The following is a 115,343-nucleotide window of genomic DNA, read 5'->3' on the forward strand; positions in this document are numbered from 1 at the left end:
TAAATGCAGATTACCAAGTGTCAGATGATCTTCGCTTACGTTTAGATATCATTAATGTGACCGATGAAGAAAATTGGCAGCCGCTGTTTGAAGGTGGATATTTCGGCGCGACGCTTGTTATGCCAAATGTACCACGTCATGCTCAAGTAACCATGCAATACGCGTTTTAAGCGCTAAGGATATTTATGTTTAAGAAAATAGCGCTTTTGGGGGTTATCGCCGCCGCTATATTTAGCTTTTTCTATTTTGATTTGAATAGCTATCTAACCCTTCAGGGCATGAAGGACTCACTGGATACGTTTCAAGCGCAAATAGAACAAAACCCTGTATTAAGCATTGGGGTGTTCTTCGCTATTTATGTGGCGGTTACCGCACTGTCGCTCCCAGGTGCGGCTATTTTGACCCTAGCGGCAGGCGCACTGTTTGGGCTGGCGCAGGGCTTAATTATTGTTTCGTTCGCATCAAGCGTGGGCGCTACATTAGCTTTTTTAGTCGCGCGCTTCATCCTAAGAGATACCGTACGTAACAAGTTTAAAGAAAAGCTTAAAAAAATTGATGAGGGCGTGGAAAAGCAAGGTGCGTTTTACTTGTTTACTCTGCGCCTAGTGCCAGTATTTCCGTTTTTCCTAATCAACCTGTTAATGGGGCTGACATCACTTAAGACTTGGACATTTTACTGGGTAAGCCAGATAGGCATGCTTGCCGGCACTGCTGTATATGTAAATGCGGGTACGCAACTGGCGCAAATAGATAGTTTGTCTGGCATTGTCTCGCCTGGGCTTATCTTTTCATTTGTGCTTTTAGGCATATTCCCTTGGATAGCAAAAGCGATTGTGGCGATAGTCAATCGCCGCCGCGTTTACAAAGGCTACAGTAAGCCAAAGAAGTTTGATCGTAACCTGGTTGTGATTGGTGCCGGCGCGGGTGGTTTGGTTACCAGCTATATAGCGGCGACGGTGAAAGCAAAAGTCACGCTAGTAGAAGCCGGTGAAATGGGCGGGGACTGTCTTAATTACGGCTGCGTACCGAGCAAAGCTATTATAAAAACGGCTAAAGTGGCCAATCAAATGCGCCATGCTGATAACTATGGTTTGGAGCCGGTAGCTCCCGCTATGTCATTTAAAAGAGTGATGGCACGCGTACACGAGGTGATCGCGGCAATCGCGCCTAATGACAGTGTAGAGCGTTACACGAGCTTGGGCGTTGATGTTGTAAAAGGCTATGCGAAGATCCTCGACCCATGGACAGTCGAAATTAAAAAGAACGATGGTGGAACACAAACGCTAACAACAAAGAGCATTGTTGTAGCCACAGGTGCTGCGCCCTTTGTTCCGGACCTACCTGGTATTGAACAAAGCGGTTATGTCACCTCTGACACCTTGTGGTCTAAGTTTGCTGACCTTGAAGAAGCGCCAAAGCGTTTAATCGTATTGGGTGGTGGGCCTATAGGTTGCGAACTCGCTCAAGCCTTTTCACGCCTTGGTAGCGAAGTTACGCAAGTTGAACGTGCGCCACGTTTAATGGGCCGTGAAGATGCGGATGTAGCGGAATATGCTGAGTCTGTGCTAAGAGAGAACGGCGTAAACGTATTGACTTCTCATGATGCGCTTCGCTTTGAACAACAAGACGGAGAAAAAGTGCTAGTGGTGGCGAAAGAGGGTGTTGAATCTACCATTGCTTATGACGAAGTCATTGTGGCTGTGGGACGAAAAGCTCGCCTTAATGGGTTTGGCCTTGAAGATTTGGGAATTCAGTTCGATCGAACCATAGAAACTGACGAATACTTGCAAACCCTAATGCCAAATGTTTTTGCTGCTGGTGATGTAGTAGGACCGTATCAGTTTACTCACGTTGCCTCACATCAGGCGTGGTACGCTGCGGTAAATGCTCTGTTCGGTACGTTCAAGAAATTTAAAGTAGACTATCGCGTTATTCCTTGGACAACCTTTATCGACCCGGAAGTGGCGAGGGTAGGGCTGAGTGAACGAGACGCTGCCGAGCAAGACATTGACGTTGAAGTAACGCGATACGAATTTGCAGAGTTAGATCGTGCTGTTGCGGAAAGTGCCAGAAAAGGGTTTATAAAAGTACTTACGCCGCCAGGTAAAGACAAAATATTGGGCGTTACTATAGTCTCGGAGCACGCAGGAGACTTACTTGCTGAGTTTGTTATAGCTATGAAGCACGACCTAGGGTTAAACAAAATACTAGGTACTATTCACGCCTACCCAACCTGGGCTGAAGGCGCAAAGTACGCAGCAGGGAATTGGAAGCGCGCAAATGCGCCTGAGAAATTACTTAGTTATGTAGAGAAATTCCACACGTGGCGCAGAGGGTAGTTAATGTGAAAAAAGCAGTAGCGGTGACAAAAGTATTCTCGGTGAAAAACGGATTGGTGATGTCAAGCAAACTAGCAATGACAACAGTTATCGCGGTGTCAAGACGACTCACTATTAGAAAATTTGGTCGATTAGCAGTGAGCAGCGTCATGCTACTTGCTGCTAGCACGAGCTTTTATGCGCTTTCTGACGAAGCTGCGCTTAAAAAAGCCGACAGCTTACACGAGCCGTTTAGTGAGTTGCTAAGCGAGCACGTGAAAACCATCGACAATGGTGCCAGCACGCAAGTTAATTACCATGGGTTTAAACAAGACAGGGAACGTTTAACTCAGTATTTAAATAGCTTAGCTAAGGTAAAAAAAAGTACCTTTGACGGCTGGAGCAAGGCTGACCAACTGGCGTTTCTCATAAATGCTTATAATGCCTACACCGTTGACCTTATTCTTACCGAATACCCTAAAATTGAGTCTATTCGCGATTTAGGCGGTTTCTTCTCGTCGCCATGGAAAAAAGAAATTGCGCCGCTACTTGGTAAAACTCGTACGCTGGATGAAATAGAGCATGAGCTTATTCGAGGGCAAAGTCAAAATGCTAAAAGGTACAACGAGCCTAGGATTCATTTTGCCGTAAACTGTGCCAGTATCGGTTGCCCAGCGCTGCGAGAAGAAGCATATGTGGGCGCAAAGCTAGATAGTCAGCTTAACGCGCAAACTAAGCGTTTTTTAGCCGATACGTCTCGTAATAGAATGGATGGCAATACCTTAAAGCTATCTAAAATATTCGACTGGTACAGCAAAGATTTTGAAAACAATGCCAATCGAAAAAGTGAAAGTTGGCAGGGCGCTAAAAACGTAAACACTGAAAATCTCAGCCAATTCTTACTGTTATACAAAGACGCACTAAGCCTATCGAGTCAGCAGGTTTCAGTACTCGAGCAAGATACCGCAGAGCTGGAGTTCTTAAATTACGATTGGGCGCTCAATGCTACGCAATAGCGCTTTAGTTAGCACGAAAGCGGCTTGTCTTAGCCGCTTTCGCAAGTTTGGTGCTTTCGTTAAGGGGCTCGCGCTGGCTTCGGTTATTTTAGGTGCTCAGTTGATAACGGCTTCGCATTCATTTGCGGGGCTGTTTGAGATTTCTAGTACTGATGTTTCTATTGTTAATGCTCCTGCAAATGAAATACACAGCCAGACTCAATCGCCAACGTATATGTCAAAAGCGCTTAAGCAAACTTCGGGGCAATCTCCATCGGCCAAAGACAGCACACAAATTAAACCTTTGGTGCGTTTTCACGCGTGGGGGGGAAGCGCCCAAGTTAATAGTTATTTTCAATGGGTAGCTGGGCAAGTTAGCCAGCGTTTTAATATTGAACTGCAGCACGTAAAGCTTGCTGATACCAGCGACGCTGTATCGCGGGTGTTGGCAGAAAAGGCGGCCGGAAATAACGACAACGGCAGTGTAGATTTAATATGGATAAATGGCGAAAATTTTGCGGCAATGAAAAAGCACGACTTGCTTGCCAAAGGTTGGGTTGAAGAACTTGACCATTTCGCGCTAACCCGCCCCGAAAAGAACTCAGCTATGGTAACTGACTTTGGCGAACCCACTTTGGGTATGGAAGCGCCGTGGGGTAAGGCGTCAATGGTGTTTTATTATCGCAGCGCGCACATGAAAGCGTTAGACGCTATGCCTCCGCAAACCATTAATGAATTGCTCCGGTTCTCTCAAAAAGCACCAGGACGCTTCACTTATCCGGTGCCGAGCGATTATTTAGGTATTAGCTTTATAAAATATGCAGCAATTGCCCTTAATGGCGACAAACAATCTTTATTTTATCAACCCGTTACTGAGCAGTCTCTTCAGGCTGTATTGCCCGCGCTTTGGGCTTATTTGGACCAGCTGCATCCCACTATGTGGCAGCAAGGGGAGTATATGCTTCGCCAAGCCTCTCAGCTTCAACGCTTAGTTGGCACAGGTGAGTTAACGCTCGCGTTTTCATTTACCGCTGCTGAAATTCCATCAGCGGTAAATCGCTTTGATTTACCCGACGATGTACGCACCTATGCTATGCAAGACGGTAGTCTTGCTAACGTCCATTTTGTGGGTTTGACCTATAATTCAAAAAACAAAGCAGCGGCGAAGACAGTAGTTAATTTTTTGCTTTCGCCAGAAGCACAAGCCAAGAAGCAAAAGCTGGCGGTGTGGGGCGACGATACGGTCCTTGATATGGCATCGCTGACAAAAGCACAAACCATGTTGTTTGACGATGACACCGTGCACAATTCCGCCCTCGACAAATCACAGTCAACGGTGCTGTTAGCTGAACCCCACGCAAGCTGGACTGACGAATTGCGCGAAGCTTGGTATAAACGTTATGGGGCGCGCTACTAATGTTTACTCACGCTACGCTTTTTGCGCGCTGGTGCCTGCTGCTATTACTTTGTATTCCTGTATTGGCAGGGCTGGTAGGGGTAATATTTCCTGCGTTAGGTTATTTCCCAGCTATAGGCGCAAACGGCTTTTCAACACAGGTGTTCGTTACGCTATTCACCCTACCAGACGTTTGGCAAATGATGATGTTGTCACTTTTTACAGGCTTTGGTTCGACACTTTTAGCGGTAATTGCAGCGTTTTGTATTCTTGCCACGTTTTACCAGTCTTCTTTGCTTGGAAAAATTCAGGGTGTGCTTAGCCCCTTTTTGGTATTTCCCCACGCAGCGGCGGCCATCGCACTTTTATTTGTCGTTAGCCCTTCTGGTATCTTTGCGGCAATCATCACGCGCTTGAATGCGTATTTGAGCCATGTTTTCACAAGCCCTTTTACTAATGGAACGCTTCCTATCAACGAGATGGCCTCTATCAGCGAAATGGCATTGCCCGCTGCAAATGATGGAACGCTACTTTATGACGATACAGGACTGAGTATACTTATTGCGCTTAGTTTAAAAGAGCTACCGTTTATCATGTTAATGACGCTAAGCGTTATGTCTCAACCCCTAGTGAAAAAGAAACTGACGGGTTATGTACAAGTTGGAACGGCGTTAGGTTATTCGCCTACTGCTAGCTTTTTCAAACTGGTGCTGCCGACAATTTATTCTCAAATAAAGTTACCCCTACTAGCGGTGTTAGTTTTCGCCACATCAAATGTGGAAATTCCTTTAATTCTAGGGCCAAACAACCCGAGCACTTTGGCTGTCGCCATTATGCACTGGTTTAATCATATTGATTTGTCCATGCGTCTACTTGCAAGCAGTGCTGCAGTGGTTCAAGTGGCAGTATCTGCGGTGGCTGTAATGTTGTTTTTAGGGGGGGAGCAATTAGTTAAGCATGTAGGGAAGCGCAGCCTTTCAAGTGGCAATCGATATTTTGCCGATGCTGCGCTACGCGCATGTGGTTTTACCGTTATGGCAGTTTACATTATCTTGATCTGCGCGGTGGTATACACGGTTGTTACGTACTCATTTGCTAAACAATGGCACTTCCCGCTGTTATTGCCAGAGGGCTTAACATTGCTGCATTGGGATACGGCAATAAGTGCTCTGGCATCTCCACTTATCAATAGCTTACTGCTTGGCGTTATGGTGAGTACGACTTCAATAACCCTTGTTCTATTTACCCTTGAAAGCGAACAGCTAAAGCCTGCTCGTACTTTTGCTTCGAATGCATTTTCTGCCTCGCTATTTTTGCCGCTATTAGTACCTGGTGTGGCTTTCTTGTATGGTTTGGTATGGTTTCAGCAGCTTGTTTTTCAAGACGCCGTATGGTTTCACACTTATATAGCGCATATGGTTTATGTCGTGCCTTACGTGTTTTTATCAATGGCGGTGGCGTACAGAAGGCTCGACAACCGATACGCTATGGTGGCGCAGAGCTTGGGCAAAACGCCGTGGCAGGTGTTCTATCATGTTAAGCTGCCTTCGTTATTTAGCGCCATTATGGTGGCGTGGGCCCTAGGGCTAGCGATTAGTTTTAGCCAATATCTACCTACTTTACTGGCTTCAGGCGGGACAATACCCACTATTACGACCGAGGCCGTTGCCTCGGTATCTGGCAGCAGTACGCGACTTACTGCGGTATACGTCATTATTCAAGCTGTGATGCCGCTACTTGGCTTTATGATCGCGTGGTACATACCTGCATTTGCGATGAAAAAGCAACGTAGGCAAATGCACAGTGAAGGTAGTCTCGACTATGTGGATGCCAATACAGTTCACAAAGAACGCATGGCTAATATCAGAACAAAAACAACAAGGGCGTAAATCCTAGTGCTTAATTTAGAAAACGTCGTTATTTATCGCGATGACAAGCCGATGCTTCAGTTAAGTGCTGAAGTAGCAAAGGGTGAGGTGCTGACTGTTATGGGGCCAAGTGGCGCAGGCAAGTCTACCTTACTTCAAGCCATAGCTGGCCAACTTCAGGCGCCGTTTAGCGTCAGCGGACAAATTAAAATAAACCATGTGGCGATAAATGACGTCAGTGCTCACCTTCGCAAAGTGGGCATTATGTACCAAGATGCATTGCTATTTGAACACATGACTGTAGGCGAAAACATTGCATTTGCCATGCCTGACAACTCGCATAAAAACAAGCAGATGAAATACGAGGCCATTAACGAATTATTAGCAGCCGTAGAACTTGATGGCATCGCTGACCGGGCGGTAAATACACTCTCTGGAGGCCAGCAGGCTAGAGTAAGCCTGATCAGAACGTTAGCTTCTGAGCCTTTAGTGGTATTGCTTGACGAGCCTTTTAGCAAACTAGATGTAGCGCTTCGTAGTCAAATTCGCAGCTGGACGTTTTCTCAGCTAAAGGCTCGCAATATACCCACTGTACTTGTCACACACGATAATGATGATGCGCTAGCTGCGGGTGGCGACGTCATCGAGATCATATAGCGGTGTTTCAAAGGTACTTCCTAGTTAGCAAAGAGATATTTCATGTTAGATTCTAAAATTACTCCCTTTATAAAACCGCTTTTAATGCCGCTGATAAAAGCGTTAGATCGAAAGGGTGTTACCCCCAATCAGGTTACGCTTGTTGGGTTTGTCGTTGGTGTTCTCGCGCTTCCCTTTATTATTCTTAACTGGTGGAATATGGCGCTAGGCTGCATCATATTAAATCGCATATTCGACGGTATAGACGGTGAATTGGCGCGCTATCAGCAAAGTAGCAGCAGTGCTGGTGGTTTTTTGGATATTTGCTTAGATTTTCTTTTTTACGCATCTATCCCTCTAGCATTTGGTATTGCTAACCCTGAAGAGTGGGGCATACCAGCAATGGTACTGCTAGCTACCTTTATTGGCACCGGCAGCAGCTTTCTGGCGTTTGCTATTGCCGCAGAGAAGTTTCAAATAGACAGGCCCCAGTTCGCTAACAAAAGTTTTTACTATATGCAGGGGTTAACGGAAGGTACTGAAACCATTTTAGTGTTTTTGGCGTTCTGCATTTGGCCGCAGTATTTCGCAACGCTTGCGTACGTGTTTGCTGCAGCCTGTGCAGTCACCGTAGTAACTCGCATAGCTGGGGGCTTTTCTACCCTTGATAAGGTGGAGCGCGACGCTGCTTAGTTTACAGGCGTTGCGCGTGTTTCCGAGTATAATTGATAGAGAGTGCTGTCCAAGCGTTTGCAGCAATTAAACTAGTAACAGTAACAAGCGGACAAAGGTGTGATACGTGATGAAGGTTATTTGCTTTGGATAATACCTCGTTCATTCGCTTAAGTGTGTTTCTTGGCATTTTTGTGCTTATGGCCGTGCTTGAAGCACTGCTGCCAGCGCGTAAAGCCGTGCTTAATAGAAAAGCACGTTGGGTAGGCAACTTGTCTATGGTGGTGATGGGAGCGTTAGTTTCACGTATTTTGCTTCCGGCCACCCTGGTTGGCGTGTCTTTGTGGGCGCAGCAAAAAGGCATAGGTGTTTTCAACGTTTTATTGGATGCCATGCAGGCTGATGCTTCAAGCTCTAATCAACTGCTAAATAGTGGTGAGCCGCTCAATACTTCTTCAACGTATTTTGTCCATATCGCCATAGTAGCGGTAAGCGTTTTATTACTTGATATGCTTATTTATTGGCAGCACCGGCTTTTTCATACCGTGCCTATGTTGTGGCGCTTTCATAAAATGCATCACGCCGACAGTCATGTTGACACGACTACGGGTCTTCGCTTTCATCCTGTGGAAATTGCAATGAGTTTGGGTATTAAAGCCGCGGCGGTGGTGATACTTGGCGTGCCTGCTGTTGCTATAGTTATCTTTGAAGTGGCACTCAATGGCTTTGCCATTTTTAATCATGCCAATATTAGGCTGCCGCAAAAATGGGATGACAGAATTGGTCTTGTGTTAATTACCCAACGCTTACATCGCATTCACCATAGCCAGGCTAAAAGTGAATCGAATTCAAACTATGGGTTTAGCGTATCGTGGTGGGATAGGCTGTTTAATAGTTTTACGCCTCGCGCCGCGTTTAGCGATGAAACCTTACCCATCGGCCAAAAAGATGTGCCGGCCGTAAGAGAGAACGCGTCTATCAAAGCGCTATTGCTACAACCATTTAAATCAAAATAGCGCTTTAGATTTTTTTTAAGGGCTGGCAGGGAGATAGCTGCTATGCGCTAGCTACATCCAAGCTGCAATGCCAAACCACCTATCGTACTTTCCACGTGAACTTCAGTTTCGCCAGAAAGCACGGGCATGATATTAAGCCCGGTTCTTGCTTCAACTTCATCAATGGTTACTTGCGTTGTGCAATAGTTGTCACTGCGCGCTGCACTTTGCTGCATGATGAAAGCAGAGGCTTCTATTAGGCCGTTTATTTCAGTGACAATAACTTTAAAGTAGCCGCTGGGAATGTTGTGTATTTCGTCGGCATCAGGAAGAGATGCGAAGAACCATTCGTACAAAGGGCCAGATACCACATAAACATCCTGGCCGGTTCTTACAAAGCTGCGCACTGCGTTTTCCAGTTTTACCCATGGGCCTTGGTTTAAATCAGAGTCTTGCGGCGTAATGTTTGAGAGGTAATTAAGTTCTCGCCAATCGGGTGAATTGCTGAAAGAGGCAAGGGGGACTTGGTGACCTCTGTCGGTCCCTATACTTCGCCATGCGCCTTTATAGTCATTGGGCTCTAGGGTGCTTTCTTCGCTAAGTTCAGGGTCGGCTTTCCAATTACGACTTCTAGATGGGCCATCGATAGTTTCAGGCGTAACGTGATACGCCACCCAATTAGCAAATTTCGTTTGTGGGTTATTATTTAGCGTATATATAGAACGGGTAATGGTTTGACCATTTAAACCGATAGGGCAACTGAATACACAGTTTTCTGCAGCAGCACTAAAGGCAGAAAAAGCGAAGGATACAGCAAGAGAAACAGCAACAAGTCTCTTCATGAATTTTTACTCTATTCAAACAAGATTATTTTCCTGTACTTAAGTACAGTTTTATAATTTTACGAATAGTACGCAAAAACTACGATAAAACAAGTGGTTGTAGCCTAAAGTAGGGGCTCCTTACCGCGGTTGCTAGTGCTTACATCATCGCTAGCGCCTTAAATACTAAATATCCAGTGCCCAACTGAAGCACCATACCAATAATAAGAAAGACGCCGTCACGATTCGTTATACCAAGCGCGGTAATACATAACGCAAAAGCGGGTACTGCAACCGCAAAAGGCAACACTTCTAACGGGATCATACAAAGTGCAGCTATGGCACAATATGCAGCAATAAAATTTTTAGATGGGGAATGGGAAAGAAACGTTACCCTGGGCTTTAGCAGCTTTTCAGTTTTTTGTGCATAAGGTTTAGCTTTTTCAACGGCACTTTCTAGTTTCTGTGTGGACACTTCTTTATTTTTAATAAACGCGGGTAGCCACGGACTGGTTTTTCCTATTGCGACTTGTGTACATATGAAAAATAAGGTGATGCCACACAGAGTAGGCACGCCTGGGATGGCGCCAGTAGGAAGTAGTGCAATAAGGGCGGGGATCAGTAACAGCGGACCAAAGCCTCTGTCTTCGAAACGTTCAATTATCTCACCTAATGACGTGGCGTTATCTTCTTCGCTATACATGTCATCCATTAATTCAACAATAGAATTTCCCATAATCGCCTACTCATTCCTATTTAGTGATAGCTATACCTATCATTACGCTTTTACCTTAAATAAGTTTAATGAAGTGCTGGTGCGCGTCGTGGGATAAAAAGATTTTTCACTAGTTAGCAAATCAACTGCTACATTTAATGAATAGAAGTTCGCGAGAGTTAAATTGAATACGACAGACATTCTTTCAATTTTGTGTCAGATGCCGTCGAGCATTTTGTTTAAGTGCCCTGAGTCCGCCAGCATTTATGCTAGCAAAGGCTTTGAACAGGATTTTGGAATAAGTCAGTCCGATTCTGTTGGCACCCATTCTTTCGTTTTCTTTGACCCTGAAACGAAAGACGTAATCCCTCCATGTAACTCGCCATTTACCCTGGCAGAAAAAGGCGAGATAGTCGCACAGCACTTCAGACTTCAAACAGGTTTACGAACAATGAACTGTTTTGTTGAAAGTGGCGTGATCACCACGCCTGCAGGGATGTGGGTTGTGTTACAGGTGAAAACCAACGTGACAGCGCTGTTTAGTGAGAATAAAAAAAGCTCAGCGGTGAGTAAACATATTGCGTTCAATCAGCTCCTTACTAATTTTTCTTCCAAACTCATTACGGCAAGTGTTCATGAACTCGACGGCATTATAGACCAAGCGCTGGCGGCATTTGGTGTGTTCTGCGATGTCGATAGGTGCTACCTTTTTGAATTCAGTGATGATACAGAATGCATGTCTAATACCCACGAATGGGTTGCAGCAGGGGTGACACCGTTTATTGATGAACTTCAGAATATGCCAACCAGTTCGCTACCCTTTTTCATGACCCACATTACTGACGGTATGTTTAAAGTGGATGATGTGGCGACGCTGCCCGACGAAGCTGCTGCAGAAAAACACATTTTTGATGAGGAAAGAATTTTTTCTATTTTGTGTGTTCGCATTATGGTTGACGATACTATGTACGGTTTTATTGGCTGTGACATTATCGGCAGCCCATATGTGTGGAATGCATTTGATATTGAATACCTGCGGCGAATCGGTGAGATGCTAGGTAATACGCTACAAAGCCTACATAACCGAAAAGCCCTTCAAAAAGCGCAAACTGAGCTGCTTGAAGCTAATAAGCAACTAGAGCGTTTAGCGAATATAGATGGCTTGACGGGGATTGCTAACAGAAGGTTGTTTGACAGTACGCTGCTGCGTGATGTGAAGCGGTGCTTTGAGCAAGGCGAAGCACTTAGTTTATTGCTTATTGATGTGGATTTATTCAAACAGTACAACGATGCCTATGGTCACGTTGCTGGCGATGCGGCATTACAAAAAATTGCCGATACCTTAACTAACAGCTGCGCAGGGAATGTAGACCTTGTCGCTCGCTATGGCGGTGAAGAATTTGCCGTGATTTTACCCAATACTCGGCTTGATGAACTCCACGCTATTGCTGCACGAATTATTCGTAATGTGAAATTTTTAGATATTCATCACCAAGCATCAGATTATGATAATAAGCTTACGGTAAGTATTGGGATGGCGTGTTTAGAGCTGAGCTCGCCTTGCAAAGATGCTGCTTTGCAAAGTAGTGAAAGTGCTTTGTCACTGGTTCAACAGGCGGATAGAGCTCTTTATCGAGCCAAAGCGTCTGGAAGAAACTGCGCTAAACTTTAACCTGTATCAATGTCTAACTTTCACGCTTTTTATAGCACAGTCTGGTTTCGAAACACTCACTATGTAAATACTCTACCTCATGGTAGAGCATGTATTCTACTGAGATAATGGTAGTACTAACACGAGCTTTATATTTTCCTAAAGCGCCTTATATCAATCACATTTTGTTTTGTGATTATTTTTAATCACATTTTGATATGTGATTGTTTTTGAATTTAGTGATTAAGCGTGTCATAGTGGTAAACGACTCAAGTATTCTTACTCTGAATACACTAGCTGAAGACGGCGCAAGGTAAGTATGAAAAAGAACAACACGGTGAAAGGCGGTCTATCGCGCTATGTTGGTGTGCTGACAGGCGACATCTCGGGTTCTCAATCTTATTCTGATGGTGAAATTAGTAATATCCTTGCTGCACTAAAGCAATATTTAACGAATTACGCCACACGCTATGACGGGCACTTTGATATTTATCGCGGTGACGCATTTCAGTTAGCAGTAGAGCAACCCCAGTATAGTATGCACATCGCTCTTGGACTGCGTTTAGCACTCAAAGCCCACTCATTAAACGTTGATGTAAAAATTAGCGTAGCGGTAGGTGAAGCATACTTTCGCCCAAAAGAAGTGAAAACTGGAACCGGAGAAGCCTTTGTTTTATCTGGGCGGGGCCTTGATACTATTAAACCCTATCACCTTGCTTTTTTTAGCAGCGATGAGCAGCTTGAAAGTAACGTGCAGCTGCTTACACGTTTTGCCGACGCCCACATAAGCGCTTTAACGCAAACCCAGTCAGAAACATTGCTTGCCTACCTTGAAGCCTCTGATAAGAGTCATGAAAACATAGCAGCCATACTTGATAAAAATAGAAGCAATGTGAGTCGAATTCTTAACGCTAGCAATTACAAACTGGTTGCTGAATATCTTACATATATGGCGCAAGCGATAGCTACTAAACAAGAAGAAACTGAGTAATTGGGATCAGAACAGAACAATAAGGAAGCGTAACGTGAAATCGATTAAAACAGTAAAGATTGCCGTTCAAGTAGGTACGTTACATGATTACTGACGCATCTAACGTGACTATGATCACACCTACCTTTATGCATTCTGAGTTGTTAATTGGTTTACTACTTGCACATTTACTTGCCGATTTTTATTTTCAACCATACTCATGGGTAGAGCAAAGAAATGAGCGACATGCCCGGGCGCTACCTTTGTATTTTCATGCACTAATACATGGTGTTTTAGCCATTATTGCACTCGCTCTTTTATCCCCCAGCATTAATATGGTCACCATAGGCATTAGTGCGCTGATATTAGTGGTTTCCCACTTTATAATTGACGTGGTTAAGTCGCATTGCGCCCAAAACATTACGGCCTTTGTTGTCGACCAAATAGCGCACATTGTCGTGATATTGGGTGTGTTTTTATATGCCACAAACCAGTGGCGCGAAGCAGTAGGGCTACTACAGCACGTTGGTGTACCTCATCTGGTGGTGGTTTTGGCGTATTTAGCGGTACTCAAACCTAGCTCCATTATTATTAAGCAACTGCTATCACCTTGGAGTGGTGAAGTATTGGCTAACAAACCAACGTCTTCACATCCCAACGATCCGCCAACAATAAGTACAGAGGCACAGCAAACTTTATCTTTGGCTGGTCAACGAATTGGCTATTTAGAACGTGTACTCATGTTAACGTTTGTGTTGTTAAATCAGTTTTCTGCGATAGGTTTTCTTATTGCGGCTAAATCTATATTTCGCTTTGGCGACCTCACTAAACATCAGGACAGGAAGCTAACAGAGTACGTGCTGCTAGGTACATTCACCAGTGTGGCGATGACAATTGCCATTGGTCTGGCGTGCTCAGCGGTGTTAGGGCACCTACCTATTAAATCTTAGTAATCCGTGATTATCCTCGCAAAATAAATTAAAAGCGCTTAGCTATAACGGCCCCCATCTGCAGTGCAAAGGCTGTTCAACTTAAATCAACTTTGTTTAATTAGCAAAAAGCAATTGTGTATAAAACGTAAAAATGTGCAGGAATTTAGTATTTTTTCAAAAAAATTGAACTAATGGCTATTTTTGTGTTGATTTAACCTAGCTCTCACCCTAACATTCGCCGCCTTATCAAAAGCGATAACTATTATCATTTAGATTTGGGCGAAAAATGAACCACACTTCACACAAAAAAAGTAAAGTTGCTAATGCAATTCTTCTCTCTCTTTTATCAGTAACCTCTACAGTTACTGCCACGTCAGCACTGGCGCAAGAAAACGATGCTGAGACACCAGTAGATTCTCAAGCACAAAGCGCGGAAGAAAACTTAGACGTCATTACCGTTTACGGTCGTCACAATCGTCTAATTCTAGAGTCGGGCACAGCGACTAAATCAAACATGAGTTTGATGGAGACCCCGGCCGCTATCGTGGTGGTTGACGGTACTTTACTAAGAGAGCAGGGCGTAAGCACCCTGCAAGAAAGTATTCGTAACATTAGTGGTTTGAGTCAAGACGGTAACAACTACGGTGTGGGTGATAACTTAGCTATTCGTGGCCTTGGTGTTAACTACACCTTTGACGGCATTTACGCTGGTGCCGATTTGGGCAACAGCTATAACCCTACGCGTTCAATGACCAACATTGAAAGTATTGAAGTGCTAAAAGGCCCGGCTACTGGTCTATACGGCATGGGCGAAGCGGGTGGTATTATTAATCTCATTGAGAAAAAACCACAGTTTCAAGAGGCTTATGAAGTAAAGGCATCGGTAGGAAGCTGGGATAGCTATTCTTTGCTGTTTGATGCTACAGGTGCAATTAACAAAGACCTGGCTTATCGCGTGGTAGCGAACCGTGAACAGTCTGACGGCTATCGCGGACTAAGTGATGAGCGAAGCGAGCTTTATACGTCGCTTAAATACGTTGCATCAAGTGATAACCAGTTCCTATTATCTGCTGCTTATATTGACGACGCTGTGCAAATTGATTCGGTAGGTCATCCTGTTCGTCTTATCGACTTAACTATGTTTGATACTGACGCAGGTAGCTTAACAGGCGCAGATTTAGTTAACGATACTGCAGAATCAGGTGGTTTACAGCTTACCGACGCTCAGCGTGATGAGTTAGCCGCGTCTTTGGTTTCTACCGACGGTGTACAGCCATTTGACTTGGGCGATACTAGCCTTATTTCGCCAATTTCACGCCCGAATGAAGGTGAAGAGTTCCGCATAAAACTGCGTCAAGATTTGGTGATCAGTAGCGACTGGTCTTTAACCCAACAGTTGCAGTATCGTACCTACGAAACTGAATATATTCGCCAAACCAGCGCGTATAACTATGTTTATGTTGACCGTAACGGCACCACAAACCTTGAGCCTCGCTCTCCACTTGTAATTGATGACGTACTATATCCTTATGCAGCGCGTCGCCAAGAGTACCGCAAAATTCAAGCGGAAGAAAAAGTGTGGCAGTATTTCATCGACTTAACGAATACGTGGTCGCTTGGTGATATTCGTGGTGAGCATCTATTTAGCGCAAACTATGAAGACATGGAAGTTAACTATACTCAGTGGTCTATATGGGATGCTGATGATACACGTAGTGATGCTGTGCCTTATATTTTAGATATTCGTAACCCAAATTGGCCCACTGGCACTTTTGAAGACTACAACCCATCGCTTCGTAGCAAATACGATAAAGATGTATCTAGTTGGGGCGTGAGCTTCCAAGAAGTACTGTATTTAAGCGATAGCTTTACAGCGCGAATTGGCGGAGCATACGGTGGCGTGAAGCAGACCTATCAAAACCAATTCAGCGACGGTAACCCAGAATACGATGCCGATGATGATGGTTTCACCTATAACCTAGGTTTAACTTATATGTACAGCGATAGCCTAAGTACATTTATTAACCACTCAAAAGGTCGTACAGCATACAGTGTGCTTGGTTCACTATCAGAAGAAGACAACCGCCCTGACTCAGAATCTGAATCTTGGGATTTAGGTGTACGTTTTACGGCGTTGGACGAGCAGGTAATTGGTTCTGTTGTTGTGTTTGACACGGCTCGTACCAATCTTCAATACAGCAATCCGCTTTATGAAGACAACATTGACGATCCTTCATACAACGTTGATGTACCAGAGTTTTACTACGATGAGCAAGACCGTACAACGGGTGTTGAAGTAGATATCAACTTTGACATAAACGAACAATGGTCATTAAACGCAAACGGTACTTATCAAGAGCCAAGAACTGAGCCCGGCGCCTATGCGACGAGCACTGATGAAGAACAAACCAAAGGTATTGCTGAGAAGTTTGCGAGCACATGGCTAACCTATAGCCATAGCTTTGAAGCTCTTCCTGCGCCGGTTAAGTTCAGCATTGGTGTAACGTATGAAGATGAGCGCACTATTTCAGCTTCAGCGTTTGGCATTGACTACGCGTTCGTAGATTCATACACAGTATGGGATGCGGCAGTTAGCTATGTGTCTGACGACTGGGATGTGCAGCTAAACCTTCGTAACCTAGATAATACTGACTACTACAGCAGTGCTATGTACCTAGGTGGTTTGCCTGGCGAAGAGCGCAACGCGAAGCTTTCTGTGGCTTATCGCTTCTAAATTAGAGAAAGTAATTTGAATAACAACGTAGACATTGCGCTGCGTAGCATAGCCGCCATTTTGGGCGGCTATGCCGTTTCTGCGCTTACTAGCTTTTACTTCGCTTTTATCTTTTTCCACACGTTCAAGCAGCAAGAGGGAGTGGCAATACTAAGTGGTAGTATGGCAAGCTACTTTGTGTTTTTTGCCCTATTTATCGCAAGTTTTGCTATTAAACGCACCTTGAAGTGGTGCGCGTTTTTAATTGCTTTTTCTGCCATTCTTGCCTTGGCGCTTCCGTTAGTTTCACCTCTAAGCAACCCATTATGAAAGCAACATTCAGAAAGAGTATGATCTGGCTACACACTTATTTAGGTGTGATCCTCGGCTGGTTGCTTTTTGCCATATTTTTTACCGGTACGTTAAGCTATTTCACACCGGAAATGACCCGTTACCTGATGCCTGAAAGAGGGCACATTTCCCAAAGTCAGCAATCCATGATTGCTCATTCCTTTGCGTATTTAGGTACACATGCTGGTGAAGCTGACCAGTGGCGAATAGCTTTGCCTTCAGAACGTTCTGCGCATTGGAGTGTGCAATGGCGCGAAGGTAAGCAAAGGAGAACGGTAACCTTTAATAATCAACTCGCTGCAAGTGAAAACGAAACTGAAACTAAAGGTGGCTTGTTTTTTAGGAACTTTCACTACACGTTACAACTTCGAGGCTATGGCGGGCGATACATTGCGGGCATCGCTGCAATGGCTATGCTGCTTGCTATTTTTACCGGAATTTATACACACCGCAGATTTTTTAAAGACTTCTTCACGCTTCGCTCTCAAAAGCTACAGAAGTGGACCACCGACTTTCATGCCTTAGCCGGTATTCTTACTATTCCCTTTTGTATTATGATTTGCCTAAGCGGCATTTTCATTTACGCAATCATGTATTTGCCCTATACAGCTAACGCTAACTTCGAAAAGGGCGAACGAGGCGTAAACAGCCAGATTATTCCTTCACTGCCTAACTTAGCGTTAACGGAAAAAGTCACTGGTGACGACTATTTGTCAAACGTGCAACCTCCTGTACCTAACTACGCTCATATACTAGAAACAATTGCTAACCAGTGGCGCGAGGCCAATCCAATAGCAAGAATTACCGTTGAGGGTGTAGGGTATAAAGATAGTCGCGTAATCGTAGAACGCAGTAAGGCCACAACCGTATCGACCCGTGCAGACCGTTTAGTTTTTGAAACTTATACTGGTAACCCACTTAAAGGCTACGATGACGAAACCTTACCAGCTCAAGTAAGGCGTATTTTGTACGGGCTTCACCAGGCCAACTTCGCCCCCATTGCTATGCGATGGTTGCTATTTGGGTTAGGTATTTTAGGCTGCGCGCTTATTGCCACGGGAAATATTATTTGGGTAGCTCAGCGGAAGAAAAGCGCAAGGCAAAACCCGTTCACTTTGGCGCTTGTGGAAAAAGGCAATGTGGTGGCTGTTGCTGGCTTAATATTGGCCAGCCTATCGTTTTTTATTGCTAACAAATTGATAGGATACAATGTTGCCGGTCGCGCCCAATTTGAAGTGAATGCATTTTTCACGGTGTGGGCATTAAGTGCGGTTCACGCATTTTGGCGAGCGAAAGCTGCTGTTGCGTGGAAGGAGCAGTTCGCGCTAGCAAGCGGGCTATGTTTTTTCACCGTTGTCATAGAGCTCGTGTTATTTAGAGACCGAATAGTAAACAGTATCGAGAATTTAGATAGCGTTTATTTAAGCTTTATTCCTGCTTTTTTCATTTCAGGTATCATCTTGTATTGGGCAGCAAAGAAAATAGGTTTACGTATTATCAAGGCGGAAATAGCCACAAAGAGTACTAAACCTAGCACTTGTGTGAGAAAGGAGCAGAAATGATAACGCTGGTTTTTCTACTACAACTGTTAGGCTTTTTATGTTTAATGTTAGCAATGAACAAACATGCTAAGCAGGCAGGTAATAGTAGGATACTAACACAGGTGTTGCGGGTATTACCCTCGTCACTCTTTACCAAGCTAATAGGCTGGATGTTGCTCATTGCATCTTTGTGCCTAGCAATGGCGAGTATCGAAATTACCAGCATCGCAATGGTTTGGTGGTGCTGCACATTAAGTGCAGCCCTGTTGTCTATAGCCTTATATTTCAGTTCTTTACCTTAATGCTGGAATAACGGCTAGTGTAGCAAAGTGGCAATAGACCCGCTTTGTAAAGGTTTATAGTGTAAGTAACCTTGGATAGCATCGCAGCCCATATCTTTTAAGATAGACTGCTGTGCGCCTGTTTCTACACATTCTCCCAATGTGGTAAGCCCTAAACTCTTAGCAAGCATAATTATTGTATTCACAATGCCATCATTTGAGCCCGAGCAGCCTAACTGTGAAACGAAGCTTCCGTCGATTTTCAGTTTATCAATGGGCAGTGTTCCAATATAGCTTAAACAAGAATACCCTGTTCCAAAGTCATCGATAGAAATCTTAAGGCCTATCTTCTTAAGTTTTTTAAGCGATGTAAGCGCAAAATCGGTAGAACTAATAAAAGAATTTTCTGTTAATTCTATTTCTAAAAGGTGCGGTGGAACGTGATGTTTTTTCAAAATATCGTCTATTTGCTCAGCGCAATCTATTTGAATTAAAAAGCTAGCGGGCAAATTAACGGCCACCGGTACTAGTGTTAACCCGTCATCCAACCAATTTCTAATTTGTTCACACACGCTGGCAATTACCCATGAGGTGATAGGGTTAATTAAGCCTGCTTCTTCTGCAACGGGGATAAACTGGGAAGGAGGTATTTCATTGCCGTTATCATTCCAGCGAATTAGAGACTCTAATCCAATAAGCTTTTGGCTGTGAATACATATCTGAGGTTGATAAACCAACGAAAAGCAGTGCTCTAACTTGATGGCCTGCCTAATGCGACTTTCTAGCGATAGCCTCACCAGAGACTCTTCCAGCATCGCAATGTTAAAGAAACTATAGTGACCTGGCCCTCTTTCTTTAGCATGATACATGCTCGTATCTGCGTGTTTTAGGATCTCAATGCCCGTTTCTAAATTTTGCTGGTGTAACGCAATGCCAATACTGGTAGAGATATGAAGTTGATTAACACTGACAGCCATTGGTTGACTCAAGCTGTCGATAATTCGTGATGCTATTGACGCTAATTCATCGCGGTCGTCAATACCTTCAAGCATAACCACAAATTCATCTCCACCCCATCGGCACACACAATCTTGTTTAGTGATAATTGACGTCAGCTTTTCTGCCACAATAACCAGTACTTCATCACCAATATCGTGGCCAAGGGTATCGTTAATAAGCTTGAATCGATCTAGGTCGAGGAACAAAATAGAGAGCGCTGAATTGTTTTTATTAGCATTCAGCACGGCTTTATCTAGCTTTTCTACAAATAAATGCCTGTTGGGAAGTTGCGTGAGGGCATCATAGTTTGCCCGTTGGTAAAGTTGGCGGGTTCTTAATTCAACTAGCCTTTCAAGCTCAGTATTTTGCGTTTTTAATTGTGTTTGATGATGCTCTACCGTCGCAAGTATATCGTTTACACCGTTAAACAACTCGCCCAGTTCATCTGTTCGTTGATCGGGCAGACGTACTGAGTATTCGCGGTCAGTCCCAACCGCTTTTACTAATGAAATAAGCTGTTGGATTGGCTTGGTAAGTAAGCGCTGAAGACGCCAGTGAAAAAGATAAGTTAACAGCATACTTGCTAAAAGAACGCCAACTACCACGTACATAGCATGTTCTTGTTTTGCTTCTAGCGAAGAGGTGCTTGCGCTAAGTATTAAATAACCGATGACGTCACTGCTAAACTCAATGGGTTTTAAGTAGTGGATTATATGATCACCGAACGTTGCTCCTTCAAGAAGAAGTGAGGGAGGTTTATGTTCGACAATTTCATCCATGGTATAGCTTGCGATGACATCTTCGTTAGCATCATAAATTTTAGCACTCTTTATTGCTGGTAGTTTAGATGCCGCGTCTAATAACTCTTGAGTTGTATCTGTATCAGCAAAAAGAACGGAGGTACTTGTGGCCGAAGCAAGAAGCGTTGACTGGTTATCTAATACATCAACTAGGTTACTTTTATAATCTTCAACAAAGTTACTGTATAGCAGTCCCGCCACCAGACATAGGGAAAAAAAGTTAACAACAAGAACCGTAAAAAGCTGTTTAGTGAAAAACGAGGAACGTTGAAACATTATTTCACCCTCGCAACTTGAATAAGTTTTGAACTAATTTTGACATTAAGTTCTTGTGCTTTTTCTAAATCAATCTCGAACCTAAGCTTTTGCTCCTCTACGAAAAAACGTATTACCGGAGATACTTCCAACATTACATCGTTAGACGTCACCAAGACACTGTTGTGGAAATGTTCGTTACTTAATCCCTCGCCGTCGGTTAAATAGATAATGTCACAGGTGTTGCTTTCATTCGTGTCAGATACCACAACCGTAGGCTTATCTTTTTCCCTTGATGTAATGAGCGCAACTAAAAAAGACTCAAGCTCAGGACTTCTATGTACACAGAAATGAATTGGGCCGTTATTTGTGTCACCCCAGCTAATAAACTTTGTAAAATTAAACATGTAAGCCGCTTTAAGCTTATCAATTTTTTGCAGTTCAGCCGACGCATAAGTCAACAGGGAACAATAGGCAACTGTTACCCACAAGCATTTGACGGCGAATCTTAAAAAAAGACTAATCACACGGAGCGCTTAAAAAAACGTTGTCATCTGAAATCCGAAACGCCATAACTCTTTTGGTTGAGGACCATTCAGATGTTGGTAGACGGGCTTACTTCCACTCAGTTGAAGCTGTAGCCAATCAGCGACCGAGTGATTTATGCCACCGAATAACCTCACTTTACTGCCGCCATAAAGGTCTGGGTTAGTGATCCCAGCTGGGTAGGGGAATTGGCCCTCTACTGTTATTTCTTCGTCGCGCCCGTGAATTGCATCTGCGTAGCTAAATTCTGCGCCAGCAAATAGCGTAGTGCTTTGAGAAATAATAAAATTATATTTGCTGTTTAATTCGTAATTGTTGCCCAAACGATAGTTTCTATCGTTGTCGCCACTACGGATCCTAGCTGAAAACATAATTGAAAATGGGTAACGCCCCTTATTTTGAAAACCAATTTCAACAGGGAAGTCAAAAGTGCCTGAACCTAATTGCATTGTATAGGGAAGCTGCTGATCTCCCGCAGCCCTTGGTGTATCGCCTTGTTCGTCGATTGAACCAGTAGGAAAACTAACCCCGCCACTAAGCCAGATACTATAGCCATCGGTAGACGCTAGCTCATAAAGCCCTGTAACCACGACATCACCTAAGCCTTCAGACGAAATCAAAAATTCATCGTAGCCCGGAACGACACTGACATGATCGGTTTCTTGTCGAATGAGAGGGATTTGTAAACCAAGTTTGATGTCTTTTTGAACCTGATAGCCTATTTGAACTATCTTTGCATACTGATTGATAACAGTGGGTACAACGGGAAAGTTCTTGTCTGTCCTGGTATCTTCGCCTGGGGTAAATAATACGTCTGCTAGTGAAACCTCACTATCGTCAATCATATACCCGTCGAATTCAGCTGCTTTAAATTGTAAAGATACCGTCCATTTACGCTCGTTGAGTTCATCTGATGAATCATTAACATTAACATCTAGCAAATCTTGGAAGCTCATTTCTGCAAACTCTGAAGGCGTACTTTGTGCAAAAGCGCAGGTTGAAAATGCAAAGAAAAGGCACGAAGAAAAAAAGGTATATTTCATTGTTTAGCCGGAAAGAAAACGATATGAAAATTATAGGCTATTCGCGCGTTTTTTATAATGACTTAAGATTAGTCTTTTGTAGTATATCTATAAGAAAATAGATAATTTTTAATTCGTTAGCGTACAAAAGGCACTGCTTAAAAACAGTGCCCTACAGAATTGTAGCTAAAATGAAGCGCTAAAAGCGATAGGCGGCTGTTAACCTAAAGCGCTGGGGTGCACCAGGTTCAACCCATACGTCAGCAAAAGAGTTTGTATAAAACTCTTCATCAAATAGGTTATCTACCGAAACTTTAACCGATAAGTTCTCTATAGGCTCTATTTCAGCAAACGCACGAACCGTGGTGTAGCTGGGTAAATAGAAGTCAGTAGCGGTTTGACCTAAACGCTTATCTACATACAACAGGCCTGAACCAATACGAGCTGGCATATCAGCAAAACTAAGGCCTTTGCTCAATTGAATGCTCAGTTGGTTTTCTGGCACGTTAATGAGTGGGTCACCAGATTCAATGGCTGCAACAAAATTAGCGTCCGCCGCATCGTTTGTACTCTCTGCATCAACAAAGGTGTACGATACCCAAAGCGAAATATCATTTTCAAATTCAGCATTAATATCTAGCTCAACACCACGACTGCGCGCTTCGCCAGCCGGGGTAAGAAAGAAGCCGTCAGATGCTTCCTCGCTGTCATCAAACACCAAAATGTTGCTTTGCTCGATATTAAACACAGCGAAAGTAACGTCACCACGTATATTATTGAACATTGACGTAAGATCGGCCTTAACCCCGATTTCCGCTGATTTCGATTCATTCGGTTCAAACGGGTTTCCGGCGAAATCTGAGCCTGTCAGTTGTCGGAAACCTTCACCGTAGGTTGCGTACACACTCGTGGTGTCATCAAACAAGTAAACAGCACCCACTTGTGGAGAGAAGCGCGTGTCGTCCTGTGATGTAGTACTTACAGGGGACGCTAAGCGGTTATCAATTTCCTGCTCGAACTTATCGAAGCGGCCGCCCAGTCTAATTTGGAACTTATCAGTGATGTTGATTTGGTCTTGAAAATAGATACCCCAAGCCTCTTGAACTTCAAAACGGTCCAAATTGTCAGACAATTCAACGTCCGGAAGCGGTGAGTAATCAGGATTGAAAATATCAACCACCAAGTACTGATCTAAATCCAAGTCGTTAATGTCAGTATCGCTTGAAAAGAATGGGGGGCGGTAGCGCAGAATAATCTGATCATTTTCAAATTTGTCGTAGTCAGCACCAATAATCACGCGATGGGTGAGCGACCCAGTATCGAAATGCCCCGCGATTTCACCACGTAAAACGAAGTAATCGGTTTGAAAATTACGGTAGCGTTTAAAACGTGACAGCAAAGCTTGATTGGGATCGATAAACAACGTTTGGCGACCATCGAAATTGTTTTCTAATGCGTTACCTTCGAAAGTGGTATCGCGCAAGCCAGCACCCAAAAGCAGGTTCCATTCGTCAGCAAGTTTATGGGAAATTTCTATTTGATGACCAACTACTTCAGTATCGATGGTGTCGCCACTAGGATCGCCAGTAAAGGTTTCAATTGGCTGATGGCCCAATTCACCATCAATGGCCACAACCCCACGGTCAAAAGGAATTTTTTGTTCGGTGTATTCGAGTTCATACGTGATCTTGGTATCTGCCGACGCTTCCCACGTTACGGATGGGTAAAATCCGAAACGCTCAGTCTCTACTATATCGCGAAAACTTTCTGCATCTTCATAAAAGCCTACTAAGCGTACGCCTACATCTTCAGCGCTGCCTGCCACGGTTTGTACATCAGCCTCAATACGCTTCTGCGACCAGCTTCCGTAAGTCGCTTTAATTTCACCACCTTGACGGAACTGAGGGCGCTTTGTAACAAGGTTTACCGCTCCACCTGGTTCTCCACGACCAAACAGCGCTGCCTTCGGGCCTTTTAATACTTCAACATGATCAATGCCAGATAAATCACGAGGTCCGCCAAAGCCGCGTCCTGCGTTAAAACCATTTACTAAAAAACCACTAGGTAAGTTCTCGTCACCTGAAAAACCGCGTATAGCAAAGCTGTTCCAAAGGCCGCCAAAATTATTTTGCCTTGCTACCGAGGCGGATAAGTCTAATGCGTCGTTAAGGTTGATAGCGCCTGCATCATTCATTAATCTGAGATCGATATCCTGCGCGGCGGCGGGCACTTCTTTATACTCAAACGCCCCTTGATATGCCCGATGCATCCCGTGAACAGTAATCTTCTCTACATTTGCTTCTGATTGATCATCAGTGTTTTGCGCATATGCAGAAACATTCAAAAGCGATGCAATAGAAATGGCGAGGGTAGATTTTACCCAACTAGTCTTCATGAGTGTTTTCCTGTTTCTTACTTACTTGTGGTGAAAATTGGGGTAGCTGTTTAAAACTGGCAGTTGAAAAGTCAGGAGCTTCAAACAAATGGTGGTAGTAAAATTTGCGCAGCGACGCATGAAACTCGCGAACATTATTTTCGTAGTTGACCATGGCTTGAACATCGGTATCGGCCGCACTTGTTAATAAGCGTTGCGTTAACAAAGATGGCGATAGCAGAGCAACATAGCTGGCAATTTCATCTTTGCGCAGTGTGGCGGCTTGGTAAGACTCTGAAAGCCCCTTTGCTGTTTGATCGCCAACTTGTTGAAATGCGTAGTACCACTTCCAGTTAAACGAACTGTCTCGCTGCGGGTCGAAATCGGTTTTATCCGCCCACTGTGGGTGAGTTTCAATAAACGCTTGCCATGTATCTTCAACAGGTTTGTCCCATGCGCTGTTAACGGCCTCTCGCTGCGTAAGCACAATGTCACCGCCCTCAGGTGTATCAACAGACGCGTTAATTATGGTGTGTCCGGTAACAGGCACAATAACAGTTGTGACAAGCCATACGCCTAACATGATTGAGGCCAGATGTGTGGCACTGAAATGAGCAAAACGCTTAGCAGCACCTATGGCAAGAACAATGGCACTCCATATAATGATGCTGCCAATGACTATGGCGCAAACCGTTAGAATTGAAGCCACAGACGCGCCATTGACCACACTAAAGGCAATAAGAGGAATAAGTGTTGCCAGTACTAAGGGAACTAGGGTTACCAGTACACGTGATGACCAAATAGCATGTGAATTACGTGCGGTTACATTAAGTAAGTCAAAACGGCGTGCCTCGCGTTCCTTCGCCTTTAAGTCGTAAAGCAGCAAAATGATAAACAGGGGCAGTAGTACACTGGTAACAAACGCAAAGTCAAAGCGCCCTAAGAAAGCAAGTTCTGGATTGTCTGTATCGCTTTCGTAAATCTGACCTTCGAGTGCGAGCATTCGAATGCGGTGCTTCCACGGAAACACATCGCGCTCTCCTACGGCAGCAAACGCCAACGGTGAGGGTGGGGCATAAGTCAAATGAAAGGCGTAATAGGCAACCATGCCGTAATTGGATTGGTGAGTAAGGACAGCGTTGCGTTCTGTTTCATCTTTCTTTAACAGGCGCTCTATTGTGGCTTGCTGCTCTTGCATTTCCGCATAGCCTGACCATAACGAAACCGAGCTTAGAAGAAACACGACTAAAAGCGTTAGTTTTATCTGGCGATGACCAAATACGAAACCCGCTTCTCGTTTAATATCACTAAAACGGATCATGGATTTAACCTCCTAACTGCAGCTTGTAGAAGTAATGCGGTAAGTCCCATCCAAAGCAATAGCTGCACAAAATAAATAAATGCGTTACTTATGCGTGTGCTTCCAGCTTCGGGTTTAAAATCAAACTCTGCTAACATCGACCAGTTGTCAGCGCCAACCACAGCTTTGTCTGCTGCCTCTTCACTGGCATTGCGGTTCATATCTAATTTGTAGTCGAGTTTTTCAGCGTGAACCTTGTTCAAAGCCTGAACAAAATCAAGCCTTAATGTCTCCGCTTCTCTCAAAAAGCGGTGATGTGTTTCAAGGCTAGTTCCAGCAAGAATTGTAGAAATAGAGCGCACAGCTACGGTAGGGGAGAGCCAGCCAAACTGACGTGCTATTTGGGCTTGTTCTAACTCTTCGGACATGCGGGTTTCAGCAAACTCATTGAGTACTTTGGCTTGTCGGCCTTCTGAGTACTGGGCAACAATGCCCCTGAAATTCACGGGTAAGTCATCAACTGAATCTACATTATATTTGGCTAGTAAATCTTCTTTTAGCTTTTTGAATGCAGGGTCGTTAACGTCGTGACCGTCGCCTAAACTTCTAAGCTTTTCTTCCACTTTGAAATCGGCTTCAAGTTTTCCCATTGAAGGAGCAATGTTAGTGGCGACACTGCTTCCTAAACGAGGTAGCAACACACAAGCGCTCATCCAAATGACAATAAGTACGGTAAAGCTAACGCTGCTTTTTTCAAATATGGCCGAGCACGCAGTTACTACCGTGGCCCACAGTAAAAAGTAAACCACATAACTAAGACAAAAGAGCATAACAACGAGCGCACTTTCGTTTGAAAATAAGACATAAAAACAGGCAAGCAGCAGCGGGAGTAAAAATAGGCTGCTTGCGGTTATAAGCGCCAAAAGTTTACCTAAAAGCAATTCCCACCGTGAGGTGCCTTGAGAAAGCAATAAAGTAAGTGTGCCCGCCTCGCGCTCTCGCGTTACGCTGCCGTAGCCAATCAGAATAATAAATAAAGGTGCAAGTACCAGCGCTAGAAAACTAGGGGTTAAGCTGCTAAATCGCGTAAGTCCAGCGGATTGGCGTTGCTCTGCAAACATTGCGCTGTTTTGACGGTGCCCTTCTAAAAATATAGCGTTCCCCGTGTAGGTATCGACACCGGGTTCAATTACGCTAAGTGGAGTGGGGGCGCGAAAAACGTAATGACCGTAATGCACCATGCGATGTGGATGTTTATCGGGCTGAGCTTTAAAACGTTGTTCAGCTTCTGTTTGAAGGTGGTCTCTGGCGTGAGCAGCCTCATTAATGTGAAAGGCATTGACCACGAGTGCTGCAATGGTAAGTATGGCGCCTAGCAGTAAAACGGTGGCCGCTACTTTTGTTCGCATCCAATAGCGCCACTGTTCTGCACAAATTATTGTAGCAACATTCAGTATCATACATTACGCCCTGCAAATGCTGCGTGAACGGCTTCAGTATCTATTGGCGTATCGCCAGCACGCTCGAAAGAACCGGTTAATTTACCGTTACTTAAAAGCACAATACGGTGAGCCACTTGGCACGCACCATATACGTCGTGAGTTACCATAAAAATGGTAGCGCCGCCTGCCGCTAACTCTGACACTAGCGCATTAAATTCGTCAATGGCCGCTGGATCTAGCCCAGATGTAGGTTCGTCTAAAAACAGCACAGGCGCGTTGCGCAATAGCGCCAAGGCAATTGCCGTTTTCTGACGCATGCCTTTTGAATAATGAGATAGCGCCTTATTCCACGAATCTTCTTGAAGTGCGACCTTGCGAAGCGCGGCGAACATATCGTCGTCAGACTTATCTACCCCAGCAACTGACAGGAAATAACGAATATTTTCTACGCCGGAAAGATGGCCGTATAAGGTGACAGATTCGGGTAAGTAGGCAACAGACTTTTGAACTTGGTTTGGCTGGGTAGAGGCGTTATGCCCTAGCACAGTAGCGCTACCGCTATTTGCTTTCATAAGCCCTAGAAAAGTTTTAAGGGTGGTAGATTTACCCGCACCATTTCCACCTAACAGTGCAAATACTTCGCCTTTACCTACATTAAAATTGAGATTGTCTAGAAGCGTGCGATCGTCAACACGTACGGTAAGCGCATCCGCGCAGATTACTGAATTTGTTTGCATTGTATAACGTGCCGTAACAGAAAATTTTGCGCAATGTTATATTATAACTAAATGATTGGGAATACGTTTTACTTCAAAGTGAGAGTGGAATGACCAATCAAGGGACTAAAGCAGGGCGTAACAGAAAAGTGTCGAAGTTATGAATGAAAAGAGCATGCCAATGAGTATATGGCTATCTCATTGAATTTAAGCTTTCTATTTTTATCAAAGATTTTTCCACTTTTACCGAATTGTGTGAAATTATTAGTTTGCTTTACCTGTCTTTTAGCAACACCAATAAATGCTATTTACCTATGAAATTAAAAGAGAGTCATAATGGAATTTACACATAAGCGCACCATTCAAATTACAGCGTCGTTATTATTACTACTAGCAATAACACAGGCTGTTTTTACAGCGCTTTACAGCGGCGGAATTAGCTTTTCAAGACAGTATGCCTGGGGATTTGAAGCAACTATTTTTACCGTGCTAGTTGCTTTTGCAAGTACCGCAATGGTGCAAGCTAAAGAGGCGCAACTAGGTTGGTCGGCTATTGCTTTTAGTGCAGTGCTTAATATAGTGCAGGTGAGTATCGGCCTAACGTTATTTTCAACCTTCGGCCAAGTTGCTGGCGCAGTAGAAGGGGCTAAGCCTTTAATCGGCGGCGTGGTGTCTTTATCTTTCATGATTTACTATACGGCAAAACTATTGTTAGGCTTAGCAGCCGTTGTTTTCGGCCTATCACTTCTAGCAAAAGGCGGTAAAGCAATTGGCGGCCTTACAACTGTAGCCGGCGCAGTAGCTATGCTTGCCAATACCATATTGATTATATTTGGTCGTGATGGATTTTTACCATCAGGTGTAGCTGGCGCTTCAGGTATGATTGCAACGTTACTGTTGGCTATCTGCTTAATAAGCCTAAACCGCAAATCAGACTAGGGCTTAATAACTTTCAAACAAAGTACTTTATTAAGTAAAACATTGGAGCTTGTAAGGGAGCGGTGGGGATGTGAACAGCTGCATAGTGTTCAGCGCATCCAACCTGTCGCTAACAGTTCCACTAAGTTTCTGGTGTTGTAACCCACTGTAATACTGCGATGCGTCACATAACATTGTGTCGCTTCTAATGTTATTCAGTGTGTGAATGCTACTATATGCTCTCAGAACTTGCGGGTCTAGATGAGGGTAAGTTACTGAAATTGAGACATAAAAAAAGACGTCCTAGAACGTCTTTTTTTATTGAATTGGTGGAGCTGGCGGGATTTGAACCCGCGTCCAGAAAATGTCTACCTTTGGTACTACATGCTTAGTTTGTCATTTATTTAACTGCTTGGAACTCCGACAAACAGGATTTCCTTGCAGCTGGCCTAATACTGTTTCGCGGTTCACCCTTAGACAAGGTTCCCTCGCTATCCTACTTGGATGACCTTCCGAATCCCCGCTAGCAGGAAAAGACTAGGGTGGAAGGGCCTATGCCGGTTATTAAGCGGCTAGTGCGTATGTTTCGTCGTTTGCGACTATTTAAATGCGGCTTTTTAAGAGGCAAACCGCTCCTCTGCATGCACCTCCGGCTTCCTAGATCCTGTCGAATCCTAATCAGCCCCGAGTGTGATTTTCAATAATAGCACAATTGTTACATGGTTAAATACATTCTTTTGAAAATTACTTTAAATTTTAAGGGTTTGGCTATAAATCAACCAAAAATAACATCTAGTTTTTCAAAAGCTTACCAGTGTGAACTACAGTTGAAGCTGCGCTTGCACCGTAACGCACAAACAATGAGTATTACCGAACTTACTTAGATATGGGGTACGCATGCCTAAATTTCAAGGCCGAGCGCCCAAAGGACATGCAAAACAACGTAATTATTAAATTTCGATAGCGCTTTTTATCTGATTATTTTAGCAAATTTTTAAGGAAATAGTGCTGATGTAATGATGCAATTAGTACCAAGAACCATTAAAGTACGTCAGCATAATTAAAAGGCTTGTAGTGTAAATGTCTTCAGATTCCATATTGTATTCTCCGTATACCTTGCCGTGTGGCATAACGGCGCGAAACCGTCTTGTTAAAGCTGCAATGGAAGAGAACATGTCGAGTTTGGGAAATGTTCCCGGCGAGTCTTTGTACTCACTATATCGATATTGGGCCCATGGTAATTTGGGCATGGTGATAACGGGTAATGTGATGGTTGATAAAAGTGCCATGACAGGGCCTGGTGGCGTTGCACTAGAAAAAGATACCGACATTGCGCCGTTTCAAAAGTGGGCAAAAATCATTAAGTCTAATGGCGCTTTAGCCATAATGCAGATTAACCATCCTGGTCGACAGGTATTTAAAGCGATGAAAGGCAAAGCTATTGCGCCTTCTGCTGTACCGCTTGATATGGGCAAGCACTCTAAGTTGTTTGCTCAACCACGTGAAATGACCTGCCAAGACATTCACGATGTGTGCAAACGGTTTGTTCAAACTGCTAAGCAAGCTGAAAAAGCCGGGTTTGATGGCGTTGAAATTCACGCCGCTCACGGTTATTTACTTACGCAGTTTTTATCACCGCTTACTAATCAGCGCCAAGACGAGTGGGGCGGTTCTATTATTAACCGCGCTCGCTTGCTAATAAATATAGTCAGTCAGGTTAGAGCGGTTTGCGCTAAAGACTTCATTGTTATGGTTAAGCTTAACTCTGCAGATTTTCAGAAAAATGGCTTTTCTTTCGATGATGCCTGTGAAGTGGTTAACCGCTTGGAAGCCTTGGGTGTTGATGTTGTAGAACTGTCTGGCGGTAGTTATGAAGCGCCCGCGATGCAAGGGCAAACTCGCGATAATACTACCCTTGCCAGAGAGGCCTACTTTTTAGAGTTCGCACAGGCCTTGGTAAGTAAAACTGAGATTCCACTTATGACTACAGGTGGTATCAAAAGAGCCGAAGTAGCAGAAGAAGTGATTGAACAAGGCTGCGCTCTGGTGGGATTAGCCAGTGCCCTTGCTATTACGCCCGACTTAGCGAAAAAGTGGCAGCAAGAGTGGACTTACTCAGGCATTATTCCCCATTGTGCTTGGAAAGATAAATCGTTGGCTAGTCTTGCAAATATGGCGATGGTACGAAGACAACTGAGACGCCTTGGAAACAACCTAACCACACTACGAGATCCCTCTCCGCTATGGAGCCTTGTTCTTGATATGCTGCATCGCAAGAAAATGACGAAACGGGATGTGGGTTGACGCAAACAGAAGACTAGAACGGCTTGCCGTGTAATTTTCTTGTTGAAAGCCAGTCTATATCGCCCTTCATTTAACACAGTACATAAAAAAACACAGCGTTAAACGCTGTGTTTCATCATTCTTTCCTTTTGGCGCTGCCAATCTTTGTCTTTTATGGTGTCACGCTTGTCATGGGCGTGCTTACCTTTTGCTAAGTGAATTTCTAGTTTCACCCAACACTTTTTCCAATACATAGATGTGGCTACGATTGAATAACCTTGGCGGTCTCGAGCACCCATTAGACGATCTATTTCACGTTTATTGAGCAACAATTTACGCGCGCGCTCAGGGGCTGCGATAACGTGGGTAGAGGCTTGATTCAGCGGACTAATTCTACACCCTACCAAATACGCTTCGGCATTTTGGATAATAATGTACGCATCGGTAATGTTCACTTTACCGGCACGAATACTTTTAATTTCCCACCCTTGAAGCTCAAGCCCGGCTTCGAACTTGTCTTCTAGGAAATAGTCGTGACGCGCCTTTTTATTCTGCGCGATATTTCCTGTGGTGTTTTTGTTGGCTTTATTCTTTTTCATGCTGGCTATTATACTGATTGTTCAACGAAATGTCTTTAGTTGTCATTGTTATCTTATATTGGGGCATTTGGTTCAAAACCGAATACGAGCGAACCAAATTTTCTGTGATACAATGCCGCCAAGAGTTTTAATTGTAGTGGGATCAATGCCAAGTATTCATAGAAGCGCACTTGTAGCTCATAGTGCAGAAGCCATGTTTAACTTAGTCAACGATGTAGCTTCCTACCCTGAGTTTTTGCCAGGCTGTACCGATAGCAAAATCCTCGACACGTCAGCGCAAAGCATGAAAGCGTCATTGTTAGTGGCTAAAGCTGGTATCAAGCAATGGTTTACAACGCACAACGTGTTAGAGCCAGGTAAAAGTATTCAAATGCAACTGGTTGACGGACCGTTCCGCTCGCTTACTGGTGGATGGACCTTTTCAGCGTTATCAGAAGAAGCCTGTAAAATTGAATTAAACCTAGAGTTTGAATTCAGCAATAAGCTAGCTGAGATGGCTTTTGGTAAAGTATTCAATAGTTTAGCCAGCAGTATGGTTGCAGCGTTCACAGACAGAGCGCGGAGCGTGTACGCATGAGTAATAAGCTCATCAATATTGAGGTTGCCTACGCGTTGCCCACCAAGCAAACTATCATTGATGTTGCTATTCATGAAAATGCGACGGTAGAAGAAGGGATAAATGCATCTAACGTGCTTGAGCAGTTTCCCGAGATTGACTTGAAAGCAACGAAAGTGGGTATTTGGAGCCGCGTGGTTAAGCTTCGCGACACGCTTAACGACGGCGATCGTATTGAAATTTACCGTCCGCTTATTGCTGACCCTAAAGAAATTCGCAAGCGCCGTGCTGAGAAAGCGAAAGAGGAAGGGCGCGCTGACAAAATCACGGGTGGAAAGGTAAATCCACTTAAGGCAAAGTCGTAGCAGTCAGCTGAGGGCTTCTGCGCCAGCGCCAAAGATAGATACAAAAATGGCCTTCAAATGAAGGCCGTTTTTTTCAATTAAGAAAAAGTCTATTAGCTTTTTTCTGAAATGCTGCCTAACTCCAAGAAAGGTGAGGCATCAATATCTTCAGCATCCATCATGCTAGCAATTCGCTGAACGGTAGCGACCATTTGGCTTTGCTCCCACTCTTTAAGCTGTGAAAAACGCTCGACAAAGTGTTCTTGAAGCGGGCGAGGTGCGTCAACCACTGCCTCTTTACCGCGTTCGGTTAGGAACACGCCCACTTTTCGTTTATCTTGCGTACTTCTTATGCGCGTAGCTAAGTCTCGCGATTCTAGTCTATCTAGAATATTCGTGATGGTTGCAGGGCTTAAGTTAATATTCTCTGCAATTTCGCGCACCATTATACCCGGGCGCTCTTCAATATTTTGCATCACCAATAACTGTGGGCCTGTTAAACCCACGTGTTTACTTAGCTGCTTGCTGCGTAGGTCTACAGCGCGTATTACGCGCCGTAGTGCCACTAATAGTTCTTCTTCTTTTCGCATGTTACTTCCAACAAATGCGTAACCCAGCGGTTACTTAAGCAAATGAATAAAATGTTGGTGCTTATGATAGTGATCGATAACGTCATTAATGACCGAAATCTTCGACCAGCCCATAATATCATAGTTCTGACCACCTTCACTAAGGTGCACTTCGGCGCGATAGTACGTGGCCTTTTTGTTTTCGTCCAGTGCTGGTGTGTCACTTGGACCAAATTCAGGCTGTTCTGTTGATACAGGATGCACAGCATAAATGAACTCAGGGTCACTGCCCATGTCAACGGTTAACACAAGTGCTTCATCGGTGTCTTCAATTTTTATTTCAAATTGCTGAGTTTTAAACTCTTCACCCACTTCCGTTAGCGCGGGCTTTACAACCTTATTTATGTAACGGCGAACGGCCGCTTCATCAGGAAAGGTCACAATATTTTCAAGGCGTTCTTTCCAGTTTTTATCAGAGTCATTATGCTGCGGTGTACCCGCTAGCACTTGTAAACTTTCACGTTTGTACGCCTCAATACGAAGGGCTTTTAGTAAACCAGTTATAGAAATTAGCAGCACAATAGCAAAAGGCAGTGCGGCAGCAATCGTCATAGTCTGCAGCGCGCCAAGCCCACCAGCGTAAAGCAGCACTGAACTCACCACGCCAACGCCAACAGCCCAATATACTCGCTGCCACAACGGCGTATTGTTTTCACCGTGTGAACACAGCATATCGACAACCATGGCACCTGAATCGCACGAAGTTACAAAGAACACAATAACCATCAATACCGCAATAAGGCTTAGCACAGAAGCGAAAGGGAACTGCTCTAAAAATACAAACAGTGCCACCGAGGTATCTTCATTCACCATTTGTGCAAGTACGTCTTTACCTTGTACTAATACTTGGTCAATAGCGGCGTTGCCGAATACGGTCATCCAGAATAGTGTAAATGCTGATGGAATAAGCAGTACGCCCATTACAAATTCACGAATGGTTCTACCGTAAGAGATACGCGCGATAAACAGGCCTACAAATGGTGCCCAGGCTAACCACCAGCCCCAGTAGAAAATAGTCCAGCCGCCAATCCAGTCTGTTTTTTCATAGGCAAACAGGTTAAATGTGTTTCGCACTATATCAGATAGATAAGCCCCAGTGTTTTGCATAAAGGCTTGTAGTAAAAATACGGTTGGGCCTAAAACCAGAACAATTAAAAGTAGCAGTAAGGCTAAAACCATATTGGTTTCTGAAAGACGGCGGATGCCTTTTTCCAGACCAGTAGTTACAGAAATAACGGCTAAACCAACAACACCTGCCATTATGGCAATTTGAACACCAGTATTTGACGGTAGGCCAAATAGATAGTTAAAACCCGCATTTACTTGCGAAGCACCAAAGCCTAGCGACGTCGAAACACCAAACACGGTTGACGTAACCGCGAATATATCAACCACGTGCCCAGGCCAGCCGTAAATACGATCACCAATTAAGGGATACAAAGCAGAACGCAGCGTAAGAGGCAAGTTTTGACGGTACGCAAAATAACCCAAAATTAGCGCCACTACCGCATAAATTGCCCAAGCATGAACACCCCAATGGAAAAATGTGGTTTTCATTGCTTCGCGAACGGCATCAATACTCTCAGCTTGCGCAGTTGGGGGCGCTAAAAAGTGCATTAAGGGCTCGGCAACGCCAAAGAACATAAGCCCAATTCCCATTCCTGCTGCAAATAACATACTTAGCCAGGTCCCAAAACTAAATTCGGGGCTTGCGTGATCAGGTCCCAACTTTATTTCGCCATACCGCGACATGCCTAAGAAAACAACAAATAGTACGATTACCGCAACAGTGAACACATAAAACCAACTGCCGTTGGTCACAATTGCGCCCTGCAGTTTTTGGAAGAGAGAGTCTGCTGTTTCGGGAGCGCCTGCAGCGAAGATAAGTAAGCATAAGATTAATGCTGACGAGGTTATAAACACAGGCTTGTTGAGTGGAGATTTATTTTCAGTCTCAATCACGCAGTAATTTCCTTTCACCTTATTAAACTATCATATATACGGCGCAATATACCGCATGGAGCACTTTTTATAAACATCAGATGAAATTATTAGATTTGTATCTAATTTTAAGTCTTGTGAAAAAATTCAATAAAAATTGCGGCAGATAAATCTTGTCTAGATAGACTTTATGCTAGAATTTAAGCATAAGTGGTTATTATTTAATCGTTAGAGTAGAAATAATTAAGAGATGGTGTATCGTAATATATGATCTTTTTGATATGTGTTTAAAGTAAACACTGTTCGAAGAATAAAAAACAATTGAAGGAAACACACACAAATGCGAAAAACTCAGCTTAGCTGTGCCATCATCGCTGCACTGGCATCTACCTCTCTGGCTGCGCAAGAATCAGACGCACCCGCTAAACTTGAAACCATAGAAGTAACCGCCACTAAAAGAAGTGAATCTATACAAGACGTTCCTGTAGCGGTTACTGCCCTAAACGGTAAAGCACTGGAAAATCTTGGCATAGACAATTTCCAAGATTATGTCGAATTTTTACCTAACGTAGTATTTCAGGGAACAGGCCCAGGCCAGAACGAAATCTACATACGCGGCGCCGCAACAACCCAATCGAATATCATGTTGTCGTCCGTACAGGCTCTACAGCCATCTGTTGCTTTCTACCTTGATGAAATGCCGGTATCCATGGCGGGGCGTAATTTAGATGTATACGCTACTGACGTTCAGCGTGTTGAGGTCCTTCCGGGGCCACAAGGCACGCTATTCGGGGCTAGTTCTCAGGCGGGCACAATTCGCCTTATTACCAATAAACCTGAGCATACGAGCTTTGCGGCAGGTTTTGATACCAACATAGGTTTCACCAAAGACGGTGAAATGAGTAACTCTGTCCAAGCGTATTTTAATATGCCCCTTACCGACGACTTGGCTGTACGTGTTGCTGCATATAACGATAAGCAAGGTGGCTGGATAGACAACGTCATGAACGTGCCGGGCGAGGGTGGCTATATTGGCAGCGCTGTGGTTATCGACCGCATTTCAGGCGGTCCACTCGCTGATCCAGTAGGCATGGATGCAAACAGAATTACTAATCCAAATATTAATTCTAATACCGAAGCCGCAGTGGTCTCCCCACAAAATGACGCTCTTGTAGAAGAAGATTTCAACGATGCGATGTACACAGGCGCTCGCTTTGGTTTGTCTTATCATTTCAATGATGATTGGGACTTACTTGTACAACACACTCAGCAAACATTAGATACAGAAGGTGTATTTGCCTACGACCCCACACTTGATGGTGAAAGTTCAGCGCTGCGTTTCCAGCAAGAAGAAAATAAAGACGAATTTGGTTTAACAACCTGGACCCTTGAAGGTCGCTTGGAAAAACTGAACGTAGTGTATACCGGTGGCTATTTAGACCGTGAGATAGATACGTTAGCGGATTACACGGGTTATACGAATGGCGGTTTATTCTCAGCGTACTATGTGTGTAACCACTATGATACGCCAGATAATACTGCTGATGAGCGCTGTCTTGATCCAACCAAATATTATAAAGAAGACACGTCTTCTACACGCACCACTCATGAGATTCGTTTTAATACAACGATGGACACGCCATGGCGTGTAACAGCTGGCCTGTTTTATGATGAACAGGAAGTGTCAACAGTAGGTCAATTCAAAATTGCCAACACTGAAATGACTACATTTGGGTTTGATAACCTACAACGTACCTTAGTAGGCAATGAAGGCATAAACAGCGACGGTGGGCCTTTCCCTTCTGAAGTAAGTTTTATTAACGATATCACGCACACCATCGAACAAATCGCTGTGTTTGGACAGTTGGAATACGACATAACCGATACAGTAACAGCAAGTATTGGCGCGCGTTGGTATGAAATTGATGATATCTACGTGGGTTCTACCTCAACCGTTGATGTTACGCGACGCATTCGAGCATTTGGCACATTAGATCCAGACGAACTTGCGGCGGTAGGCTTAGACCCTGACGCAGTGGCGACAGCCATTGACAGTGGGCAACTAGAGGTGGATTTGCTTGACGATAATGGTGTACTAACCGTTGACGACACCATATTCAAGTTCTCACTAGACTGGAAAGTAAACGAAGACGTTTTGTTATTCGCGAACTATTCAGAAGGCTTCCGACCACCTGTTACCAACCGCGTTGGTGGTGGTTTAGCGACTAACCAGTCTGGTAAATTCGAAAATTTCCGTATACCTGTATATTCAACAACAGATACGCTGGATAACTACGAATTAGGTCTTAAGGGTGACTTCTTTGACGGCCAATTCCGCGTAAACGCGACCGCCTATTATTCTGAAATTGAAGAGCTGCAAACGTCTCGTTTCGATCCAACTAATATCTCATTCTTGGTGTTTACTGACAATGTGGGCGATGCTGAGATTAAGGGTATCGACGCTGACATGACGTGGCTTGCCACAGATGACCTTATCATTAATGCCGCTTTTAGCGTACTAGATACCGAATTGACTCGCGTAAACTCAGAGCTTGAGGGTATTGCCGCGGGTGTTGGGTCAGAACTTCCATATTCAGCGAAATTTTCTGGCAACATTAACGCACGTTATTTCTTCGAACTTGAAGGTGATAAGCGAGGTTATGTGAACGGCTCTGTAAGTTATACCGGCGATCGCTTAGCGGGTATGGTGATGGATGCCTATGTGATGGAAGATGCAACGTCACTGATATACGGTACAGGGTCTGGTCTTAAAATTGAGCAAGAAGCTGACGTATATGAAGGGGTGACCTATGCCGATTCAAATGGTGAGACTTTCCGCGGCGGCCGTTATGTACAAGAGTCTTATGTATTAGCTAATCTTGCTGTTGGCGTGACAAACGACGTATGGAAAGCTGAGCTTTATATAGATAACGTATTTGATGAGCGTGCAATTTTAAATATTGATACGCAACAATTCACGCCGAAGGTGGTAACAAATAGGCCTCGCACTATTGGTCTTCGTTTCTCATACGATTACTATTAAGGCTAGGTTAGTACAGTTAAATTCACTATTTTTGAATAGTACATAACGTTAATGGGGCAATATGCTTCACTTGGTTCAACTAAGTGAGTGCGTGTTAGCGCCAATTTTAAAACGGCTAACTCTCTGGGTTCGCCGTTTTTTATTTTACGCTTATTTTGACACAGGCGTTTTTAATGACATTAGAAGAACAAAAAGCAATACAGCAGTTAAAACAGGGGCTGATGCAGTCACAGCATCAAGTTGTCATTTCTGGGTGTAATGACATACTGCGACGCGCTAGAGATCATGTGGACTTAAGTCAGAATGCCCTCAAAGAAGTGCTTTATTTGAAAGCGGTGGCTTATCGCCTGATGGGGAATGTTAACAGCGCCATCGACACGTTAAATGAACTTATTGTTTACTTTCCTAATTATGCCCGCGCTTTTCAAGAATTGGGTTATTGTTACCTGGCTTCTGACCAAAAAAAGGCTGCGCACAGCTTTTACCAGGCCACGCGCTTTAACCCTGCGTTATTAACAGCATGGCTTCAGCTTGAAAAAGTGTACAAGGCAGACGGGCAATCACAAGCGCTAGCCCTTTGTCAGCAGCAAATTGCATTTCTTACCTCTTTGCCAAAGCCCTTACTAGGCGCTACAGATTTAATGCACGAAGGGCAATTACATAAAGCTGAACAAGTGTGTCGACAATTTCTTGCTAGTCATGAGCATCACCCCGAAGCAATGATGTTGCTTGCGGAAATCGGTATTCAATTAAAAGTGTATAGCGACGCTGAATTTTTGTTGGAAAGCTGTGTAACGCTTTACCCAGAAAACGACAGAGCAGCCGCTGCCTATCAGAATCTACTGTCTAAACTGGGAAAGTTTCCTGATGCCGCGGCCGTTGCGAAAAAACGCCTGGAATATGCGCCAGATAACTTTACCGTTAAAGTGGGCTTAGCTCATGCGCTGGTTGGAGTTGGTGAATTAGACGAGGCAATTAACGTTTATAAAAGTTTACTAAGTGAGAACGAAGATAGGCCCGCCGTATGGGTCGCGTTAGGGCATGCGCTTAAAGCGAGGGGTGATATTGACGAGGCAATACAGGCATATGAAACAGCCATTGTATATGCTAATGATTTTGGTGATGCATACTGGAGCTTAGCCAATACAAAAACCTACCGGTTTAGCGATGAACTACTTACAAAAATGGTCTCGCTAGTCGATGCAGAAGCAACAAAATTAGATGATGAAATTCATATTTGTTTTGCATTAGGGAAGGGGTTTGAAGACAGTGCTAATGCCACTCGGTCGTTTGCGTACTATGAGCGTGGAAACAGGCTTAAAAAGCGCACGCTACAGTTTGATATTGCCAAAACAGAAAAAGCATTACAGGCGCAACAACAAGCTTTTACAAAAGAAAGTTTCGACAAAACTAAAGGTTGCCAGGCTCCCGATCCTATTTTTATTGTTGGCCTTCCACGCGCTGGTTCAACACTCCTTGAGCAAATATTAGCGTCACACTCTCAAGTTGACGGTACCATGGAGTTACACGATATATTAGGAATAGCGTCATCTCTCAGCCATCAGTCTACGCCTTATCCATTAAATGTGTCGGCACTACAAGAAGACACCCTAACTAAGCTAGGTGAGCAATATCTGCGTCAGACTAGAGCCTATCGGCAAGGCGCCCCTTTCTTCATCGATAAAATGCCTAATAACTTTATTCACATAGGGCTTATTAAAAAGATATTGCCTAACGCTAAGATTATTGATGCACGAAGAAACCCCATGGACTGCTGTTTTAGCGGCTTTAAACAACTCTTTGGCGAAGGGCAGGAATTTAGCTATTCCCTTGATGACATTGGACGTTACTACAATGCGTATGAAAAGCTAATGGCACACTGGCATAACGTGTTACCTGATGACATCTTAACCGTGCAGCACGAAGAGGTTTTAGATGATTTAGAAGGGCAGGTTAAGCGTATCTTGGCCTTTTGCGGTTTAGCGTATGAAGAAGCCTGCCTAGCGTTTCATCAAACCAAACGAATAATTAAAACGCCAAGTTCAGAACAAGTGCGTCAGCCTATCTATAAAACGGGGATGGGGCAGTGGAAGCCATTTGAATCTAACTTAGAAGAACTCAAGAATGCGCTCTGTGAAAAGAAGCGCTAGACATACATGATCAAACTACTCTATTTCGGTGGCTAGTCGAAGGTGCACTTAAAAGGTAGTGCTAAGAAAGCGTGATTGCGTGGTTTAATTAAGCGGGAGACTGCATTACGCCGTTTCCCGCGTTTAAAGGCCTACACTGTAAGCTGTTGCCGTTAATTAAATATAGGGGGCTTAAGGCTGATAAGGCAATGAAGATTGGTGAAGAACAATTCTAATTTTACCGTCTTCACATTGTTTGAAAACAAAGCTCTTGTTTACAAAAATATGGCTGTCGTCGTCACCAATAAAGTGCACATTACACTGAACAATGGCCAAATCCCCGTGAAGAATGAAATCTTCTTTGCTGTACCAAACCTTCACCCAAGGCTTCAGCTTAAAACCATTATCGTTCGGGTAGTCACTGTTGCCACCTATAAAGTACGACAACGCGCCTTCTTTAGTAGGGCGAAATGTTTGAGCACCAAACGTTAAGGTAGGCTTAAACAGTACCTTGCCGTTATCGTAATCGTAGTTTTCAGATAAAACGTTTGATGCAAAAGCTTCTACATCGCCACCTTCTGCGTGTACTTTTCCTACTGCAACAACATTGTCACACCACGTTTGAAGGGCATTGTGTACCATCTCTTGTGTAAACATGACGCTAACTCCTTAAATGAATGGTTATGTTATACTATATCAATCAAATTTAACGATACCGCTAAACTAGTGAAATGTAACTGATTATCCGTGATAGCCAATTACTATCAGTTGAGAGGCAAGATGTATGCGACAACGCGGTGACTAAGGATACGCTTGTTGTATAGTCTTGTGTAAAACAAGCGGTGAGGCGAACAATGCGCCTCACTGGAAAACATTATGTTTAATATTTGCGACGTTTCAGCCCGGTCTCAGCCAAAATCTTTGCAGAAATTTCTTCAATTGAATATTTGGTGCTGTTCAAAAACGGTATCTTTTCCTTTCTATACAAGTTCTCTACTTCACGAAGTTCCATTCTGCATTGTGGTAGCGATGCGTATTTACTATTCGCACGGCGCTCTGAACGTATCTGGTGAAGTCTATCCGCTGCAATCGTTAGCCCGAAGAGTTTGTTCTTAAATCGTCTTAGCGCAGGCGGAAGCTTTAGCATGTCGCCCATGTCTTCCTCGGTAAAAGGGTAGTTTGCTGCTTTTATTCCGTATTGAAGTGCCAGATACAGACTTGTGGGGGTTTTTCCTGAGCGTGAAACACCGGTAAGAATAATGTCTGCTTCGTCGTAGTCTTTCAAATTGGAACCATCGTCGTTAGCCAAGGCGTAGTTTACCGCCTCAATTCTGATGTCGTAGGTCGTTTCGTGAATACTGTGTGTGCGATGTTTTTCAGGTTTTGAAGGAACCCCCAACACTTTTTCCAGCGGCGCGACGAATTGATCGAGAAAATTATAATTTATACCCACTGATTTAGAGATTATCTTGCGAATATCTACATTCACAATTGTATAAAAAACGAGCGGCCTTTCTCCGGTGTCTTGAAAACTTTCAGAAATTTGCTGTAAAACTTTGTGAGCTTGTTCCTCAGTTTCAACGAAAGGAATGGTGTTGTGATTGAAAGAAATGGGGAACAGGGAAAGCAGGGCGTGGCCAAAGACCTCTGCAGTGATGGCTGTACCATCTGAAATATAAAAAGCTGTGCGCACAACATATCCTTAACATTGGTGTAATTTAATTACAAAAGTAATAAAGGGTTTACATTCTGAATTTCCCCATTCTAAGATGATTTCGTCGAAAAGCTACACGGTTCTTGTGAATGATGGCAAATAACAATAGGTTTGCTGTCAAACGTAATGGACAGCATTAACATTGGTTTTCACCACATTTCGACAACGATTTGATGAGTTTCAGGTGACAAAAAGCACAAACCTGAAATTAACCTCATACCCTACACATAAAAAAGCTGGAGGCTTGGGCTGTGCAAGAATACGTACTTTGGTATCAAGAACTGGGCATGCATGATGTGGGTCGCGTAGGCGGCAAAAATGCATCATTAGGCGAGATGATTTCAAACCTGGCGAACGCCGGTGTGCAGGTGCCGGGAGGTTTTGCTACCACCGCCGAGGCATTTAATGAGTTTCTAGAGCAAAGTGGCCTAGAAGCGCGCATTCACGAAGTCTTAGACTCGTTAGACGTAGATGATGTAAATGCGCTTACCGAAGCAGGTAAGAACATTCGCCAGTGGATCATCGACACGCCTTTCCAAGGCAAATTAGAAGAAGAAATTAAAACCGCATTCGTCACGCTACAGGGCGATGCAGGTGAAGAAGCGTCATTTGCAGTGCGTTCGTCAGCAACTGCTGAAGACATGCCTGATGCGTCTTTCGCAGGTCAACAAGAGACTTTCCTAAACGTTAAAGGCTATGAAGCCGTGCTTGTGGCAATTAAGCACGTGTTCGCATCGCTATTTAACGACCGCGCTATTTCTTATCGCGTTCACCAAGGTTACGACCATAAAGGTGTGGCGCTATCTGCTGGTATTCAGCGCATGGTGCGCAGTGATATCGCTTCATCAGGCGTTATGTTTACTATCGATACAGAGTCTGGTTTTGAAGATGTTGTATTTATCACCAGTTCATTTGGTTTAGGCGAAATGGTTGTGCAGGGCGCGGTTAACCCTGATGAATTCTACGTTCACAAGCCAACACTTGATAAAGGCCTACCTGCTATTGTTCGTCGTAACCTTGGTAGTAAGCTAACCAAGATGGTGTATTCAGATGATGAAGCACACGGCAAACAAGTATCTATTGTTGATATTGATGCCGCTGACAGCAAAACCTTCTCGTTGACTGATGACGAAGTGATGGAACTTGCTAAACAAGCGCAGATCATTGAAAAGCACTATAAGCGTCCTATGGACATTGAATGGGCCAAAGATGGCGCAGATGGCAAGCTTTACATCGTACAGGCTCGCCCTGAAACGGTACGCAGCCGTGAAGACTCACAAAGCATTGAGCGCTTCCAGTTAAAAGGGCAAAGCAACATTGTTTGTGAAGGCCGTGCAATTGGTCACAAAATTGGTGCTGGTGTAGCCAAAGTACTTGATTCGATTGAAGAGATGGACAAAATCCAGGCGGGTGATGTTCTTGTAACTGACATGACAGACCCTGATTGGGAGCCTATCATGAAAAAGGCGTCTGCCATTGTTACCAACCGTGGTGGCCGTACTTGTCACGCGGCAATCATTGCTCGTGAGTTAGGTATTCCAGCGGTTGTGGGTTGTGGTAACGCGACTGACAGTATCAAGAACGGCGACAAAATCACTGTGTCTTGTGCTGAAGGTGACACCGGTTTTATCTACGGTGACGAACTAGAGTTCGACGTAGTAACCTCACGCATTGACGCAATGCCTGACCTACCGCTGAAAGTCATGATGAACGTGGGTAACCCAGACCGCGCATTTGATTTTGCTCGCTTGCCAAACGCGGGTGTTGGTCTTGCTCGCCTTGAGTTTATTATCAACCGCATGATTGGTGTGCACCCTAAAGCACTACTTAATTTCGACAGCCAGCCTGAAGAGTTGAAAGAAGAAATTAGCGATATGATTGCAGGCTACGAGTCGCCTACGGAATACTACATCGAGAAATTGGTGGAAGGTATCTCAACCATTGGCGCAGCTTTCTCGCCAGAGAAAGTTATTGTTCGTATGTCAGATTTTAAATCGAACGAATACTTCAACTTAGTGGGCGGTTATCAATACGAGCCAGACGAAGAAAACCCAATGTTGGGTTTCCGTGGCGCAAGCCGCTACATCTCTGAAGATTTTCGCGATTGTTTTGCCCTTGAATGTGAAGCCATTAAGCGCGTTCGCAACAAAATGGGCTTAACCAATGTTGAGATCATGATCCCGTTTGTTCGTACGTTAGATGAAGGTCGTCAAGTTATTGAGCTTCTTGAAGAGCAGGGGCTTAAGAAGGGCGAAAATGGCCTTCGCGTAATCATGATGTGTGAACTGCCATCAAATGCATTACTTGCAGATAAGTTCTTGGATATCTTTGATGGTTTCTCAATCGGCTCTAACGATTTAACGCAGCTTACGCTGGGACTAGACCGAGACAGTGGTCTTATTGCTCACTTATTTGACGAGCGTGACGAAGCGGTGAAAGCGTTATTATCTATGGCAATTCAGGCAGCGAAGAAACGCGGTAAATACGTGGGCATTTGTGGTCAAGGCCCATCAGACCATGAAGACTTTGCCGCATGGCTTGTAGAAGAAGGTATTGACTCAGTTTCACTTAACCCTGATACCGTGGTCGAAACCTGGCTTTACCTTGCTGAAAAGCACGGCTAAACAAGCAGCCTGTATATTGAAGCTGTGTAGAAGTTGTTCTACCCAGCTTGATATCAGATAAGCGACTTTCACTAAGTCGAAGCATTCAAACTATTTGAGAAGAGACCCTAGGGTCTCTTTTTTTGTTAGGTTAGTTAGTTTACAAAATGCCGCAGAGAAACAAATTTTCTTCTTAGTGACATTCTTTAAAAAAACGGTGGTTATTTAGCAAAAGTATGCGTTTTTGCGGGTTGATGACATGACTTTGTGTAATTAAAAATGTAATATTACAAAGTGACTTTCACAATAGATTTGTAATTGATAATTAACTTGGTTGAATTCTCATGGCACATAACGACAGCGCAGTTTCAGTAAATACTTCCGAAGAAAACGTGATGCAATCAGGCTCTGTGGCAGAGCAGTTGGCAGAAGCGCAAAAAGAAATTAACGAACTTAAAATGCAATTAATGTGGATGGAACGCAATTACGAGTAGCGCTTACCGAGTAAGCATTGCTAAGTATCATAAGACGAGCATCTGCTATTAAAACTGAAAGTGGGTTTTATTTTTTGTAAGTTTACATATCGACTTTCAGTTTGAGGTTTATAAAGTATTTCGCAATTATTACGGCGAATGTTTGGCCCCGTTTGCTCGCGCTTTAGCTGTTAAGACTAAAAAACGTAAAAACAAGCCAATCTCTAGTGTTCAGCCGGTAAGACGTCTGAGCTAGAAGGCTAATTTGATTTAGCGTTAATGTAAGCCTGCTAGGTCCGCCTATACCAGTGATTTGCTGATAGGGGTAAATGGTGTTTCTCAAATTTAATAAAGAGAGGTCATGCTGGCCTCTTTTTTTATTTCCTAGTATCTGGTTTCCTTTCTTTCGTAATACCTTGGGTATTTGGAAAAGCCAAATAGTTTGTAATGGCTATTATGAGTTGGCTAAATTATGCCCAATCTAAGTGGTGTGCTATTGTATGTAAGGTGAATTTGGTAAAAGGTAAGAAGCAGGAGAAAGGAAGCGATTATGGCTTATCAATTTAAGTTTTTTGCACAACCTGTTATCAGCAATATCAGAACGTTTTGTGAAGCCGCGCTAGTCGAATTTACGATTGGTTTGATATGTGCGGTATTTGCTTACGCAAGCTATGGTATTTTTATCCACCTTTTTATTGCATGTGTTGTTATATCGATAGCGTGTTTTTGTCTTAGTATCTACAACATTTACAGCCTCTTATCTTATCCATAAACCGCTTTTCTCACGTATTTATCGATACACAATGTAATGCAGTAAAAACGTATAAAAAAGGGCAAACACTAATGTGTTTACCCTTTTTATTAGGTTGAACTACCCTAGATAGCGATCTTATCTATCTTTCCACTATCTATTTAACAAGCGAGTAGGGCGAAACTAGCCAAGGGCATTACGCTTTTAGCTGGTTACCAATAGGCAACTGTCGAATACGCTTACCGCACGCAGCAAATATGGCGTTACAAAGTGCCGGTGCAAATACCGGTGTTGCCGGTTCACCTACACCTGCAGGTGGTGCATCGCTTTCAATAACCTCAACCTCTATGTCTAGCGGAGAATCGCTCATTCGAGGCACACGATAGTCGTGGAAGTTACTTTGCTGTACTTTACCCTTATCGAAGGTAATTCCGTTACTTAGGGCTGTTGTCAGACCGAAGATAAGCCCGCCCTGAACTTGGTTCTTAACGGTGTCTGTGTTTACTACAGTACCAGCGTCAATTGCTGCCCATGACTTAACAATACGTAGATCGCCACTTTTCGAAACTTCAACTTCCACTACAGCGGCCACGTAGGTTAAGAAGCTTCGATGGGCAGCGATGCCCAAACCGCGCCCTTCGGGCATTTCTCGTCCCCATTTAGCCATAGACGCAGCTTTTTCGATAACATGTCTAAGTCGGCCTATGTCTAAAGGGTATTCTTCCTTATCTGCCCCATAATTATCGTATTCAGCACCTTGCTCAGTGACATCAAGGATCCGAGCAGGGCCTATGGTATCCAATAAATAGTCTTTTGGATCTCGATTCGCTTTATGGGCGGCCTCAGCTATAAAAGATTGTATGGCATAAGCATGGAATATATTAGAGACTGATCGCATCCATCCAACACGAGCCATGGATTTTGCGTTTCCTACTTCTAGCTTCAAATTAGGGGTGTTGATTGGATTATCAGTAAACCCTAATCGCAATTCGAAGCCCATAGGTGTTGTGGCGCCTTCTTGAAACAGTGCCGCGATTGGAGAAAAAGCGGTTCTGTGAAGGTAAGCATCTATTGCACCCTTATCGTCTAGACTTGCTTCAACGTGTTGAGCGGATACTGCGTGGTAGAAGCCGTGTTGAATATCATCCTCTCGCGTCCACTGTACTCGTATAGGATGTCCGGTTTTCATTGAAAGGAAGGCCGCTTCAGCAGAAAAATCAGGTTTTGATTTTCGCCCAAAACCACCCCCAAGCATGGTGACGTTTACTTCAACATTCTCTTTAGGAATTCCTAACAGGGCTGAAATTGTTGCCATGTCTGCTTGCGGGTTTTGCGTTGCCGCCCACACTTTAATTGCACCATCTTTAAAGTGTGCTGTAGCGCATGGTGGCTCCATAGGCGCTTGAGCTAGATGAGGAATGTAATAATCGGCTATAAGCTTGTCTGAAGCTTGGGATAAAACCGTGGTCGCATCGCCTTTTTCTCGAACATGGGTTTGAGCAGAGTTTACTGTTGAGATGAGTTCTGTTTTAAAAGTCTCGGAATTGTATTCACTATTTTCACCGTCATCCCATTCTACTTTTAAGGCCTTGCGTGCTTGCCATGCTGCCCAAGTGCTTTTTGCAATAACGGCAACACCGCCTTTGGGTTGAAATTGAAGTGCGCCACTTGGCACTGGCATTTCTACCACATCCACTACACCAGGCATTGCTTTAGCAGTTTTGCTATCAACGCTCTTTAACTTACCACCGACCACAGGTGGGCGCAGAACAACGGCAACTAAAGTGCCAGGAATTCTCACATCGGCAGCAAAAGTCGCTGAACCTGTTACTAAGTCTTGCAAGTCAATGTGCGCCATTCCGGTGTTAATGTAACGCCATTCTTCCTTACTTTTTAGCGTGATTTCTTCTGACGCAGGCGGTACGAAGTTTATTGCATCGGTAACAAGCTCTTTGTACGAAAGGGTTTTTCCAGAAGTGTGACTTACGACATGTTGGTTCGCCGTACAAGTATCGGCAGACACGCCCCAACGCTTAGCTGCAGCGTGCTGCATCATGTAGCGCACGCTGGCGCCCATTTCGCGAAGTCGCTGCATGTTGTAACGAATGCTTCGTGAACCGTCAGTATTTTGATCGCCGTATTTGGGATCACCTTTGCCCTGAATAACTATCACTTTATCCCAGGCGGCTTCCATTTCATCTGCAACAATTTGTGCAATAGCGGTACGGATCTGCTGGCCCATTTCGCTTCGATGACAGGTAATTTCAACCATGCCATCTGGGCGTAACGCTACGAATAAATTAGCACGCTTGGCATTTTCAGCGGGTTTCGCCAAAACGCCAGCCATCGCACGTGGGGCACTGCCCATAAAATAGGTACCCAGTACAAGTGCACCCGCAGCAGCACTAGATTTTAAGAAGCTACGACGATTCATGTCAAAATAGGTATTGTCTCTCATGCTTCTTCTCCCGCTTGAGTTGGGTCAAAGTAGCTAACGCCGGCATTGCCACTCATCGACTTTGATGCCGACTTAATGGCCTTGTGAATGCGAGGATAGGTTCCGCACCGGCAGATGTTGCCAGACATGTTTTGAACAATTTCTTCATCGCTAGGGGTAGGGTTGGTAGATAATAAGCTAGCTGCCTGCATAATTTGCCCACACTGGCAAAATCCGCATTGCGGCACCTTGTGCTCTACCCATGCTTTTTGAACTGGATGATCGCCATTTTCGCTAAGCCCTTCGATGGTGGTAACTTGTTTACCTTGAACTGCGGAAACCGGCAATACACAGGAGCGCTGTGCCATGCCGTCTATGTGAACGGTACAAGCACCACACTGCGCCATACCACAGCCAAATTTTGGTCCTGTAAGATTTAATTCGTCGCGAAGGTACCACAGCACTGGTGTTGATGGGTCACCAGAAAACTCGTGTTTGTTACCATTAACGGTAAACGTGATCATGGTCTTGTCTCCATTGGTAAGCGATAAATATGAACCAGTCCCTGTACATTGAATATGGACTACCCAAGCAGTGTTGCGCAGTTCACATGCGCTACCATTTTCATATTTATACGGTTACGTTGCCTGATGATACGAACTATCTAAGATGCGGAACATCCAGAGATATATGCCACTATTATTATTTTTAAAGGCTTCGTAAATAATTCTTAGTTTACGTTAACACGCATTTCACCTTTACGCATTTACATAAGTTTAAATGTAACCTAGTTGCGACAGAATGAGGCTTGGGCAAAGCGCTGTTGCTAACACGGCTTTTAAACGTGTTGCGGTAAGAGTAGCGCCGATAGGCAGGGGGAGGGAAGCCTTAGCGAAGCTTTCGCAAAAGAAGGAAGCGGTCTATCTTGCGAGCACCTAACGTCATAGTTCGCTGGCTATACTTAAGCCATCCGCGTGCTCTTGGCCAGTCATAACTTAACAGTACCAAGCCAGCTACAACAAAAAGGATTGAGCCTGGAAGTAAAGTTAACACAATTCCACCAACAAATAAGATTGCACCCAGAGTAAGTCTTAATATGCGCATTTGCCTGAGCTCGCTTGCATAGGTTAATTATTCTTCTAGTTTCGCTTAAGTACCTTTCTTTGCCAATAATTAAAATGTAAATGTTTGTGCAAGCTTTTCTTACAAGGTAGCCCTAATCAACCTCACTAGATTGTTGAATAAGTAGCCGTTTGAATGCTCTGGGTGCTCCATTAGCCGTTTTGCAGTGGAAAGCGCTCTGGAAATGCAGTACAAAGGCAAGAAGAAGCAAAAGCAAGTGGCGCTGCGCCAATGCTGTAAAAGTATATGTGTGAAATGCAAAAGTGTTTTGCGCAATTAGCGTTTTGTGTGAATAAAACGCAACCATAAAAACGATAAGAAAGAGAGTAACCATGGCTGAACAACAAGAAAGACAACCTATCAGCGAACAAGAACGCGCAAATTGGGTGCGAGAGCAATTTCAAAAAGCTAATAAGTTTTTAGCTGAAAATGGGGTATTGTTTGACACAGTAATTACTGAAGAAAGCCGTTACTTAATTCCCTATTTAGCCGTTTGGAAAATCAAAGCAATGGACGGCAAACTTTACTGGGTGATTAGTGGTGACTTACCTAGCGATTACACCACAGTGGAAAACGCGAAAGATGCAAAAGAAGTGTTACGCCACTTCGCTATGCACTGGCAGCTTAAAGCCGAAAACTTAATTAATGCTAAAAACGCTGATGAAAGCCAAAAAGAATTTGGTGCGCTCTTAATTAATCGTGCAGAGAATTTGTTTGCCATGCAAAACACCCCAGAGCTTTGGGCATAGCAGGAAGTAAAAGCTTTAAAAATTTGCAGCTTCAATCAGTTAATTAATGAAGCTGGGTGACGTCCGGCAGGGGAAATCGCTCTGCTGGGCATTTGAGCCTTTGTCGCGGCACACCTGCATCCATAAAAACCTGACCGTCAGGTATAAAACCAATGGATTTATGATACGACACGCTTTCAAGGTTGCAAACCACTTTAATAATGGGAACATTGTTTCGTTTAGCAGCAGTTATTAAAGCTTCAAACAATGCACGGTAAACAGGAAGAGTGCGGTGGCAGCGCTTAACGGCAATTCGGCCTAGTTCGCCTCGTTTGGTTAAGCGCCCGGTAGCAATGGGTTCGTTTTCATCGTTAACAATAAGCACATGGCACGCAGAACGGTCGTGCTCGTCGAACTCGCTCGCTTCAGGCACGCGCCACTCTAAAACAAATACATGTTCCCTTAGTGCTTTGAGTCGATGTTTATCCTTTTCCCAATCGACGTTTTGTATAGTAAACGCCATACCTACCTGTTAACCCTCGAACCATTCCCAGTAACCATTATTTATAAGTGTAGTTAAAGTTTCTAAAAATGTAAAAGATGGGGCATCTTGGCAACACGTTGCGGTCAAAATGTTGCCCGATGCCAACACTTCAAACCATTCTTGGTCATTTTTAGAAAAAGCAAATTGGCTACCGTTAACATAAAGTGCTCGGGGAAGCCCGCGTTTACCATCACAGATTAATGCTCGGACCCCTGGTGCAGGAACAAAGCTAATACCAGCGGCAAACTCATTTGAAATTTGCTCTAACGTGACTTCATCCTCAAGTGGATATTCCGGTATACCCTGTTCGCTCATGGCTTCTAGTAATGCCAGAGTGAAATCTTCACCGTTGATGGCGTCTATCAACTGTTGTTTCAGCGCAGCGACATCACTGGGATTAACTAGTGCTGGGTTCGCCTGACTCGTTCTGGCAGGGTCGGTAAAGCGATAATTGCTAGCGCCTTTATCTAGCATCATGGCTAAGCTTTCAGCCAATTGAAGATTGTCAGGTGCGCGATAACCTACCGAGTAGGTCAAGCTGTCTTCAATGGTCTGGCCGTCATGAGGCCACCCCGGGGGGACGTAAACTACATCACCAGGTTCAACAATTACGTCTATTACGGGTTCAAAGCCTTCAATTTGTCTCAGCTTTGGATGTGGAAAGACTTCTTTGTAGTTTGCAGGTTTGCCTACTCGCCAACGCCTCTTCCCCTTACCCTGAACAAGAAATACATCGTACTGGTCAATGTGAGCTCCAACGCCAGCCCCTTTGTTGGCAAAACTTACCATTAGGTCATCTAACCGCCAATTAGGAACAAAAGAGAAGGGGCTTAATAGGGGCGTTACGTCTGGCACATATTTATCTACGCCCTGAACTAGTAGCGTCCATTTCCCTTGGCACGCGTTTTCAAAATCGTTAATGGGACCCTGTTCAACATGCCAGTTTCCGTGAACATTACTGATGATCCTGGCGTCAACCTCAGATTCCTGCGCAAGGCCAGCTAGATCATTTTCATCTACAGGATCGGTGAAGTCTAAAAAGAACTGCTTAATCACAACCGGTTTTTGCTGCCAGTAGTGCTTCAAGAAGGTTTCTTCATTAAAGCCTTTGCCAGATTGTGCATCAATAAAATACGTGGTGTCGTTATTGCTCATAGCATCTCTTTTTTAAGCCAATTTAATGGTTTATGTGCGTTGACCTGAGCGCGAAATACACTGGCGTTTAGTACGCCAAATGATAAGTTATTAAGCGCGCGAACACTGCGTAAGCAAGCGCCGAAAACTTGCAAAGTAGGCGCTGCTCTGGGTCAAAACATAGTGATATTGTAAAGGCGGCATTATCATTTATTGAAAACGTTATTGCTACCTTAGTGTTGTAATAGGTTCAGTAGACCCATGTTTAAACCAAAAAAAACAGATAATGGATAAAAGATGAGATGCAAATCTGCTGTAACCCCTATATTTGTTTGTAGGTGGCCTGAATTGCTCATAGATTCAGAAGGCGAATTTAGCATATGTACGCGTTTAAAAGCGTCGTTTTAGTCTGAATTTTTGTCTTATAAAAATTCAGTGCTCTGGTGCAACAGGTTATAGGGGAAGATTCATTAGCATTCGTGCTATTGGCACTTACAACAGTGTTGTTATCTTGCCTTAAAGCATCGTCATTTTTGGTGAGTAGAAAGTCCACTTTGTCGGACGATGTGGCAAACACGTCATGGGTTTTTTCACATATTGCAATAGTACTGGGCGCTGTAAATTGTTCTAGCATTGCTGCTTTATTCACTGTAGCGCCCCAAACATCGAAACCTTTCATTGCGCGTTTAGACGGCCCTACTATTAAAGTGCCTGTGGCAATGCCAACACGAAGCTGACACGACGACGATACCAGCAGGGTGTGACTACTAGTAAGATTGCGCGCTTTAAGCGCGAACTCTATTGCGCTGATAGTAGCGAGATAAAGGACAGCATCTGCAAACTCATCTTCGCTAACAAAACCCACAACAATGTATTGATCGCCGTTAGTTTTTAAAGGAGTTAACCGTAAAGATGTGGCAATGTCATCGAACTGAACAAATAGGGTTTCAACAATATTGGTACACGCCATGTCACCGTATTGTTCTGCCAAGCATTGATAGTTTGAAAGATCACAAAAAATGACCACCCCATTTGGCACCCTGTGCTTTATGCTGATATCCCTTTTTTTATCAATGTTTGCGTTCTTAGTGGCTTGAAAAGCCAAAGCGCGTTTGGCATCAAAGTAAGGGGAACACGGGTTATTAGGTTCAAAATTTTTTGCTCCTTTCGTGTTGTGTAAGTCCATCTACATGCTCCCGATATAAACGCTTAAAATTAAGTCGAAATAGGTATAAAAAAACGCGGTACTAATGACCGCGTTTTTTAGTGTAGTGGAAAGCGTAAAGGCTTATAACTGATCTACAAGCCTGATTGCATCACCAATGTAGGTCGCAGGCGTTAATGCTTTTAGCTCTGCTTTGGCTGCTTCTGGCATATCTAGGTTGTCAATAAACGCAGCAATAACTTCTGCATTTACTTTCTTACCACGAGTAAGTTCTTTAAGCTTCTCGTAAGGCTTTTCAATACCGTAACGACGCATAACAGTTTGAATAGGCTCTGCAAGCAGTTCCCAATTGTTATCTAACTCGTTCAGTAAGCTTTGCTCGTTAACTTCTAGCTTGCTAATACCTTTTAAAGTGGCCTGATAAGCGATAACAGCATAACCTACGCCTACGCCAAGGTTGCGCAGCACGGTTGAGTCAGTCAGGTCACGCTGCCAACGGGAAATAGGAAGTTTAGCCGCCAGGTGATCGAAGATAGCGTTAGCAAGACCTAAGTTACCTTCCGAATTCTCAAAATCGATAGGATTAACTTTGTGTGGCATGGTTGATGAACCGATTTCGCCAGCCACAGTTTTTTGCTTAAAGTGACCAAGTGCAATATAGCCCCAAACATCACGATCGAAATCGATAAGAATGGTGTTAAAGCGGGCAATCGCATCAAACATTTCTGCAATATAGTCGTGCGGCTCTATTTGCGTAGTGAACGGGTTCCAGGTTAGACCTAGTGAGGTAACAAACTTCTCTGAAACATCGTGCCAATCCACATCTTTATAAGCAGATAAATGCGCATTGTAGTTGCCTACAGCACCGTTGATTTTACCAAGCAACTCAACACCTGCAATCTGGCTACGCTGACGCTTTAAGCGAATTGCAACGTTTGCCATCTCTTTACCCATGGTAGTAGGTGAAGCAGGCTGACCGTGGGTACGTGCCATCATAGGTACGTTTTGGTAGCGCTTAGCAAGTTCAACTAAAGCATCAATTAACTTATCGCAGTAAGGAAGGATAACAGTCTCGCGGGCTTCGCGAAGCATTAGGCCGTGTGAAAGGTTATTGATGTCTTCAGACGTGCATGCAAAGTGGATAAACTCATTCACCGCTGAAAGTTCGCTGTTGTCGGCCACTTTCTCTTTTAGAAAGTATTCAACGGCTTTTACATCGTGGTTTGTTGTACGCTCGATTTCTTTGATGCGCATAGCATCTTCAACGCTAAACTCAGCTACTATTTTATTTAGTAGTGCGTTAGACGTATCTGTAAAGGCAGGAACTTCTTCAATTTGTGGGTTAGTAGATAGCATTTGTAACCAACGCACTTCTACTTCCACACGGTATTTTAATAAGCCGTACTCACTGAAAATACTGCGTAATTCTACGCTTTTGCCAGCATATCGACCATCGACAGGGGAAATTGCAGTTAACTGACTCAGTTCCACCTTAAGCTCCTCACTAGTTTATTAATCGTAGTGCTTTAACAGCACTGTTAAGAATGTGTTTGCGTTTAAATAATATGTTTCTTCGTTTGCCGCCCATCTGGCGCCACATAACAGCTGCCCTAACGCCTGCAAGCAAAAGGGCGCGCACTTTGTGCTGTGTAGCAGGTTGGCCCAAATAATCTGGGTTACCAGCCACCTGTATACGAGGCGCTAGCGGACTAATTATATCACTGTAAATACTTGCTAAAGACGCAACGATCTGAGGGTTCTGAAAGTCGATATGAGCGAGTTGACGCTGAACATGAGAGATGCGTTCCGCTAGTTCCTGCATGGCCTTTGGCTTTCTTGCGAGTTTTCTTTCTAGACCGAGGATACTTGCGATGTAGCGGGTCAATTCTGTGTCTTTTGTTGCTTGTTTGTCGGATAGTTGCGCGGCGAGAGTAGTATAACCGGTTGTTAAGTTTGCTAGCTGCCCAAAAACCTGTTGCGGTGTTTCTGGGTCTGTAACCAGTATGCTTGATAAGCTAGCTTCAATGGCTTCGTTATCGGCAGTACCTCGTCTGGCAAGCTGCTGAACTAGCGCAGCAGCTTGACATACCCCTGCTAGGGCCAAATTATTCTCTATATCAGAATCTAACATCAGCGAATGTAACTCTCAATAATACCGCCGCCAAGGCAAACTTCATCACTGTAAAATACCGCCGACTGACCTGGCGTTACTGCTTTTTGGGGTTCGTCAAAAATGACTTCGATAGTATCGTTTTCAGTTGGCGTGATAGTACAAGGAATATCGGCCTGACGATAGCGAGTCTTAACTACTGCGCGCAAAGGCTCTGTCATTGTTTTTCTATCTACCCAGTGCAATTGCTTGGCTACCAAGCCTTTAGAGTATAGGCGAGGGTGATCAGCACCTTGACCCACAATAAGCACGTTGCGAGCAACATCTTTATCTACCACATACCAAGGGTCGTCACCGTATTTGGCTAATCCACCAATGTGTAACCCTTTTCGCTGACCTAACGTGTGATACATTAAACCTTCGTGCTGGCCGATTTCTTCACCCTCTGCGGTTTCAATAACGCCAGGCTGAGCTGGAAGGTAACGAGCCAGGAAGTCTTTGAATTTGCGTTCACCAATAAAGCAAATACCAGTAGAGTCTTTCTTATCATGAGTGATAAGACCTTGCTCCTCGGCAATTTTGCGAACTAATGGCTTTTCGATGTCGCCCACAGGGAAGAGCGTTTTTGCAACGTGCTCTTCGCCTAACGTGTAAAGAAAGTAGCTCTGGTCTTTGTTGTTATCGAGACCGCGCAGCATTTGCCATTTGCCGTCTACTTCACGGCGGCGTACGTAGTGACCGGTAGCAATGTAATCGGCACCAAGGTCTTCTGCTGCAAACTCAAGAAACGCTTTAAACTTAATTTCTTTGTTGCACATAATATCTGGGTTGGGCGTACGGCCCGCTTTGTATTCCTCTAAGAAATACTCAAAAACGTTATCCCAGTACTCTGCAGCAAAGTTAATGGTGTGAAGTTCAATGCCAAGTTTGTCAGCAACCGCTTGTGCATCTTTTAAGTCTTCCGCTGCAGCGCAGTATTCATCGTTATCGTCTTCTTCCCAGTTTTTCATGAAAAGACCTTCAACCTGATAACCCTGCTGTTGAAGCAGATAGGCTGAAACAGACGAATCGACACCGCCGGACATACCGACGATCACTTTTTTGCTGGCGTTAGATTCAATATCACTCACTACGGATTGCACACTCATTTGATTAATAAAAAAGAAACCTGACTTGTTAGGTTAACTGCCAATTAATAGGTTATTGTATTTGCCAAAACTGTTAATAAGCAGTGACTCAATTAGTGGTGTAACACTAATGAGCAACTATTCAACACCCATTGATTTAATGCTAACAAATAGGCCCGATTTCGAGGTCGCGGATTTTATCAGATTCCGAAGGCTAATTCACATTTAATCCTTATCTGTTTAAGTAATTAAATATATGGTTATCCGCTGTTGACTTGGAATCTTCAATATAGTCTACAAGCGATAAGGTAGAGCGACATTTAGCCGCTTTAATATCCGCAACCTCTCGCCGCCAATTACTGTGGCCGATGCAGATAAATTCAAGTGTTTATTTAGATACTATTGTTAAAAACACACGTATTTTCCGTTTTCTATACCATCTATGGTCCAGTTACCCACTCGGTACCTGATAAGACGTAGGGTAGGGTAGCCAACGTGGGCTGTCATTCGCCGCACTTGTCTGTTTTTACCTTCTGTAATGGTAATTTCTACCCAGCTTGTAGGGATAGATTGTCTAAACCGAACAGGCGGATTCCTAGGCCACACGCTTGGCTCATCCATTGGTTTTACTTTAGCCGGGCGAGTCATTCCGTCTTTTAACTCTACGCCGTCTCTAAGTGCCTGTATTGCTTTTTCGTCCATGATACCTTCAACTTGTGCCCAGTAGGTTTTACTGGTTTTAGCTTTCGGGTTAGCAAGTTTGTGCTGAAGCTTACCATCGTTGGTAAGAACCAAAAGACCTTCTGAGTCTCTGTCTAGTCGGCCCGCAGCATATACATCAGGAATATCTATGTAGTCTTTAAGTGTTTCTCTGCCGTCGGCATCAGTGAATTGAGAAAGAACTTGGAATGGTTTGTTAAAAAGCACGACTTTAGCGTGTGAAGACATGTTACTTCCGCTTATTTTTATTCAGAATTTCGAGGACATTTTACGACAAACGACGTCATTTCGCATGGGAAAATAGGCGGGAAATAATGGTTTCGTTAGTGAAGTTTGTCGATAAATTCGGTGATCTTATGTGTTAAGACAATGGTATGACTTGTAACTCAAACTTTCGACCCTATACTAGTGGTCGCTCCCAATTTTATAAGAGAGTGCATCTGCATAATTATTAGACAGTTTTGGCAGTGATAAGCCGGCTTGCTTATACAACGCATCTCAATATCGCAAGTGACTCAGTAGTCGCAAGCCACCAGATTGACATGCATATTGCTAACATAAGGAATTGAATAATATGTGGAGAAGATTACAGCAAGTGACCTTTTGCTTTTAAAAGTAAATGGTGGAAAACATCAAATACGTTTCGCAATGACTGTGGGCGCGACTTTATAACGTTGCGGGTTGTTGCGACCTAATGGACTAAAAACGACAGTACCCTGTCGAAAAAATTGAGGTATATAATGACCAAGTCTAAGATCATCTATACGAAGACAGATGAAGCGCCAATGCTGGCGACCTATTCACTTCTTCCAATTATCCAGAAGTTTGCTGCAGCTGCAGATATCGACGTAGAGCTAAGCGATATTTCACTTGCTGCGCGTGTATTGGCAAATTTCCCAGAGTATCTTTCTGAAGAACAAAGAGTGCCAGACGCGTTAGCTGAGCTGGGTGAGATGACCCAAGACCCGAATGCTAACATCATTAAGCTTCCAAACATCAGTGCCTCAATTCCACAGCTTCGCGCAACTATCAAAGAATTAAACGCTAAAGGTTTTAACGTTCCAGCGTTCCCTGACTCACCTAAAACAGCTGAAGATGAAGAAATTCGCGAGCGTTACGGTAAAGTACTAGGTAGTGCGGTAAACCCTGTGCTACGTGAAGGTAACTCAGACCGTCGTGCACCGACGGCAGTTAAGAACTATGCCCGTAAGCACCCGCATTCAATGGGTGAGTGGTCTCAAGCTTCTCGTTCACACGTTGCACATATGCGCGGTGGCGACTTCTACTCTGGCGAGAAGTCAGTAACAGTAGAGAAAGATGGCTACGTGAGCATCGAGTTCACAGGCAAAGATGGTAGTAAGAAAACGCTTAAGCCTCGTGTAGACCTGCTTGCTGGCGAAGTCATCGACGGCATGTTTATGAGCAAAAAAGCGCTGTGTGAGTTCTTCGAAGAGCAAATTGAAGATGCGAAAAACACAGGCATTCTTTTCTCACTACACGTAAAAGCGACCATGATGAAGGTGTCTCACCCAATCGTATTTGGTCACTGTGTAAAAGTATTTTACAAAGATCTATTCAACAAATGGGGTGACCTGTTTGAAGAGCTAGGTGTTAACCCTAACAATGGTCTTGGTAGCGTTTACGACAAAATTGCAACCCTACCTGAGAGCCAACGTTCTGAAATTCAAAAAGATATCAACGCATGTTATGCCGACCGTCCGCCAATTGCGATGGTTAACTCTGACAAAGGTATCTCGAACCTTCACGTACCAAGTGACGTAATTGTAGATGCTTCTATGCCTGCAATGATCCGTAACTCTGGTCAAATGTGGGGACCAGATGGAAAGGCACACGACACCAAAGCGGTAATCCCTGAAAGTACTTATGCAACGATTTACCAAGAAGTTATCAACTTCTGTAAAACTCACGGTGCATTCGATCCAACAACTATGGGTACAGTACCTAACGTTGGCCTAATGGCGCAGAAAGCAGAAGAGTACGGTTCACATGACAAAACGTTTGAATTAGAAGCAGACGGTACTGTGTCAATTGTTGACCAAGACGGTAACGTACTTATTTCTCACGACGTTGAAGAAGGCGACATCTGGCGTATGTGTCAGGTGAAAGATGCACCTATTCAAGATTGGGTTAAGCTAGCAGTAACGCGTTCACGTCAATCTGGTATGCCTGCAGTATTCTGGCTAGATGACGAACGTGCTCACGATGCACAACTTATCAAGAAAGTTGAAAAGTACCTACAAGACCACGATACAAATGGTCTAGACATTCAAATTATGTCTCCTGTACGTGCTATTCGTTACAGCATGGAACGTGCAATTCGCGGTCTAGATACCATTTCAGTAACCGGTAACGTACTTCGTGACTACCTAACTGACTTGTTCCCAATCCTAGAGCTTGGCACCAGTGCAAAAATGCTATCTATCGTACCGTTAATGGCTGGTGGTGGCCTTTACGAGACTGGCGCGGGCGGCAGTGCGCCTAAGCACGTTCAACAGTTCGTTGAAGAGGGTCACTTGCGTTGGGATTCATTAGGTGAATTCCTAGCTCTAGCTGTATCGCTAGAAGATGTTGCAATTAAGCACAGCAATACGAAAGCAAAAGTTATTGCTACAGCGCTTGATAAAGCAACGGAAAAACTGCTTAACAATGGTAAGTCTCCGCTTCGTAAAGCAGGTCAGCTGGACAACCGTGGTAGCCATGTTTACCTAGGTCTGTACTGGGCTGAAGAAGTAGCGAACCAAACGGAAGATGCAGACTTAGCTGCGCAATTTAAGCCAGTGTATGAAGAGTTGTCTGCGAAAATTGACGACATCTTGGCTGAAATTGACGCTACGCAAGGTAGCGCGCAAGAAATTGGTGGTTACTACTACCCAGACGAAGATAAGCTTTTCGCAACCATGTCTCCAAGTAAGACTTTAAAAGCTATTCTTGAGGCGTAATTGAAGTAACACGTAATAGTGTTAGCGCAAGGCGCTAGGTAGATCAATAAACATTGTAATTACCACTAGTGTTAATATCAAAGCCCGCCCGTTGTACGAGCGGGCTTTTTTTATTCATGTAAAGCGGCTACGTTAAGGGCGTTTTTTCGACCTTGGCAATGGTTTGTGCGTTATCAGAATACTGTAGGTAAGGACCTTTGACGAAAAAGACCGTCGATGAGACAGGAAAAAATTTGAATTTTTGACGTTAATAAATGGTAATAAACTGAAAGGGCCACTGCGGGTAGGTGTGTCTTAAATATTCAGTGTGAATAAATAAGCGTTTAATTATTTTGAAGACGAGTTTACCCGTGACACAAGCTTGTGCCTAATTGTCAATGCAAAGAAAGCAAAAGCCCGACACTAGGTCAGGCTTTATAAATTCTCTAATTAACGCTCTGGTTCTTCTTTGAAGCCAATGTTCTCAGCATGCAGACCTTTAGGGCCTTGCTGAACTTCGAACGTTACTTCCTGACCTGCTTTTAGCGAACGATAGCCTTCCATTTGAATCGTAGAGTAATGCGCGAAAATATCTTCACCACCATCCTCAGGTACGATAAATCCAAAACCCTTTGCGTTGTTAAACCATTTAACTTTGCCAACCGCCATACTTCGACTTCCTCTTAATCCTTGAACTCACGAGTATATGCCCCCATTATAGATCCGGAGACACGGTGGAATGAGTATTTACTGTAGTTGCATTAAAGTGACTGCTTTAAAGTGATAAACATGCAATACTCAAAACCACTATGCAAAATGTAGATTTTTTAACCATATTATGTCAAGGGCAAATGTGAATAAATTTATACAAAAGTTTGTACACATACACGCCGGTAAACCACTATTATTAAGTTATGAGTAAAGACAACGCTATTAGTATCGAAAAGGAAAAACAGAAAGACGCGCAGCGACAGAAGCCGCAGCCGCCTCCCATGTACAAAGTGTTGTTGAACAATGACGACTACACCCCGATGGATTTTGTCATTGAAGTACTCATGCAGTTTTTCAATATGGACGCTGAGAAAGCCAACCAACTTATGCTGACCGTTCATTATCAAGGAAAAGCCGTGTGTGGCATTTTCACTGCTGAGATAGCAGAGACAAAAGTGATGCAGGTTAATCAGTACGCACGCAAACATCAGCATCCACTGATGTGCACGATGGAGCAAGCATAAGGTTTTTTGTAGAGGGCGAGCAATATGTTAAATAAAGAATTAGAACAAACGTTGAATGATGCGTTTGTATTTGCCAGAGAGCACCGTCACGAGTTTATGACGGTAGAGCACTTGTTGTTGGCATTGCTTGATAACTCAGCTGCTCGTGATGCGCTTAAAGCGTGTGGTGCCGATATTGAGGCGATTAAGAGTGAACTGCTATCGTTTGTAAAAGATACTACGCCCCTTATTCTGGACGACCAACTAAACGAAAGAGAAACCCAGCCGACGCTTGGTTTCCAACGAGTGCTTCAACGCGCAGTATTTCATGTGCAATCGTCAGGTAAAGACGAGGTCACAGGTGCCAATGTACTTGTTGCTATTTTCAGCGAGCAAGAGTCACAGGCTGTTTATATTCTTAAGAAAGCTGACGTAACCCGCTTAGACGTAGTGAATTTTATCAGTCACGGCGTGAGCAAAGCTGATGACGACGAGCCGGTAAACCCTGAAGCCTCGGAAGAAGCTGAGACAGGTGAAGAGGGTGGCTCAGCATTAAGTAAATACGCGACTGACCTAAACCGCCACGCGAAAGACGGAAAAATCGACCCGCTTATTGGTCGCGACTCTGAAGTAGAGCGCACTATTCAAATTTTATGTCGTCGTCGTAAGAATAACCCACTTCTTGTAGGTGAAGCGGGCGTGGGTAAAACGGCTATTGCCGAAGGTCTCGCCTATAGAATTGTTAACGAAGACGTACCTGATGTTATTGCTGAGAGTACCGTATACTCTCTGGATTTGGGCGGCCTTCTTGCCGGTACTAAATACCGCGGCGATTTCGAAAAGCGTTTAAAAGCTATTTTGAAAGAGCTAGGCAAAGATAAAAACGCTATTTTGTTTATTGATGAAATCCACACCATTATTGGTGCAGGCGCTGCGTCGGGCGGTGTGATGGATGCGTCTAACTTGCTTAAGCCTAAGCTATCTAGCGGTGAACTGCGTTGCATTGGTTCAACCACGTATCAAGAGTATCAAGGTATCTTTGAAAAAGACCGCGCGCTAGCACGTCGTTTCCAGAAAGTCGATGTGACCGAACCTAGTGTGAGCGATACTACCAAAATATTACTTGGTCTTAAGAGTCGTTACGAAGAACACCATAACGTGCGCTTTACGCAAAAAGCCATTCAAGCTGCTGCGGAATTGTCTGCGAAATACATCAACGAGCGTCACCTTCCAGATAAGGCCATTGATGTAATGGATGAAGCCGGAGCAAGTCAGCGCTTGTTGCCGCCTTCTAAGCGCAAGAAGACCATAGGTGTGGGTGACATAGAGCAAATTATTGCAAAAATGGCGCGTATACCAGAGAAGTCCGTATCGGCCTCTGACAAAGAAGTGCTTAAGAACCTAGGTCGCAACCTTAAGATGGTTGTATTTGGCCAGGACAAGGCGATAGAGACGTTAAATGACGCCATCTTATTGTCGCGTTCAGGGTTGGGCAATGAAGCAAAACCAATTGGTAGTTTCTTGTTTGCAGGTCCTACTGGTGTTGGTAAAACAGAAGTAACCCAACAATTGGCGAAAATCATGGGTGTTGAGCTTGTGCGTTTTGATATGTCTGAGTACATGGAACGCCACGCGGTGAGCCGCCTTATAGGTGCGCCTCCAGGTTATGTAGGCTTTGACCAAGGTGGTCTATTAACTGATGCGGTAATTAAAAACCCGTATTCTGTAGTGCTTTTAGATGAAATAGAGAAAGCCCATAGCGATATCTACAATATTCTTCTTCAAGTTATGGATCACGGTACGCTTACTGACAATAACGGTCGCAAGGTAGACTTTAGAAACGTAGTGTTAGTGATGACCACCAACGCAGGTGTTCAAGAAACCGTACGTAAATCTATTGGCTTTAAGCAACAAGATCACAGCCACGATGCGATGTCTGAAATTAATAAGGTGTTTACACCAGAGTTCAGAAACCGCTTAGATGGAATTATCTGGTTCAATCACCTTGACCCAGAAATTATTCTTCAGGTGGTCGATAAGTTCATTATTGAGCTTCAAGCACAGCTCGACGTTAAAGGTGTGTCGCTAGAGGTTACCAGTGCTGCTCGTGCTTACATGGCCGAGAAAGGCTATGACAAAGCAATGGGAGCACGTCCAATGGCGCGTGTTATTAAAGACGACCTTAAGAAAGAGTTAGCAAATGAGCTGCTGTTTGGTGAGTTGTCTAAAGGCGGAAACGTTAAAGTGGACTGCGTTGATGACAAGCTAACCTTTGAATACACAGGTGTAGGTGCGACGTCTGAAGAAGCAGAGCCAAGCTGATATAGCAAACCATGTAGCGTTAGGTAGTAAAGCTAATGCTCTCTACCAAGCGCTGCATACTCGTTTTTGACGATGGAATAGTTTTAGCCGAATTGTTTTAGTTGAATAGGGTTAGCAATAAAACGGCGCAATAATTATGTTGAGTTAGAAACGAGTAAATCCCAGATACGAAAAAGCCCGATCTTAATCGGGCTTTTTTTATGCGTTACCGCTTAAATGGCTCATTATCTTGCGCGATAAACGATACGACCTTTGGTCAAATCGTAAGGAGTCATCTCAACGGTGACCTTATCGCCAGTAAGAATACGGATATAGTTCTTGCGCATTTTACCAGAGATGTGTGCAGTCACTACGTGACCGTTTTCTAGTTCAACGCGGAACATAGTGTTAGGTAGTGTGTCTAACACAGTACCTTCCATTTCAATACAATCTTCTTTTGCCATGTAAAGCAGTTACCTCAGTAATTCAAAATTTTTGCCGCGCAGACCTTACCCAATCTTGGGTTCGGTGTAAAGCAATTAAGTGGGTATTTTACTATTTTTGCTAAATAGATGCCATTCATTGTCACTAAACTGCTCAAATGGCAAAAATTTATGTTTATAAGACATTTTTTGGCAGCCATCCACGTAGTACCCTAAATACACATGTTGGTAGCCTAAACGTTTTGCTTGCTCAATTTGCATCAATATCATCCATGTACCCAAAGATGCTGAGCTATAGTCGGGGTCAAAAAAGGTGTACAGGGCAGAGAGTGCGCCCATGTGCTGGTTGGCATTAATTATATCTGTGACCGCAACCCCAATTAGCTTGTCGCCATCGTATGCTTCAAGGTAATGGGTTGTCATCCAATCACACAATACGAAATTATCGAACTGTGTCTTTGATGGCGGGTACATGCTTCCGTCAGCATGGCGCTCTGTAATATAGCGCTCGTACAATGGGTAGTAGGTATCTTTAGTCGTCTCTACCAGATCTACTCGGAACCCTTTGTTGCTTTTGAGCAGTCTTTTTTGGCTACGAGAAGGCATAAAGGAATCAACAGGGATCCGCACAGATTTACAGGCATTACAGGCAGGGCAGTGCGGGCGATATATTTGTTCACCGCTTCGACGAAAGCCGGCTTGAATGAGCTGTGAATATCGCCAGGCCTGAAAATCATTATTTTCTGCGTACACTAACAATTGCTCTTGCTCGTCCGGCAAATAGCTACACGAAAATGATTGGGTAATACCAAACTTCAAGGCGTAATCTCTCTTGGTTTCCAACGATTAAGATAGTCTTCAGATAACCTACCGTCTTCACGTAAAGTGTGGTTGTTATTTTCGAGTTTTTCAATAAAGTCGTCGCGTGAAAAAGTACTAGCACCCAGTGATGACAAATGTTCTGTGGGTAGTTGGCAATCAATAAAGGCCATATGATGGGACTTCATATGATTAACCAGCGCGAGCATGGCAAGTTTCGACGTATTACTCTCTGTGTGGAACATCGATTCGCCACAATAGACTTTACCGATACCTACACCATAAAGCCCTCCAACTAGCTTATCTCCATTCCATACCTCTACAGAATGGGCCAAACCTAATCCGTTAAGCTGCCTGTAGGCGGCAATCATGTCGTCTGTTATCCAAGTCTCGCTGTTTACTTCTCCAGTATTAGGGTTTTTGCGAGGGGTAGACGAACACGCCCCGATGACGCGGTCAAACGCATAATTTAATGTCACCGTGTATTTTTTCTTACGAGCAAGTTTTTTAAGGCTTTTAGATGCAACAAAGTTGTCGAGTTCTATGATGGCTCTTGGGTCCGGTGACCACCATAACAAAGGTTCGTCATCACTAAACCAGGGAAATATGCCTTGGGAGTACGCTGAAAATAAACGGGCAGGGCTAAGGTCGCCGCCGAATGCTAATAAGCCGTTAGGGTCTTCTAAGGCAGTGTCTACAGAAGGGAAGGGAGCGCCTTCTTCAATATAATGTAACGCTATCATAACTAGGCCAGAAAAAAGCCCTGCAGGAATGCAGGGCTTACGAGAATAGTATTAACCTTGCTCAGGCATAGTACCATCTAAATATTTTTCAGCATCCAATGCAGCCATACAGCCGGTACCAGCTGATGTAATAGCTTGGCGATAGATGTGGTCACTTACGTCACCCGCTGCAAATACACCTTCAACGCTAGTTTGTGTTGCGTTTCCGTTGGTACCGCTATTAACCACGATGTAGCCATCTTTCATTTCAAGTTGACCATCGAAAATATCAGTGTTTGGCTTATGACCGATAGCAACGAAGAGGCCCATTACGTCAAGCTCTTCTGTGGCATCGCTGTTCGTGTCTTTAATACGAACTTTGGTTACGCCCATTTCATCACCAAGTACTTCGTCTAGGGTACGGTTTAAGTGTAATACTACGTTGCCGTTTTCCGCTTTTTCACGAAGGCGTTGCTCTAGAATTTTTTCACTTCTGAAGCTGTCTCTTCTATGAATAACATGCACTTCTGAAGCGATGTTTGAAAGATAAAGCGCTTCTTCAACGGCTGTATTACCACCGCCTATTACCGCTACTTTCTGGTTGCGGTAGAAGAAACCGTCACAGGTGGCACAGGCAGAAACACCTTTGCCCATAAAGGCTTGCTCAGACTCAAGACCTAGGTATTTAGCAGAAGCACCTGTAGCAATGATTAATGCGTCACAGGTATAAGTACCGCTATCTCCATAAAGCGTGAAAGGACGCTTGGAGAAATCGGTTTTATTGATATGGTCAAAAATGATTTCGGTATCAAACTTCTCTGCATGCTTTTGCATACGAACCATTAAGTCTGGACCAGTAAGACCTTCAGGATCGCCTGGCCAGTTTTCTACTTCTGTTGTGGTAGTAAGCTGTCCGCCTTGTTGAATACCAGTTAATAGTACAGGTTTTAGATTAGCACGTGCCGCGTAAACCGCCGCTGAATAACCCGCTGGGCCCGAACCCAAGATAAGTAGACGGACGTGTCTGCTTTCTGCCATTTTCCTCTCCAAATAATTCACCCAAAAGGGTTACTCAAAAGTTTCTCTTAGAAAGCTAGGTAGGGGCAAAAATCTGTAAATCAAGCACAACACCTAGTTACTTTTATTATAGTAGTTTGCCAATGTACTACTTGCAGGTCGTTATAAACTTGCTTTAACAAAAATAACAACAAAGCCATGCAGCACAATGATTAGGCTTAAGTATTATATGATGCCTTCAAGAACGAAAAATGTCACTTAAAGATAATGTCAATTTATACCATTTGTTTATTAAGGTCCTTGGAAGTTTATAGTACATTTTGTGTGTAAGATTTGTTTTTACAAATAAAGTCTCTAAAAACTAGGTTGAAACGTATGTACAAAGACGTATGTACAAAGAGGTATGTGAAGAATAGGGCGCTTATTTGCATATTGTGCGGTGTTTTCAATGAAACTTAATGATCTATTGCGTCATCTTATTTGATAAAATCAACTAATGGGGTTTTACGCTAGGTGCCGTTTTAAGCAAGCAGTGCCAAAAAACCTGTAAAAAAGCGCAACATAATTGTAATAGCTAGAAAGCAGTTTACACTTTAACTGTATGTACCTAACAAACACGAGGTGAACCATGTCTCAATCAGTAATGACAATGTTGAAAAACGGTCAGCAGTACATGAAGACATGGCCTGTGAGAAAAGAACTGTACGCCTTTTTTCCAGAGTGCCGAGTTGTGTCTGCAACCAAGTTTGCCATTAAAACTATGCCGCCGGCAGCTATGGTGTCATGCGCACTTTTGTATCAAAACCTAGGCGCAGACTATCTTCCACAAACCATTACAATAGGTGCGTTCTTCTTAAGCTTGCCCATGCAGGGGTTATTATGGTTAGGCCATCGCTCTGACCAATACCTGCCACCGCAACTTAAAAGCTGGTATCAAGAAATTCATTCGAAAATGCGCACGCAAGGCGTTAGTGTAAGTACAGCTAAGTCCAAACCCAAATATAGAGAACTTGCGCAGCTTTTAAAAACAGCATTCAACGATTTAGACAACGCTTTTACCAAGCATTGGTTTAACTAAAAAGCTAAGTATGCTCATGTAGTGCGTGAGCAGGATTTAACGATAGTTATTTATTGAACTGCAGCGCTCAGCATGGTTTAAGCACAGCCAAGCATTTTCTACATTTGTATTGCGCCCCTTTTAAAATGTTGTTGTGTCTTCGCGTACTCAGCGAATAAGTGTCGCAGTTACACACATACTGGAAGCTTTTAGTAACCTGTTTTATATCAAATTGGTGTGTCGCTGCTGGCGGTCGGTTAAACACCCCACGCATAATCGACTGCCACTCTTTTCCATGAGGCTGAACCCTTCCAAATAAAATCCACACGAGTAAATGACTGACCTCATGTGGGATCACGTCACTTAAAAATGCATCTACATTGTCTTTGAAAAGAAGAGGGTGAAAATTTACGCGGTTTTGCTGTAGAAACGCCGTGCCGGCATTTTTACCCGAGCGCCTAAATGTAATAGTAGGGCGCTCGAAGCTACGTTTAAAATATTGTTCTGCCTGTTCAAAGCAAACAAAAACAGCGTCGGTGATAACGCGACGCTGTTCATCAGTTAGGTCGTTTGAAGCGATCTTACTGCCTCACTATTGCATTAGAAGTTTAGTTTTTAAAAGCATAATTTTTAATAGCCACCTCGTTAAAGGCTTTGCCATTAATGAATTTACATTTACCACATGTGATGCCAATTACTTAACATCACAAGGTAAACATAAAACATAAGTGCCTTTAGGATCGTTAAGCTGATTAACCAAACTAAACTCGTTCAGAACCCGTTTGAATTCGTTAACCAGTGCTGAGTCGGCGTGAGCAAACTGCCATTTGCCTACGAACGTCATAGCTTGACCGAAAAACTCTTTCCAGAAAATCTCTTGTGCACTTAATGTACGCTGAACATAGAATGTATCGTATTTTTCAAGTTCAGCAATTTCAGCAGCTACCGCTACCGCTTCGTCAAGCGTACCTAGCTGGTCAACCAAGCCCAATTCAAGTGCATCTTCGCCAATCCAAACACGACCTTGTGCAACGCTATCAACTTCTTCAATTGACATACCACGAGCATTAGATACCAGTGATAGGAAGTTGCCATATGTGTTTTCTACATTGCGCTGTAAGATTTGGCCAAACTCAGGAGCAAGAGGGCGAACCGCTGAAAACCCAGCAAGTTCCGTCGAACCTACACCGTCGCTGTGAATACCAAGGTAGTCGAGAGAGTTTTCGTAAGTCATAAACATGCCAAATACACCAATAGAGCCTGTGATCGTACTTGGACTTGCTATAATTCTGTCGGTACTTGCTGCAATCCAGTAACCGCCAGACGCCGCATAGGTGCTCATAGATGCAACAACAGGTTTACCAGCTTGCTGAAGCTGCAGAACTTCCTGACGGATCACCTCAGAAGCAAATGCACTGCCTCCCGGTGAGTCAATTTGCAAAACAACGGCTTTCACGTTGTCGTTTAAGCGAGCTTTCCTAAGTAGGCGTGCAGTGCTGTCGCCACCTATAGTCCCCGCTTTTTGGTTACCATTTAAAATAGTACCCTTTGCAACTACAACGGCTATCTTATCCATATCTGATTCGATAACAGGCATAGGAGGGTTCACAACCTTAAGGTAAGTATTAAACGAAGTAAGGTTAACACCATGATCGTTATCGCCTTCACCTACTAGTTCGGTTAACTCTACTCTTACTTCCTCGCGAGTTTTTAGCGCATCAACCCAGTTGTTTTCAAGCGCATACTGCGCAAAGTCACCACCAGCGGCTTCAAATTTCGCTAGTAAACCTTCTAAGGTTTCATCGAAGTTAGACTCATCAATCTCTCGAGCTGCCGCGACATCTGCTTTGTATTGTGCCCAGTAGCCGTCTAGCCACTGCTTTTCAGCTTCTTTTGCTTCATCAGACATATCGTTTCGCATGATAGGCTCAACGGCAGATTTATACGTGCCTACGCGGAAAATGTGCGTTGTCACTTTTAGCTTTTCTAGCATGTCTTTAAAGTACATGCCGTAGCGACCATAACCTTCAAACATTAATCCGCCCATCGGGTTTAGGTAGATGCTATCCGCGTGAGCTGCCAAGTAATATTGGTCTTGTGAGAAGTAATCGCCAATGGCGTAAACGGGCTTTCCAGATTCTTTAAATGCGTCAATGGCGTTACCGACACTGCGAAGTTTATCTAAACCGCCACCCGTTAACCCGTGCAGGTCTAACACAAGGGCTTTTATGCGTCTGTCTTTCTTGGCATTCTCTAAAACCTTAACGACATCGCGAACCAGCACTTCCGGGTTTTCGGGCTCGCTCCCAAGCGATTCCTGCAAAAACTGTTCAAATGGGTCAATACTTTCCTTTTCGATAACTAGCTTACCGTTCAAGGTAAGAAACAGAGCGCTATCTTTGTTCACCGATAATGGTTCATTGTCCTGACCGGCAATGGCGATAATCAAACCAACAAAAATAACGATGAATATCAAGTTAAAGAAAAGTTTGCGGGTGAAGTTAAGCACCGTCCACAAGCCAATAAACAAGGATTTAGTCCAATTTCCTTTGGCTGCCATTTTTATCACTACCTTTTTTGAATTAACTAATCAGAGCAAGATTAAGCAAGGTGTATCAAGCCCAATGTACTGCATCCTATTATGTTACCTAAATCGAGTAAGATCGCTAACTTAATTGTAATTTTTTGTAAGTGCTTATGCCTTTTGTATTGCCAGCGCACAAAATCACAGCAGCAGATGGCGCTGCTGTGCGCATGTTATCGATTTGCCTCATCCTGGGCCAGCCACTTGCTAATTAGCTTGGCTATGCGCTGATGATCTTCTTCGCTCATCAGCATGAGTAGTTTGCCGCAGCGAGCTTTATAGTTTGTTTTCTCTTGGCCTTTTCGCATGATCCGAGAGAAAGGAGATGACTTATTTTGGTTAGGTGAAATTTTTTTCATAAAGTGCCGTTCTTATTTTCTAAGCACACCGATTGGGTAAAACAATGACACACCTCTATCAACAATTTGTTGCACGTCTGCAGCTAGCTGACGGAATCCCATTACTTTTATTACGTCTATATTTAGCACCAGTGATGATACAGGCTGGTTGGAACAAAGCATCTAGTTTCGACAGTATAGTTGATTGGTTTGGGAACGATGATTATGGGCTTGGATTACCCATGCCTTTAGTGATGGCATTCCTTGCCACCGCTGCCGAGCTGGTAGGGGGCATTTTGTTGCTGTTTGGCGCGTTAACGCGGTTGGTCAGTATACCGCTTATGATAACTATGGTCGTCGCCATGGTAAGTGTGCATGCTGAAAACGGCTGGTTAGCCATAGCTGATGCATCTTCGTGGTTAGCAGACGGTACTATTTTGTTAAATGAAAGCATTATGGCTGCGCCAGAAAAGTTGTCGGCCGCTAAGTCGTTGCTTCAAGAGCACGGTCACTATGACTGGCTAACCTCAAGCGGTAACTTTGTTGTACTCAATAACGGTATCGAGTTCGCGGCCACTTATTTTGTGATGCTGCTGGTTTTGTTCATTTATGGTGGCGGACGCTTTTTTAGCGTGGACTACTACTTAAGTAAAATGTTTAGTCCCAAAATTGATTAATTATACGAGTATTTGTCCTTAATTCATTCGCGTTAAAAGGCTGGAATGTTCTGGTCTTTTTTGTTTATCAGCCGTAGGATCTACCACATAGTACAGGTATGCTTTTTAACTCTGTCATACCATTTTAATTACGCGCTAGTATATGGCTAACAACCATATGAGTGAACATAGTAGGGACGTAAATGGACGCATTAACATTATTACTCAATAGAAGTTCTCAGCCTCGATTAGAAGCCCCCGCACCAAGTGGTGATGTGCTAGAAAATATTATGCAAGCCGCGCTTCGAGCGCCAGATCACGCTTGCCTTACACCGTGGCGTTTTATTGTATGTACCGGGAAAGGGCTAGATAAGCTTGGTGCACTTTATGAACAGTCTGCTATAGAAAATGAGAAGTCGCAGAAGGAAATCGAGCGTGCCGTTCAGCTACCTCACCGTGCTCCTATGATTATTGTTGCCATTGCCAAGCACACTGAGCACGAAAAAGTACCTCGCGTTGAACAAATTGCTTCTGCTAGTTGTGGTGTCATGGCTATGCAAATGGCAGCGGTAGCGCAAGGGTTTAACGGAATGTGGCGCACCGGCAGCTATGCACACTGTGAAACAGTAAGAAACGGTTTAGGTTTAAGTGAAGACGATGAACTCGTCGGATTTTTATACTTAGGCACGCCGGCATTTGAACCTGCGCCTAAGCCACAACGAAACAGTACTGACTATTTTGAGTTTTGGCAGTAGCTTTTCGCTATATTGAAATGCTGTTTAAACATGACGCCGTATAAAAGCTAAGAAAGCTGTCTCTCACATCGGGCTGTTGCTGGAAGCAATGTATCAACAGCCCGAATTACTATATAGAAAAACAACTATCTAAAAAGACATCTACCCTGAAAGACAACCGCCTAGAAAGACAAGTCTACATTGTAGCCAGCAAATTTTCTTATGTTGATTACTCGGTCGCCATCTAGCATCCAATACTGACCCTTTACGCCCTGCAACACGCCGCTAAATGACGGGTCCTTATCAAGGTTCAACGACTTTATCTTTACCGGGTATTCTTCAACAGGGTAGTGAATATCGTGTATTGGCGTAGACACTTCTGAAACCGCTTGAAGTCCTTTTTCTTGTTTAAGGGCGTCTAAATCACTTTCAATTTTACTCATTAGTTCTGACTTTACCTGCTCTAAGTCAACCTCATCAGGCTTGCCTTTGAGCATAGTGCGCCAATTGGTTTTATCGGCAATATGGTCTTTACACAATGTTTCCACTAAACCGCTTGTAAGTCTGTCTGGCACGCGCAACATCACCGTTGCCTGCGTTGCCCCTTGGTCCATCCATCTTGTAGACACGCCTTCGGTCACTTGTCGGGTAATGCCTACTTTCACCGTGCCGGTATTTGCTAAATATACAAAGTGCTCGCTGAAGCAATGCTCTTCTCCCCACTGCGGCTCTCTGCACGTACCTTCGTGGTAATGGCACTTCTCGGGCTTGATGATACAGCTGTCGCACTGAGCAAGAGAAATGAGGCAAGGGTAGCAGTACCCTTGGTTAAAACTTTTTTTAGTTTTACGGTTGCAGTGAACGCAGTTAATCTCGCCAGAAAAAGTAACGGATACTTCTTTACCAATAAGGTCGTTGATATCTAATAAGGCGTCACCTATAGGAAGTGTATAGTGAACCTTGTTGTTTTCATCAGCTGAGGTACGCATTTTCTTAAGCATACCTGAATAGTTTGTCGTCACGTGTATAACCTTAATTCTTTAAATCTTTTATGGGTTAGCTTAAAAGCTAAGTACGCTAGCGTAGCCCTAAGCGATAACGTTTAGAACAAGCTTAGTCGCTTAGTTCACCGCGTAAGTTTTGAGTAAGTAACTGGCACATCTCATCAAACGGCAGGCCTTTGCTAAGCAAGTAATGTAATTTCGCTAGCGCCGCTTCCGGAGTCATATCGCTTCCCGACAATACGCCAACCTCTTGCAAGCCGTGTCCTGTGGCATAACCTCCCATATTTACGCGTCCGCGCATACATTGGGTACAATTTAAAACCGGTATTTCACGGGATTTAGCATATTTTAACTGGGCAATAAGTTCGGGGTTTTGGGGCGCATTGCCCACGCCATAACTAAGTAAGATGAGGGCATTTACTGGCTGCTGCAGGGTATTTTTGATCACCTCAGGGGCTATGCCTGGGTATAAACTCACCATGCCGATAGGCTGCGCTTTCACGCTCGACACCGTTAAAGCATTGCTTGGGCTTTTGGCTAGTTCACCCGCTTTAAGGCGAATGTTTATCCCAGCTTCTAACAAAGGAGGGAAGTTTGGAGAATCGAAAGCGCTGAATCCATCTGCATCCACTTTTCGACTGCGGTTGCCTCGTAAGAGCCGATTATTAAAGAAAAGGCCTACTTCAGCTATGGGAAAATTAGCTGCAATAAACAGAGCATTTAATAGATTCACTTGTCCGTCTGAACGAAGTTCTGCCAGTGGGATTTGTGAGCCTGTTACTATTACTGGCTTCGACAAGTCCTCTAGCATGAAGCTTAGTGCAGAAGCCGTGTAGGCCATTGTGTCGGTACCGTGCAGAATAATGAAGCCGTCATACTTATCATAGTTTTCGGCAATATCGTCGGCGATACGTTGCCAGTCGGACGGATCCATATCTGATGAGTCGATAAGGTTGTCGTATTCATGCAAAGTGAAAAGAGGCATTTCAGAACGGTGAAATTCAGGCATCTTTTTCAATGTGTCAGATAAGAAGCCTGCTGCGGGTACGTAGCCTTGCTTAGAGGGCTTCATACCAATTGTTCCGCCTGTATAGGCTATATATATGTGTTTGCGCATGAAATAACCTTACCCTTAGTTTGGGATTGCTCTTTTAAAAAGGGGATAGCGTAATTTGTCGGGCATTCTAACAATACCCTTGGGTTTGTCACCCAGAAATACGAAGCTACAAAAAAAGCGGTGATTATCACCGCTTGTTTTTGTAAACATCTTTTATAAGCGAAGGGCATAGCCTTTCGCTCGTAACTATTTAACTTCTTTACCTGCAGCTTGTTGGTCAGCGTGATAGCTAGAACGAACCATTGGGCCACATGCCGCGTGGGTGAAGCCAATCTCTTTAGCATAGTCACCTAAAGCATCGAACTCTTTCGGGTGAACATAGCGTTTAACCGGATAGTGGTGACGGCTAGGCTGAAGATATTGACCTAAGGTCAGCATGTCTACGTCATGAGCACGTAAATCATCAAGTACACCTTGGATCTCTTCGTTTTCTTCACCCATACCCATCATCAGACCTGACTTTGTCATAACGTCTGGATGTTGTGCTTTAAATTTCTTCAGCAAATCTAACGACCACTGATAGTTTGCACCTGGGCGACACTCGCGGTACAAGCGTGGAATGGTTTCAAGGTTGTGGTTGAATACGTCCGGTACGCCATTTTTGAAAATCTCAAGCGCGCGATCCATACGTCCACGGAAATCGGGTACGAGTACTTCGATTGTTGTCGTTGGACTGTGTTCGCGAATGGCGTTAATACAGTCTACGAAATGCTGAGCTCCGCCATCGCGAAGGTCATCGCGGTCTACAGAAGTAATAACCACGTAACGCAGGTTCATTTCTGCGATAGTTTTAGCTAGCTTTTCAGGTTCTTCTGCACTTGGAGGAAGAGGTTTACCATGAGCTACATCACAGAAAGGGCAGCGACGGGTGCAAATATCACCCAAAATCATAAAGGTCGCAGTACCGTGATTGAAACATTCGGCAAGGTTAGGGCAGCTTGCTTCTTCACATACAGAATGAAGGTTGTTTTTGCGCAGGGTTTGCTTGATATGGTCAATCTTCTCGGTAGTACGAGGCAGCTTTATTTTAATCCATTCAGGCTTGCGCAGCATTTCTTCCTTTTCTGTAGGAATAATGGTGACAGGTATATGTTTTACTTTTTCATCATCGCGAAGTTTTACCCCCGCTTGAGGTCGTGCGTTACTCATCAAAACCTTCTTTGTAAGTTGGCTGTGCAAGGGAAAGCGCTTCTAGCAACAATTGCGATAATTCCTTACCAGCGGTTTCAAGTGTCGTTGGACCATTAAGGCGCGCGGTATCGATCATTTCCATACCGGCGTAACCACATGGGTTTATACGCTGAAACGGTGATAGGTCCATATTAACATTTAAAGCCAAGCCGTGAAACGAGCAGCCATTACGTATTCTTAAACCAAGCGAGCAGACTTTTTTCTCATCAACGTATACCCCAGGCGCATCGGGCTTTGGGTAGGCTTTTACGTCATACTTGGCAAGTAGTCCGACCACTGCTTCTTCCATCGCGGTCACTAGGTGACGTACACCTAACTTTCTTCGCTTTATGTTAAGCATAAGATAGATAACTTGCTGTCCCGGGCCGTGGTAAGTCACCTGACCACCACGGTCGACCTGCACAACCGGTATATCGCCGGGCATTAAAATATGCTCAGCCTTACCTGCTTGACCTTGTGTAAACACAGCTTCGTGTTCAACAAGCCATATTTCATCTTGTGTGTGTTGGTCACGCTCATCAGTAAAACGTTTCATTGCTTCAAAGATAGGTGCGTAAGGCTGACGACCGAGTTGACGTACTATAACGCCTTCTGCACTCGCCAATGTTGACTGCTCATTCACTTAAAGTACAACCCTAACAAGCTCTAATTTAGCTAATTCAGTGTAGATAGTTTCCATGTGCTCTTTGCTGGTAACACGCACGCTGATAGACACCGAGTGGTAAGTACCTTTACTACTTGGTTTTACATTTGGCGAATAGTCACCTGGAGCATGCTGTTGAAGACAGCTAACTACCTGTTGGGGTAGGTCTTCATGGGCAACGCCCATCACTTTAAACGTTTGGTTTGTTGGAAAATCTAGTAATTCGTCGAAACGGGTATCCATGCGATATCCTTGGTACTTAAAATATCATATAAAAAAACGGCCAGATTGTAACAAATCTGGCCGCTTCACAACTAGCTTTTTAACGTTTTCAGTAACAGAACTTACTCGTCGTCAAATCCTAGCTGAAGCATAATGTAGTCTTTAGCGCGGTTAAAAAAGCTGCCTTCTTTTACTTCTTGAAGCGTTACCAATGGGTAACTCGCCACATCTTCACCATCTAGCTGTAGGTAAAGTTTCCCAACAACTTGGCCTTTTGCAAGTGGCGCTTCTAGCTTGTCGTCAAGTTCAAAGTTAGCTTCTAAATTTGCCGCCTGACCGCGTGGAATAGTAATGGGGGTAGATTGATTAATTCCAAGGTCAACGGTTTCTCTGTCACCCATGTAGATGCGGTGCGCAACAAAACTATGGCCCGCTTGGTAAGGCGTTAATGTTTCATAAAAGCGGAAGCCATATTTCAGCAGCTTCTTGTTTTCAACCTTACGTGCACGTTCACTGTCAGTACCCATTACTACAGAGATTAAACGCATACCGCCTTGTTCAGCCGAAGTGATAAGGCTGTAGCCCGCATCTGACGTATGGCCAGTTTTAATACCATCTACGTTTAGGCTTTTGTCCCATAATAGGCTATTGCGGTTGTATTGCTTAATGCCGTTGTAGGTAAACTCTTTCTCGCTGTAAATTTTGTACATTTCTGGCGTTTCAGCGATAAGTGCGCGAGACAAAACTGCCATGTCACGTGGTGTGGTGTAGTGATCAGGGTCATGTAAACCGTGAGCGTTTACCCAGTGTGAACTTGTCATACCAAGCGAGGCTGAGTGAGCGTTCATCATGCTGGCAAAAGCAGATTCTGAGCCTGCTACGTGTTCAGCCATTGCTACACAGGCGTCGTTACCTGACTGCACAACAATACCGCGCAGCAAGTCGCGTACAGAAACTTGTGTACCTACTTCGATGAACATTTTTGAAGAATCTGGGAATTTCTTCGCCCATGCATTCTCAGAAATGGTGACTTCATCGTCAAGACTAATGTTGCCTGCTTGAAGTTCTTTACCAATAACATAAATAGTCATGATTTTGGTTAAACTTGCTGGTGCAAGCTGCATGTCTGCGTTTTTTGATGCGATAACATTACCGGTTTCATAGTCGGTAAGTAAAAAACCTTCTGCAGCTACAGTTGGGGCAGGCGGTGTGACTACTGCTGCGTTTGCTGTATGCAGTAATGTCCCCATCACCAAAAAGGCAAATGAAAGTAATGACGGTTTAGCGCGTTGAATTATTCTGAGCATGGTTCTAATTTCTTTGACCGTTTGTCCGTGTGAGTTAAAGCTTACCTTGTTGATGCGATGACCGCGAAGCGAAGATCGCAAAACAGGGCTACCCAATTTTAGCTTTTATCCAGTTCGTAACCGAACCCTAATTATTCACCCACTTATTTGTGGGGGCAAACAGAGATCTTAACGAAAGGCTGCTTATAAGACTAGGTTTTATCAAAAAAGTTTACGTGATAGTAGGGATAAGGCGAAGAAACCGTGATATTGCCTGTTGAATGACACATTGCTGCCACAATGTTGTTGCTTTTATAAGCGGGTAAACTTAACGAGAAGACTATCAATTCACGAGTGAGTTTTTCATAACGTCTGACGCCCGTTGAAAGGCACGGTTAAAAGTGATCTATGTATTAGAAATTTTGGCCCTTACATGGCCCCTACATGGTTTGTGTAATTGCGTAGGCGTTGGGGTAACCATTTTGTTTTAATTGTTCGAGCACTTCTGCCACCACGGCTTCATCGTGAATAGGGCCAAGCTGAAGTCTGTATAGGTTATCTGTTACGGGTAAGTGGGCGGGAATTTGGTACAGCGCCGATAGAACATTCGAGATAGATTTTGCTTTCTCGGCGTTTGACAGGGCAGCAACTTGAATATAGATAGCATCATTCACTTCATTGCTACCTTTAGCGGGGCTGCTTGCATTTGCATTCTCGCTACTCGTTGAGGACGTTGCCGGTGGTGTAGGTGAAGTGGCTGCCAATGAAGGCGCGGGTACCACCGCAATTCCCAAATATTCATCGTACGTTACCGTGGGGTTATTACCCACAGTGACGTTGTTTTGTTCGTCAAAGTGAATGACTTCAAGTTTGACTTTCGCTGTTCCCTTACTGTGGTAGCCCAGTTTAACGGCAGCTGCATACGATAAATCTATAATTCTATCATCGTGAAACGGGCCGCGGTCGTTAACGCGAACAATGGCTTGCTTGTTGTTTTCCAAGTTAGTAACGCGCACGTAAGAGGGCAGTGGCAATGTTTTGTGAGCGGCACTCATTGCAAACATATTGTAGGTTTCACCATTTGAGGTTAAGTGGCCATGAAACTTCTGTCCATACCAACTGGCATAGCCTATTTCTTCATAGCCCTTACCGCTATCCATTGGCGTATAGTGTTTGCCCAGCACCTTGTATGGCCTGCTGTTAAACATGCGGTAGGCTTCATATTTTGGCACTGCATCTAATGTCTCTGGTTTCTTGGCAACGTGCTTAGGCGCCGAGTCTTGCTTTTGGGTATAGCGTCCAGATTGGGTTGGTGCACTTTGGCACCCCACTAGTATTAATACTAAGAAGACAGCGGAGCCGTAGCGAAAGAATTGTCCGTTTGCCAGATTCTGGTTAATAAGACCTGCATTGACTAAACCCGCTTTAACAAAATTAAGTACCGAAAAAAGGCGCTGCAACATAAAAGTTATCTAGACATTAAACGTTTCTGAGTGGCAATGGCCATAAGAATGCCAAAACCCGCCATCAAAGTCACCATGGAAGTTCCACCAAAACTCACTAAGGGAAGCGGTACGCCAACTACAGGGAGTAATCCAGACACCATCCCCATATTTACAAACACATAAACGAAAAAGGTAAGCGTAATACTGCCGCCAAGTAGTTTTGCATAGGCGTCTTGTGCGCGACTAGAAATAATGAGTCCGCGCATAATAATAAAAATATAGATTGCCATTAGGCACATAACGCCGGTAAGGCCAAACTCTTCGCTAAAAACCGAAAAGATAAAGTCGGTGTGGCGTTCGGGTAAAAATTCAAGCTGTGACTGGGTGCCCTGTAGCCAGCCTTTGCCGTCTACGCCACCAGAACCAATGGCTATTTTAGATTGGATAATGTGGTAGCCCGAACCCAGTGGGTCGCTTTCTGGATTTAAAAAGGTAAGCACCCGCTGTTTTTGATAATCCTTCATTAAAAAGAACCACATAACAGGTGCAAACGCGCCAACTAACCCGCCCACAATAGAAATAAGTCGCCAACTCATACCGGCCAAAAATATGGCAAAGATACCTGAACTAGCAATAAGCAATGAGGTTCCTAAATCGGGTTGCTTTGCAATGAGAATAGTGGGAACCACCACTAAACCAAAACCAACAATGATATGAGTTGTGCGGGGTGGCATGGTAAATTTGCTGATATACCATGCCACCATCATGGGCACGGCAAGCTTCATAAGTTCAGAGGGTTGGAAGCGGATGAAACCCAAATCGAGCCAGCGCTGTGCGCCCTTACCCATGTCGCCAAATAGCAGTACCGCCACAAGCATTAGCAGGCCAGCAGCGTAAGCGTAAGTAGAGAAGAACCTAAACACTCCAAGAGGGACTTGGGCTAGACCGAACATGACGATAAAGCTAAATCCCAGCCTGATAAATTGGCGCTCCATTTGTTCCATATCCTGACCCGACGCAGAATAGAGGGTAAATAGTCCAACACAACTGAGTACGAGCAGGCCCACCAGTAGCCAGCCGTCAATGTGAATTCGCTGAAGAAAGCTTATCTTATTGGGGTTTATGGTGGTTCGCTTCACTGGTTTACCCCTAACTTATTGTGACTACTTGCTGTATTAACGTCGGCAGTTTCAAAAACACGATCTCTAAAGTAAAAGTCCATGATTTGACGAGCGACAGGCGCCGCGTTCTTACTACCACCACCTACGTTTTCAAGCACAACGGTTACCGATATTTCTGGGTCATTAAAAGGTGCGAATCCTACGTACATGGCGTTGTCGCGAAGGCGCTCATCAATTTTAGAGGCATCGTATTTTTCATTTTGACCTACGGTAAAGAGCTGGGCTGTACCAGTTTTACCTGCCGAGTCGTAGGGGGTGTCGGCAAAGGCATGACGTGCGCCACCTTCTTCGCCGCTCACAACATCACGCATGGCGTTTAACACTACATCTAAATTCTTGCGATTTTTTATTTCTATGGGCCGCAGCGACTTAAGCGGAATGAGGTCGACAGAACTATCGGTATTCATATATCCGCGAATGATTTGAGGAATATAGCGTTCCCCGGCATTAATAAGGGTATTCACCGACGTATTTAATTGCACAGGTGTGGTAGTCCAGTAGCTTTGACCTATACCAACAGGGATGGTGTCGCCGATATACCAAGGTTGATTAAAGCGAGCGCGTTTCCAGCCGCGGCTCGGCATATTAGCATCGGATTCTTCATACAGGTCAATGCCTGTGAAATCGCCGAAGCCAAATTCATACATAGACTCGCTGATTTTATCGATACCTAATTTGTAAGCCAGTTCGTAATAGTAGGTATCGCAAGACACCTCAATTGCTTTAGATACGTCGACTTTACCGTGGCCCCATCGACGCCAATCACGCCACACGTGAGACACATTAGGCAACTGATAGCGCCCAGTGTCATTAATTGTATAGTCTTTAGTAATCACCCCTTCTTCTAAACCAATAAAACCCAAATGGGGCTTGATCGTAGAAGCGGGGGGATATTGCCCCTGTGTTGCTCGATTAATCAACGGGCGATCGGGTGAGTTCAATAACGCAGAGTAATTTTTACTACTGATGCCGTGTACAAATAAATTGGGATCGTAGCTGGGGTTGGAGTAGAGGGCGAGTACGCCACCGGTTTTTACATCGGTTACCACAACAGCGCCGCGCATGCCTTCTATTATTCGCTGAGCCTCTAACTGAAGCTCTAAATCTAAGTTAAGTACGATGTCTTTGCCTGGTGTTGGTGGCTCAACACTAAGTACACGAATAATGCGGCCTTGGTTATTCACCTCTACCTGCTGGTAGCCCACCTTTCCATGGAGTAGCTCTTCATGGTATTTCTCAATGCCTAGCTTGCCAATATCGTGGGTGGCAGCGTAATTATCTTCTTGGCCTGCTTCGACTAGCTTTTGTAGGTCTCGCTTGTTGATACGCGCAACATAACCCAGGGCATGGGTTAAGGTTTCTTTATACGGATAATGACGTGCCAAACGCGCTTCAATTTGTACGCCTGGGAATTTGTGTTTACTGGCAGAAAATAGCGCGACTTCTTCTTCGCTTAACTGGGTGCGAAGCGCAACGGGTTTGAATCGTCGGGTACCTTTAAGCGCTGATTGGAAGCGCTCAAGTTCGTCATTGGTTATACCCATTAGTTCTGTTAAATCGGCCAGGGTTTGGTCGATGTCATCCACTTGCTCTGGAATAACTTCCAAACTGAAAACCGGGCGGTTTTCGGCTAATAGCACGCCGTTGCGGTCATAGATAAGACCACGGTTTGGCGCTATTGGCAGAACTTTGATGCGATTACCGTTAGAACGGGTTTGATAATCTTCAAACTGGGTAACCTGCAAAGAATAAAGGTTATTAAGTACAATGCCCAACATGGCAACAACAATAATAAAAGCAATGGTCGCACGGCGTGCAAACAAGTTCGCTTCTGCAGAATGATCGCGAATAGCTTGTCGTTTTCTTGGCATTGATTTCCTTTGCATTAGTCTGACGACGCCTTATTCACGGTGATATGGGTGGTTTTGGGTCACCGACCATGCGCGGTATAAGCTTTCTGTAAGAATGATCCTAACAAGAGGATGGGGAAGTGTAAGGGCCGATAAAGACCACTTTTGTTCCGACGCAGCAATACATTCTGGTGCTAGCCCTTCTGGGCCGCCAATGAGCAGACTTACGTCCCGTCCGTCCATTTTCCAATTGTCGAGCTGTTTTGCTAAAGTAGGTGTGTCCCACGGTTTGCCCGTTACTTCTAACGTAACAATGCGGTTTCCTTTTGGAATAGCGGCCAGCATTTGCTCGCCTTCCTTTTCTAAGATGCGCTTAATATCGGCGTTTTTTCCTCGTTTGCCGGCAGGTATTTCAGTGAATGACACAGGCATGTCGCTAGGAAATCGACGAATAAATTCATCCACACCGGTATTTACCCAGTTTGGCATCTTTGTTCCAACCGCGACGATTTGTATACGCACTTCTTTTACCCTTACCGCAGGAATTAATGTTTCTCTAATAAAACAAAGGCCATACGCTTTTGGGTATGGCCTTTATCGACCGTGTTACTGTATGACTATCAGTAGCGTTTGGCTACTATGACCACAGTTTTTCTAGCTGGTAGAAATCACGGGTTTCATCCTGCATTACGTGCAAAATAACATCGCCAAAATCGACAAGTACCCACTCTCCGGTCTCCTTGCCTTCCACGCTTCCCGGTGCGTGGCCCGCTTTCTTCGCTTCTACCATGACATTTTCTGCAATAGATGAAACGTGGCGTTTTGAGTTACCTGAACAAATAATCATGGTATCTGTAATACTTGATTTGCCGCGAACGTCTAGTTCGATAACATCACGGCCTTTCATGTCGTCAATTTTATCTTTAACAAACTGTTTGAGCTGTTGACTCTCCAAGAGTTTTCCTCACTTACTTAACTTTTATATAACTGATGTTCGCTGATGTACTCTCGTACGTTTTCTTCTAACCACAAACTAGCTAGGGCAACGTTTGGACTGTTTGGCGTACCCGCTTTTTCAGGCGTAGCAGCACCTGCTAGTACGTCACGAATTTCAGTAGATGAAACACTAAACAGCGGTGTGTTGGTTAACACTACATGGCCTGCAGGCTTTGCGTGAATAACATTTATATCGTTAGCCACATGACAATCTAACCAAGCTTGTATTGCGGGAGGCGGCGAGAATTTTTCGTCGTCTCTGCGCATAACCACTAAGTGACAATAATCGAGCAGGTGTTCCCACTCGTACCATTTGTCCAGATTATACAGCGAATCTGCGCCAATGAAAAAACAGATTGTGTCATCGCTTTTTTCTTTCAGTGCACGCAGTGTTTTTACTGTATAAGAGGGTGACGGAAGCGTCAGTTCAATTAACTCTGGAATAAGTCTGTCATTATTATGGGCGCAAAGTTCAATCATCTTTACCCGATGGCTTTCTGACACACCTACAGACTTATGTGGGGCTAATTTACATGGCATTAGATGTACACGGTCTATACCAATTTCATCTGCTGCTTTAAGTGCCGCACCAATATGGCCTTTGTGCGGCGGGTTAAATGTACCGCCAAGAATAGCTTTCACGGATGAATTCGATTGAGAAGCGCGAGATAGAGTCACCTAGAATGGCCCATTATGCTTGTAACAGAGGAATTTCGCGAAGGTCCATACCCATAAACATCATGCACAGGTGACACATTTCAACGTAAGGGCGAGCAATCACATTTTGTTTGAATGCATGATCTGACTGGGTCAGCGCTTTTTGGATGTCTTCTAACTGGGCGACGCTCAAACGATTCAAGGCACTTTGATAAAAACCTTGTCTATTACGCCAAATACCGAACTTTTGCCACTGAATGGGGGCACCGCTTTGCTGGGCTAGTTTTAGTTTCCATAACTGCTCCCACTCTCGAATTAGTGCCCAAATAATGATGTTAGGCTCCAGCCCCTCGCTCTCTAATCGGTATAGCATTTTTATGCAGCGGGTACTGTCGCCGCTAAGCATAACGTCAACCAATTGGAAAACGTTGAAGCGCGACTGGTCGACCATCGCTTTTTCAATTTGTTCGTCTGAAATAGACTGATGGGGATAGAGCAGGGCGAGCTTGTCAATTTCTTGCTTAGCAGCAAGCATGTTGCCTTCGCAGAAATCAGCAATCATTTTAGCACCAGACGCTGATACGGAGAGTTGGTGGGCATTCAACTGTTGGTTCAGCCATGCATTTAGCTGCTTGCCCTCTAGCGGGTAGCACAATACCGACGCGCCCAAATCATCAAGCACTTTAAACCATTTGCCGCGCTGCACGTCTTTGCCAATTTTGGGGCCGTGAACCAGCAACAAAATGTCGGGGTTTAATGATGCCGCGACTTCTTGAAGTATTTTACTGCCTTCAGTGCCCGGCTTTCCCGTAGGTAGCTCTAATTCGATAAACTGCTGGCTAGAGAAAAGCGACATGCTTTGTGTGGCTTCAATCAACTGATTCCAGTTAAAGCCTGTTTCAGCAACAAGAACGGTTCTTTCTTCAAAACCATTGGCTTTTGCTTTAGCGCGAATTTGCTCAATGACATCAAACTTCTGCTGGGGCTCATCTCCAAACACCAGATAGCACGGGCGAAGTGCCTTGGTGATATCTTGGCTAAATTGGTTTGGATAAATCTGCATGAAAAATTCTGATGTTTACTGACTAACGGAAGTCGATGCATTTGGTGCAGCGGCCGCCTGACTGGAAAGGCGTCTGATCATAATATCAGCCGCTTCATCACGCATTTCACTAAGCATCAATTCAAGTTCACGAGACTTTGCCAGCACTTGGTCAGGGTCGTCTTGATAGTCACGTACTACTTCAAATTGCACCATTACCGCTTCCTTACCAGGAAACTGCACGCGGTAACGTACAACATATATCAGTTCATATTCAGCGACTTGACCCGAAGGGTAAACAGACAGCAGCTGACGTTCTAATTTTTCTGGTAGCAAATAGATGTTTACGTTTTGGTTAGAGCGCGATGTTTTATCTACGCTAACACTGGTAAGCCCGTAAACGTTCAAGCGTTTATCAAGCGCACGCGCCAAGGGCGCGTGTGCTCGGGCACTTTCAATAGCAACGGTGTTTATGTCGTCAGGTAGGCTAGGGCTACTTCGCAAATGAAAGCCACAGCCAGTAACCAAAACGGTACCCAACACAGCGAGTGCGAATTGTAAGTGCTTTTTCATCAGTATCTGACCTAGTTAGCTACAATGTTTACAAGCTTGCCAGGCACAACAATCACTTTACGAATGGTTTTACCTTCGATGAATTGTTGAACGTTAGGCTGTTCTTTCGCAGACGCCTCAATGCTCTCTTTGCTAGCATCAGCAGCAATTGTCATCTTAGCGCGAACCTTACCGTTAACCTGAACGATGATTAACTTTTCGTCTTCAACCAATGCAGCTTTATCAGCCTGTGGCCATGGTGCTAAATCGATATCTTCACTGTGACCCAACACTTTCCACAGCTCGTGAGCGATGTGAGGCGTAATAGGGTTAAGCAGCAACAAGATAGATTCACAGGCTTCGCGCATAATAGCGATGTCCTGAGCGTTGTCTTGTGGCGCTTTTTGAAGGTGGTTTAGCAATTCCATTACCGCTGCAACCGCAGTGTTAAAGGTTTGACGACGGCCTAAGTCATCAGACACTTTTTCAATGGTCTTGTGTACTTCACGGCGAAGTGCCTGTTGGTCTTTCGACAGTGCCTTAACGTCAATTGATTCTGGCGTGCCTTTTTCAACGTGTTCTGTCACTAATTTCCAGATACGACGTAAGAAGCGGTTTGCTCCTTCAACACCAGAATCTACCCATTCAAGAGTTTGCTCTGGTGGCGCAGCGAACATGGTGAATAGACGCACTGTATCGGCACCGTATTGGTCAATAACTTCTTGTGGGTCTATACCGTTATTCTTCGACTTAGACATTTTCGTCATGCCGCCGTGAATAACTTCTTCACCGTCAGCGGTTAGCCATGCTTTAACAATACGGCCTTTGTCGTCTTTTTCAGTGCTTACTTCGGTAGGCGAGAACCAGGTTTTTTTACCCGACGCGTCTTCACGATAGTAAGAGTCGGCTAATACCATACCTTGACACAGCAAACGCTTAAACGGCTCATCAGAGTTTACCAAGCCTTCATCGCGCAGTAATTTGTGGAAGAAACGCGAGTAAAGTAAGTGCAAGATAGCGTGCTCAATACCACCAATGTACTGATCTACTGGTAACCAGTAGTTTGCTGATGTCGGGTCAAGCATGGCGTCGTTGTTAGTAGCACAGGCATAGCGCGCGTAGTACCACGATGACTCCATAAAGGTGTCGAAGGTATCCGTTTCACGTAAAGCAGCTTGGCCATTGTAAGTGGTTTTTGCCCACTCTGGGTCAGCTTTAATTGGCGAGGTCACGCCATTCATTTCTACGTCTTCAGGCAAAACAACCGGTAGTTGGTCAGCAGGAACTGGAACAGATTCACCGTTTTCCAAATTAAGCATTGGAATAGGTGCGCCCCAGTAGCGCTGACGGCTTACGCCCCAGTCACGAAGACGGTAATTTACTTTGCGCTTTCCACAGCCTTTGCTTTCCAGCTCATCGGCAATACTGTTAAATGCGGCATCGAATTCAAGACCGTCGAATTTATCTGAATTAATCAAGCTGCCTTTTTCAGTAAATGCAGAGGCGGTAAGGTCGCACTTATCTTCATCACCTGCGTTAGGCGCAATAACTTGTTGAATAGGTAGGTTGTATTTTGTCGCAAATTCCCAATCGCGCTGGTCGTGGCCAGGAACGGCCATTACCGCGCCCGAACCGTAGTCCATCAACACGAAGTTAGCGACCCAAATTGGAAGCTTTTCACCGGTTAGTGGGTGAACTACCTCAAAACCCGTGGCGAAGCCTTTCTTCTCCATGGTTGCTAATTCAGCTTCAGCAACTTTGGTGTTTTTACATTCGTCGATAAAGGCCGCTAAATCTGGATTCGATTTCGCTGCGAATTCGGCAAGAGGGTGCTGCGCAGCCACTGCAACGTAAGTAACGCCGTAGAAGGTATCTGGGCGCGTGGTATATACCGTCAAATCGGCAATGTCGTAAACCGCTGACGCTAAATCGAAGGTAATTTCAACACCTTCAGAGCGGCCAATCCAGTTTGCCTGCATTGCGCGTACTTGGTCAGGCCATTCTTCAAGCTGTTCTAAGTCTTGTAAAAGTTCTTCGGCGTAGTCAGTAATTTTAATAAACCACTGAGGGATCTCTTTTTGCTCAACTAGCGCACCAGAGCGCCATCCGCGACCGTCAATTACCTGCTCGTTAGCCAAAACAGTTTGGTCTACAGGGTCCCAGTTCACAGTAGAGTTCTTCTTATAAACAAGGCCTTTTTCGTAAAGACGCGTGAAGAACCACTGTTCCCAGCGATAGTAATCTGATTTACATGTGGTTACTTCGCGATCCCAGTCGTAACCGAAACCCAACGAGCGAAGTTGGTTTTTCATGTAATCAATATTTGAGTATGTCCATTTCGCAGGTGCAGTGTTGTTGTTAATTGCTGCATTTTCAGCCGGAAGACCAAAAGCATCCCAACCCATAGGCTGCAATACATTTTTACCCTGCATGCGCTGGAAACGGCTGATTACGTCACCAATGGTGTAGTTACGCACGTGGCCCATGTGAAGTCGGCCACTAGGATATGGGAACATAGACAGGCAGTAGAATTTTTCTTTTTCTACATCGTCATTTGCTTTAAACGATTGGTTTTCTTCCCAGTATTGCTGAACGCGTTGTTCAATGTCTTTCGGATTGTACTGATTATCGGCCATGAAACTTAGGCTTCCGCATTAAAAGTTAAAACGTTTATGGGGCGGCATAAGGCGAGTCTGCAAAAACGCCAGCTAACCGCACGTGGGATCTACCCACTTAACATACATATAGCCCAATAGAATAACCCAGCGCTAAGCCATGCCTCAATAGCTTAACACTGAACTTGACGATATTTATTGCTGCTTGCTTGAAAAGTGAGCATTAATGACGCAGTTCAAGCCAATTAAGAACGCAGTCTTACCGCTTTTCCGGTTTCAACTCTTGCTTTAATTGATTAACTTGTCGATTGGTCTACTCGTGTAAATGTACGGCAAAGTTCAACCGGCTCTTGTAACCCGTCTAATTATTGTCACTAAATGCAGTTAGTGCTTTAAGTTGTTGCGCCTGCACGTTGTCGACTACTCGAACTAAATTGGCGGCGTCTTCGTTAGAGGCTTTTTGGCCATTAAAGTGAATATTGCCTGAGGCGTGGTAGGTCAGGGAGACTTTAGTTTTCGGTATGCGACTGTCTTGCGTGTCGGCACCCGATGGTGTGCTCGAATCTATTGTGCTGAACACCCATGTCAGTGCACCCGTAATACCCATTTCCTGAAGTGGGCCTAAGCCGCCTGTCATCACCACTTTTTTGTTTGGCTCAACGTAACTCACTTGCATATGTGCTGCACTTGCTGTGCTGGTTGTTTCGCAGAAACAACCGCCTGCCTGCTCGTCAATACGCAAAGCGCCTTTCCACCACGTGTGGTCTTTCGGCCACCACATATCAACATGTTGAATAAAATGAGAGTACACCACTTCAACTGGCGCATAGCTTTCACTTTCATTGGTAATAGAAAACCCGGAGTTATCTGCGTAGTTAACGTCAGCCATACTTATTGAAGGAAATGCCGCGCTCAGAACGGTTCCAAGGAAAGAGGAGGTGAGCATGAGGGATGCGTGAGTCTTAAATTTTTTTGTCATTGTTATTACCCTGTCTTTAGTTATTGCTCGCGAAATTTGGCAGCGTTGGTAAAACGCATTTCGGTCTTTTCCGCTTTCTAAGGTAATTCAAAGCAGTGTGTGTTGCCACATACTTTATGCTTTGCCGTTGCAGGTTCCTTCAACGTCTTGTCTTTTCCGCCTTTTTACCGCCTTGTTCATGACGCTATGGTCTAACAGCACGGCAGAAACAAATGCATCGGTAGAATTGAGGTAAGTTGCCTCGTAATTAAACGCGCTAGGAATTTAATTCAACAAGACATCTTTAACCGCACTGTGTTAACCCTAGAAAGGCCAAAATACCCTTTAAGTTCTTACCAATTTCTTCTTAACCTTTAAAAGATGGTTGTTTGTTGTGCAATTAACGGTGCAAAGCGGCCTTATTCTGTATAAGCGTTTGACACTAATGTTAATTAGGGTTTCACTTAAGTAAAGAAACAAAGATAGAACAGACATGTCTGTAGACAGTAAATTATATGCGTTAGATGTAAACGCGCTTTCACCTACCATTAATCGCCGAGCGATAAACAGCGCCTTAAAAGATGATGAAGCGCTTAATGCGACCTTCATTGGGCAAGAGCGTGCGCGTGAAGCACTTACATTTGGGTTAGGCATTAACACCAAAGGCTACAATCTATACGTTATGGGTGAGCCTGCCACAGGCCGCTTTACTCTGGTAAAAGACTATATTGAACGCCAAGTCGCACAGCTACCAGCGCCTGATGATTGCTGTTATATCAACAATTTCGACGAAGAGCGCGAACCCGTTGCTTTAAAGTTTCCTCCTGGTGGTGGAAAAGCATTTCACAAGGACATGGCTGCCCTTATCGATGACGTTCTAGACTCGCTGCCCATTGCCTTCGATAACCCAGGGTATCAACGGCGTCGCGCGTCAATATCCAGAGAGTTCGAGCAAAAGTACGATGCGGCAATCGATGCAGTAGAGCGTTACGCGCAAGCCAACGATGTTGCATTATACGAAGAAGGCGGCTCTATCACGTTTTCACCTATTGTTAACGGTAAGCCAATAAGCGATACCGAATTTGCCTCGCTAACTGATGAGCAGCGGGAAGGATTTTATACCCTTATTGATGAACTAGAAAATAGATTGAGTGAGAGCCTGTTAAGCCTTCCTACGTGGAAGCGCGAAAACTCGGAACGTCTGCGTGATCTTGACAAAAAGACCGCAGAGCAGGGGATTAAGCCGCTGCTAAAAGTGCTTGAACACAAATATGCGTCTGAGCTAGGGGTTATGAAGTACCTCAAGCAGTTAAAAACTGCATTGGTCAACGCCATCTTAGTTATTCACAGTGAAGAGCAGAAAGAAGAGAAGAGTGATGACTTTGATAAAAAGGTATTTTTAGAAGAGCAATTTCTTCCTAACGTTTTGGTGTCGAATAAACTCGATGACGCAGCACCCGTTATTTATGAGCCAAACCCAACTTATCAAAATTTGTTTGGCAAAATAGAGTACACCAACATTCACGGCAGCGTGTTTACTAATTATCGTATGATCCAGCCAGGTGCACTACACCGTGCAAATGGCGGTTATTTGCTGTTGGATGTGGACCAACTTATTGAGCAGCCTTTCGTATGGGATACCCTGAAACTTGCGATTAAGTCACAGCGCTTGCGCATGGACTTACCTCAGCAAGATGTGGGCATGGTGAATAACATTACGCTAAACCCACAGCCTATAGACTTAAATGTGAAAATCGTTTTGTTAGGCTCTCGCGACCTGTACTACACGCTACAAGATTATGATGACGAGTTTGACGAACTTTTCAGAGTGTTAGTGGATTTTGATTTGGAAATTCCCGTCACCAGGCAGGCGCTTTTTGATTTTGTGGGCAAAGTACGAGCGCATCTTATTCAGTTAGGTCTTAAAGGTATTACCGCTAATGCCATGTGCAGGCTAGTCGAATACTCGTTAAGAATGGCCGAACACAAAGAAAAACTATCTGCGCATTTTGCGGAAGTCATCGAACTGGTTAATGAAGCCTATTATTTCTGCCAAAAATCTAACGCCGACACGCTAGAACTTGACCATTTAAAGACAGCATTAAGCGCAAAGAAGCGTCGCACCGGCCGCGTTAGTCAAACGCTTTTGAACGATATTAAAGAAGGACACGTGCTTATTGCCACTGAAGGCAAAGCAGTAGGAAAAGTAAACGGATTAACGGTATTGGATATTGGTGACACCGCATTTGGTACACCCGCGCGTATTACATCTACTGTGTTTGCTGGGGCAAGCGGTGTGGTTGATATTGAGCGTGAGGTAGAGCTTGGACAGCCTATTCACTCAAAGGGCGTAATGTTGCTTAATGGGTATTTAGGTAATAAATACGCTCAGCATTTCCCGTTAACGCTTTCTGCAAACATCGCATTGGAACAGTCTTACGGTCATATAGACGGCGATAGTGCATCCCTTGGTGAACTGGTTGCGCTTATCTCTGCGTTGACTGAAATCCCTTGCTTACAAACCTTGGCCATTACGGGTTCCATAAACCAGTACGGTGAAGTGCAGGCCGTTGGCGGAGTTAACGAAAAAATAGAAGGCTTTTTCGACTTGTGTCAACACCGCGGCCTTACCGGTACACAGGGCGTGATTATCCCTAAATCGAATGCGATTAATTTGGTATTAGACGCCACCGTTATCGACGCTGTGAAAAAAGGTCTGTTTCACATTTACACCGTTGAAACCGTTGATGACGCGCTAACTATTCTAATGGAACAGGAAGCAGGCAAAATTAGCAGTAAAGGACGTTATCCGAAAAATTCAATCAATTACCATGCCGTAAACCGTTTATACAATATTGCCCTTATTGTGAATGGTGGTGATGGCGAATAGCTATAAGCGAAAGTAGCGAGCACAAATATCGACTCAAAAGAGAAAACCGCCAGAAGGCGGTTTTTTGCCTAAAGCGTTAATGTATTTATTCACTACTTTGGCGGCATGCGCAAGCCGCCGTCTAAGCGGATTGTCTCACCATTCAAGTAACTGTTATTCGCCATGTGGATAACCAGTTTCGCAAACTCTTCAGGCAAGCCAAGGCGCTTAGGAAACTGCACGTTAGCAGAAAGGGCGTCTTGCACCTTTTCTGGCATAGCAAGCAGCATGGGCGTGCCCATCACACCCGGCGCTATGGTATTAACACGAATGCCTAGCGGCGCTAAATCTCGTGCCATTGGTAGAGTAAGACCAATAATGCCACCTTTACTCGCGGCATAAGCGGTTTGCCCTATTTGACCCTCATAGCCAGCAACTGAAGCAGTATTTACAATAAGACCACGCTCGCCTTCTGCGTTAATTGGCGATTGCTTTGCCATCGTTGCAGCTACTAAGCGAGAAACATTAAAGCTTCCGACCAAGTTGATATCGATAGTTTTCTGAAAATCGCCAAGCGGGGCAGGGTTGCCTTCTTTATCAAGTAAACGTTTTGCAGGGGCGATACCTGCGCAGTTAACCACTAAAGAAATGGCCCCAAACCTTTCGGTTGTCGCGTCTATAGCCGCTTGAACAGAAGTTTCATCGCGTACATCGACTTTGGTGAAAAGTGTATTGTTGTTGCCTAACTCTGCTACGCGCTGTGCGCCAAGCTCTTCATTTAAGTCGAAAAGGCTGACGTTAGCGCCTGCATCTCGAAGTGCGATGGCAGTGGCGTGACCAAGTCCAGAACAACCGCCAGTGACAATGGCAGTAAGATTATTTAGCGTCATAGTTTTCCCTTAAAACCCGAGTTTTCACTGTTATTAACGTGATGTTAACGAGAAGTAAGAAGAAAAACTATGGTGCCGAGGGGGATCGGCACCTTTTATTCAGTTATTTATGACCTATTTTGGCAACTGAATTTTACAGTCTTCGCTTTGGCGGTAGATAATTAGTGTGTGACCGATTACCTGAAGCTTAACTGAGTTGGTTTCACGAACAATGGCGTCCATGATAAGCGCTTTTTCTTCGCGATCATCAGTTGGCACCTTAACTTTAATTAATTCGTGGTGACTAAGTGCGTTGTCGATTTCGGCAACTACACCTTCTGTCAGGCCGTTCCCACCTAGCTGCACCACAGGTTTTAAGGGGTGTGCAAGGCCTTTTAGGAATTGTTTCTGTTTATTTGAAAGTTTCATGAAGTAATATTTCTTACAATTAATCTGTTAGTTTATGCTTGAAATAACGTATTCTAACGCCATCTTCTCTACAATCCTAATGACATTGTATTGGAATGACAAAAAAGAAACACTCAGCCAGCAGTAAACGCTGGTTACAAGAACACGTCAACGACCATTATGTGCAGAAAGCAAATAAGGAAGGTTGGCGCTCGCGAGCTATCTATAAACTGGAAGAAATTCAGAAAAAAGATAAGCTTATTAAACCAGGAATGACACTTGTAGACCTTGGTGCTGCGCCAGGGGGCTGGTCTCAGCTTGCTGCTCAGCTTGTTGGCGACAATGGTCAAGTTATCGCGTGCGATATTTTGCCCATGGACCCAATAGTGGGGGTAGATTTTTTACAAGGTGATTTCAGAGAGGACGCTGTTCTCGACGCACTATTGAACAGAATCGGTGGGAACACCGTAGATATTGTGTTGTCTGATATGGCACCGAACCTTGCAGGTAACGCCTCGGTTGACCAATCTCGCTCTATGTACCTTTGCGAACTAGCGCTAGATATGTGTCACCAAGTGTTAAAGCCTGGGGGCTCGTTTGTCATAAAGGTGTTCCAAGGTGAAGGGTTTGTTGAGTTCATGAACGCACTTAAACAATCTTTCACAACCATAAAGACGCGTAAGCCTGACTCGTCCAGATCACGTTCTCGTGAGGTGTATTTGGTGGCTTGTGGGTATAAAGTGTAGTACGCTTTGAGTTAAGCGGTTTTCGTTGCGAGTTGTGTCGTTTATTCAATAAACAACTTGTTGAATATCCAAACAATTCGGGTTTATAGAGGTTAGTAGCATTGAGCGATATGGCAAAAAATTTAATCTTATGGTTAGTCATCGCCGTTGTTTTAATGTCGGTTTTCCAGAGCTTTTCACCGAGTGAATCGGCTCGTTCACAAACTGACTACACAACGTTTTTGAGAGAAGCAGAACAGGGAAATATTCGTGAAGTTCGCATCAATAATAGTGGCGAAATTCGCGGTACTAAGCGTTCAGGCGAAACTTTCCAAACATTCGTACCTTATTTCGATGATAAGTTGGTATCTGACTTGGTCAAGAACGACGTAAGGGTTTACGGTGAACCACCGGAAGAGCAGTCTCTTCTAACGTCAATCTTCATTTCATGGTTCCCCATGTTACTGCTTATTGGTGTATGGATTTTCTTCATGCGTCAAATGCAGGGTGGCGGCGGCCGTGGCGCTATGTCATTCGGCAAAAGCAAAGCTCGCTTGCTTGGTGAAGACCAAATCAAGACAACATTTGCTGATGTAGCAGGCTGTGACGAAGCAAAAGAAGACGTATCTGAATTGGTAGACTTCTTACGAGACCCGTCAAAGTTCCAAAAGCTAGGTGGTAAAATTCCGAAGGGCGTACTTATGGTAGGTCCTCCTGGTACGGGTAAAACGTTGCTTGCGAAAGCTATCGCGGGTGAAGCAAAAGTACCGTTCTTTACTATTTCAGGTTCTGATTTCGTTGAAATGTTCGTGGGTGTAGGTGCATCTCGTGTGCGTGACATGTTCGAACAAGCGAAGAAAGCAGCACCGTGTATCATCTTCATTGATGAAATCGATGCGGTAGGCCGTCAACGTGGCGCAGGTTTAGGTGGTGGTCACGACGAGCGTGAACAAACCCTTAACCAGATGCTAGTTGAGATGGACGGTTTTGAAGGTCACGAAGGTATTATCGTTATTGCGGCAACTAACCGCCCTGACGTACTAGACCCTGCGCTACTTCGTCCTGGTCGTTTTGACCGTCAGGTAGTGGTTGGTCTTCCTGACATCCGCGGCCGTGAACAAATTCTTAAAGTTCATATTCGCAAAGTGCCGGTAGCTGATAACGTAGAGCCGTCAGTTATTGCTCGCGGTACACCAGGTTTCTCAGGTGCTGACCTTGCTAACTTAGTAAACGAAGCTGCATTGTTCGCTGCTCGCGGCAACAAGCGCCTTGTTTCTATGGAAGAGTTTGAAAAAGCGAAAGACAAAATCATGATGGGCTCTGAGCGTAAGTCTATGGTGATGTCTGAGCCTGAAAAAGAAATGACTGCGTATCACGAAGCGGGTCACGCTATCGTAGGTCGCTTAGTGCCAGAGCACGATCCGGTATACAAAGTGTCAATCATTCCACGCGGTCGCGCGCTGGGTGTGACCATGTACTTGCCAGAGCAAGACCGTGTAAGTCACTCTAAACAGCATTTAGAAAGTATGATTTCTAGCTTGTTTGGTGGGCGTATTGCTGAAGCCATCATTTATGGTGACGACAAAGTAACCACGGGTGCATCTAACGACATCGAACGCGCAACTGAAATTGCACGTAAGATGGTGACTCAATGGGGCTTGTCGAGCAAAATGGGCCCAATGCTTTACGCTGAAGATGAAGGTGAAGTTTTCCTAGGTAAGTCTATGTCTAAGGCAACAAACATGTCTGATGACACAGCGCGAGCAATCGATGCGGAAATTAAGTCACTGATTGACCGCAACTACGAGCGCGCTCAAAAGATCCTTGAAGACAACATCGACATCTTGCATTCAATGAAAGACGCACTGATGAAGTACGAAACCATTGATGCAAAGCAGATTGATGACCTGATGAACCGCACTGACGTTCGTCCTCCTGCTGATTGGGATGACAGCAAGCCATCGGGTGGCGATAAGCCAAGTGGCGGTGCGCCGGTTCGCGAAGGTGAAATTAAAAATGACGGTGTAGACAAACCGTCGGTAGGTAAGCCGGGCGATATTCCAAGCTAAGCTTCTACACCAATTAAAAAAACGCCAGTTTAACTGGCGTTTTTTGTCAGAGCGGTTTGATTTTAATCTAGGTTTTAACACACGGTTTTAGGCACGTTATCGTTGCTAAATCCACGGGTCAAAATCAGTTTGCTTTATAGCTTCATTTCTCAATAATACATCTTTTTTAAAGAAATACTGTTATTTCAAAAAAACGACAATACAGGTAATTCATGCAGTTTGGAAAGTACTTCATAGAACTGTCACAGCCACAGGTGATGGGCATCTTAAACGTAACGCCTGATTCTTTTTCTGATGGTGGCAAGCACGCCAATGTAGCGCAAGCCCTTGAGCATGCACAACGCATGATTGATGAAGGCGCAACCTTTATTGATATAGGTGGAGAATCAACAAGGCCAGGCGCACCCGATGTATCGTTGCAAGAAGAGTTAGACCGCACAATTCCAGTTATTGAAGTTGTAGCTAAAAATTCTGAGTGTGTTATTTCTATTGATACCAGCAAGGCTGACGTTATGCGCGAAGCAGTAAAAGCGGGAGCTGGGCTAATCAACGATGTACGGGCGTTACAAGAGCCAGGCGCGCTTAGGGCAGCGGCTGAAGCAAAAGTACCGGTTTGCTTAATGCATATGCAAGGGCAACCCAGAACGATGCAACAAAATCCCGAGTATGATGATGTGGTCAATGATGTTGGCCAATTTTTATTAGAGCGTAGCGTAGCGTGTCAAGAAGCTGGTATCCCCAAGAACAACATTTTGTTTGACCCTGGCTATGGGTTTGGCAAGTCGTTAGAACACAATTATTCGTTAGTGAAGCATTTACCCGCACTTATGAAGCTCGGTTATCCCGTGTTAGTGGGAATGTCACGCAAGTCGATGATTGGCAATTTGCTTAACAGAAAAGTAGATGAGCGCTTGGCGGGAAGCATAAGCCTCGCTACAATTGTTGCCCAAATGGGCGCACAGATAATTCGCGTTCACGATGTAAGAGAGACAGCTGATGCTGTCAATATCGTGAAAATGCTGAATACAGTAAAATAAGGAATAATAATGACCCAGCGCAAATATTTCGGCACCGACGGTATCCGCGGAAAAGTTGGCGAGAGCAATATTAACCCAGAGTTTGTTACAAAGCTGGGTTGGGCCGCGGGTAAGGTGCTTGCAGGTCGAGGTACGAACAAAGTACTTATAGGTAAAGACACGCGTATTTCTGGCTACATGCTAGAGTCGTCTTTAGAAGCCGGTCTATCGGCAGCGGGCATCAATATTGGTTTATTGGGTCCTATGCCAACACCAGCTATTGCGTATCTAACAAAGACATTCCGTTCTGAAGCGGGTATCGTAATCAGTGCGTCTCATAACCCTTTTTACGATAACGGCATCAAATTTTTCTCAGCCCAAGGTTTTAAGCTCGATGATGATATTGAGTTAGCGATTGAGGACATGCTTGAGCGCCCCATGACATGTGTGGCGTCAGATAAGCTGGGTAAAGCGACGCGCATAAACGATGCAGCAGGTCGTTATATTGAGTTTTGTAAAGGTACATTCCCGTCAGAATTATCGCTGACAGACTTAAAAATTGTTGTGGACTGCGCACATGGGGCAACGTACCACATTGCCCCCAATGTACTTAGAGAGTTAGGTGCTACGGTTATCGAACTTGGTACAGCACCGAACGGCTTAAATATCAACGACGGTGTGGGCGCAACCTCAATGGATGCGATTGTAGAAAAGGTTAAAGAAACTGGTGCTGATCTTGGGTTTGCCCTCGACGGTGATGGCGATCGTATCATGATGGTAGACCATTTAGGTAACGTGTTAGATGGTGACCAGATTGTTTACATTATCGCCCGCGACGCACTTAAAAACGGCAAGATGCAAGGTGGTGTGGTTGGCACCTTGATGAGCAACCTTGGACTTGAAAATGCACTGTCAAAGCTGGGCGTCCCTTTTGCCAGAAGTAATGTAGGCGACCGATATGTAATGGAGCTACTTCAACAAAAAGGCTGGTCAATTGGCGGTGAAAACTCAGGCCATGTTCTTAATCTTAATATGAGTTCAACGGGTGACGGTATTGTAGCGGGTCTTCAAGTCCTTGCCGCGATGTTGCGTTCGCATATGGACTTACACGACTTAGCCAGCGGTTTTGACATGTACCCACAAACATTGGTTAATGTACGATACGCTAACCAAGAAGTGGATTATTTGGCGCACAGTGATGTTCAAAATGCCAAAAAAGAAGCCGAGTCTGCGTTGGGTAAAACGGGCAGGGTACTTTTGCGAAAAAGTGGTACTGAACCGTTAATTAGAGTAATGGTGGAGTCGAACGATGAAAGCCAATCTCACAAATGGGCAGAGCATATTGCTGAAACTGTTCGTAATCTCGCCAATTAGTTGGCGTAGCTGGAAATTTTGCTTTTTGTGCTTGTATCTTTTCAATTAAATAGTTAATATCACGCCCGCTTTGAAGACAGGGCTAAGGTCTGCGTTGTGAGTAATAATCTTAGAAAGCCATTCGTGGCTGGCAATTGGAAAATGAACGGAAATTTGGCATTAGTTGCCGAATTTAATCAGAAACTAGCGAATGTAGAAGCTGAATCGGAAGTCGTAATTTGCGCGCCTTCACTCCTTTTACATGCATTTGAAACCCAATCGTTTGCCATAGGCGCTCAAAACGTAAGCCATCTCGAAAACGGCGCTCACACTGGTGAGTTGTCAGTAGATATGCTCAAAGAAGCGGGCTGTGGTTACGCTATTGTTGGGCATTCTGAAAGACGTGAAGACCAAGGCGAATCAAGCGAACTTGTTGCATTAAAGGCGAAGCAATGTGTTTCTTCTGGTGTAGTACCTATTATTTGTGTAGGTGAACCACTTGAAGTAAGAGAAGCAGGTAATGTTGAAGCGTTTGTCGGTGAACAACTAGATGCTTTAGTTAACACTATGTCGATAGACGAACTTAGCAAAACTGTAATTGCATACGAGCCGATTTGGGCAATTGGTACTGGTAAAACAGCCAGCCCTGAACAAGCACAAGAAGTACACGAATTTATTCGCGGCTATTTTGATAAGATAGACGCACAACTGGCTCAAGGCCTTCGTATTTTATACGGTGGTAGTGTTAAGCCAGATAATGCTGAAACCCTATTTGCGCAAAAAGATGTAGATGGTGGTTTGATTGGCGGTGCCAGTTTAAAAGCTGAAGATTTTATTTCAATTTGCCAAGCGGCAAACTGACGAGGTATTTATGATTTACGAAGTGCTACTAGTAGCATACCTAATTGTAGCGCTTTTACTTATTGGATTTGTTTTGATTCAACAAGGTAAAGGTGCAGATATGGGCGCTTCATTCGGTTCAGGCGGCTCAAACACGGTTTTCGGTTCATCAGGTTCTGGTAACTTTATGACTCGTACCACTGCAATACTTGCAGGTTTGTTTTTCTTTATTAGCCTTACGCTGGGTGCAATGACGTCAAACCGTGAGAGTGCAGAAGACGAGTGGAACAACCTAGAAGTTCCTGCTTCAGTAGAAGAGCAAGTAGAGCTTCCAGCTGACCAAGACGTTCCGGTGATTGAAGATGCAGCTCAAGGTGATGTTCCGGTAGTTGAAAGCGATGCGACAGACGTACCTGTGTCTGACGATAGCGAAGGTTCAAACTAAAAAAGTTTTTGCGGAAGTGGTGGAATTGGTAGACACGCCATCTTGAGGGGGTGGTGAGCATAGCTCGTGCGGGTTCAAGTCCCGCTTTCCGCACCAATTAAAAAATAAAGGGGCCAGCATTATGCTGGCCCCTTTTTTATTACTGGGCTTTTTCAAATGCTTAGAGCCAGTTTGAACAAAGCAATGTTTTACGTTGGTATAATTGTAACAAAGCGTTAAATACTAAAATTTACAGGACGTTATGCCTGTCCCTATCTTATATATTCAGCTATCCTTTAACGGATAAGCGTTTCTCGCATACTTAGAAAAATATAATATTCTTCACGGGGCACTAAAGTGCAAAAAACACTAAGTCAGAGTTTATTCCAAACCTTATTGATAGGTATTGTAATAGCATCACTTCTGATTATTGGAGCTGTTTGGCGCTCCGCTAACACGTTAGTCGTTCAAAACATTGACCACGATATTCTTTTAGCGGAAAAAGTTTTCGATAAGGTAGTGGCCGATAGGCAGGCTGTAATTAGAAGTGTTTCAAAGGTATTGTCGAGGTCTTTCGATTTTAGGCGCGCCGTAGGAACCGAAAACATCCCATCAATCGAAGCTGCTTTTACAAGTTATGCTGAACGTCTTAATACCGATATCATCGCCTTAGTCAGCTTAGATCACAAAGTAGTGGCATCGCACTCGGATTTATTTAAGCCTGGTCAAAATGTTGAAAGCAGCTTATCGCTAGTTGCAAAAGGTTTAGACAGTGGCTTTTTTGTAGTTAACAACAACCTAGTCCAATTAAATCTAATACGAGTGGAAATTCCCACACTTAGATATTACATGCTGATTGGGGTTGATTTTGATAGTGCGTTGCTAAACCAGTTGAAACAGCTTGTAGATGCCGAAATTATTATTTCTGAAGCAGGTACAGATAAGGTTATAAAAGCAACCTTAGATGAAGGCGATGCGAAGCGTATCCTCACATCAGAACACGATCCTTCGTGGGTAGATGTTACCTTTAAAGACGAGTTGACGTATTTCGCTCGACAGGTGAGTATTGGCGCTGAACAAAATCTTCCAGTGGCTATTACATTGGCCGTTGATGTAACGTCTTCTTTCAATGCGTTTACCCGTATTCAACTTACCATTTTGGCATTCTGTTTGTTAGCAATACTTGTTGCTATGGGGCTTTCTCTTTTACTAGCTAGAAATGTGAGTGAACCAGTATCAAAGCTAGTTAAAGCGGTTAACAAAGTTGCGTCAGGTTCCTATGGTGCTACGCTCGAGGCACCGTCAAAACTAAAAGAAATTACCGAGCTTGCCAATGCAGTTGATAGCATGCAGGCAAGTATTAAGAGCCGTGAAAAGCACATTCGCTATCAAGCAGAGCACGATGTGTTGACGGGGCTTTTTAACCGTAACTATGTTGAAGGTTTCTTCGAGTCTGAACTTAAGGAAGGGCGGGCTGTTCAAGTAGTGGCCATTACTGTTATTGGCTTTCGGACAATAAATGACCTGTATGGCTATTCCAATGGTGACAACACATTAAAAGCATTAGCCGAGCGGCTACAGCGCTGGCCCGGTACATCTGCACGTCTTGCTGGCGGTGAGATACTGTATATTTCACATGAATCTCTTAATGATGACCAACTGGAAACCTTAAAGCACATATTAGAGCAGCCTGTTGAAAGTAACTTAATTGCTATTCCTGTAAAAGTTGCAATGGCAATTATCGAGTGCCCACAAGATGCTGCATCCTCTGAAGAGCTCTTCAGAAAAATGAATATTGTGACTGATGAAGCCATTCACAGTGACAATTGGTGTGTTCGCTATCGCACTGAGTTAGAAGATAAATATAACCGCCGCCTTGCTATTACAACGGAATTAAAACGCGCTCTTGCAAGCCAGCAGAATGAATTGTCTATGGTGTATCAACCCAAAGTTGATTTAAGGACTATGAAAGTTTGTAGCATGGAAGCGCTGATCCGATGGAATAACAGTGTGCTGGGTTTTGTTCCACCTGATGAGTTTATCACTATCGCAGAGCAAGCAGGTTTAATTGAGCAGGTTACTACCTGGGTTATGCAGCAGACAATTACAGACTTAGCCTACTTCAGAGCGAAAGGGTATGGGTTCACGGTGGCAATGAACCTTTCAACCCAAGACATACAAAACAAAGTACTGTTAAGTAAACTGGTGGCGCTGCTTACGCAAGAAGGGCTTTCACCTGAAGCGTTAGAGCTCGAAATAACTGAAAGCGACTTAGTTGCTGATGCATCACTTGCTATAGAGAATCTAAATGAGCTAACTGCACGGGGGTTTCATTTTGCCATCGATGATTTTGGTACAGGCTATTCTTCATTAGCTTATTTAAAGAACCTACCCGTTAAAACGATCAAGATAGATAAGAGTTTTATTCTGTCTCTAGCTAGCGATGAGAACGACCAGCAGATCGTTCATACTGTTCTTAGTTTAGCGAATGTCTTTAACTTAAAAGTGGTAGCAGAAGGTGTGGAAGATGTCGCATCGCTAGACATTTTAAAAGGCTGGGGATGTGACATAGCACAGGGTTATTACATAAGCCGTCCACTCAATCGTCCAGACCTTGAAGATTGGCTTCAAAATACGCCTTTCGGTGAATAGCTATTTTATTACAAAAAATTTATATTTTTTGATGTCAACGAGATGTTCAATTAGTTATCAGTGATGACATGGCATCTTAAATGCAAAAACAATAATGAAGCGTGTAAAACACTCAACAGGCTCGATATTTTCACTAATGTGTGTGCATTTTGCCTACTGAGTCGTGAAATTACTTCAAAAACAAGGAATTTATTATGGACATCATTCGTATACTTTTATCAATTTTACTTCCACCGCTTGGCGTATTTTTACAAGTGGGTATTGGCGCGCATTTCTGGATAAACATTCTTTTAACTATTCTTGGCTATTTCCCGGGTGTTATTCACGCGGTTTATATCATCGCCAAGAAATAGGCAGTAAGACGCGCTTAGCCAATTAAGCGCGTCGCACTATGCTTTGTAGTATTCGTGCTAAACAAACAAAAGCCAGCTTATAAGCTGGCTTTTTCTTGTGTGTCTATTTAACACAGAATTACAATCTTTCTCGTCGTTTCTCACCCGTTAGGCAGTAAGTTTTTCTTCGTCTAACTCTTGCTTCATCTCTTTTTGATATTCATCAGCAAGTTTTGTTTTTTGACGATCATTTAAAACACTGCCTGCTAGCTGAAAGAATTCTTGTTCTTCATCTGCAAGGTGATGCTCAACTTTTTCTTGTAGACTCTTCAAGTGACGTAACCACGCTGGCGAACTCATGTCGGTATCATCAAGCTTCGCAAGTAGTTCGTCAATTTCATGGTGTTCTGCAATACCATGACGGGTTAAATCTACCGTTGCATCTTTCTCTAGAAGGTGCGAATAAAAATGTCTTTCTTCAGCTATTGCATGACTTTCAAGCTGGGTTTTTAATTCTTCATAATACTCACGGCGAGCGGCAGTATTACCGCTGGTTTCAGCTAGTATCTTTAGAAGTAAGCGCTGCTTTTCATGATCTTGACGTAGTGCTTCAAAAATTTTCATTGGAAGTTCCTCGTAAATGCCTTTAAAAGTTAATAACACCATTAATAATGCTATTTTCATTCCATGAATCTTATGTTTGTTAGCTTCTGATTTTATTTGTTTTTTTAGCTTTATTTGTTATTTGAGGGTGATGCTTCTTCGCCAGTTGGAGCAAAATTTACACAGCGGTTAGCGATAAATTCACGGCGTACGAGCCGCGAATTTATCGAAAGGAGCAAAAGGATAGTATGAGAGAGGTATATTAGACGCCTTGCGCAACCATGGCGTCGGCTAAACGTCGAAATGCTGCGATGTTAGCGCCTTTCATATAGTCGATATAATTGCTTTCATCACCTGCACTTTGTCCTTCCGTTACGCAGCGCTGATGAATGCTTTCCATAATGGCGTATAGCTGGTCATCGAGGGCATCCGCATTTCGCTGGTTAAACATAGCGTTTTGACTCATTTCCAAACCTGAAAGAGCTACGCCGCCCGCATTCGACGCTTTACCAGGAACGTAAACGATTTTGGCATCTAAAAAGAGGGTTTGCGCTTCGTTTGTACATGGCATATTCGCACCTTCTAATACCATTATACAGCCGTTATCTAGTAATAACTTTGCGTCTTCTTTAAGCAATTCGTTTTGCGTAGCACAGGGTAGGGCAATATCACATGGTAAATGCCAGGGTTTTTTATCAGCAATCCATTTGCCCATGTTCTTATCAGCCATGTCTGCAAGAATGTTATCGCGATTGGCATGGTTATCAATAGCCCATTTTAATGCCGTATCTTTCAAGCCTTCTTCAACATGCAAGAGCCCGCGGCTGTTTGACAGTGAAATAACCTTGCCACCTTTCTCTACAGCTTTGAGCGCTGCGTGAAGCGCTACATTTCCAGCGCCAGATACTGCAATAGTATTTCCTTCAATCTGCGAATTTCGTTGCTTACAAACGGCTTCTAAAAAGTAAACTAAGCCAAAACCTGTGGCTTCAGTACGTACATAGCTTCCACCAAATTCTAGACCTTTACCTGTTAAAACACCTTCGAACCTATTGTTTAATCTTCGATATTCGCCATATAGATAACCTATCTCTCGTGCCCCTACGTTAATATCGCCTGCCGGTACATCAGTATTAGCGCCTATGTGTCGCTGCAATTCACGCATAAAAGCTTGGCAAAACAACATAATGTCTCGGTCCGAGCGGCCTTTTGGGTTAAAGTCAGACCCGCCTTTACCTCCGCCCATGGGCAGGCCAGTGAGAGCATTTTTAAAACACTGCTCAAAAGCAAGAAACTTGAGTACTGACAGATTAACAGTTGGGTGAAATCGCAATCCACCTTTGTACGGGCCCATTGCTGAATTGTGTTGCACCCGCCACCCTTGGTTCACTTCAATATTGCCTTCACTGTTCATCCAAGAGACAGTGAAATAGATAATGCGCTCCGGCATGCAAATGCGCCTGACAATATCAAATGCCTTGTAATCTTCGTTCGCATTATAAATAGGAACAATATCTTCAAGTACTTCATGTACTGCCTGTAGATACTCGGTTTCATTTGAAAACTTATCGTTTAAGAAAGTATAGATTTCTTCAAAGTTACTTTTTTGAGCCATGTACTACTTAATCCTTTTCTTCAAAATTAGTGAGTACGGTAAGACTGCGTGGGCATGTTTGTATGGCAAGTTTATCGCCCTCGTAAATTTCACCGTCTACAGCGTAGGCTGTAGGTTTGTCGAAAGTTAATGTTATGCGTGATGCGCGTTCATGACGTATTGATTCAGATTGTTTTTTGGCTTCTGCAGGGCTTAATACAAGTTCGGCTAGCGATGCGAACTGTTTGTCAGAACTAGGCTGTGGCAATAACCATGTTAAATCGAGTTTGCCATCGGTTATATCCGGTGGCTCTGCACCCTGAGCTAGTGCAGTGGTCATGGGAGCGGCGTTCGCTATCACGAAACTTGGCGTCTCTAAGGTAGTTGCTGGTTCACCGTCTATTGCAACTTCGAAGGTCATGTTTTCGTTATTTGAAATGGCATTCCACAGTCCTTTCAAATAAGCAAATTGACCGCCCATGTTTTTTTCTTCCCTGTCAGCTGCAGATATCATTTTTTCTTCAAAACCGACTGCTGCAACTAAAAGCATAACGTGGTCGTTACACCGCGCCGTATCAATAGACAGGGTATTGCCCTCTATGATGATGTCGCATGCGGTACTTATCGGCATTACTTTGCTGATGTAGCCATGAAGTACCTGGCTTAATGCGTTGGCCGTACCAAATGGGATTATTCCCATGGTAATGTCAGTGTTCACTAAACCCGAGGCGACTTCCGTTAATGTACCGTCTCCGCCACATGCAATAACAATGTGGGCGCCGTCTTTTTTCGCCTGCTCAGCCAGTGCTTTACCATTTATATCTGGCGTGGTTTCCTTAACAGTAACTTTGAATTTTTCGTTTAGCCTTGAAAGCACTTCGTCTCGGTATTGTGCCCACTTACCACCCCCCGCAACGGGGTTAACGATTAGCGTTAGCTTTTTCTGTAATGACAGTAAACCGCCATCTCTTACTTTTTGAAGTGACGCTAACTGATGTTTATTAAGCCTTGCAGTTTGGCGTATCTGGTTGATTTGGTTTAATGCCTCGTCTACCGTCAGTGTAGGATTTTTTGCTAATAAATAAGCGGCTACCACCAATACAGAGCGGCCACGACCGAGGGCGCAGTGGACAACCACATTCTTCTTTTCCGATACCTGCTGATTAAGCCAATTAATAGCAAGAACCAGTTGCTCTGGCGTAGGGCTGGTATGGTCTAGTACCGGTACGTTTAAATAGCGATAATCTTCCTGATAAGCTGTCCAATCTAGGCCATCAAATTCAGCGGTTACATCTAAAATCGCATCAATATGGTTTTCATTAAGCAGTTCAACGTGTTTACCTGACATGCGGCAAGCAAGAAATAAGTTTGGCTCAATTTTTTGTAGTGGGGGAACCTTGTCGGTTCTACGTGCATATTCGTTGTAGAGCCACGAACCTAATAAAAAGGGCACAAATATCCAACGAATGTAGAAAGGGATAGACCCGTCTTCCCGCTTGCGAAATAAACTTGGGTAATTAAGTAAGTAAGCGCTGCTCACTGCAATGAGCGAAAACGCAGTCCAACCAAATACTACCTTTAGTAAAATCACTGGCACTGTTAGCGTCAGTGCTAGCGCCACTAATGCGCCTAGTACGTAATACTTCACCATTTTCACGATTAACACATCCTTTGTAAGTGGAAAAAGCAAACACTCTATGCATCTATACTGGTGTCAGATTGTTTTCGTTTACTTTTGTAGAGTTCGATTTGAACTAACACTTAGCCGTAAACGTATGCGTTGGTATAGAAAATATGAGCGTTTGTAATGAAAAATACTGCTGTACTCAAAGTTGCTAACTTCGCATGGTTCCAAGGAATATGGTGGTTAGTGATTCTGTTTCAAAATAACGCTGTAATCCCCGTACTGGCGTTAATTGGGGGGTGGATTTTAATTTCCCCAAAGCGGACAGAAGATATCAAGCTGATGAGCGCCGTATTTTTGCTAGGCACAGTAGTTGATGCCGTACTCACTGTATGCGGTTTGTTCGTTTTCAATCAGACTGAAGTGCTTGTGAGTTTTTGGCCTATCCCTATTTGGTTAAGTCTACTTTGGGCAGCATTTGCCGGAACGGTTTACCACAGCTTAACGGCGTTTAAAGGCCGAATGGTTATTGCCGCAATAGCAGGCGCTGTATTTGCCCCACTTAGCTATATAGCTGGCGCTAAATTTGGTGCGGTTGAATTGGGTACTAGCGTACTACGTGCTTATATTTTTATAGCCTTAGTGTGGAGCGTGATTTTCCCGCTATGTTTTTATTTATCTAACCGTTTTGAGGCAAAACAAGCCCAGGCGTAAATGCAAGGAGTGTATTGGCATGACGAAAAACGTATTAGTAACCGGTGGTAACAGAGGTATAGGCCTTGAAATAGTGAAAGGAATGCTTTCTAAGGGCTACAAAGTATTGATGGGATGTCGTGATGAAGAGTCAGGTTTAGAGGCTAAGAAAGACATCGTAGGAGGGGATTTACATATTATTGAAATGCCCCTTGATAATGAGACAGCCATCGTTGATGCGTTCGTTCGCGCGGAAGCTGTCTACGGCCCTATTGATATTCTTATAAACAATGCGGGGATACTAGACGATACGTCATGGAAGGATGTGAATGCTGAAAGCTTATCTAAATCCATGCAGGTGAATGTAAATGCGCCACTAACGCTTATTCAGCAATCGTTACCACAAATGATAGAGCGAGGATTTGGGCGTATTATTAACGTCAGTTCGAGTTACGGTAGTTTCGCTGAAGGATTAAAAGGTCCGTTGTGCTACGCGGTATCAAAGGCAGCAATTAACGCATTAACAGTTAAAATGGCTGCGGTTGTTGATGAAGCAGCCAATGGAAAAAACATTGATGTAACGGTAAATGGCATGACACCTGGCTGGGTGCATACTCGGATGGGAGGCAGTGATGCACCTAAAACACCCGAAGAGGGGGCCGATACAGCAATATGGCTTGCCACTATGGAAGAAGGTGGGCCTCATGGTAAATTTTTGAAAGATAGAGAGCCAATAGAATGGTAGCCTAACGCGCGTATTGATAGGGCTACCATTAGTTGAGGTCTTGTTAACTAGATGACTAAAGCGAGAATCGTTCCCTTAAAAACCGAGCGATTCCATCTTCATCGTGGTGTCCTATCACAGAGGTTGCGGCATCTTTGATATACGGTTTTGCGTTTGAGGGGGCGTAGGCCTCATCAGCAAGTTTAAACATACTTAGGTCATTATCGCTATCACCAAATACAATAACGTTACTCGCGTCAAGCTGTTTGCGTAAGAGTGATACCGCGCTGCCCTTATTGGCAAGGTTGTGATGCACATCCATCCAACGATACTCGTCTCCCTCAATAGCAGGGCCTGAGTAAGCAATTAATTCTTCATGCATGTTTAGCTGTTTATACATATCGTAAACAAGTGCGGCATCTCCGATCATACTAATATTCGTAATATGCGCATTAGCGGGTAACGCTTCAATAGGCGCTAACCGTGCTTTGGTGCGAGAAAAATATTTTTCAATTAAATCGTGCTCTACCTGGTGCTTTGGAGATGAATGATAAATGACGTGTTCATGATCAGAACTGTCCATGTTCACTGTATTGATAAACGGCGTAATATTATTTTTTACCGCGTGCTCAATGATAAGGTTAACTTCACTGGGAGCCAAAAGGTTTTCGAGGGTCAGAGCATTGCCAGATGGGTCCCAAATGGCTACGCCGTTATTGTAAATGTGTGGAAGCACAAACGACTGGCCTTGAAGCACGAATTGCGCAGAATGCATAGTGCGGCCCGTTGCTACAGTAAAAGCAATATCCTTTTCGCTAAGTAAGCCCAACGTCTCTTTTGTGAATGAAGAAATTTCAGATGACTTATTCAGCAAAGTCCCATCTAAATCAAAAAATATCAAATCCATACGGTTGAAGCCTGGTCACTCTCATACTACTGCCGGCCAAAGCGCTAAAGGGCAATGCACACCGTATTTGGTATAATGCCCTTTAGCGCTTAAAGTATGGCTGGCTTAATCATTGTGGTTTGAATACCTTACCACATTCTATGTTTAAGCAGTGTTTCATATCATGTAATTAATCTTGCTAGCGAACTGATTCGACCACTTTGTCAGTATGCTGTTTTAACAGCTGTGAAACTTCGGAAGAAGACTGGCTTTTCTTTAGGTTGATAATCAGCGCAACTTTACCATAACGTACAGCGTGCCTTACCGTTTGTATGACCTCATTTCTGTCTGGGCGCAAACCAATTAAACCCGCGATAAATAACCCAATAAATAGCCCCGGACTAATAAGTGCAATGTAGGTAAATAACGGGTTTTGCTGAGTAAGCGCTGGGCCAAACTGTGTTAAAAAGAAAGCCACCACTAGACCGGCGAATAGACCTACTGAACCAAGCAGTAGGTGAGAAGACCACATGCTCTTACCAATAGCAGCACTGTTGCGCTCGAGTTTCTCACTCATTTTAGGGTCACCAGCTTCAACGATTTCAACCTGAGACACTTCAATAGATGTTTCGTCTTGGACGGCGTTTAACACTTCCTGAACTTTCTGTCGTGAAGAAAAAACGGCAGCAACCTGTAGATTACCGTTCGATACGACATTGGCTCTTACATTTTCATGCCCTTTGCTACTGTCTTTCTGAGAGGTAGCGCTATTCGAATTTTCAACATTCATTTTTAAATCCTCGACATCTTACTTGGATTTTCTTAATCAATCCGGTTCATTCGTATTTCAAAGGTTATCGATAACAATAAGCTGCTCTGAAACCAAAATTTACTTGAATAACTGATATCTATGTATTCAAGTTGTGTTCCTTTGACGGAAAAGAAGAAGTTAGACTTTAGTTGGATGGGCGTGCGAACGGTTCTTATGTCATTGAATGTATTGGTTATTTATTAAAAGTTAAATATGGTTTAGTATGAATGTGTTAATAATTTAACGGCCTTTAAAACGTTTATTCCTAGTGGTAACGCTTATCATGAATAAAGCGATTCACAACGAGTATGATATTTTTACACGGGTTGTGAAAAATCGTTATAGCGTGTGCTATACGTCGTTGTTTATCTCAATGCTACGTATCGAAGCTCAGCCCAACCATCGTTATTTATTTGTTGTGATCAATTCCCGCTGTTCCCCAGTAACTTCTAATTAATATAAAAACTTAGTGGCGTGAGCGGCTCAATGCTTTAATGCGCAATCGACGCGCAATCACTGAAGCGATTGATACTTGCCATCGGCAACCTTTAAATCGTTATATCTCAATATTTATGGATTTTAATGAGATGAGGTAATGGTCGATTACAGCGATAGGTTGAATAGGGAGTAAGTGCAAATGAAACGGACAAAAGGCTATTGCAATGTTTATTCTGATGATAGCCACCTATCAATAAAGCGTATACCTTGCGGTAGTAAACGATTTTATTATCGATACAACAGTGGAAAGAAAGTGGCTGGCGAGCGTGTACTCAAGCGGATTGAAAAACTTGTTATTCCCCCCAACTGGCAAGATACCTATATAAGCCGTGACAGTAAAGCCAGTGTTCAAGCCGTTGGCTATGATCAAAAAGGTCGTAAACAATATATCTACCACGATAGATGGCACGTTCAGCAACAAGCAGAGAAGTTCGAACGTTTAGTGGCGTTTGGCAATGCACTACCAAAATTCCGCGAAGACTGTCTTGCTTTAATCTCGCAGCCTACATGGACGCTAAAGCGAGCGTGCGCGTTAGTTTGCCTACTGTTAGATTACACAGGGGCGAGGGTAGGAAATGCACAATACAGCAAGGAAAATAATACCTACGGTTTAACTACGCTACGTCGCAAACATGTACAAGCCCAGTGTGACGATAGTGTAGAGCTGAGCTACACAGGAAAACATGGCAAAGCAAGAATCTTGAAGGTTCACGACCCAGAACTTGCCACCTTGGTGTGCGATTGTGCGCAACAACAAGGTTACTGCCTTTTTCGATATCAAGACACTCAAAAACGTTGGCACGACGTGACAAGCGAAGATGTGAATGCGTTCATTCATAAAGAGCTAGGTGAAATGTTTAGCTGCAAAGACTTTAGAACATGGGCGTCTAGTCGTTTTGCGTTATCAAACTTGCCGCACGTTTATGATGAAGTTACCCGTTCTAAAACAAAGAAATGGGAGAGCATATTAAGCAAAGTGGTTTCAAAAGAACTGGGCAATACACCCACGGTATGTCGAAAATATTATATTCACCCGAAACTATTTACTATTAAAAATGATGAAAAGGCGTGTGAAACACTCGTTGAACGCGTGCGTGTACTCAATAACGAAGATTGTAAGCAGTTAACACAATTATTGCCTATGGAAAAGCTTCTTTTGGATGTTATTTCATCTGAGTGTGCATAGCAAAGCATTGTGGTCGAAAATGTTTTAGCTGATAGTAAACTTCATGCTGTTTTATGCTTTTTGAACGATCTTAAATTGTTTCACTAGTTTTTATGTGTGTTTAACATGTTGTATACATTGGTGTTTATAAATTTAATCGTTATTATCATGGTGTGAAACATGGTTGGTGTAAATTTGAGCATTAATGCCTTTCAAATTAAGTTGTTTAAAAATTAAACTTGAAATTTTCTGACGGATCCTTATATTATTAGAACTCTAATGATTATTGTTCGATTTAATTATTTGCTTATATAAATGAGCTGGCAAAAGTTAATCGGCATTTTCATATACGAGTTTTCAAAGAGCAATAGAGGAAATAACGAACGTTATGCCAATGGAAAGTTACCTGTCACTAGCCGTATATTTTATAGCGATGTTAGGGATAGGGTTGTTTGCTTACCGACAATCTACCAGTGATATATCTGGTTATATTTTGGGCGGGCGTCAAGTTAGCCCCCAAGTTACCGCGCTGTCTGCGGGTGCATCTGACATGTCAGGTTGGATGCTTATGGGTTTGCCAGGTGCAATGTACTTAACCGGTTTTGATGCGGTTTATATTGCAATAGGGCTGGTTGCCGGTGCGTTAGCAAACTACTTGTTAGTAGCACCAAAACTTCGCGTTTATACCGAAGTAGCAAACGACTCGCTCACAGTGCCCGAATTTTTTGCCAAGCGTTTCAATACGCCGAACGCGAGCCTTCGTATAGTCTCTGCTGTAATTATTGTACTGTTTTTTACCTTGTATACGTCTGCTGGGTTAGTGGCTGGTGGTAAGTTGTTTGAAAGCGCGTTTTCAGTGAATTATCAACTAGGCCTATTTATCACGCTGGGTGTAGTGGTGTCTTATACACTACTAGGTGGTTTTTTAGCGGTAAGCCTTACTGACTTTGTACAAGGGTGCATTATGTTCGTGGCATTGGTATTGGTACCAATTGTTGCGTTTACGGAATTCGATAGTGTGTCACAAATGACAAGCGCCGCTTATCAATCTGTACCCAATTTTTCTGAATCGTTAGAAACGCTAACGATTGTCGGATTGTTATCAAGTTTAGGTTGGGGCCTAGGCTACTTTGGACAGCCGCACATTATTGTTCGCTTTATGGCCATTCGTTCGGTTAATGCCATTGGCACAGCGCGAAACATTGGCATGTCGTGGATGCTAGTAACCATCATTGGTGCATTAGCTACGGGCTTTGTGGGTATTGCTTATGCTAATCAATTTGGTCTTGCAGTCGACGACCCAGAGACGATATTTATTATCTTCTCGCAACTACTGTTTCACCCACTTATTAGTGGATTTTTAATGGCTGCTATATTAGCCGCCATCATGAGTACAATTTCGTCGCAATTATTAGTTAGTGCAAGTTCGTTAACTGAAGATATTTACCGCGTAATGGTAAATAAAAAGTCGCCAGAAAAATCGTTGAGCGAAAAGCAAACGGTAACAATTGGGCGATATGGTGTAGCAGGTGTTGCGGTAGTTGCACTGCTGTTAGCCATGGACGCGTCGAATACAATTTTATCTTTAGTGAGTAACGCTTGGGCTGGTTTTGGCGCTGCTTTTGGTCCATTAGTGCTGTTCTGTCTGTATAAAAAGGACCTGACAGCAAAAGCGGCGATGGCGGGCATGATCAGCGGTGCAGTAACTGTATTGTTTTGGATTTATGCGCCAGTGTTAGCTGACGGTAAAACGTTAAGCAGCGTTATTTATGAAATTATTCCAGGGTTTGCGGTTAGTACGTTAACACTTTATATGGTGAGTCGCTTCAGCGAAAACTCATCTAAAAACGTACAAGCAACATTTGCGCAAGCTACTGAAGAATTAGCGAATCAACAATCTTAAGGTTAAAAAGTTTATTATGAGTCATCCTAATTGGAAACGCGTAGTCATCAAAGTAGGTAGTGCATTAATATCGCCCAACCAGCAAGGTTGTAGCAGCCACTACTTGCTCAGCATTGCGCAATTTATCGTGCGTTGCAGAGCCAACGGTACACAAGTTGTACTGGTGTCTTCTGGTTCTGTCGCAGCGGGTGCGCATCTGTTTCCAGAACAAGAAAAGTCAGACATTGCGGTTAAAAAAGCGATGGCAGCAGCGGGTCAAACCGAAATGATTGCCACCTGGGACAGACTGTTTGATTTTCCGTCTGCTCAAATGCTATTGACCCATGCTGATTTGCGAGACAGAGAACGGTACGTAAGTATCCGTGAAACCATATTTAGTTTGTTAGACAATAACATTCTACCAATCGTAAATGAAAACGACACCGTTACTACCGACAAGTTAAAGGTGGGTGATAACGATAATTTATCGGCCATGGTGGCGTCGGCAGCTGAAGCAGATGCGCTTATTATCTGTTCAGACATTGATGGGTTATATGACAAAAACCCACATGAACATGACGATGCAAAATTGCTTAAATCAGTTAATACCATTGATCAAAGCATTTATGACATGGCTGGCGGTGCGGTAAAAGGCGGTGTAGGCACCGGCGGTATGCGCACTAAAATTGAAGCGGCCGAAAAAGCCGTTTCGCATGGTATAGATACATATATTATTAACGGCTTTACTGAACTGTCGTTTAATATGCTGCTTGCAGGTGAAAACCCAGGCACGCACTTCGTACCTCATGCCAAGCCAATGCAAGAAAATGTGCATTGGATGCGTCACACGTCGAACGCGCAGGGCGAGGTAATAGTAGAAGGGGACTTCGATGCCTCTTTAGACAGCGACGCAGAGCAACTGACAAGTAGCGAAATTATAGACGTGAAAGGTGAGTTCTCGGTGGGTGACACTATTTTAGTACGTAAAGAAGACGGCACTAAACTGGTAAAAGCCAAGTCGAACTACAGTAGCTGTTTACTGAATTTTATTGCGAATCAGGAAAATGAAGAATTCGCCCACGAGTTTGAGGAAAAAACCGGGCCAATTATTTCTGATCAGCACATAGCAAATCTGGAGAAAGAATGAGCATTATTACAGAGTTAGCACAACAGGCAAAAAAAGCTGCACGTACACTGGCAATTTTAAGTGAAAGCCAGAAAAACGCGGTGTTAACTGATATGGCCGCGGCAATTCGTGCAAATAAAAGCAAAATTATTGAAGTAAACGAAAAGGAAGTAGCGCGCGCTAAAGAAAATAACTTAGACGCAGCGATGGTTGACCGCTTAATCCTAAACGATGAGCGCATTGAATCAATGGCTGAAGGCATCGAAGTTATTGTTGGACTTGATGATCCAGTGGGTAAAGAGCGCGTTATCGGTACACGTCCAAATGGTATTGAGATTAAGAAAATGCGCATACCGCTTGGTGTTGTGTGCATGATCTATGAAGCACGACCTAATGTTACTGCCGACGCTGGCGCGCTGTGCTTTAAATCGGGTAACGCAGTAATATTACGTGGTGGTAAAGAAGCACTTGATACCAGCTTAGCCATTGCTGAGCTAATGCAAGATGTACTTGAAAAGCACAATTTGCCAAAAGCATTGGTAACGGTTGTTCCGAACCCAGATCGTGCACTTATGCAAGAGCTGATGGAACAACGCGATTACATAGACGTAATAATTCCTCGTGGTGGCGAAGGCCTTATTAACTACGTGACGGATAACGCCAAGGTACCAGTTATTCAGCACTTTAAGGGTGTGTGTCACCTTTACGTAGACAAAGATGCCGATTTAGATAAAGCCATGGCGCTACTTCTAAACGGTAAGACACAACGTACTGGTGTGTGTAATGCTTTGGAAGGTTTAGTTGTCCACCAGGCTATTGCGGGTGATTTTCTGCCAAAAGTAGCCGAGGCGTTTAAAGAGAAAGGCGTTAAGGTTCACGTTAATGAGAAAGGCAGCCAATATTTTGATGGTGCTGACGTTATTTCTGAAGACGCGTTTGGTGAAGAGTATCTTGGTCTGGAAATCGCTATCCGTGTAGTTGACGATTTCGACGCTGCGGTTGACCACATTGCGCAATTTGGTAGTAATCACACTGAAGTGATTTGTACGGAAGATGCTGAAAAAGGCAAGTTATTCCAACGTGCAGTTGATGCAAGTGTAGTAATGGTTAATGCGTCTTCACGTTTCTCTGACGGCAGCCAGCTTGGCTTGGGTGCTGAAATTGGTATCGCAACGACTAAGCTTCACGCTTACGGCCCAATGGGCTTAGAGTCGTTGA

The 115,343-nt window shown here is 44.0% G+C and carries 100 protein-coding genes, 1 tRNA gene and 1 other RNA gene (2 of these 102 running past the window's edge); 46 read left to right on the forward strand and 56 right to left on the reverse strand.

The window, feature by feature from the left end; all coding sequences use genetic code 11:
• The 8 genes from E5672_RS05810 to E5672_RS05845 all read left to right on the forward strand — a co-directional run.
• Positions 1 to 170, forward strand: partial view of a TonB-dependent receptor gene (locus E5672_RS05810; protein ID WP_136781330.1) — the final stretch only. It extends 2,170 nt beyond the left edge of the window; 170 of the gene's 2,340 nt are visible here — the last part of the coding sequence; the start codon falls outside the window, past its left edge; the stop codon is at positions 168 to 170.
• A 15-nt stretch (positions 171 to 185) separates the two neighbouring features.
• On the forward strand, positions 186 to 2,339 hold the full coding sequence (locus E5672_RS05815) for an FAD-dependent oxidoreductase (protein ID WP_136781331.1): 2,154 nt from the start codon (positions 186 to 188) through the stop codon (positions 2,337 to 2,339).
• A gap of 5 nt (positions 2,340 to 2,344) precedes the next feature.
• Positions 2,345 to 3,334 (forward strand): DUF547 domain-containing protein, encoded by a 990-nt coding sequence (locus E5672_RS05820; RefSeq protein ID WP_136781332.1) that lies wholly within the window; start codon positions 2,345 to 2,347, stop codon positions 3,332 to 3,334.
• On the forward strand, positions 3,321 to 4,730 hold the full coding sequence (locus tag E5672_RS05825) for an ABC transporter substrate-binding protein (protein ID WP_136781333.1): 1,410 nt from the start codon (positions 3,321 to 3,323) through the stop codon (positions 4,728 to 4,730). The genes E5672_RS05820 and E5672_RS05825 overlap by 14 nt, the downstream gene beginning before the upstream one ends.
• A complete protein-coding gene (locus E5672_RS05830; RefSeq protein ID WP_240692169.1) occupies positions 4,730 to 6,598 on the forward strand; it encodes an ABC transporter permease in 1,869 nt (622 codons plus the stop codon). Before E5672_RS05825 ends, E5672_RS05830 begins: the two co-directional genes overlap by 1 nt.
• A gap of 6 nt (positions 6,599 to 6,604) precedes the next feature.
• Positions 6,605 to 7,234: an ATP-binding cassette domain-containing protein gene (locus E5672_RS05835; protein ID WP_136781334.1), complete on the forward strand. Its 630-nt coding sequence runs from the start codon at positions 6,605 to 6,607 to the stop codon at positions 7,232 to 7,234.
• A 42-nt stretch (positions 7,235 to 7,276) separates the two neighbouring features.
• Complete coding sequence (locus E5672_RS05840; RefSeq protein ID WP_136781335.1) at positions 7,277 to 7,906, forward strand: CDP-alcohol phosphatidyltransferase family protein; 630 nt, start codon at positions 7,277 to 7,279, stop codon at positions 7,904 to 7,906.
• Between the two features lie 125 nt (positions 7,907 to 8,031).
• Positions 8,032 to 8,901, forward strand: coding sequence for a sterol desaturase family protein (locus tag E5672_RS05845; RefSeq protein ID WP_136781336.1), 870 nt, complete (start codon positions 8,032 to 8,034; stop codon positions 8,899 to 8,901).
• 47 nt (positions 8,902 to 8,948) lie between these two features.
• Here the strand turns inward: E5672_RS05845 and E5672_RS05850 are convergent, their stop codons facing one another.
• Complete coding sequence (locus E5672_RS05850) at positions 8,949 to 9,722, reverse strand: DNA/RNA non-specific endonuclease (protein WP_136781337.1); 774 nt, start codon at positions 9,720 to 9,722, stop codon at positions 8,949 to 8,951.
• Between the two features lie 139 nt (positions 9,723 to 9,861).
• Positions 9,862 to 10,437 (reverse strand): exopolysaccharide biosynthesis protein, encoded by a 576-nt coding sequence (locus E5672_RS05855; RefSeq protein WP_136781338.1) that lies wholly within the window; start codon positions 10,435 to 10,437, stop codon positions 9,862 to 9,864.
• 163 nt (positions 10,438 to 10,600) lie between these two features.
• Between E5672_RS05855 and E5672_RS05860 the strand changes: the two genes are divergently transcribed.
• From E5672_RS05860 to E5672_RS20120, 7 genes are all read left to right on the forward strand, one after another.
• Positions 10,601 to 12,088 carry a sensor domain-containing diguanylate cyclase gene (locus E5672_RS05860; RefSeq protein WP_136781339.1) on the forward strand — a complete coding sequence of 496 codons (1,488 nt, stop codon included), beginning with the start codon at positions 10,601 to 10,603 and terminating at the stop codon, positions 12,086 to 12,088.
• Positions 12,089 to 12,386: 298 nt separating this feature from the next.
• Entirely contained in the window at positions 12,387 to 13,058 is a 672-nt protein-coding gene (locus E5672_RS05865) for a hypothetical protein (protein ID WP_136781340.1), read from the forward strand.
• An 83-nt stretch (positions 13,059 to 13,141) separates the two neighbouring features.
• On the forward strand, positions 13,142 to 13,987 hold the full coding sequence (locus tag E5672_RS05870) for a DUF3307 domain-containing protein (RefSeq protein WP_136781341.1): 846 nt from the start codon (positions 13,142 to 13,144) through the stop codon (positions 13,985 to 13,987).
• 268 nt (positions 13,988 to 14,255) lie between these two features.
• A complete protein-coding gene (locus tag E5672_RS05875) occupies positions 14,256 to 16,703 on the forward strand; it encodes a TonB-dependent receptor (RefSeq protein ID WP_136781342.1) in 2,448 nt (815 codons plus the stop codon).
• Positions 16,704 to 16,718: 15 nt separating this feature from the next.
• Positions 16,719 to 17,012, forward strand: coding sequence for a hypothetical protein (locus E5672_RS05880; RefSeq protein ID WP_136781343.1), 294 nt, complete (start codon positions 16,719 to 16,721; stop codon positions 17,010 to 17,012).
• Positions 17,009 to 18,595 (forward strand): PepSY-associated TM helix domain-containing protein, encoded by a 1,587-nt coding sequence (locus tag E5672_RS05885; RefSeq protein WP_136781344.1) that lies wholly within the window; start codon positions 17,009 to 17,011, stop codon positions 18,593 to 18,595. The genes E5672_RS05880 and E5672_RS05885 overlap by 4 nt, the downstream gene beginning before the upstream one ends.
• Entirely contained in the window at positions 18,592 to 18,876 is a 285-nt protein-coding gene (locus E5672_RS20120) for a DUF3325 family protein (RefSeq protein WP_136781345.1), read from the forward strand. The genes E5672_RS05885 and E5672_RS20120 overlap by 4 nt, the downstream gene beginning before the upstream one ends.
• A 14-nt stretch (positions 18,877 to 18,890) precedes the next feature.
• On the opposite strand, the gene E5672_RS05895 is transcribed toward E5672_RS20120, so the two are convergent.
• The 7 genes from E5672_RS05895 to E5672_RS05925 all read right to left on the reverse strand — a co-directional run bounded on the left by E5672_RS05895 (position 18,891) and on the right by E5672_RS05925 (position 28,330).
• Entirely contained in the window at positions 18,891 to 20,930 is a 2,040-nt protein-coding gene (locus tag E5672_RS05895) for a bifunctional diguanylate cyclase/phosphodiesterase (protein WP_136781346.1), read from the reverse strand.
• The gene (locus tag E5672_RS05900) at positions 20,930 to 21,436 is read right to left on the reverse strand and encodes a YfiR family protein (RefSeq protein WP_276606285.1); all 507 of its coding nucleotides are present in this window, start codon (positions 21,434 to 21,436) and stop codon (positions 20,930 to 20,932) included. Before E5672_RS05900 ends, E5672_RS05895 begins: the two co-directional genes overlap by 1 nt.
• Before the next feature lie 9 nt (positions 21,437 to 21,445).
• The gene (locus tag E5672_RS05905; protein ID WP_136781348.1) at positions 21,446 to 22,498 is read right to left on the reverse strand and encodes a hypothetical protein; all 1,053 of its coding nucleotides are present in this window, start codon (positions 22,496 to 22,498) and stop codon (positions 21,446 to 21,448) included.
• 178 nt (positions 22,499 to 22,676) lie between these two features.
• The gene (locus tag E5672_RS05910) at positions 22,677 to 24,872 is read right to left on the reverse strand and encodes a TonB-dependent siderophore receptor (protein ID WP_136781349.1); all 2,196 of its coding nucleotides are present in this window, start codon (positions 24,870 to 24,872) and stop codon (positions 22,677 to 22,679) included.
• Positions 24,862 to 26,172 (reverse strand): DUF3526 domain-containing protein, encoded by a 1,311-nt coding sequence (locus tag E5672_RS05915; RefSeq protein ID WP_136781350.1) that lies wholly within the window; start codon positions 26,170 to 26,172, stop codon positions 24,862 to 24,864. The genes E5672_RS05910 and E5672_RS05915 overlap by 11 nt, the downstream gene beginning before the upstream one ends.
• Positions 26,169 to 27,611, reverse strand: a complete 1,443-nt coding sequence (locus E5672_RS05920; protein ID WP_136781351.1) for an ABC transporter permease — start codon at positions 27,609 to 27,611, stop codon at positions 26,169 to 26,171. The genes E5672_RS05915 and E5672_RS05920 overlap by 4 nt, the downstream gene beginning before the upstream one ends.
• Positions 27,608 to 28,330: an ABC transporter ATP-binding protein gene (locus E5672_RS05925; protein WP_136781352.1), complete on the reverse strand. Its 723-nt coding sequence runs from the start codon at positions 28,328 to 28,330 to the stop codon at positions 27,608 to 27,610. The genes E5672_RS05920 and E5672_RS05925 overlap by 4 nt, the downstream gene beginning before the upstream one ends.
• 315 nt (positions 28,331 to 28,645) lie before the next feature.
• Between E5672_RS05925 and E5672_RS05930 the strand changes: the two genes are divergently transcribed.
• Positions 28,646 to 29,248 (forward strand): thiamine biosynthesis protein ThiC, encoded by a 603-nt coding sequence (locus E5672_RS05930; protein WP_136781353.1) that lies wholly within the window; start codon positions 28,646 to 28,648, stop codon positions 29,246 to 29,248.
• A gap of 306 nt (positions 29,249 to 29,554) precedes the next feature.
• Here the strand turns inward: E5672_RS05930 and ssrA are convergent.
• Positions 29,555 to 29,913: a transfer-messenger RNA gene (ssrA, locus tag E5672_RS05935) on the reverse strand.
• Between the two features lie 394 nt (positions 29,914 to 30,307).
• Between ssrA and E5672_RS05940 the strand changes: the two genes are divergently transcribed.
• Positions 30,308 to 31,531 carry an NADH:flavin oxidoreductase/NADH oxidase family protein gene (locus E5672_RS05940; protein WP_136781354.1) on the forward strand — a complete coding sequence of 408 codons (1,224 nt, stop codon included), beginning with the start codon at positions 30,308 to 30,310 and terminating at the stop codon, positions 31,529 to 31,531.
• Positions 31,532 to 31,629: 98 nt separating this feature from the next.
• On the opposite strand, the gene smpB is transcribed toward E5672_RS05940, so the two are convergent.
• The gene (gene smpB, locus E5672_RS05945) at positions 31,630 to 32,109 is read right to left on the reverse strand and encodes an SsrA-binding protein SmpB (protein WP_014949307.1); all 480 of its coding nucleotides are present in this window, start codon (positions 32,107 to 32,109) and stop codon (positions 31,630 to 31,632) included.
• A gap of 145 nt (positions 32,110 to 32,254) precedes the next feature.
• Here smpB and E5672_RS05950 point away from each other — a divergent pair, with 145 nt between their 5' ends.
• Together E5672_RS05950 and E5672_RS05955 are read left to right on the forward strand one after the other, a co-directional pair.
• Positions 32,255 to 32,686, forward strand: a complete 432-nt coding sequence (locus E5672_RS05950; protein ID WP_014949308.1) for a type II toxin-antitoxin system RatA family toxin — start codon at positions 32,255 to 32,257, stop codon at positions 32,684 to 32,686.
• The gene (locus E5672_RS05955; protein WP_136781355.1) at positions 32,683 to 33,030 is read left to right on the forward strand and encodes an RnfH family protein; all 348 of its coding nucleotides are present in this window, start codon (positions 32,683 to 32,685) and stop codon (positions 33,028 to 33,030) included. The genes E5672_RS05950 and E5672_RS05955 overlap by 4 nt, the downstream gene beginning before the upstream one ends.
• A 92-nt stretch (positions 33,031 to 33,122) precedes the next feature.
• On the opposite strand, the gene E5672_RS05960 is transcribed toward E5672_RS05955, so the two are convergent.
• Both E5672_RS05960 and E5672_RS05965 read right to left on the reverse strand, forming a co-directional pair.
• Positions 33,123 to 33,599 carry a MarR family winged helix-turn-helix transcriptional regulator gene (locus E5672_RS05960; protein ID WP_012518305.1) on the reverse strand — a complete coding sequence of 159 codons (477 nt, stop codon included), beginning with the start codon at positions 33,597 to 33,599 and terminating at the stop codon, positions 33,123 to 33,125.
• A 30-nt stretch (positions 33,600 to 33,629) separates the two neighbouring features.
• On the reverse strand, positions 33,630 to 35,600 hold the full coding sequence (locus tag E5672_RS05965) for a BCCT family transporter (RefSeq protein ID WP_136781356.1): 1,971 nt from the start codon (positions 35,598 to 35,600) through the stop codon (positions 33,630 to 33,632).
• A 319-nt stretch (positions 35,601 to 35,919) separates the two neighbouring features.
• Between E5672_RS05965 and E5672_RS05970 the strand changes: the two genes are divergently transcribed.
• Positions 35,920 to 38,622, forward strand: a complete 2,703-nt coding sequence (locus tag E5672_RS05970; RefSeq protein ID WP_136781357.1) for a TonB-dependent receptor — start codon at positions 35,920 to 35,922, stop codon at positions 38,620 to 38,622.
• Between the two features lie 173 nt (positions 38,623 to 38,795).
• Positions 38,796 to 40,772: a tetratricopeptide repeat-containing sulfotransferase family protein gene (locus E5672_RS05975; protein ID WP_136781358.1), complete on the forward strand. Its 1,977-nt coding sequence runs from the start codon at positions 38,796 to 38,798 to the stop codon at positions 40,770 to 40,772.
• Positions 40,773 to 40,943: 171 nt separating this feature from the next.
• Here E5672_RS05975 and E5672_RS05980 read toward each other — a convergent pair whose 3' ends face one another.
• Together E5672_RS05980 and ppsR are read right to left on the reverse strand one after the other, a co-directional pair.
• Positions 40,944 to 41,408 carry a hypothetical protein gene (locus tag E5672_RS05980; RefSeq protein WP_136781359.1) on the reverse strand — a complete coding sequence of 155 codons (465 nt, stop codon included), beginning with the start codon at positions 41,406 to 41,408 and terminating at the stop codon, positions 40,944 to 40,946.
• 223 nt (positions 41,409 to 41,631) lie between these two features.
• Positions 41,632 to 42,444 carry a posphoenolpyruvate synthetase regulatory kinase/phosphorylase PpsR gene (ppsR, locus tag E5672_RS05985; protein ID WP_136781360.1) on the reverse strand — a complete coding sequence of 271 codons (813 nt, stop codon included), beginning with the start codon at positions 42,442 to 42,444 and terminating at the stop codon, positions 41,632 to 41,634.
• A 272-nt stretch (positions 42,445 to 42,716) separates the two neighbouring features.
• On the opposite strand from ppsR, the gene ppsA reads away from it, so the two are divergent.
• Positions 42,717 to 45,089, forward strand: a complete 2,373-nt coding sequence (gene ppsA, locus E5672_RS05990; protein ID WP_136781361.1) for a phosphoenolpyruvate synthase — start codon at positions 42,717 to 42,719, stop codon at positions 45,087 to 45,089.
• 323 nt (positions 45,090 to 45,412) lie between these two features.
• A complete protein-coding gene (locus E5672_RS19780; RefSeq protein ID WP_161569375.1) occupies positions 45,413 to 45,562 on the forward strand; it encodes a hypothetical protein in 150 nt (49 codons plus the stop codon).
• Between the two features lie 926 nt (positions 45,563 to 46,488).
• Here E5672_RS19780 and E5672_RS06000 read toward each other — a convergent pair.
• The 3 genes from E5672_RS06000 to E5672_RS06010 all read right to left on the reverse strand — a co-directional run bounded on the left by E5672_RS06000 (position 46,489) and on the right by E5672_RS06010 (position 49,833).
• Positions 46,489 to 48,750 (reverse strand): xanthine dehydrogenase family protein molybdopterin-binding subunit, encoded by a 2,262-nt coding sequence (locus E5672_RS06000; RefSeq protein ID WP_136781363.1) that lies wholly within the window; start codon positions 48,748 to 48,750, stop codon positions 46,489 to 46,491.
• The gene (locus E5672_RS06005) at positions 48,747 to 49,253 is read right to left on the reverse strand and encodes a (2Fe-2S)-binding protein (protein ID WP_136781364.1); all 507 of its coding nucleotides are present in this window, start codon (positions 49,251 to 49,253) and stop codon (positions 48,747 to 48,749) included. The genes E5672_RS06000 and E5672_RS06005 overlap by 4 nt, the downstream gene beginning before the upstream one ends.
• A 364-nt stretch (positions 49,254 to 49,617) precedes the next feature.
• Positions 49,618 to 49,833, reverse strand: a complete 216-nt coding sequence (locus tag E5672_RS06010) for a PGPGW domain-containing protein (protein WP_136781365.1) — start codon at positions 49,831 to 49,833, stop codon at positions 49,618 to 49,620.
• A 350-nt stretch (positions 49,834 to 50,183) separates the two neighbouring features.
• On the opposite strand from E5672_RS06010, the gene E5672_RS06015 reads away from it, so the two are divergent.
• Complete coding sequence (locus E5672_RS06015; RefSeq protein WP_136781366.1) at positions 50,184 to 50,600, forward strand: DUF4826 family protein; 417 nt, start codon at positions 50,184 to 50,186, stop codon at positions 50,598 to 50,600.
• A gap of 43 nt (positions 50,601 to 50,643) precedes the next feature.
• On the opposite strand, the gene E5672_RS06020 is transcribed toward E5672_RS06015, so the two are convergent.
• The 7 genes from E5672_RS06020 to E5672_RS06050 all read right to left on the reverse strand — a co-directional run bounded on the left by E5672_RS06020 (position 50,644) and on the right by E5672_RS06050 (position 57,607).
• A complete protein-coding gene (locus tag E5672_RS06020) occupies positions 50,644 to 51,102 on the reverse strand; it encodes a GNAT family N-acetyltransferase (RefSeq protein ID WP_136781367.1) in 459 nt (152 codons plus the stop codon).
• Positions 51,103 to 51,111: 9 nt separating this feature from the next.
• Positions 51,112 to 52,278, reverse strand: coding sequence for a cupin domain-containing protein (locus tag E5672_RS06025; RefSeq protein ID WP_136781368.1), 1,167 nt, complete (start codon positions 52,276 to 52,278; stop codon positions 51,112 to 51,114).
• Between the two features lie 352 nt (positions 52,279 to 52,630).
• Positions 52,631 to 53,443: an adenylate/guanylate cyclase domain-containing protein gene (locus E5672_RS06030; protein WP_136781369.1), complete on the reverse strand. Its 813-nt coding sequence runs from the start codon at positions 53,441 to 53,443 to the stop codon at positions 52,631 to 52,633.
• Positions 53,444 to 53,545: 102 nt separating this feature from the next.
• Positions 53,546 to 54,913, reverse strand: a complete 1,368-nt coding sequence (purB, locus tag E5672_RS06035; protein WP_136781370.1) for an adenylosuccinate lyase — start codon at positions 54,911 to 54,913, stop codon at positions 53,546 to 53,548.
• Positions 54,914 to 54,926: 13 nt separating this feature from the next.
• Positions 54,927 to 55,553: a high frequency lysogenization protein HflD gene (gene hflD / locus E5672_RS06040; RefSeq protein WP_136781371.1), complete on the reverse strand. Its 627-nt coding sequence runs from the start codon at positions 55,551 to 55,553 to the stop codon at positions 54,927 to 54,929.
• Entirely contained in the window at positions 55,553 to 56,680 is a 1,128-nt protein-coding gene (gene mnmA / locus E5672_RS06045) for a tRNA 2-thiouridine(34) synthase MnmA (RefSeq protein WP_136781372.1), read from the reverse strand. Before mnmA ends, hflD begins: the two co-directional genes overlap by 1 nt.
• Before the next feature lie 384 nt (positions 56,681 to 57,064).
• Positions 57,065 to 57,607 (reverse strand): rRNA large subunit pseudouridine synthase E, encoded by a 543-nt coding sequence (locus E5672_RS06050; RefSeq protein ID WP_136781373.1) that lies wholly within the window; start codon positions 57,605 to 57,607, stop codon positions 57,065 to 57,067.
• A 512-nt stretch (positions 57,608 to 58,119) separates the two neighbouring features.
• On the opposite strand from E5672_RS06050, the gene E5672_RS06055 reads away from it, so the two are divergent.
• Positions 58,120 to 60,339 (forward strand): NADP-dependent isocitrate dehydrogenase, encoded by a 2,220-nt coding sequence (locus tag E5672_RS06055; protein WP_136781374.1) that lies wholly within the window; start codon positions 58,120 to 58,122, stop codon positions 60,337 to 60,339.
• Positions 60,340 to 60,768: 429 nt separating this feature from the next.
• Here E5672_RS06055 and cspD read toward each other — a convergent pair whose 3' ends face one another.
• On the reverse strand, positions 60,769 to 60,987 hold the full coding sequence (gene cspD, locus E5672_RS06060; protein WP_014949330.1) for a cold shock domain-containing protein CspD: 219 nt from the start codon (positions 60,985 to 60,987) through the stop codon (positions 60,769 to 60,771).
• 245 nt (positions 60,988 to 61,232) lie between these two features.
• Here cspD and clpS point away from each other — a divergent pair, with 245 nt between their 5' ends.
• The gene (gene clpS, locus E5672_RS06065; RefSeq protein WP_014949331.1) at positions 61,233 to 61,553 is read left to right on the forward strand and encodes an ATP-dependent Clp protease adapter ClpS; all 321 of its coding nucleotides are present in this window, start codon (positions 61,233 to 61,235) and stop codon (positions 61,551 to 61,553) included.
• Between the two features lie 24 nt (positions 61,554 to 61,577).
• Positions 61,578 to 63,854 carry an ATP-dependent Clp protease ATP-binding subunit ClpA gene (gene clpA, locus E5672_RS06070; RefSeq protein WP_136781375.1) on the forward strand — a complete coding sequence of 759 codons (2,277 nt, stop codon included), beginning with the start codon at positions 61,578 to 61,580 and terminating at the stop codon, positions 63,852 to 63,854.
• Positions 63,855 to 64,078: 224 nt separating this feature from the next.
• Here the strand turns inward: clpA and infA are convergent, their stop codons facing one another.
• The 4 genes from infA to trxB form a co-directional block, all read right to left on the reverse strand.
• On the reverse strand, positions 64,079 to 64,297 hold the full coding sequence (gene infA, locus E5672_RS06075; RefSeq protein WP_014949333.1) for a translation initiation factor IF-1: 219 nt from the start codon (positions 64,295 to 64,297) through the stop codon (positions 64,079 to 64,081).
• A gap of 75 nt (positions 64,298 to 64,372) precedes the next feature.
• Positions 64,373 to 65,095 (reverse strand): arginyltransferase, encoded by a 723-nt coding sequence (locus tag E5672_RS06080; RefSeq protein ID WP_240692170.1) that lies wholly within the window; start codon positions 65,093 to 65,095, stop codon positions 64,373 to 64,375.
• On the reverse strand, positions 65,092 to 65,838 hold the full coding sequence (aat, locus tag E5672_RS06085) for a leucyl/phenylalanyl-tRNA--protein transferase (protein WP_136781377.1): 747 nt from the start codon (positions 65,836 to 65,838) through the stop codon (positions 65,092 to 65,094). Before aat ends, E5672_RS06080 begins: the two co-directional genes overlap by 4 nt.
• A 51-nt stretch (positions 65,839 to 65,889) precedes the next feature.
• Complete coding sequence (gene trxB / locus E5672_RS06090) at positions 65,890 to 66,855, reverse strand: thioredoxin-disulfide reductase (RefSeq protein ID WP_136781378.1); 966 nt, start codon at positions 66,853 to 66,855, stop codon at positions 65,890 to 65,892.
• Between the two features lie 607 nt (positions 66,856 to 67,462).
• Between trxB and yfbV the strand changes: the two genes are divergently transcribed.
• Positions 67,463 to 67,912, forward strand: coding sequence for a terminus macrodomain insulation protein YfbV (gene yfbV, locus E5672_RS06095; protein WP_136781379.1), 450 nt, complete (start codon positions 67,463 to 67,465; stop codon positions 67,910 to 67,912).
• A 67-nt stretch (positions 67,913 to 67,979) separates the two neighbouring features.
• Here the strand turns inward: yfbV and E5672_RS06100 are convergent, their stop codons facing one another.
• From E5672_RS06100 to E5672_RS06110, 3 genes are all read right to left on the reverse strand, one after another.
• Positions 67,980 to 68,471: a SprT family zinc-dependent metalloprotease gene (locus tag E5672_RS06100; protein WP_136781445.1), complete on the reverse strand. Its 492-nt coding sequence runs from the start codon at positions 68,469 to 68,471 to the stop codon at positions 67,980 to 67,982.
• A gap of 114 nt (positions 68,472 to 68,585) precedes the next feature.
• The gene (sppA, locus tag E5672_RS06105) at positions 68,586 to 70,451 is read right to left on the reverse strand and encodes a signal peptide peptidase SppA (protein ID WP_136781380.1); all 1,866 of its coding nucleotides are present in this window, start codon (positions 70,449 to 70,451) and stop codon (positions 68,586 to 68,588) included.
• 197 nt (positions 70,452 to 70,648) lie between these two features.
• Complete coding sequence (locus E5672_RS06110; RefSeq protein WP_136781381.1) at positions 70,649 to 70,834, reverse strand: hypothetical protein; 186 nt, start codon at positions 70,832 to 70,834, stop codon at positions 70,649 to 70,651.
• A gap of 44 nt (positions 70,835 to 70,878) precedes the next feature.
• On the opposite strand from E5672_RS06110, the gene E5672_RS06115 reads away from it, so the two are divergent.
• Together E5672_RS06115 and E5672_RS06120 are read left to right on the forward strand one after the other, a co-directional pair.
• Positions 70,879 to 71,490, forward strand: a complete 612-nt coding sequence (locus tag E5672_RS06115) for an HvfX family Cu-binding RiPP maturation protein (protein WP_136781382.1) — start codon at positions 70,879 to 70,881, stop codon at positions 71,488 to 71,490.
• 182 nt (positions 71,491 to 71,672) lie between these two features.
• Positions 71,673 to 72,224 carry an NAD(P)H nitroreductase gene (locus E5672_RS06120; protein ID WP_136781383.1) on the forward strand — a complete coding sequence of 184 codons (552 nt, stop codon included), beginning with the start codon at positions 71,673 to 71,675 and terminating at the stop codon, positions 72,222 to 72,224.
• A gap of 161 nt (positions 72,225 to 72,385) precedes the next feature.
• On the opposite strand, the gene E5672_RS06125 is transcribed toward E5672_RS06120, so the two are convergent.
• From E5672_RS06125 to E5672_RS06200, 16 genes are all read right to left on the reverse strand, one after another.
• Positions 72,386 to 73,225: a DUF2797 domain-containing protein gene (locus tag E5672_RS06125; protein WP_136781384.1), complete on the reverse strand. Its 840-nt coding sequence runs from the start codon at positions 73,223 to 73,225 to the stop codon at positions 72,386 to 72,388.
• 91 nt (positions 73,226 to 73,316) lie between these two features.
• Positions 73,317 to 74,324 carry an asparaginase gene (gene ansA, locus E5672_RS06130; RefSeq protein ID WP_136781385.1) on the reverse strand — a complete coding sequence of 336 codons (1,008 nt, stop codon included), beginning with the start codon at positions 74,322 to 74,324 and terminating at the stop codon, positions 73,317 to 73,319.
• 186 nt (positions 74,325 to 74,510) lie between these two features.
• Positions 74,511 to 75,473, reverse strand: a complete 963-nt coding sequence (lipA, locus tag E5672_RS06135) for a lipoyl synthase (RefSeq protein WP_136781386.1) — start codon at positions 75,471 to 75,473, stop codon at positions 74,511 to 74,513.
• Positions 75,466 to 76,137, reverse strand: a complete 672-nt coding sequence (gene lipB, locus E5672_RS06140) for a lipoyl(octanoyl) transferase LipB (protein WP_136781387.1) — start codon at positions 76,135 to 76,137, stop codon at positions 75,466 to 75,468. Before lipB ends, lipA begins: the two co-directional genes overlap by 8 nt.
• Positions 76,138 to 76,401: a DUF493 family protein YbeD gene (gene ybeD, locus E5672_RS06145; protein WP_014949347.1), complete on the reverse strand. Its 264-nt coding sequence runs from the start codon at positions 76,399 to 76,401 to the stop codon at positions 76,138 to 76,140.
• A 101-nt stretch (positions 76,402 to 76,502) separates the two neighbouring features.
• Complete coding sequence (locus tag E5672_RS06150; protein ID WP_205676472.1) at positions 76,503 to 77,687, reverse strand: D-alanyl-D-alanine carboxypeptidase family protein; 1,185 nt, start codon at positions 77,685 to 77,687, stop codon at positions 76,503 to 76,505.
• A 419-nt stretch (positions 77,688 to 78,106) separates the two neighbouring features.
• On the reverse strand, positions 78,107 to 79,129 hold the full coding sequence (locus E5672_RS06155; RefSeq protein WP_136781388.1) for a septal ring lytic transglycosylase RlpA family protein: 1,023 nt from the start codon (positions 79,127 to 79,129) through the stop codon (positions 78,107 to 78,109).
• A gap of 5 nt (positions 79,130 to 79,134) precedes the next feature.
• Positions 79,135 to 80,250, reverse strand: a complete 1,116-nt coding sequence (gene rodA / locus E5672_RS06160; protein ID WP_136781389.1) for a rod shape-determining protein RodA — start codon at positions 80,248 to 80,250, stop codon at positions 79,135 to 79,137.
• On the reverse strand, positions 80,247 to 82,163 hold the full coding sequence (mrdA, locus tag E5672_RS06165; protein WP_136781390.1) for a penicillin-binding protein 2: 1,917 nt from the start codon (positions 82,161 to 82,163) through the stop codon (positions 80,247 to 80,249). The genes rodA and mrdA overlap by 4 nt, the downstream gene beginning before the upstream one ends.
• Before the next feature lie 30 nt (positions 82,164 to 82,193).
• Positions 82,194 to 82,664, reverse strand: a complete 471-nt coding sequence (gene rlmH, locus E5672_RS06170) for a 23S rRNA (pseudouridine(1915)-N(3))-methyltransferase RlmH (protein WP_039220720.1) — start codon at positions 82,662 to 82,664, stop codon at positions 82,194 to 82,196.
• A gap of 115 nt (positions 82,665 to 82,779) precedes the next feature.
• Positions 82,780 to 83,097 (reverse strand): ribosome silencing factor, encoded by a 318-nt coding sequence (gene rsfS / locus E5672_RS06175; RefSeq protein ID WP_014949353.1) that lies wholly within the window; start codon positions 83,095 to 83,097, stop codon positions 82,780 to 82,782.
• Positions 83,098 to 83,114: 17 nt separating this feature from the next.
• On the reverse strand, positions 83,115 to 83,816 hold the full coding sequence (gene nadD / locus E5672_RS06180; protein ID WP_205676473.1) for a nicotinate (nicotinamide) nucleotide adenylyltransferase: 702 nt from the start codon (positions 83,814 to 83,816) through the stop codon (positions 83,115 to 83,117).
• A 13-nt stretch (positions 83,817 to 83,829) separates the two neighbouring features.
• Positions 83,830 to 84,858 carry a DNA polymerase III subunit delta gene (gene holA, locus E5672_RS06185; protein ID WP_136781391.1) on the reverse strand — a complete coding sequence of 343 codons (1,029 nt, stop codon included), beginning with the start codon at positions 84,856 to 84,858 and terminating at the stop codon, positions 83,830 to 83,832.
• Positions 84,859 to 84,873: 15 nt separating this feature from the next.
• The gene (locus E5672_RS06190) at positions 84,874 to 85,410 is read right to left on the reverse strand and encodes an LPS-assembly lipoprotein LptE (protein ID WP_136781392.1); all 537 of its coding nucleotides are present in this window, start codon (positions 85,408 to 85,410) and stop codon (positions 84,874 to 84,876) included.
• 11 nt (positions 85,411 to 85,421) lie between these two features.
• Complete coding sequence (gene leuS, locus E5672_RS06195; RefSeq protein ID WP_136781393.1) at positions 85,422 to 88,025, reverse strand: leucine--tRNA ligase; 2,604 nt, start codon at positions 88,023 to 88,025, stop codon at positions 85,422 to 85,424.
• 340 nt (positions 88,026 to 88,365) lie between these two features.
• The gene (locus tag E5672_RS06200) at positions 88,366 to 88,983 is read right to left on the reverse strand and encodes a hypothetical protein (RefSeq protein ID WP_136781394.1); all 618 of its coding nucleotides are present in this window, start codon (positions 88,981 to 88,983) and stop codon (positions 88,366 to 88,368) included.
• A 472-nt stretch (positions 88,984 to 89,455) separates the two neighbouring features.
• On the opposite strand from E5672_RS06200, the gene E5672_RS06205 reads away from it, so the two are divergent.
• Complete coding sequence (locus E5672_RS06205; protein ID WP_136781395.1) at positions 89,456 to 91,852, forward strand: Lon protease family protein; 2,397 nt, start codon at positions 89,456 to 89,458, stop codon at positions 91,850 to 91,852.
• Positions 91,853 to 91,944: 92 nt separating this feature from the next.
• Here the strand turns inward: E5672_RS06205 and E5672_RS06210 are convergent, their stop codons facing one another.
• Both E5672_RS06210 and yhbY read right to left on the reverse strand, forming a co-directional pair.
• A complete protein-coding gene (locus E5672_RS06210; protein WP_136781396.1) occupies positions 91,945 to 92,721 on the reverse strand; it encodes a 3-hydroxyacyl-CoA dehydrogenase in 777 nt (258 codons plus the stop codon).
• A gap of 114 nt (positions 92,722 to 92,835) precedes the next feature.
• Positions 92,836 to 93,129 (reverse strand): ribosome assembly RNA-binding protein YhbY, encoded by a 294-nt coding sequence (yhbY, locus tag E5672_RS06215; RefSeq protein ID WP_014949363.1) that lies wholly within the window; start codon positions 93,127 to 93,129, stop codon positions 92,836 to 92,838.
• Between the two features lie 95 nt (positions 93,130 to 93,224).
• Here yhbY and rlmE point away from each other — a divergent pair, with 95 nt between their 5' ends.
• The 9 genes from rlmE to E5672_RS06260 all read left to right on the forward strand — a co-directional run bounded on the left by rlmE (position 93,225) and on the right by E5672_RS06260 (position 102,540).
• Entirely contained in the window at positions 93,225 to 93,854 is a 630-nt protein-coding gene (rlmE, locus tag E5672_RS06220; RefSeq protein WP_014949364.1) for a 23S rRNA (uridine(2552)-2'-O)-methyltransferase RlmE, read from the forward strand.
• A gap of 101 nt (positions 93,855 to 93,955) precedes the next feature.
• On the forward strand, positions 93,956 to 95,902 hold the full coding sequence (ftsH, locus tag E5672_RS06225) for an ATP-dependent zinc metalloprotease FtsH (RefSeq protein ID WP_136781397.1): 1,947 nt from the start codon (positions 93,956 to 93,958) through the stop codon (positions 95,900 to 95,902).
• A 212-nt stretch (positions 95,903 to 96,114) separates the two neighbouring features.
• Positions 96,115 to 96,939, forward strand: a complete 825-nt coding sequence (folP, locus tag E5672_RS06230) for a dihydropteroate synthase (RefSeq protein WP_136781398.1) — start codon at positions 96,115 to 96,117, stop codon at positions 96,937 to 96,939.
• Positions 96,940 to 96,948: 9 nt separating this feature from the next.
• Entirely contained in the window at positions 96,949 to 98,292 is a 1,344-nt protein-coding gene (gene glmM, locus E5672_RS06235; RefSeq protein WP_136781399.1) for a phosphoglucosamine mutase, read from the forward strand.
• Positions 98,293 to 98,388: 96 nt separating this feature from the next.
• Positions 98,389 to 99,132 (forward strand): triose-phosphate isomerase, encoded by a 744-nt coding sequence (gene tpiA, locus E5672_RS06240; protein WP_136781400.1) that lies wholly within the window; start codon positions 98,389 to 98,391, stop codon positions 99,130 to 99,132.
• Between the two features lie 10 nt (positions 99,133 to 99,142).
• The gene (gene secG, locus E5672_RS06245) at positions 99,143 to 99,556 is read left to right on the forward strand and encodes a preprotein translocase subunit SecG (protein WP_136781401.1); all 414 of its coding nucleotides are present in this window, start codon (positions 99,143 to 99,145) and stop codon (positions 99,554 to 99,556) included.
• 10 nt (positions 99,557 to 99,566) lie between these two features.
• Positions 99,567 to 99,652: transfer RNA gene (locus tag E5672_RS06250), tRNA-Leu, on the forward strand.
• Positions 99,653 to 99,892: 240 nt separating this feature from the next.
• A complete protein-coding gene (locus E5672_RS06255; RefSeq protein WP_136781402.1) occupies positions 99,893 to 102,187 on the forward strand; it encodes a GGDEF domain-containing phosphodiesterase in 2,295 nt (764 codons plus the stop codon).
• A gap of 194 nt (positions 102,188 to 102,381) precedes the next feature.
• Complete coding sequence (locus E5672_RS06260; protein WP_014949371.1) at positions 102,382 to 102,540, forward strand: YqaE/Pmp3 family membrane protein; 159 nt, start codon at positions 102,382 to 102,384, stop codon at positions 102,538 to 102,540.
• Positions 102,541 to 102,687: 147 nt separating this feature from the next.
• On the opposite strand, the gene E5672_RS06265 is transcribed toward E5672_RS06260, so the two are convergent.
• The 3 genes from E5672_RS06265 to E5672_RS06275 all read right to left on the reverse strand — a co-directional run bounded on the left by E5672_RS06265 (position 102,688) and on the right by E5672_RS06275 (position 106,373).
• Positions 102,688 to 103,143 (reverse strand): hemerythrin domain-containing protein, encoded by a 456-nt coding sequence (locus E5672_RS06265; protein ID WP_136781403.1) that lies wholly within the window; start codon positions 103,141 to 103,143, stop codon positions 102,688 to 102,690.
• A gap of 241 nt (positions 103,144 to 103,384) precedes the next feature.
• A complete protein-coding gene (gene gdhA, locus E5672_RS06270; protein ID WP_136781404.1) occupies positions 103,385 to 104,737 on the reverse strand; it encodes an NADP-specific glutamate dehydrogenase in 1,353 nt (450 codons plus the stop codon).
• Between the two features lie 7 nt (positions 104,738 to 104,744).
• A complete protein-coding gene (locus E5672_RS06275) occupies positions 104,745 to 106,373 on the reverse strand; it encodes a diacylglycerol kinase family protein (RefSeq protein ID WP_136781405.1) in 1,629 nt (542 codons plus the stop codon).
• A gap of 150 nt (positions 106,374 to 106,523) precedes the next feature.
• Here E5672_RS06275 and E5672_RS06280 point away from each other — a divergent pair, with 150 nt between their 5' ends.
• Together E5672_RS06280 and E5672_RS06285 are read left to right on the forward strand one after the other, a co-directional pair.
• Positions 106,524 to 107,054 carry a DUF2878 domain-containing protein gene (locus E5672_RS06280; protein WP_136781406.1) on the forward strand — a complete coding sequence of 177 codons (531 nt, stop codon included), beginning with the start codon at positions 106,524 to 106,526 and terminating at the stop codon, positions 107,052 to 107,054.
• Positions 107,055 to 107,073: 19 nt separating this feature from the next.
• Positions 107,074 to 107,778 (forward strand): SDR family NAD(P)-dependent oxidoreductase, encoded by a 705-nt coding sequence (locus E5672_RS06285; protein ID WP_136781407.1) that lies wholly within the window; start codon positions 107,074 to 107,076, stop codon positions 107,776 to 107,778.
• A gap of 55 nt (positions 107,779 to 107,833) precedes the next feature.
• Here E5672_RS06285 and E5672_RS06290 read toward each other — a convergent pair whose 3' ends face one another.
• Together E5672_RS06290 and E5672_RS06295 are read right to left on the reverse strand one after the other, a co-directional pair.
• Complete coding sequence (locus E5672_RS06290; protein ID WP_136781408.1) at positions 107,834 to 108,664, reverse strand: HAD family hydrolase; 831 nt, start codon at positions 108,662 to 108,664, stop codon at positions 107,834 to 107,836.
• Between the two features lie 178 nt (positions 108,665 to 108,842).
• Entirely contained in the window at positions 108,843 to 109,433 is a 591-nt protein-coding gene (locus E5672_RS06295) for a hypothetical protein (RefSeq protein WP_136781409.1), read from the reverse strand.
• 658 nt (positions 109,434 to 110,091) lie between these two features.
• Between E5672_RS06295 and E5672_RS06300 the strand changes: the two genes are divergently transcribed.
• The 4 genes from E5672_RS06300 to E5672_RS06315 all read left to right on the forward strand — a co-directional run.
• Positions 110,092 to 111,138, forward strand: a complete 1,047-nt coding sequence (locus E5672_RS06300; RefSeq protein WP_136781410.1) for a DNA topoisomerase IB — start codon at positions 110,092 to 110,094, stop codon at positions 111,136 to 111,138.
• 367 nt (positions 111,139 to 111,505) lie between these two features.
• The gene (putP, locus tag E5672_RS06305; RefSeq protein WP_136781411.1) at positions 111,506 to 113,020 is read left to right on the forward strand and encodes a sodium/proline symporter PutP; all 1,515 of its coding nucleotides are present in this window, start codon (positions 111,506 to 111,508) and stop codon (positions 113,018 to 113,020) included.
• Positions 113,021 to 113,036: 16 nt separating this feature from the next.
• Positions 113,037 to 114,146 carry a glutamate 5-kinase gene (gene proB, locus E5672_RS06310; RefSeq protein ID WP_071814679.1) on the forward strand — a complete coding sequence of 370 codons (1,110 nt, stop codon included), beginning with the start codon at positions 113,037 to 113,039 and terminating at the stop codon, positions 114,144 to 114,146.
• A protein-coding gene (locus E5672_RS06315) for a glutamate-5-semialdehyde dehydrogenase (protein ID WP_136781412.1) crosses the window boundary here: on the forward strand, positions 114,143 to 115,343 show its 5' portion. 47 nt of this gene lie beyond the right edge of the window; only the first 1,201 of its 1,248 coding nucleotides appear in the window; it begins with the start codon at positions 114,143 to 114,145; its stop codon lies off the right edge, out of view. Before proB ends, E5672_RS06315 begins: the two co-directional genes overlap by 4 nt.

Source organism: Alteromonas portus, from assembly GCF_005117025.1.
In the GTDB taxonomy this organism is placed as follows: domain Bacteria; phylum Pseudomonadota; class Gammaproteobacteria; order Enterobacterales; family Alteromonadaceae; genus Alteromonas; species Alteromonas portus.

Bases quoted from the DNA above. Each gene is read 5' to 3' on its own strand.
- E5672_RS05815 (WP_136781331.1), top strand. From the start codon at position 186: ATGTTTAAGAAAATAGCGCTTTTGGGGGTTATCGCCGCCGCTATATTT.
- E5672_RS05825 (WP_136781333.1), top strand. From the start codon at position 3,321: ATGCTACGCAATAGCGCTTTAGTTAGCACGAAAGCGGCTTGTCTTAGC.
- E5672_RS05830 (WP_240692169.1), top strand. From the start codon at position 4,730: ATGTTTACTCACGCTACGCTTTTTGCGCGCTGGTGCCTGCTGCTATTA.
- E5672_RS05840 (WP_136781335.1), top strand. From the start codon at position 7,277: ATGTTAGATTCTAAAATTACTCCCTTTATAAAACCGCTTTTAATGCCG.
- E5672_RS05850 (WP_136781337.1), bottom strand. From the start codon at position 9,722: ATGAAGAGACTTGTTGCTGTTTCTCTTGCTGTATCCTTCGCTTTTTCT.
- E5672_RS05855 (WP_136781338.1), bottom strand. From the start codon at position 10,437: ATGGGAAATTCTATTGTTGAATTAATGGATGACATGTATAGCGAAGAA.
- E5672_RS05865 (WP_136781340.1), top strand. From the start codon at position 12,387: ATGAAAAAGAACAACACGGTGAAAGGCGGTCTATCGCGCTATGTTGGT.
- E5672_RS05870 (WP_136781341.1), top strand. From the start codon at position 13,142: ATGATTACTGACGCATCTAACGTGACTATGATCACACCTACCTTTATG.
- E5672_RS05875 (WP_136781342.1), top strand. From the start codon at position 14,256: ATGAACCACACTTCACACAAAAAAAGTAAAGTTGCTAATGCAATTCTT.
- E5672_RS05885 (WP_136781344.1), top strand. From the start codon at position 17,009: ATGAAAGCAACATTCAGAAAGAGTATGATCTGGCTACACACTTATTTA.
- E5672_RS20120 (WP_136781345.1), top strand. From the start codon at position 18,592: ATGATAACGCTGGTTTTTCTACTACAACTGTTAGGCTTTTTATGTTTA.
- E5672_RS05895 (WP_136781346.1), bottom strand. From the start codon at position 20,930: ATGTTTCAACGTTCCTCGTTTTTCACTAAACAGCTTTTTACGGTTCTT.
- E5672_RS05905 (WP_136781348.1), bottom strand. From the start codon at position 22,498: ATGAAATATACCTTTTTTTCTTCGTGCCTTTTCTTTGCATTTTCAACC.
- E5672_RS05910 (WP_136781349.1), bottom strand. From the start codon at position 24,872: ATGAAGACTAGTTGGGTAAAATCTACCCTCGCCATTTCTATTGCATCG.
- E5672_RS05915 (WP_136781350.1), bottom strand. From the start codon at position 26,172: ATGATCCGTTTTAGTGATATTAAACGAGAAGCGGGTTTCGTATTTGGT.
- E5672_RS05920 (WP_136781351.1), bottom strand. From the start codon at position 27,611: ATGATACTGAATGTTGCTACAATAATTTGTGCAGAACAGTGGCGCTAT.
- E5672_RS05925 (WP_136781352.1), bottom strand. From the start codon at position 28,330: ATGCAAACAAATTCAGTAATCTGCGCGGATGCGCTTACCGTACGTGTT.
- E5672_RS05930 (WP_136781353.1), top strand. From the start codon at position 28,646: ATGGAATTTACACATAAGCGCACCATTCAAATTACAGCGTCGTTATTA.
- E5672_RS05940 (WP_136781354.1), top strand. From the start codon at position 30,308: ATGTCTTCAGATTCCATATTGTATTCTCCGTATACCTTGCCGTGTGGC.
- smpB (WP_014949307.1), bottom strand. From the start codon at position 32,109: ATGAAAAAGAATAAAGCCAACAAAAACACCACAGGAAATATCGCGCAG.
- E5672_RS05950 (WP_014949308.1), top strand. From the start codon at position 32,255: ATGCCAAGTATTCATAGAAGCGCACTTGTAGCTCATAGTGCAGAAGCC.
- E5672_RS05955 (WP_136781355.1), top strand. From the start codon at position 32,683: ATGAGTAATAAGCTCATCAATATTGAGGTTGCCTACGCGTTGCCCACC.
- E5672_RS05960 (WP_012518305.1), bottom strand. From the start codon at position 33,599: ATGCGAAAAGAAGAAGAACTATTAGTGGCACTACGGCGCGTAATACGC.
- E5672_RS05970 (WP_136781357.1), top strand. From the start codon at position 35,920: ATGCGAAAAACTCAGCTTAGCTGTGCCATCATCGCTGCACTGGCATCT.
- E5672_RS05975 (WP_136781358.1), top strand. From the start codon at position 38,796: ATGACATTAGAAGAACAAAAAGCAATACAGCAGTTAAAACAGGGGCTG.
- E5672_RS05980 (WP_136781359.1), bottom strand. From the start codon at position 41,408: ATGTTTACACAAGAGATGGTACACAATGCCCTTCAAACGTGGTGTGAC.
- E5672_RS19780 (WP_161569375.1), top strand. From the start codon at position 45,413: ATGGCACATAACGACAGCGCAGTTTCAGTAAATACTTCCGAAGAAAAC.
- E5672_RS06000 (WP_136781363.1), bottom strand. From the start codon at position 48,750: ATGAGAGACAATACCTATTTTGACATGAATCGTCGTAGCTTCTTAAAA.
- E5672_RS06005 (WP_136781364.1), bottom strand. From the start codon at position 49,253: ATGATCACGTTTACCGTTAATGGTAACAAACACGAGTTTTCTGGTGAC.
- E5672_RS06010 (WP_136781365.1), bottom strand. From the start codon at position 49,833: ATGCGCATATTAAGACTTACTCTGGGTGCAATCTTATTTGTTGGTGGA.
- E5672_RS06015 (WP_136781366.1), top strand. From the start codon at position 50,184: ATGGCTGAACAACAAGAAAGACAACCTATCAGCGAACAAGAACGCGCA.
- E5672_RS06020 (WP_136781367.1), bottom strand. From the start codon at position 51,102: ATGGCGTTTACTATACAAAACGTCGATTGGGAAAAGGATAAACATCGA.
- E5672_RS06025 (WP_136781368.1), bottom strand. From the start codon at position 52,278: ATGAGCAATAACGACACCACGTATTTTATTGATGCACAATCTGGCAAA.
- E5672_RS06030 (WP_136781369.1), bottom strand. From the start codon at position 53,443: ATGGACTTACACAACACGAAAGGAGCAAAAAATTTTGAACCTAATAAC.
- hflD (WP_136781371.1), bottom strand. From the start codon at position 55,553: ATGTTAGATTCTGATATAGAGAATAATTTGGCCCTAGCAGGGGTATGT.
- mnmA (WP_136781372.1), bottom strand. From the start codon at position 56,680: ATGAGTGTGCAATCCGTAGTGAGTGATATTGAATCTAACGCCAGCAAA.
- E5672_RS06050 (WP_136781373.1), bottom strand. From the start codon at position 57,607: ATGTCTTCACACGCTAAAGTCGTGCTTTTTAACAAACCATTCCAAGTT.
- E5672_RS06055 (WP_136781374.1), top strand. From the start codon at position 58,120: ATGACCAAGTCTAAGATCATCTATACGAAGACAGATGAAGCGCCAATG.
- cspD (WP_014949330.1), bottom strand. From the start codon at position 60,987: ATGGCGGTTGGCAAAGTTAAATGGTTTAACAACGCAAAGGGTTTTGGA.
- clpS (WP_014949331.1), top strand. From the start codon at position 61,233: ATGAGTAAAGACAACGCTATTAGTATCGAAAAGGAAAAACAGAAAGAC.
- clpA (WP_136781375.1), top strand. From the start codon at position 61,578: ATGTTAAATAAAGAATTAGAACAAACGTTGAATGATGCGTTTGTATTT.
- infA (WP_014949333.1), bottom strand. From the start codon at position 64,297: ATGGCAAAAGAAGATTGTATTGAAATGGAAGGTACTGTGTTAGACACA.
- aat (WP_136781377.1), bottom strand. From the start codon at position 65,838: ATGATAGCGTTACATTATATTGAAGAAGGCGCTCCCTTCCCTTCTGTA.
- trxB (WP_136781378.1), bottom strand. From the start codon at position 66,855: ATGGCAGAAAGCAGACACGTCCGTCTACTTATCTTGGGTTCGGGCCCA.
- yfbV (WP_136781379.1), top strand. From the start codon at position 67,463: ATGTCTCAATCAGTAATGACAATGTTGAAAAACGGTCAGCAGTACATG.
- sppA (WP_136781380.1), bottom strand. From the start codon at position 70,451: ATGGCAGCCAAAGGAAATTGGACTAAATCCTTGTTTATTGGCTTGTGG.
- E5672_RS06110 (WP_136781381.1), bottom strand. From the start codon at position 70,834: ATGAAAAAAATTTCACCTAACCAAAATAAGTCATCTCCTTTCTCTCGG.
- E5672_RS06115 (WP_136781382.1), top strand. From the start codon at position 70,879: ATGACACACCTCTATCAACAATTTGTTGCACGTCTGCAGCTAGCTGAC.
- E5672_RS06120 (WP_136781383.1), top strand. From the start codon at position 71,673: ATGGACGCATTAACATTATTACTCAATAGAAGTTCTCAGCCTCGATTA.
- ansA (WP_136781385.1), bottom strand. From the start codon at position 74,324: ATGCGCAAACACATATATATAGCCTATACAGGCGGAACAATTGGTATG.
- lipA (WP_136781386.1), bottom strand. From the start codon at position 75,473: ATGAGTAACGCACGACCTCAAGCGGGGGTAAAACTTCGCGATGATGAA.
- ybeD (WP_014949347.1), bottom strand. From the start codon at position 76,401: ATGGATACCCGTTTCGACGAATTACTAGATTTTCCAACAAACCAAACG.
- E5672_RS06150 (WP_205676472.1), bottom strand. From the start codon at position 77,687: ATGCTCAGAATAATTCAACGCGCTAAACCGTCATTACTTTCATTTGCC.
- E5672_RS06155 (WP_136781388.1), bottom strand. From the start codon at position 79,129: ATGTTGCAGCGCCTTTTTTCGGTACTTAATTTTGTTAAAGCGGGTTTA.
- mrdA (WP_136781390.1), bottom strand. From the start codon at position 82,163: ATGCCAAGAAAACGACAAGCTATTCGCGATCATTCTGCAGAAGCGAAC.
- holA (WP_136781391.1), bottom strand. From the start codon at position 84,858: ATGCAGATTTATCCAAACCAATTTAGCCAAGATATCACCAAGGCACTT.
- E5672_RS06190 (WP_136781392.1), bottom strand. From the start codon at position 85,410: ATGAAAAAGCACTTACAATTCGCACTCGCTGTGTTGGGTACCGTTTTG.
- leuS (WP_136781393.1), bottom strand. From the start codon at position 88,025: ATGGCCGATAATCAGTACAATCCGAAAGACATTGAACAACGCGTTCAG.
- E5672_RS06200 (WP_136781394.1), bottom strand. From the start codon at position 88,983: ATGACAAAAAAATTTAAGACTCACGCATCCCTCATGCTCACCTCCTCT.
- E5672_RS06205 (WP_136781395.1), top strand. From the start codon at position 89,456: ATGTCTGTAGACAGTAAATTATATGCGTTAGATGTAAACGCGCTTTCA.
- E5672_RS06210 (WP_136781396.1), bottom strand. From the start codon at position 92,721: ATGACGCTAAATAATCTTACTGCCATTGTCACTGGCGGTTGTTCTGGA.
- yhbY (WP_014949363.1), bottom strand. From the start codon at position 93,129: ATGAAACTTTCAAATAAACAGAAACAATTCCTAAAAGGCCTTGCACAC.
- rlmE (WP_014949364.1), top strand. From the start codon at position 93,225: ATGACAAAAAAGAAACACTCAGCCAGCAGTAAACGCTGGTTACAAGAA.
- folP (WP_136781398.1), top strand. From the start codon at position 96,115: ATGCAGTTTGGAAAGTACTTCATAGAACTGTCACAGCCACAGGTGATG.
- glmM (WP_136781399.1), top strand. From the start codon at position 96,949: ATGACCCAGCGCAAATATTTCGGCACCGACGGTATCCGCGGAAAAGTT.
- secG (WP_136781401.1), top strand. From the start codon at position 99,143: ATGATTTACGAAGTGCTACTAGTAGCATACCTAATTGTAGCGCTTTTA.
- E5672_RS06260 (WP_014949371.1), top strand. From the start codon at position 102,382: ATGGACATCATTCGTATACTTTTATCAATTTTACTTCCACCGCTTGGC.
- E5672_RS06265 (WP_136781403.1), bottom strand. From the start codon at position 103,143: ATGAAAATTTTTGAAGCACTACGTCAAGATCATGAAAAGCAGCGCTTA.
- gdhA (WP_136781404.1), bottom strand. From the start codon at position 104,737: ATGGCTCAAAAAAGTAACTTTGAAGAAATCTATACTTTCTTAAACGAT.
- E5672_RS06280 (WP_136781406.1), top strand. From the start codon at position 106,524: ATGAAAAATACTGCTGTACTCAAAGTTGCTAACTTCGCATGGTTCCAA.
- E5672_RS06285 (WP_136781407.1), top strand. From the start codon at position 107,074: ATGACGAAAAACGTATTAGTAACCGGTGGTAACAGAGGTATAGGCCTT.
- E5672_RS06290 (WP_136781408.1), bottom strand. From the start codon at position 108,664: ATGGATTTGATATTTTTTGATTTAGATGGGACTTTGCTGAATAAGTCA.
- E5672_RS06295 (WP_136781409.1), bottom strand. From the start codon at position 109,433: ATGAATGTTGAAAATTCGAATAGCGCTACCTCTCAGAAAGACAGTAGC.
- E5672_RS06300 (WP_136781410.1), top strand. From the start codon at position 110,092: ATGAAACGGACAAAAGGCTATTGCAATGTTTATTCTGATGATAGCCAC.
- putP (WP_136781411.1), top strand. From the start codon at position 111,506: ATGCCAATGGAAAGTTACCTGTCACTAGCCGTATATTTTATAGCGATG.
- proB (WP_071814679.1), top strand. From the start codon at position 113,037: ATGAGTCATCCTAATTGGAAACGCGTAGTCATCAAAGTAGGTAGTGCA.